Annotated in this window: 110 protein-coding genes and 1 pseudogene (2 of these 111 only partly in view); 51 read left to right on the top strand and 60 right to left on the bottom strand. The window is 64.3% G+C overall.

Annotated features, from left to right (window positions below; translation table 11 throughout):
• Both fabR and RYH74_RS12040 read right to left on the bottom strand, forming a co-directional pair.
• Nucleotides 1-626, bottom strand: the 5' portion of a protein-coding gene (gene fabR, locus RYH74_RS12045; protein ID WP_015271984.1) for an HTH-type transcriptional repressor FabR. The gene continues 7 nt to the left of window position 1, outside the view; 626 of the gene's 633 nt are visible here — the first part of the coding sequence; the start codon lies at nt 624-626; the stop codon falls past the left edge of the window.
• A gap of 134 nt (nt 627-760) precedes the next feature.
• Nucleotides 761-976 (bottom strand): annotated as a pseudogene (locus RYH74_RS12040) (hypothetical protein); the annotation flags it as partial.
• A gap of 341 nt (nt 977-1317) precedes the next feature.
• Here RYH74_RS12040 and RYH74_RS12035 point away from each other — a divergent pair.
• The gene (locus tag RYH74_RS12035; protein WP_317409448.1) at nt 1318-3384 is read left to right on the top strand and encodes an AsmA family protein; all 2067 of its coding nucleotides are present in this window, start codon (nt 1318-1320) and stop codon (nt 3382-3384) included.
• Nucleotides 3385-3513: 129 nt separating this feature from the next.
• On the opposite strand, the gene RYH74_RS12030 is transcribed toward RYH74_RS12035, so the two are convergent.
• A complete protein-coding gene (locus RYH74_RS12030; protein ID WP_025340810.1) occupies nt 3514-4044 on the bottom strand; it encodes a bacterioferritin in 531 nt (176 codons plus the stop codon).
• 48 nt (nt 4045-4092) lie between these two features.
• Complete coding sequence (osmE, locus tag RYH74_RS12025; protein ID WP_015271980.1) at nt 4093-4434, bottom strand: osmotically-inducible lipoprotein OsmE; 342 nt, start codon at nt 4432-4434, stop codon at nt 4093-4095.
• A gap of 123 nt (nt 4435-4557) precedes the next feature.
• On the opposite strand from osmE, the gene RYH74_RS12020 reads away from it, so the two are divergent.
• Entirely contained in the window at nt 4558-5448 is an 891-nt protein-coding gene (locus RYH74_RS12020) for an esterase/lipase family protein (RefSeq protein WP_085663552.1), read from the top strand.
• Here the strand turns inward: RYH74_RS12020 and RYH74_RS12015 are convergent.
• Nucleotides 5445-6317 (bottom strand): DMT family transporter, encoded by an 873-nt coding sequence (locus tag RYH74_RS12015; protein WP_075046511.1) that lies wholly within the window; start codon nt 6315-6317, stop codon nt 5445-5447. The genes RYH74_RS12020 and RYH74_RS12015 overlap by 4 nt on opposite strands.
• Nucleotides 6318-6541: 224 nt before the next feature.
• Here RYH74_RS12015 and RYH74_RS12010 point away from each other — a divergent pair, with 224 nt between their 5' ends.
• From RYH74_RS12010 to RYH74_RS12000, 3 genes are all read left to right on the top strand, one after another.
• Nucleotides 6542-7330, top strand: coding sequence for an AraC family transcriptional regulator (locus RYH74_RS12010; protein WP_025340807.1), 789 nt, complete (start codon nt 6542-6544; stop codon nt 7328-7330).
• Nucleotides 7331-7393: 63 nt separating this feature from the next.
• Nucleotides 7394-7681, top strand: coding sequence for a PsiF family protein (locus RYH74_RS12005; RefSeq protein WP_003258250.1), 288 nt, complete (start codon nt 7394-7396; stop codon nt 7679-7681).
• 71 nt (nt 7682-7752) lie between these two features.
• The gene (locus tag RYH74_RS12000; RefSeq protein WP_025340806.1) at nt 7753-8760 is read left to right on the top strand and encodes an AI-2E family transporter; all 1008 of its coding nucleotides are present in this window, start codon (nt 7753-7755) and stop codon (nt 8758-8760) included.
• 134 nt (nt 8761-8894) lie between these two features.
• Here RYH74_RS12000 and RYH74_RS11995 read toward each other — a convergent pair whose 3' ends face one another.
• A complete protein-coding gene (locus tag RYH74_RS11995) occupies nt 8895-10166 on the bottom strand; it encodes an Hsp70 family protein (RefSeq protein WP_085587946.1) in 1272 nt (423 codons plus the stop codon).
• Between the two features lie 164 nt (nt 10167-10330).
• On the opposite strand from RYH74_RS11995, the gene cbpA reads away from it, so the two are divergent.
• On the top strand, nt 10331-11284 hold the full coding sequence (gene cbpA, locus RYH74_RS11990) for a curved DNA-binding protein (RefSeq protein ID WP_317409447.1): 954 nt from the start codon (nt 10331-10333) through the stop codon (nt 11282-11284).
• 2 nt (nt 11285-11286) lie between these two features.
• Nucleotides 11287-11592, top strand: a complete 306-nt coding sequence (locus tag RYH74_RS11985; RefSeq protein ID WP_025340803.1) for a chaperone modulator CbpM — start codon at nt 11287-11289, stop codon at nt 11590-11592.
• Nucleotides 11593-11718: 126 nt separating this feature from the next.
• Here RYH74_RS11985 and RYH74_RS11980 read toward each other — a convergent pair whose 3' ends face one another.
• The 17 genes from RYH74_RS11980 to cbiE all read right to left on the bottom strand — a co-directional run bounded on the left by RYH74_RS11980 (nt 11719) and on the right by cbiE (nt 29606).
• Nucleotides 11719-12234, bottom strand: coding sequence for an N-acetyltransferase family protein (locus RYH74_RS11980; protein WP_317409446.1), 516 nt, complete (start codon nt 12232-12234; stop codon nt 11719-11721).
• 31 nt (nt 12235-12265) lie between these two features.
• A complete protein-coding gene (gene urtE, locus RYH74_RS11975) occupies nt 12266-12964 on the bottom strand; it encodes an urea ABC transporter ATP-binding subunit UrtE (protein WP_317409445.1) in 699 nt (232 codons plus the stop codon).
• A gap of 145 nt (nt 12965-13109) precedes the next feature.
• Nucleotides 13110-13967: an urea ABC transporter ATP-binding protein UrtD gene (urtD, locus tag RYH74_RS11970; RefSeq protein WP_176240851.1), complete on the bottom strand. Its 858-nt coding sequence runs from the start codon at nt 13965-13967 to the stop codon at nt 13110-13112.
• Nucleotides 13964-15043, bottom strand: coding sequence for an urea ABC transporter permease subunit UrtC (gene urtC, locus RYH74_RS11965; protein ID WP_025340800.1), 1080 nt, complete (start codon nt 15041-15043; stop codon nt 13964-13966). The genes urtD and urtC overlap by 4 nt, the downstream gene beginning before the upstream one ends.
• Nucleotides 15043-16530 (bottom strand): urea ABC transporter permease subunit UrtB, encoded by a 1488-nt coding sequence (gene urtB / locus RYH74_RS11960; protein WP_410902912.1) that lies wholly within the window; start codon nt 16528-16530, stop codon nt 15043-15045. The genes urtC and urtB overlap by 1 nt, the downstream gene beginning before the upstream one ends.
• A 138-nt stretch (nt 16531-16668) precedes the next feature.
• Nucleotides 16669-17934 (bottom strand): urea ABC transporter substrate-binding protein, encoded by a 1266-nt coding sequence (gene urtA, locus RYH74_RS11955; RefSeq protein ID WP_317409444.1) that lies wholly within the window; start codon nt 17932-17934, stop codon nt 16669-16671.
• Nucleotides 17935-18220: 286 nt separating this feature from the next.
• A complete protein-coding gene (gene cycA / locus RYH74_RS11950; protein ID WP_075046504.1) occupies nt 18221-19627 on the bottom strand; it encodes a D-serine/D-alanine/glycine transporter in 1407 nt (468 codons plus the stop codon).
• A gap of 237 nt (nt 19628-19864) precedes the next feature.
• Nucleotides 19865-21232: a PepSY domain-containing protein gene (locus RYH74_RS11945; RefSeq protein ID WP_317409443.1), complete on the bottom strand. Its 1368-nt coding sequence runs from the start codon at nt 21230-21232 to the stop codon at nt 19865-19867.
• 58 nt (nt 21233-21290) lie between these two features.
• Entirely contained in the window at nt 21291-23339 is a 2049-nt protein-coding gene (locus tag RYH74_RS11940; protein ID WP_317409442.1) for a TonB-dependent copper receptor, read from the bottom strand.
• A 68-nt stretch (nt 23340-23407) separates the two neighbouring features.
• Complete coding sequence (locus tag RYH74_RS11935; protein ID WP_286100637.1) at nt 23408-23839, bottom strand: DUF2946 domain-containing protein; 432 nt, start codon at nt 23837-23839, stop codon at nt 23408-23410.
• 23 nt (nt 23840-23862) lie between these two features.
• Entirely contained in the window at nt 23863-24348 is a 486-nt protein-coding gene (locus tag RYH74_RS11930) for a copper chaperone PCu(A)C (protein ID WP_025340794.1), read from the bottom strand.
• A gap of 47 nt (nt 24349-24395) precedes the next feature.
• Nucleotides 24396-24803: a DUF2946 family protein gene (locus tag RYH74_RS11925; RefSeq protein ID WP_317409441.1), complete on the bottom strand. Its 408-nt coding sequence runs from the start codon at nt 24801-24803 to the stop codon at nt 24396-24398.
• 213 nt (nt 24804-25016) lie between these two features.
• Complete coding sequence (locus tag RYH74_RS11920; RefSeq protein WP_075046500.1) at nt 25017-25871, bottom strand: SPFH domain-containing protein; 855 nt, start codon at nt 25869-25871, stop codon at nt 25017-25019.
• A 26-nt stretch (nt 25872-25897) separates the two neighbouring features.
• Nucleotides 25898-26335, bottom strand: a complete 438-nt coding sequence (locus tag RYH74_RS11915; RefSeq protein WP_025340792.1) for an NfeD family protein — start codon at nt 26333-26335, stop codon at nt 25898-25900.
• 253 nt (nt 26336-26588) lie between these two features.
• Nucleotides 26589-27311, bottom strand: a complete 723-nt coding sequence (locus RYH74_RS11910; RefSeq protein WP_075046499.1) for a cobalt-precorrin-6A reductase — start codon at nt 27309-27311, stop codon at nt 26589-26591.
• Nucleotides 27308-28402 carry a cobalt-precorrin-5B (C(1))-methyltransferase gene (locus RYH74_RS11905; protein WP_286100635.1) on the bottom strand — a complete coding sequence of 365 codons (1095 nt, stop codon included), beginning with the start codon at nt 28400-28402 and terminating at the stop codon, nt 27308-27310. The genes RYH74_RS11910 and RYH74_RS11905 overlap by 4 nt, the downstream gene beginning before the upstream one ends.
• Nucleotides 28395-29606, bottom strand: coding sequence for a precorrin-6y C5,15-methyltransferase (decarboxylating) subunit CbiE (gene cbiE, locus RYH74_RS11900; RefSeq protein ID WP_286100634.1), 1212 nt, complete (start codon nt 29604-29606; stop codon nt 28395-28397). Before cbiE ends, RYH74_RS11905 begins: the two co-directional genes overlap by 8 nt.
• A gap of 244 nt (nt 29607-29850) precedes the next feature.
• Between cbiE and cobG the strand changes: the two genes are divergently transcribed.
• The 6 genes from cobG (at nt 29851) to RYH74_RS11870 (ending at nt 35734) form a co-directional block, all read left to right on the top strand.
• Entirely contained in the window at nt 29851-31182 is a 1332-nt protein-coding gene (gene cobG, locus RYH74_RS11895) for a precorrin-3B synthase (protein WP_317409440.1), read from the top strand.
• A complete protein-coding gene (locus RYH74_RS11890; protein WP_039613543.1) occupies nt 31175-31801 on the top strand; it encodes a precorrin-8X methylmutase in 627 nt (208 codons plus the stop codon). Before cobG ends, RYH74_RS11890 begins: the two co-directional genes overlap by 8 nt.
• Nucleotides 31798-32532: a precorrin-2 C(20)-methyltransferase gene (locus RYH74_RS11885; RefSeq protein WP_016712210.1), complete on the top strand. Its 735-nt coding sequence runs from the start codon at nt 31798-31800 to the stop codon at nt 32530-32532. The genes RYH74_RS11890 and RYH74_RS11885 overlap by 4 nt, the downstream gene beginning before the upstream one ends.
• Entirely contained in the window at nt 32520-34217 is a 1698-nt protein-coding gene (gene cobJ, locus RYH74_RS11880; protein WP_317409439.1) for a precorrin-3B C(17)-methyltransferase, read from the top strand. Before RYH74_RS11885 ends, cobJ begins: the two co-directional genes overlap by 13 nt.
• A 93-nt stretch (nt 34218-34310) precedes the next feature.
• A complete protein-coding gene (locus RYH74_RS11875) occupies nt 34311-34991 on the top strand; it encodes a hypothetical protein (RefSeq protein WP_046613247.1) in 681 nt (226 codons plus the stop codon).
• A gap of 59 nt (nt 34992-35050) precedes the next feature.
• Nucleotides 35051-35734, top strand: coding sequence for a hypothetical protein (locus RYH74_RS11870; RefSeq protein WP_317409438.1), 684 nt, complete (start codon nt 35051-35053; stop codon nt 35732-35734).
• Here RYH74_RS11870 and RYH74_RS11865 read toward each other — a convergent pair.
• From RYH74_RS11865 to RYH74_RS11825, 9 genes are all read right to left on the bottom strand, one after another.
• Entirely contained in the window at nt 35712-36308 is a 597-nt protein-coding gene (locus RYH74_RS11865; protein WP_013974374.1) for a MarC family protein, read from the bottom strand. The two genes, RYH74_RS11870 and RYH74_RS11865, sit on opposite strands and share 23 nt — an antisense overlap.
• A gap of 177 nt (nt 36309-36485) precedes the next feature.
• Nucleotides 36486-39257 (bottom strand): hybrid sensor histidine kinase/response regulator, encoded by a 2772-nt coding sequence (locus tag RYH74_RS11860; RefSeq protein ID WP_025340782.1) that lies wholly within the window; start codon nt 39255-39257, stop codon nt 36486-36488.
• A gap of 144 nt (nt 39258-39401) precedes the next feature.
• The gene (gene purD / locus RYH74_RS11855) at nt 39402-40697 is read right to left on the bottom strand and encodes a phosphoribosylamine--glycine ligase (protein ID WP_075046492.1); all 1296 of its coding nucleotides are present in this window, start codon (nt 40695-40697) and stop codon (nt 39402-39404) included.
• Between the two features lie 188 nt (nt 40698-40885).
• Nucleotides 40886-42493, bottom strand: coding sequence for a bifunctional phosphoribosylaminoimidazolecarboxamide formyltransferase/IMP cyclohydrolase (purH, locus tag RYH74_RS11850; protein WP_075046491.1), 1608 nt, complete (start codon nt 42491-42493; stop codon nt 40886-40888).
• An 81-nt stretch (nt 42494-42574) separates the two neighbouring features.
• A complete protein-coding gene (gene fis, locus RYH74_RS11845) occupies nt 42575-42895 on the bottom strand; it encodes a DNA-binding transcriptional regulator Fis (RefSeq protein WP_012274390.1) in 321 nt (106 codons plus the stop codon).
• The gene (gene dusB / locus RYH74_RS11840; RefSeq protein WP_046613238.1) at nt 42892-43905 is read right to left on the bottom strand and encodes a tRNA dihydrouridine synthase DusB; all 1014 of its coding nucleotides are present in this window, start codon (nt 43903-43905) and stop codon (nt 42892-42894) included. The genes fis and dusB overlap by 4 nt, the downstream gene beginning before the upstream one ends.
• A 255-nt stretch (nt 43906-44160) precedes the next feature.
• A complete protein-coding gene (locus RYH74_RS11835; RefSeq protein ID WP_317409437.1) occupies nt 44161-45522 on the bottom strand; it encodes a DUF3426 domain-containing protein in 1362 nt (453 codons plus the stop codon).
• Nucleotides 45523-45564: 42 nt separating this feature from the next.
• Entirely contained in the window at nt 45565-46443 is an 879-nt protein-coding gene (prmA, locus tag RYH74_RS11830) for a 50S ribosomal protein L11 methyltransferase (protein WP_025340777.1), read from the bottom strand.
• A 249-nt stretch (nt 46444-46692) separates the two neighbouring features.
• Nucleotides 46693-47148, bottom strand: coding sequence for a MaoC family dehydratase (locus tag RYH74_RS11825; RefSeq protein WP_317409436.1), 456 nt, complete (start codon nt 47146-47148; stop codon nt 46693-46695).
• A 143-nt stretch (nt 47149-47291) separates the two neighbouring features.
• Here RYH74_RS11825 and RYH74_RS11820 point away from each other — a divergent pair, with 143 nt between their 5' ends.
• The 3 genes from RYH74_RS11820 to RYH74_RS11810 are packed head-to-tail and all read left to right on the top strand — an operon-like array spanning nt 47292 to nt 48967.
• Nucleotides 47292-47654, top strand: coding sequence for a CidA/LrgA family protein (locus RYH74_RS11820; RefSeq protein WP_046613232.1), 363 nt, complete (start codon nt 47292-47294; stop codon nt 47652-47654).
• Nucleotides 47651-48367, top strand: a complete 717-nt coding sequence (locus RYH74_RS11815) for an LrgB family protein (protein WP_013974365.1) — start codon at nt 47651-47653, stop codon at nt 48365-48367. The genes RYH74_RS11820 and RYH74_RS11815 overlap by 4 nt, the downstream gene beginning before the upstream one ends.
• Nucleotides 48368-48376: 9 nt before the next feature.
• Nucleotides 48377-48967 (top strand): LON peptidase substrate-binding domain-containing protein, encoded by a 591-nt coding sequence (locus RYH74_RS11810; RefSeq protein WP_075046485.1) that lies wholly within the window; start codon nt 48377-48379, stop codon nt 48965-48967.
• 121 nt (nt 48968-49088) lie between these two features.
• On the opposite strand, the gene RYH74_RS11805 is transcribed toward RYH74_RS11810, so the two are convergent.
• Nucleotides 49089-50405 (bottom strand): bifunctional DedA family/phosphatase PAP2 family protein, encoded by a 1317-nt coding sequence (locus RYH74_RS11805; protein WP_317409435.1) that lies wholly within the window; start codon nt 50403-50405, stop codon nt 49089-49091.
• 3 nt (nt 50406-50408) lie between these two features.
• Nucleotides 50409-51077: a DNA-3-methyladenine glycosylase gene (locus tag RYH74_RS11800; RefSeq protein ID WP_286100627.1), complete on the bottom strand. Its 669-nt coding sequence runs from the start codon at nt 51075-51077 to the stop codon at nt 50409-50411.
• Nucleotides 51078-51407: 330 nt separating this feature from the next.
• On the opposite strand from RYH74_RS11800, the gene RYH74_RS11795 reads away from it, so the two are divergent.
• The 13 genes from RYH74_RS11795 (at nt 51408) to RYH74_RS11735 (ending at nt 63830) form a co-directional block, all read left to right on the top strand.
• A complete protein-coding gene (locus tag RYH74_RS11795) occupies nt 51408-52679 on the top strand; it encodes a glutamate-5-semialdehyde dehydrogenase (protein WP_286100626.1) in 1272 nt (423 codons plus the stop codon).
• A 1-nt stretch (nt 52680) separates the two neighbouring features.
• Complete coding sequence (gene nadD, locus RYH74_RS11790) at nt 52681-53340, top strand: nicotinate-nucleotide adenylyltransferase (RefSeq protein WP_085614813.1); 660 nt, start codon at nt 52681-52683, stop codon at nt 53338-53340.
• A gap of 43 nt (nt 53341-53383) precedes the next feature.
• A complete protein-coding gene (rsfS, locus tag RYH74_RS11785) occupies nt 53384-53803 on the top strand; it encodes a ribosome silencing factor (RefSeq protein ID WP_013974359.1) in 420 nt (139 codons plus the stop codon).
• Between the two features lie 10 nt (nt 53804-53813).
• Entirely contained in the window at nt 53814-54281 is a 468-nt protein-coding gene (gene rlmH / locus RYH74_RS11780) for a 23S rRNA (pseudouridine(1915)-N(3))-methyltransferase RlmH (RefSeq protein ID WP_003249722.1), read from the top strand.
• 16 nt (nt 54282-54297) lie between these two features.
• Complete coding sequence (gene mrdA / locus RYH74_RS11775) at nt 54298-56187, top strand: penicillin-binding protein 2 (RefSeq protein ID WP_025340768.1); 1890 nt, start codon at nt 54298-54300, stop codon at nt 56185-56187.
• Between the two features lie 38 nt (nt 56188-56225).
• Nucleotides 56226-57329 carry a rod shape-determining protein RodA gene (rodA, locus tag RYH74_RS11770; RefSeq protein WP_015271941.1) on the top strand — a complete coding sequence of 368 codons (1104 nt, stop codon included), beginning with the start codon at nt 56226-56228 and terminating at the stop codon, nt 57327-57329.
• Nucleotides 57330-57346: 17 nt separating this feature from the next.
• On the top strand, nt 57347-58357 hold the full coding sequence (gene mltB, locus RYH74_RS11765; RefSeq protein ID WP_025340767.1) for a lytic murein transglycosylase B: 1011 nt from the start codon (nt 57347-57349) through the stop codon (nt 58355-58357).
• Nucleotides 58357-59358, top strand: a complete 1002-nt coding sequence (locus RYH74_RS11760; protein WP_046613225.1) for a septal ring lytic transglycosylase RlpA family protein — start codon at nt 58357-58359, stop codon at nt 59356-59358. The genes mltB and RYH74_RS11760 overlap by 1 nt, the downstream gene beginning before the upstream one ends.
• Before the next feature lie 270 nt (nt 59359-59628).
• Nucleotides 59629-60789, top strand: coding sequence for a D-alanyl-D-alanine carboxypeptidase family protein (locus RYH74_RS11755; RefSeq protein ID WP_085591614.1), 1161 nt, complete (start codon nt 59629-59631; stop codon nt 60787-60789).
• Nucleotides 60790-60862: 73 nt separating this feature from the next.
• The gene (locus RYH74_RS11750) at nt 60863-61138 is read left to right on the top strand and encodes a DUF493 domain-containing protein (RefSeq protein ID WP_003249736.1); all 276 of its coding nucleotides are present in this window, start codon (nt 60863-60865) and stop codon (nt 61136-61138) included.
• The gene (lipB, locus tag RYH74_RS11745) at nt 61138-61785 is read left to right on the top strand and encodes a lipoyl(octanoyl) transferase LipB (RefSeq protein WP_013974352.1); all 648 of its coding nucleotides are present in this window, start codon (nt 61138-61140) and stop codon (nt 61783-61785) included. Before RYH74_RS11750 ends, lipB begins: the two co-directional genes overlap by 1 nt.
• Nucleotides 61786-61787: 2 nt before the next feature.
• Nucleotides 61788-62804, top strand: a complete 1017-nt coding sequence (gene lipA, locus RYH74_RS11740; RefSeq protein WP_003257574.1) for a lipoyl synthase — start codon at nt 61788-61790, stop codon at nt 62802-62804.
• An 87-nt stretch (nt 62805-62891) separates the two neighbouring features.
• Nucleotides 62892-63830, top strand: a complete 939-nt coding sequence (locus tag RYH74_RS11735; RefSeq protein ID WP_317409434.1) for an LD-carboxypeptidase — start codon at nt 62892-62894, stop codon at nt 63828-63830.
• Between the two features lie 132 nt (nt 63831-63962).
• Here the strand turns inward: RYH74_RS11735 and RYH74_RS11730 are convergent, their stop codons facing one another.
• The 5 genes from RYH74_RS11730 to leuS all read right to left on the bottom strand — a co-directional run bounded on the left by RYH74_RS11730 (nt 63963) and on the right by leuS (nt 70043).
• Nucleotides 63963-65279: a lytic murein transglycosylase gene (locus RYH74_RS11730; protein WP_317409433.1), complete on the bottom strand. Its 1317-nt coding sequence runs from the start codon at nt 65277-65279 to the stop codon at nt 63963-63965.
• Between the two features lie 60 nt (nt 65280-65339).
• Nucleotides 65340-65504: an alternative ribosome rescue factor ArfA gene (arfA, locus tag RYH74_RS11725; protein ID WP_003257578.1), complete on the bottom strand. Its 165-nt coding sequence runs from the start codon at nt 65502-65504 to the stop codon at nt 65340-65342.
• A 189-nt stretch (nt 65505-65693) separates the two neighbouring features.
• A complete protein-coding gene (holA, locus tag RYH74_RS11720) occupies nt 65694-66731 on the bottom strand; it encodes a DNA polymerase III subunit delta (RefSeq protein ID WP_085663576.1) in 1038 nt (345 codons plus the stop codon).
• Nucleotides 66732-66770: 39 nt separating this feature from the next.
• Nucleotides 66771-67376: an LPS assembly lipoprotein LptE gene (lptE, locus tag RYH74_RS11715; protein ID WP_286100622.1), complete on the bottom strand. Its 606-nt coding sequence runs from the start codon at nt 67374-67376 to the stop codon at nt 66771-66773.
• Nucleotides 67377-67436: 60 nt separating this feature from the next.
• Nucleotides 67437-70043: a leucine--tRNA ligase gene (gene leuS / locus RYH74_RS11710; RefSeq protein ID WP_274078601.1), complete on the bottom strand. Its 2607-nt coding sequence runs from the start codon at nt 70041-70043 to the stop codon at nt 67437-67439.
• 227 nt (nt 70044-70270) lie between these two features.
• Here leuS and RYH74_RS11705 point away from each other — a divergent pair, with 227 nt between their 5' ends.
• Together RYH74_RS11705 and RYH74_RS11700 are read left to right on the top strand one after the other, a co-directional pair.
• Entirely contained in the window at nt 70271-70585 is a 315-nt protein-coding gene (locus RYH74_RS11705) for a hypothetical protein (RefSeq protein WP_003257582.1), read from the top strand.
• Nucleotides 70586-70721: 136 nt separating this feature from the next.
• The gene (locus RYH74_RS11700; protein WP_317409431.1) at nt 70722-71483 is read left to right on the top strand and encodes a YdcF family protein; all 762 of its coding nucleotides are present in this window, start codon (nt 70722-70724) and stop codon (nt 71481-71483) included.
• 125 nt (nt 71484-71608) lie between these two features.
• Here RYH74_RS11700 and lnt read toward each other — a convergent pair whose 3' ends face one another.
• From lnt to RYH74_RS11680, 4 genes are read right to left on the bottom strand one after another with little or no spacing between them, the layout of a single operon-like run.
• On the bottom strand, nt 71609-73126 hold the full coding sequence (gene lnt, locus RYH74_RS11695; RefSeq protein WP_025340757.1) for an apolipoprotein N-acyltransferase: 1518 nt from the start codon (nt 73124-73126) through the stop codon (nt 71609-71611).
• A gap of 8 nt (nt 73127-73134) precedes the next feature.
• A complete protein-coding gene (locus RYH74_RS11690) occupies nt 73135-73974 on the bottom strand; it encodes an HlyC/CorC family transporter (protein ID WP_003257584.1) in 840 nt (279 codons plus the stop codon).
• A 25-nt stretch (nt 73975-73999) separates the two neighbouring features.
• Complete coding sequence (ybeY, locus tag RYH74_RS11685) at nt 74000-74473, bottom strand: rRNA maturation RNase YbeY (RefSeq protein WP_015271932.1); 474 nt, start codon at nt 74471-74473, stop codon at nt 74000-74002.
• A complete protein-coding gene (locus tag RYH74_RS11680) occupies nt 74466-75464 on the bottom strand; it encodes a PhoH family protein (RefSeq protein WP_039613560.1) in 999 nt (332 codons plus the stop codon). The genes ybeY and RYH74_RS11680 overlap by 8 nt, the downstream gene beginning before the upstream one ends.
• Before the next feature lie 276 nt (nt 75465-75740).
• Between RYH74_RS11680 and RYH74_RS11675 the strand changes: the two genes are divergently transcribed.
• Nucleotides 75741-76067, top strand: a complete 327-nt coding sequence (locus RYH74_RS11675; protein WP_013974341.1) for a DUF1820 family protein — start codon at nt 75741-75743, stop codon at nt 76065-76067.
• Nucleotides 76068-76070: 3 nt separating this feature from the next.
• Here RYH74_RS11675 and RYH74_RS11670 read toward each other — a convergent pair whose 3' ends face one another.
• From RYH74_RS11670 to RYH74_RS11655, 4 genes are all read right to left on the bottom strand, one after another.
• Nucleotides 76071-76616 carry a tetratricopeptide repeat protein gene (locus tag RYH74_RS11670; RefSeq protein ID WP_317409430.1) on the bottom strand — a complete coding sequence of 182 codons (546 nt, stop codon included), beginning with the start codon at nt 76614-76616 and terminating at the stop codon, nt 76071-76073.
• A gap of 256 nt (nt 76617-76872) precedes the next feature.
• Nucleotides 76873-78156 carry a glutamate-1-semialdehyde 2,1-aminomutase gene (gene hemL, locus RYH74_RS11665; protein WP_013974339.1) on the bottom strand — a complete coding sequence of 428 codons (1284 nt, stop codon included), beginning with the start codon at nt 78154-78156 and terminating at the stop codon, nt 76873-76875.
• Between the two features lie 15 nt (nt 78157-78171).
• Nucleotides 78172-78795 carry a thiamine phosphate synthase gene (gene thiE, locus RYH74_RS11660; RefSeq protein ID WP_025340753.1) on the bottom strand — a complete coding sequence of 208 codons (624 nt, stop codon included), beginning with the start codon at nt 78793-78795 and terminating at the stop codon, nt 78172-78174.
• Between the two features lie 13 nt (nt 78796-78808).
• Entirely contained in the window at nt 78809-79606 is a 798-nt protein-coding gene (locus RYH74_RS11655) for a hydroxymethylpyrimidine/phosphomethylpyrimidine kinase (protein ID WP_061550648.1), read from the bottom strand.
• Between the two features lie 265 nt (nt 79607-79871).
• Here RYH74_RS11655 and RYH74_RS11650 point away from each other — a divergent pair, with 265 nt between their 5' ends.
• Nucleotides 79872-81860, top strand: a complete 1989-nt coding sequence (locus RYH74_RS11650) for a sensor histidine kinase (protein WP_317409429.1) — start codon at nt 79872-79874, stop codon at nt 81858-81860.
• Nucleotides 81861-82342: 482 nt separating this feature from the next.
• Nucleotides 82343-82603 (top strand): DUF3077 domain-containing protein, encoded by a 261-nt coding sequence (locus tag RYH74_RS11645; protein ID WP_003257593.1) that lies wholly within the window; start codon nt 82343-82345, stop codon nt 82601-82603.
• Between the two features lie 689 nt (nt 82604-83292).
• Here the strand turns inward: RYH74_RS11645 and RYH74_RS11640 are convergent.
• Together RYH74_RS11640 and RYH74_RS11635 are read right to left on the bottom strand one after the other, a co-directional pair.
• Nucleotides 83293-83697 carry a hypothetical protein gene (locus RYH74_RS11640; RefSeq protein WP_075046467.1) on the bottom strand — a complete coding sequence of 135 codons (405 nt, stop codon included), beginning with the start codon at nt 83695-83697 and terminating at the stop codon, nt 83293-83295.
• Nucleotides 83690-85099 carry a PAAR domain-containing protein gene (locus tag RYH74_RS11635; RefSeq protein ID WP_084785274.1) on the bottom strand — a complete coding sequence of 470 codons (1410 nt, stop codon included), beginning with the start codon at nt 85097-85099 and terminating at the stop codon, nt 83690-83692. The genes RYH74_RS11640 and RYH74_RS11635 overlap by 8 nt, the downstream gene beginning before the upstream one ends.
• A gap of 319 nt (nt 85100-85418) precedes the next feature.
• Between RYH74_RS11635 and ycaC the strand changes: the two genes are divergently transcribed.
• The 4 genes from ycaC to RYH74_RS11615 all read left to right on the top strand — a co-directional run bounded on the left by ycaC (nt 85419) and on the right by RYH74_RS11615 (nt 90136).
• On the top strand, nt 85419-86048 hold the full coding sequence (gene ycaC / locus RYH74_RS11630; RefSeq protein ID WP_075046466.1) for an isochorismate family cysteine hydrolase YcaC: 630 nt from the start codon (nt 85419-85421) through the stop codon (nt 86046-86048).
• A 155-nt stretch (nt 86049-86203) separates the two neighbouring features.
• Nucleotides 86204-87856, top strand: coding sequence for an acyl-CoA dehydrogenase family protein (locus RYH74_RS11625; protein ID WP_075046465.1), 1653 nt, complete (start codon nt 86204-86206; stop codon nt 87854-87856).
• Between the two features lie 177 nt (nt 87857-88033).
• Nucleotides 88034-89497 (top strand): AMP nucleosidase, encoded by a 1464-nt coding sequence (amn, locus tag RYH74_RS11620; RefSeq protein WP_075046464.1) that lies wholly within the window; start codon nt 88034-88036, stop codon nt 89495-89497.
• A gap of 6 nt (nt 89498-89503) precedes the next feature.
• Nucleotides 89504-90136, top strand: coding sequence for a pseudouridine synthase (locus tag RYH74_RS11615; protein ID WP_075046463.1), 633 nt, complete (start codon nt 89504-89506; stop codon nt 90134-90136).
• A gap of 113 nt (nt 90137-90249) precedes the next feature.
• On the opposite strand, the gene RYH74_RS11610 is transcribed toward RYH74_RS11615, so the two are convergent.
• Nucleotides 90250-90453, bottom strand: coding sequence for a DUF2788 domain-containing protein (locus RYH74_RS11610; RefSeq protein WP_013974331.1), 204 nt, complete (start codon nt 90451-90453; stop codon nt 90250-90252).
• A 54-nt stretch (nt 90454-90507) separates the two neighbouring features.
• Nucleotides 90508-90984: an Lrp/AsnC family transcriptional regulator gene (locus RYH74_RS11605; RefSeq protein ID WP_003249795.1), complete on the bottom strand. Its 477-nt coding sequence runs from the start codon at nt 90982-90984 to the stop codon at nt 90508-90510.
• 395 nt (nt 90985-91379) lie between these two features.
• Between RYH74_RS11605 and RYH74_RS11600 the strand changes: the two genes are divergently transcribed.
• On the top strand, nt 91380-92165 hold the full coding sequence (locus tag RYH74_RS11600; protein WP_317409427.1) for a DUF6515 family protein: 786 nt from the start codon (nt 91380-91382) through the stop codon (nt 92163-92165).
• 199 nt (nt 92166-92364) lie between these two features.
• Here the strand turns inward: RYH74_RS11600 and RYH74_RS11595 are convergent, their stop codons facing one another.
• Together RYH74_RS11595 and RYH74_RS11590 are read right to left on the bottom strand one after the other, a co-directional pair.
• The gene (locus RYH74_RS11595; RefSeq protein WP_075046461.1) at nt 92365-93237 is read right to left on the bottom strand and encodes a cation diffusion facilitator family transporter; all 873 of its coding nucleotides are present in this window, start codon (nt 93235-93237) and stop codon (nt 92365-92367) included.
• Nucleotides 93238-93259: 22 nt separating this feature from the next.
• A complete protein-coding gene (locus RYH74_RS11590) occupies nt 93260-93679 on the bottom strand; it encodes a polyribonucleotide nucleotidyltransferase (RefSeq protein WP_075046460.1) in 420 nt (139 codons plus the stop codon).
• Nucleotides 93680-93796: 117 nt separating this feature from the next.
• Here RYH74_RS11590 and hrpB point away from each other — a divergent pair, with 117 nt between their 5' ends.
• Nucleotides 93797-96325: an ATP-dependent helicase HrpB gene (hrpB, locus tag RYH74_RS11585; protein WP_317409426.1), complete on the top strand. Its 2529-nt coding sequence runs from the start codon at nt 93797-93799 to the stop codon at nt 96323-96325.
• 151 nt (nt 96326-96476) lie between these two features.
• Here hrpB and RYH74_RS11580 read toward each other — a convergent pair whose 3' ends face one another.
• Together RYH74_RS11580 and RYH74_RS11575 are read right to left on the bottom strand one after the other, a co-directional pair.
• Nucleotides 96477-96971: a hypothetical protein gene (locus RYH74_RS11580; protein WP_075046458.1), complete on the bottom strand. Its 495-nt coding sequence runs from the start codon at nt 96969-96971 to the stop codon at nt 96477-96479.
• 87 nt (nt 96972-97058) lie between these two features.
• On the bottom strand, nt 97059-97715 hold the full coding sequence (locus RYH74_RS11575) for a YciC family protein (RefSeq protein WP_317409425.1): 657 nt from the start codon (nt 97713-97715) through the stop codon (nt 97059-97061).
• 166 nt (nt 97716-97881) lie between these two features.
• Between RYH74_RS11575 and RYH74_RS11570 the strand changes: the two genes are divergently transcribed.
• The 3 genes from RYH74_RS11570 to RYH74_RS11560 all read left to right on the top strand — a co-directional run bounded on the left by RYH74_RS11570 (nt 97882) and on the right by RYH74_RS11560 (nt 99893).
• A complete protein-coding gene (locus RYH74_RS11570; RefSeq protein WP_317409424.1) occupies nt 97882-98637 on the top strand; it encodes a DUF2076 domain-containing protein in 756 nt (251 codons plus the stop codon).
• A gap of 162 nt (nt 98638-98799) precedes the next feature.
• Complete coding sequence (locus RYH74_RS11565) at nt 98800-99279, top strand: NYN domain-containing protein (protein WP_075046455.1); 480 nt, start codon at nt 98800-98802, stop codon at nt 99277-99279.
• A gap of 8 nt (nt 99280-99287) precedes the next feature.
• Nucleotides 99288-99893 carry a PolC-type DNA polymerase III gene (locus tag RYH74_RS11560; protein ID WP_013974323.1) on the top strand — a complete coding sequence of 202 codons (606 nt, stop codon included), beginning with the start codon at nt 99288-99290 and terminating at the stop codon, nt 99891-99893.
• Here the strand turns inward: RYH74_RS11560 and RYH74_RS11555 are convergent.
• A complete protein-coding gene (locus tag RYH74_RS11555) occupies nt 99890-100339 on the bottom strand; it encodes an Lrp/AsnC family transcriptional regulator (RefSeq protein ID WP_015271918.1) in 450 nt (149 codons plus the stop codon). The two genes, RYH74_RS11560 and RYH74_RS11555, sit on opposite strands and share 4 nt — an antisense overlap.
• Before the next feature lie 154 nt (nt 100340-100493).
• Here RYH74_RS11555 and yedA point away from each other — a divergent pair, with 154 nt between their 5' ends.
• Nucleotides 100494-101414, top strand: coding sequence for a drug/metabolite exporter YedA (yedA, locus tag RYH74_RS11550; RefSeq protein WP_286100611.1), 921 nt, complete (start codon nt 100494-100496; stop codon nt 101412-101414).
• Nucleotides 101415-101469: 55 nt separating this feature from the next.
• Nucleotides 101470-102801 (top strand): DEAD/DEAH box helicase, encoded by a 1332-nt coding sequence (locus tag RYH74_RS11545; RefSeq protein ID WP_013974320.1) that lies wholly within the window; start codon nt 101470-101472, stop codon nt 102799-102801.
• 116 nt (nt 102802-102917) lie between these two features.
• On the opposite strand, the gene RYH74_RS11540 is transcribed toward RYH74_RS11545, so the two are convergent.
• From RYH74_RS11540 to RYH74_RS11530, 3 genes are all read right to left on the bottom strand, one after another.
• The gene (locus RYH74_RS11540) at nt 102918-104159 is read right to left on the bottom strand and encodes a TIGR03862 family flavoprotein (protein ID WP_317409423.1); all 1242 of its coding nucleotides are present in this window, start codon (nt 104157-104159) and stop codon (nt 102918-102920) included.
• Between the two features lie 148 nt (nt 104160-104307).
• Nucleotides 104308-105222 (bottom strand): histone deacetylase, encoded by a 915-nt coding sequence (locus tag RYH74_RS11535; protein ID WP_015271914.1) that lies wholly within the window; start codon nt 105220-105222, stop codon nt 104308-104310.
• Nucleotides 105223-105417: 195 nt separating this feature from the next.
• Nucleotides 105418-106110 (bottom strand): histidine phosphatase family protein, encoded by a 693-nt coding sequence (locus RYH74_RS11530; RefSeq protein ID WP_317409422.1) that lies wholly within the window; start codon nt 106108-106110, stop codon nt 105418-105420.
• A 179-nt stretch (nt 106111-106289) separates the two neighbouring features.
• On the opposite strand from RYH74_RS11530, the gene RYH74_RS11525 reads away from it, so the two are divergent.
• From RYH74_RS11525 to RYH74_RS11510, 4 genes are all read left to right on the top strand, one after another.
• Entirely contained in the window at nt 106290-106859 is a 570-nt protein-coding gene (locus tag RYH74_RS11525) for a GNAT family N-acetyltransferase (RefSeq protein WP_317409421.1), read from the top strand.
• Between the two features lie 96 nt (nt 106860-106955).
• Nucleotides 106956-107825, top strand: a complete 870-nt coding sequence (gene tesB / locus RYH74_RS11520; RefSeq protein WP_075046449.1) for an acyl-CoA thioesterase II — start codon at nt 106956-106958, stop codon at nt 107823-107825.
• On the top strand, nt 107822-108412 hold the full coding sequence (locus tag RYH74_RS11515; RefSeq protein ID WP_025340732.1) for an HAD family hydrolase: 591 nt from the start codon (nt 107822-107824) through the stop codon (nt 108410-108412). The genes tesB and RYH74_RS11515 overlap by 4 nt, the downstream gene beginning before the upstream one ends.
• A gap of 164 nt (nt 108413-108576) precedes the next feature.
• Entirely contained in the window at nt 108577-109587 is a 1011-nt protein-coding gene (locus tag RYH74_RS11510) for an NAD(P)-dependent alcohol dehydrogenase (RefSeq protein WP_317409420.1), read from the top strand.
• A gap of 125 nt (nt 109588-109712) precedes the next feature.
• On the opposite strand, the gene RYH74_RS11505 is transcribed toward RYH74_RS11510, so the two are convergent.
• Nucleotides 109713-110414, bottom strand: a complete 702-nt coding sequence (locus RYH74_RS11505; protein ID WP_286100609.1) for a FadR/GntR family transcriptional regulator — start codon at nt 110412-110414, stop codon at nt 109713-109715.
• Nucleotides 110415-110675: 261 nt separating this feature from the next.
• On the opposite strand from RYH74_RS11505, the gene RYH74_RS11500 reads away from it, so the two are divergent.
• Together RYH74_RS11500 and gudD are read left to right on the top strand one after the other, a co-directional pair.
• Nucleotides 110676-112028, top strand: coding sequence for an MFS transporter (locus RYH74_RS11500; protein WP_084785272.1), 1353 nt, complete (start codon nt 110676-110678; stop codon nt 112026-112028).
• A 19-nt stretch (nt 112029-112047) separates the two neighbouring features.
• A protein-coding gene (gene gudD, locus RYH74_RS11495) for a glucarate dehydratase (RefSeq protein WP_075046445.1) crosses the window boundary here: on the top strand, nt 112048-112403 show its 5' portion. The gene runs 991 nt beyond the window's last position; the window shows 356 of its 1347 coding nt (coding positions 1-356); its start codon is at nt 112048-112050; the stop codon falls past the right edge of the window.

Genomic DNA, 112403 nt, shown 5'->3' with positions numbered 1-112403 from the left:
GGGTTGCCCAACCCCTGCCAATGCCGCGCCCCCACGAAGATGAAGCGCAACTGCTGGGTGATCTTTTCCTGCGGCGTCAACGCCTGTGGATAACCCGCTTCGGGGCTGTCGATAAGCTCTGGCAGGGTGGCGAACACGGTTTTCACCACCAGGTCGGCCATCACCGCCAGCGCGGCGCTGTCCAGGTGCTGCCAGCGCTTCATCCGCGCCAGGTCGGTGGCCAAGTCGTCGCTGATGTCCTGGCGCAGGCGGGCAATGGCCTGGCGTACGGCCTGCGAACCGCCGTACTGCTCACGGGCGAGGAACAGGAACTGCGCACGGTGGGCGGCGACCACATCGAGAAAGATGCGCACCGAGGCGTCGGTGATGCCGCCCAGTTCGAATTCGTTCTGGCGCACCAGGCGGATGGTCTGGCGGAAGGTAGTGTCGACCTCGGCAACCAGGGCCAGGCCCAGGGCGTCCATGTCGGAAAAATGCCGGTAGAAGCCGGTGGGTACGATGCCGGCCGTCTTCGCCACTTCGCGCAGGCTGATACTGCCGAAACCACGGCCACTCTCCATGAGCTGGCAGGCGGCATCGAGCAGGGCCTGGCGGGTCTGTAGCTTCTGTTCGGCGCGCGGCAGCATGGTGCGGGCTTCTGTGGCGGTAAGGCTGGGCACTCTAGTTAAAAAAACAAAGCCCGGTCAATGGACCGGGCCTGGAGGGGAGCAAGCGTTGTGACAGAGGTTGTTCTTTTCGGCCATGGTGATCAGCTCACACGGCTGAGTTCAACCAGGCGATCCGAGCCACCTTCGGCAACACGGCCACTACGTTCGATCAGGCGATCAGCACCACCTTCGGCAACGGTTTTCAGCGGCTGGGCGATTTCGGCAGCGCTGGAGCGCGATTCGGCGGTCAGGTGTTGCTCGTCGGCTGGCAGGGCAAAAGCGTTGGCGGCCAGGATGGACAGGGTCAGGGTCAGCAGATGGCGTTTCATGATTTCGGTGCTCCTCTCGGGGGCTGGAAAGTGGGTACGGAGCCAATGCTACGCCGGGTAACGCCAGAGAGAAGTTCATACGGGTAATGGTAACAATCGACCGTATTGATAGAGGTTGCAAGCTGCTCTAGACAGCACTTTCCAGGCCGAAAGGTGGCAATTTGATGGCGATGATTGTGGGTAACACGCATGGCCTGGCGCGACGAATTGCTGAGCAAAAGGCCAGGAAAAACTTCGCTATCATGGCGCCATCGATAAAACCCCACGGGTTTTCATCAGTCCGAGATATTGAGTGCCACCGCTGCACCTGTTCTGTGCCATACCGCAAGGAGAATCACGCAATGACGCGTCCCGCCAGAATCCTCCTCTGGACCTTCACCAGCCTGCTGACCCTGCTGGCGATCCTGGTGGTGGTGATCGCCACCTTCGACTGGAACCGCGTCAAGCCCCTGCTCAACGAGAAAGTCTCCGAGGCCCTGCAGCGGCCCTTCGCGATCAATGGCAACCTTGCCGTGGACTGGCGCACCGAACCAGAAGAGGGGGGCTGGCGTGCCTGGGTGCCCTGGCCGCACTTCATTGCCGAAGACCTGACCCTGGGCAACCCCGAGTGGCTCAAGGAACCGAAGATGGTCGGCCTGGAGCGCGTGGCGTTCCGCCTGGCGCCGCTGCCGCTGCTGTTCCAGCAGATCAGCATCCCGCGCATCGACCTGACCAAGCCCACAGCCAGCCTTACCCGCCTGGCCGATGGCCGCGCCAACTGGGCCTTCGACTTCGGCCCCAAGGATGAAAACGCAGAGCCTTCCAAATGGCAGCTGGACATTGGCGCCATCGGCTTCGACCAGGGCAATGTCAGCTTCGATGACCAAACCCTGAAAACCAGCATGAAGGTGCAGATCGACCCGCTGGGCAAGCCTGTCCCGTTCAGCGACATCGTCGGCAAGGCCAGCGCCGAGAAGGCCGGTGCCGCGCAGGACTACGCCTTCGGGCTCAAGGCCCAGGGCCGCTACAAAGGCCAGCCGGTCTCCGGTACTGGCAAGATCGGCGGCCTGCTGGCCCTGCAGGACGCCAGCCAGCCGTTCCCGCTGCAGGCTGACGTGCGCATCGCCGACACCCATGTGGTGCTCGCCGGCACCCTGACCGACCCGCGCAACCTCGGCGCCCTCGACCTGCGCCTGCGCCTGACCGGGGCCAGCCTGGGCAACCTCTACCCGCTGACCGGCGTAACCCTGCCCGACACCCCGGCCTATTCCACCGACGGCCACCTCAGCGCCAACCTGCACGCGGAGCAAGGGGCGACCTTCAACTACCAGGGCTTCAACGGCAAGATCGGTGACAGCGATATCCACGGCGACCTGGCCTTCGTTGCCAGCCAGCCACGGCCCAAGCTGTCCGGCAACCTGGTGTCCAACCAGTTGCTGTTCAAGGACCTGGCGCCGCTGATCGGCGCCGACTCCAACGCCGAGCAGAAGGCCCGCGGGGGTGCCAGCAAACAGCCGGCGGGCAAGGTGCTGCCAGTGGAAGAGTTCCGCACCGAGCGCTGGCGCGCGATGGACGCCGACGTCACCTTCGCCGGCAAGCGCATCGTGCACAGCGCGCAACTGCCGTTCAACGACCTGTCGGCCCACGTGATACTGGAGGACGGCCTGCTGCGCCTGGAGCCCCTGCGTTTTGGCGTGGCTGGCGGCAACCTGGCTTCCAGGATCCGCCTGGATGGCCGCAACGTACCGTTGCAGGGGCGTGCCCGGCTGACGGCGCGCGGCTTCAAGCTCAAGCAGTTGTTCCCCTCCTTTGCGCCTATGCAGACCAGCTTCGGTGAGTTGAATGGCGATGCCGATATCACCGGCCGGGGCAACTCGGTGGCCGCCTTGCTGGGCACGGCCAATGGCGACCTGCGCATGTTGATCAACGATGGCGCCATCAGCCGCAGCCTGATGGAGATTGCCGGGTTGAACGTGGGCAACTATGTGGTCGGCAAGCTGTTTGGCGATGAGGATGTGAAGATCAACTGCGCGGCGGCTGACGTGGGTATCAAGGATGGCCTGGCGACCACGCGCCTGTTCATCTTCGATACCGAGAACGCGATCATCTACATCAACGGCACGGCCAATTTCGCTACGGAGCAGCTTGACCTGAAAATTACCCCTGAATCGAAAGGACTGCGGCTGTTCTCGCTGCGCTCGCCGCTGTATGTGCGCGGGCCCTTCGCCAAGCCCAGTGCCGGTGTGCAGGCGGTGCCGCTGGCGTTGCGCGGGGCGGGGATGGTGGCGTTGGGTGTGGTTGCCGGGCCGGCGGCGGGGTTGCTGGCGCTGATTGCGCCTAGCAGCGGGGATGATCCCAACCAGTGCACGCCGCTGTTGCAGCAGATGAAGGCGGGCAAGGCGCCGGCGGTGGTGAAAGAGAGGAAATAGCAGGGGGCCGCTTCGCAGCCCAATCGCCGGCAAGCCAGCTCCCACAGGGGACTCCACAGACCTCAAGGCTCGTGCAATACCTGTGGGAGCTGGCTTGCCGGCGAATGGGGCGCAAAGCGCCCCCAGCAATTACAAGCCTTGCAACAGGTCGGACATATCGTCCGCGTGCTCTTCTTCCTGCGCGAGGATGTCTTCAAAAATCCGCCGCGTAGTCGGATCTTTATCCCCAATGTATCGAATGATCTCGCGATAGCTATCGATGGCGATCCGCTCCGCCACCAGGTCTTCCAGCACCATCTCCTTCAATGAAGTGCCCGCCACATATTGGGCATGAGACCGCTTGCTCAGGTTGTCCGGGTTGAAATCCGGCTCTCCACCTAACTGCACGATCCGTTCGGCAAGCTTGTCGGCGTGCTCGGCTTCCTGGTTGGCATGCTCGAGGAATTCATCGGCAGCCACGCTGGCCTTGATGCCGCTGGCCATGAAGTAGTGACGCTTGTAGCGCAGCACGCAGACCAGTTCGGTGGCCAGTGAATCATTGAGCAGGCGCAGGATCTGTTGGCGATCAGCATCGTAACCCTCGGTCACCGCACCTTGCTCGACATGCTGGCGGGCACGTTCGCGCAGGGTTTGCACATCGGTCAGTTCAGTCGCATTCATGTTCATCTCCTGGAACATCAGGGTGGTCATGGATATGGCCTGGAAGACTCAGGCGCCGTGGACGGCGTCGCTGTCTTCTTCGCGTTGTTTGCAAGTCTTGAAGCCCTTGGCGTCGACATGGCCGGTGGCGTCGAAGCGCACGTAGTAGGGCTGCTGGTGGCCATCGTGGTTGAGGATGTAGTCGTTGCAGGTGCCGCCATGGGGGAGGTCGATCACGTTGGACGGGCTGCCGCCGATGGCGATGACTTTCTGCATGGTCATGCCTTTTTCCACCTGCTTGACCAGCGGCTCGTCGCGGTAGGTGACGTAGTCCACCGGGTTTTCCGGGCGGCTGCCGCAGGCGGCGAGGGTGGCGCTTGCCAGAAGGATTGCCAGGGTCTGCTTGTACATGGTCCCGCTCCTTGCAAAGGGTATGTGTGGTTTGGAACCGCAGCGCGCGCCGGGAGTTCGATTGCGATGGTCATCAAGGCCGCTGTAGTGTTGGCCGGTCGTCCACGGAAAGGGGCTGGGGCAATGCAGCAGGAATTGGCCACGCGATACCCGTTGGTGCTGGTGCCGGGCATGCTCGGTTTTGTCCGGGTAGTGCTCTACCCCTACTGGTTCGGCATCGTGCCGGCCCTGCGCAAGGGCGGGGCGCAGGTGTTCCCGGTGCAGGTTTCGCCACTGCATTCCAGCGAGGTGCGCGGCGAGCAGTTGCTGGCCATCATCGAAGACATCTGCCTGCGCACCGGAGCGGAAAAGGTCAACCTCATCGGCCACAGCCAGGGTGCCCTGAGCGCGCGCTACGCGGCTGCCAGGCGGCCTGGGCGGGTGGCTTCGGTCACTTCGGTGGCTGGGCCCAACCATGGCTCGGAACTGGCCGACTACCTGGAGCGTACGGCACCGGGCGATTCCCCGCAGGGGCGCATCCTGAAGGCTGTGCTGCATGGCTTGGCCGTGCTGCTGGTGTGGCTGGAAACCGGCTGGCGCCGCGACCCGCTGCCGGTGGATGTACACGCCTCGCACCAGTCGTTGACCAGCGCCGGGGTGGCGCTCTTCAACCAGGCTTATCCACAGGGGTTGCCAGACACCTGGGGCGGGGAAGGGGCCTATGAGGTCGATGGGGTGCGCTATTACTCCTGGTCCGGCACCCTGCAGCCCGGCCTGACCGACCAGCGGCGCAACCGTTTCGACGGCAGCAGCCACTTCTGCCGCCTGTTCGCGCGCAGTTTCGTCAAGGAAAAGGGCCATTGCGACGGTATGGTCGGGCGCTTCAGTTCGCACCTGGGGCAGGTGATCGGCGACGATTACCCGCTCGACCACCTGGATATCGTCAACCAGTCGCTTGGTGCGGTGGGCAAGGGTGCCGAACCGGTGCGACTGTTCACCGAACATGCGGCCCGGCTCAAGGCGGCAGGGCTCTAACGACGGATCGGTGTGGTCCAGCGCTCGGCCAGCACCACGCCCGCCAGGGTCAGCAGGCCGCCGACCAGGTGATAGCGGGCCAGCTGCTCGTCGAGCACCACGGCGGCGATCAGTGCCGTGACCAGCGGCAGCAGGTTGAAGAACAGCGTGGTGCGGCTGGGCCCCAGGCGGTGCACGGCCTGCATCCACACCAGGGGCGCGATCATCGAGGCCAGCACGCAGGCGTACAGCACCAGGCCGATGTTGCGGCTGTTCAGGCCAGTCTTGTCCGACAGCACGAACAGCGGCAGCAGCACGACGATGGCTACCAGCACCTGCAGGTACAGCAGCTGCATCGGCGGCAGGCGCAGCTGCCATTTCTTCAGCAGGAAGCTGTACAGCGCGTAGGCCAGTGTGGCCACCAGCATCAGCAGGTCGCCGCTGTTCAGGCCTTGTTGCAACAGGCTGGCGGGGTGGCCGGCGCTGACCACTTCAAGCACGCCGAAAAATGACACCAGCGCGCCCAGCAGGGCGCCGTAGCTCAGGCGCTGGCCCAGCCAGGCGATGGACAGTGCCAGTGACATCAGTGGCATCAGCGAGAGGATGATGCCCATGTTGGTGGCGCTGGTGATGCCGGCGGCGAAGTAGGCCAGGCTCTGGTACAGCGCCATGCCCAGCACGCCCAGCACGAAAACCTTGCCCAGGTGCGGGCGAATGGCCGCGCGATTGCGCCACACGGCGGGCAGCAGGAACGGGGTGAACAACAGCGCGGCCAGCAGCCAGCGGTAGAAACCGATCTCGGCGGGGTGGATGGCGCCGGCGGACATCTTGGTGACCACGGTGTTGCCGGCCCATATCAGGATGGCGGTCAGGGGGAACAGGTAGTTCATGTAGCAGGTTACTCGTTGGGGCTTGGATTGGGGCTGCTTTGCAGCCCTTCGCGGGCTCGCCCGCTCCCACAGGATCTGCGCCAGCTTTCAGGCCTGTGATATCCCTGTGGGAGCGGGCAAGCCCGCGAAGGCCTGCGCAGCAGGCCCCGATGGCAGCCATTATCAACTGTCTGTAAACAAGCCTATACTCCTATCCAGACAACCCACCCCGCAAAGCAGACAGCATGCCGCGCAAATACCTCGACATTCCCCAGTTCACCCGGCTCCCGGCCCCGGTGTACTTCCGTCACGACGAGTTCGGTGCCGACACCCGCAGCGCCCTGCATCGCCACGCCTGGGGCCAGCTCAACTACACCGCCCACGGCGTGATGCACCTGGAGGTCGCCGGCCAGCACTTCCTGTCGCCGCCGCAATACGCCGTGTGGGTGCCGCCCGACACCGAGCATGGCTGCTACAACCCACAGGCCATCGTCTACCGTTCGGTCTACCTGGACCGCAGCCTGTGCGCCGCACTGCCGCAGCAACCGTGCAGCCTGATGATCAGCGACATCCTCAAGGCGATCCTCGCCGACTTCGCCCGGCGCGACCTGCGGGTGGCCGAGGGCGAGCGCGACCAGCGCCTGGTGCAAGTGCTGCTCGACCAGCTGCTGCTGGCGCCCACCCAGGCCTGCTACCTGCCGTTTGCCCACAGCGAAGGCTTGCGCCAGGTGCTCGATGCCCTCGGTGCCGAGCCGGGCGACAACCGCCCGCTGGCCGACTGGGCCGCCAAGGTGCATGTCAGCGAACGTACCCTGGCCCGCCAGTTCCTGCGTGAACTGGGCATCAGTTTTGGCGAATGGCGCCTGCGCCTGCGCTTTCTGCGCGCCATCGAAGCGCTGGAGGCCGGCCAGCCGATCCAGGCCATCGCCTTCGACCTGGGCTACAGCAGCGCCTCGGCGTTCATCGCCATGTTCCAGCGCCAGGCCCAGTGCACGCCCGAGCAATACCGCCGCCAGGCACGGGCAGGGCGTTGAGAATTCTTGGCTACACTCAGCTCGACCCCCGTGCATCGGGCGCGGAGCCAAGGAGACTACTCCATGAAAGTGCTGCAAATCCCCTTACTGGTATTGGCGGTGTTGTTCAGCGCCCAAGGCTTCGCCGCCAATACCGCGCAGCAGGAAAAGATGAAAACCTGCAACGCCGACGCCACCGCCAAGGCCCTCAAGGGCGATGAGCGCAAAGCCTTCATGAGCACCTGCCTGAAGAAGGATGTGCCGCAAACCCAGCAAGAAAAGATGAAAACCTGCAACGCCGACGCCACCACCAAGGCCCTGAAGGGTGACGAGCGCAAAGCGTTCATGAGCGACTGCCTGAAGAAGAAATGACCTGCGCCTATGCCTGCAGACGTAAGGCTGGCAGACTGCGGGTCTTTCCCGTTGTCTGCCGTTGAGGCTGTATGACCTTCACCCCCCGCCAGGTCACCCTGGCCAGCTGGATCATCGTGTTTGCCGGCCTGTTGCTGGCGTTACCCCTGAAATTGCTGCCGAGCCTGCTGGCCGGCCTGCTGGTGTTCGAGCTGGTCAACATGCTCACGCCGCGGCTGCAGCCGCTGATTGCCGGGCAGCGTGCCCGCTGGCTGGCTGTAGCGCTGCTCGGCACGCTGGTGGTCAGCACCCTGACCCTGCTGTTTGCCGGTGCCTTCAGCTTTTTGCTGCACGAGGCGGAAAACCCCGGGGCTTCGCTGGACAAGTTCATGGCCCTGGTGGAGCGCGCCCGCGGGCAGCTGCCGCCGTTCATCGAAGGCTACCTGCCGGCCAGTGCGGCGGAGTTCAAGGTGGCCATCGGTGACTGGATCAAGAGCCACCTGAGCGACCTGCAACTGGTGGGCAAGGGCATGGCGCACATGTTCGTCACCCTGTTGATCGGCATGATCCTGGGCGCCATCGTCGCCTTGCAGCGCATCCCCGACATCTCCCGGCGCAAGCCGCTGGCGGCGGCGCTGTTCGAGCGCCTGAGCCTGCTGGTGCAGGCGTTTCGCAACATCGTCTTCGCGCAGATCAAGATTTCGCTGCTCAACACCACCTTCACCGGCATCTTCCTGGCGGTGGTGCTGCCGATGTTCGACGTGCACCTGCCGCTGACCAAGACGCTGATCGTGCTGACCTTCCTGCTGGGCCTGCTGCCGGTGATCGGCAATCTGATGTCGAATACCCTGATCACCATCGTCGGCCTGTCGCTGTCGATCTGGGTGGCGGCGGCGGCGCTGGGTTACCTGATCGTCATCCACAAGGTCGAGTACTTCCTCAACGCGCGAATCGTGGGCGGGCAGATCAGTGCCAAGTCGTGGGAACTGCTGCTGGCGATGCTGGTGTTCGAAGCGGCGTTCGGGCTGCCGGGGGTGGTGGCGGGGCCGATCTACTATGCCTACCTGAAGAGTGAGCTGAAGCGGGCCGAACTGGTCTGATTCTTTATTGACCAGTACCGGCCTCTTCGCGGGTAAACCCGCTCCCACAGGTTCGCCACTTCTCTCAAGACTTGCGGGGACCCTGTGGGAGCGGGTTTACCCGCGAAGAGGCCGGCACAGGTGAAAGGGATGGCTCAGGCTACGCCGTAACGCTTGCGCGCCTCGATGGCCAGCCCGCTACCAATGCTGCCAAAGATGTTGCCTTCCACATGCCGCGCATTCGGCAGCATCGCCGACACGCTGTTGCGCAGCGCCGGAATCCCGCTGGAACCGCCGGTGAAGAACACCGTATCGACCTGTGTTTCGCTCACTCCAGCCTTGGCCAGCAGTTCGCTCACGCTACCACGCACCCGCTCCAGCAACCCTTCGATAGCCCCCTCGAACAGCGCTCGTGACAGGTCCACGCCCAGCTCGCGCTCGATGCGGCCGAGGTCGACGTGGCGGCTCTGCTGCTCGGTCAGCTCGATCTTGCTGGCCTCCACTTCCATCGCCAACCAGTGCCCGGCACGCTCTTCGATCAGCTTGAACAGGCGGTCGATGCCCAGCGTGTCCTCGATGTCATAGCGCATGCTGCCCAGCGCCAGCTGCGACTTCTGCGAATACAGGGCGTTGATGGTGTGCCAGGTGGCGAGGTTGAGGTGATAGCTGGTCGGCATCAGCGCGCCGCTCTTCATGCGGCTGCCGTAGCCGAACAGCGGCATCACGCCCTGCAGGCTCAGCTGCTTGTCGAAGTCGGTACCGCCAATGTGCACGCCGCCGGTGGCGAGGATGTCGCTCTGGCGCTCGGCCACCAGGTGGCGCTCGGGCGACAGGCGGATCAGGGTGAAGTCCGAGGTACCACCGCCAATGTCGACGATCAGCACCAGCTCTTCGCGGCTGATGCTCGACTCGTAGTCGAAGGCCGCGGCAATCGGCTCGTACTGGAACGACACATCCTTGAAGCCGATCTTGCGCGCCACTTCGGCCAGGGTGTCCTCGGCCTCCTGGTCGGCGGCCGGGTCTTCGTCGACGAAGAACACCGGGCGGCCCAGCACCACCTGCTCGAACTCACGCCCGGCAGCGGCCTCTGCGCGTTTTTTCAGCTCGCCGATGAACATGCCCAGCAGGTCCTTGAACGGCAGGGCGCTGCCCAGCACGCTGGTGTCGTGCTTGATCAGCTTGGAGCCCAGCAGGCTTTTCAGCGAACGCATCAGGCGGCCTTCGTAGCCTTCCAGGTACTCGTGCAGTGCCAGGCGGCCATATACCGGGCGACGCTCCTCGATGTTGAAGAACACCACCGAGGGCAAGGTGATCTTGCCGTCTTCCAGGGCAATCAGCGACTCGACGCCGGGGCGGTGCCAGCCGACCGTGGAGTTGGAGGTGCCAAAGTCGATGCCCAGGGCGCGGGCCGGGGATACGTCAGACATGGGGAATGAGCTTCCGGAGGCAAAACGGCCGCGCAGTGTATGCCAGTTGGCTACAGAATCAAGACCGGTCGTCTGCCATGGAGCAAACCCAAGGCGGTCTTGAAAGGCTATGCTTGACCCCTATCTTCTTTTGCAACACGCACATTCACATTGGTGATCCATAGATGGACTTCAAAGACTATTACAAGATACTCGGCGTAGAGCCCACGGCGGACGACAAGGCGATCAAGGCCGCGTACCGCAAGCTGGCGCGCAAGTATCACCCCGATGTCAGCAAGGAGCGCGACGCCGAGGAAAAATTCAAGGAGGCCAACGAGGCCTACGAAGTGCTGGGCGACGCGCAGAAACGTGCCGAATTCGACGAAATCCGCAAGTACGGCGGCCAGCATGGCCGGCCGTTCCAGGCACCACCGGGCTGGGAAAGCCGCGGCGGTGGCGGTGGTTTCGAAGGCGGTGATTTTTCCGACTTTTTCAGCTCGATCTTTGGTGGCCGGGGCGGCAACCCGTTCGGTGGTGCCCGGCAGCAGCAACGCAGCGCCGGCAGGCGGGGGCAGGACGTGGAGCTAGAACTGGCGGTATTCCTTGAAGAGACCCTGAGCAAGGAGTCCAAGCAGATCAGCTTCCAGGTGCCGCAGACCAATGCCATGGGCCAGCGCACCGGCTTCACTACCAAGACCCTGAACGTGAAGATCCCGGCAGGGGTGACCGACGGCGAGCGCATCCGCCTCAAGGGCCAGGGCGCGCCGGGCATTGGTGGCGGGGCCAATGGCGACCTGTTCCTGACCATTCGCATGGCACCGCACCCGCTGTTCGATGTCGAAGGTCATGACCTGATCATCACCGTGCCGCTGGCACCGTGGGAGGCCGCACTGGGCGCCAAGGTGGCCGTGCCGACCCTGGAAGGCAAGATCAACCTCACCATCCGCCCCGACAGCCAGAGCGGCCAGCGCCTGCGCGTACCGGGCAAGGGCCTGGCCAACAAGAGTGGCGAGCGCGGCAACCTTTACGCGCAACTGAAAGTGGTCATGCCGCCAGCATCCGACGAGTCTGCCCGCGAATTGTGGACCAAGCTTTCCGAGAAGGCTGCGTTCAACCCGAGGACACAATGGAGTAAGTGATCATGAGCAGCACCCTGATCGTTCAACTGGACATGCGTACCTTGTGTCAGGAGGCCGATATCACGGCTGACTGCGTGATCGAAATCGTCGAGCACGGCATTGTCGAACCTTCCGGCCGAACGCCGGAGGACTGGTTGTTCGACGATCAGGCGCCGTTGTTGGCCAAACGTGCGGCGAAGCTGCATCAGGAGCTGGAACTGGAGTGGGAAGGTGTGGCGCTGGCGCTGGAGCTGCTGCAGGAAGTGCAGCAGTTGCGCAGCGAGAACAACATGCTGAGGCAGCGGTTGGGCAGGTTTACCCAGATGTGAGGTTTGCAGGCCCGGCCTCTTCGCGGGTGAACCCGCTCCCACAGGGATCGCACGATTCCTGAGATGTGTGCAGTACCTGTGGGAGCGGGTTTACCCGCGAAGAGGCCAGTACAGGCAAAATCAAATTCAGCTTGGTTCTGCCCCCGGGTTCAGCACCAGTTGCATGAAGGTCAAGTCCAGCCACCGGCCAAACTTCACCCCCACCTGCGGCATCTGCCCGGTCACCACGAAGCCCAGCCGCTCGTGCAGGCGCACCGACGCTGCATTGCCGCTCTCGATGGCCGCCACCATCACATGCTTGCCACACGCGCGCGCACGCTCGACCAACGCCGCCATCAGCACCGGACCCAGCCCCTTGCCACGCTGGTCGCTGCGGATATACACCGAATGCTCAACGGTAAGGCGAAAGCCCTCGAACGGCCGCCAGTCGCCAAACGACGCATAGCCCAGCACCCCGCTCTCATCCACCGCCACCAGGATCGGGTAACCCTGCTGCGCACGTGCGGCAAACCAGGCCAGGCGGTTGGCCAGGTCCACCGGGGTTTCGTTCCAGATCGCCGTGGTGTTGCGCACCGCGTCGTTGTAGATGTCGAGGATGCCCGGCACGTCGGAAGGCAGGGCGTCGCGGATTTCATGACTCATGACAGCGTCTCGCAGGGTTGTTGCTTGCAGATTAAATGGTTACCAGCCCGCGCACACCTTCGGCCTGCATGTTTTCACCGCGCCCCCGCTGGATGATCTCGCCACGGGCCATCACCAGATACTGGTCGGCCAGCTCCTCGGCGAAGTCGTAGAACTGCTCCACCAGCAGGATTGCCATGTCGCCACGCTCGGCCAGGCGGCGGATGACTGCGCCGATCTCCTTGATCACCGAAGGCTGGATACCCTCGGTGGGCTCGTCGAGGATCAGCAGGCGCGGGCGGCTGGCCAGCGCGCGGCCGATGGCCAGCTGTTGCTGCTGGCCGCCGGACAGGTCACCGCCACGGCGTTGTTTCATCTGTTCCAGCACGGGGAACAGTTCGTAGATGAAGGGCGGTACCTCCCGAGCTTCACGGGCGGGGAAGCGCGAAAGGCCCATCAGCAGGTTTTCCTCGACAGTGAGGCGCGGGAAGATCTCGCGGCCCTGGGGCACGTAGGCGATGCCGGCGTGGATCCGTTGCTGGGGCTTGAGGCTGGTGATCGGCTTGCCTTCCCATTCGATGCTGCCGTCGCGGGCCGGAACCAGGCCCATCAGGCAGCGCAGCAGGGTGGTCTTGCCCACGCCGTTGCGGCCCAGCAGGCAGGTGACTTCGCCGACCTTGGCTTCGAAGGACAGACCCCGGAGGATATGGCTGCCGCCGTAGTACTGGTGCAGGGTGTCGATTTTCAGCATGTGTGGTTCCTGGGAAATCTGCTTTGCCTGTGCCGGCCTTTTCGCGGGTGAACCCGCTCCCACAAGGACTGCGCAGCTCTTCAGGCCTGTGCCGTACCTGTGGGAGCGGGTTTACCCGCGAAGAGGCCGGCACAGGTTTCAATGTCTAGCGGCCCAGATACACCTCGACCACCCGCTCATCCGCCTGCACCTGCTCCAGCGACCCTTCCGCCAGCACGCTGCCCTGGTGCAGCACGGTCACATGGTCGGCAATGCTGCCGACAAACCCCATGTCGTGCTCCACCACCATCAGCGAATGCTTGCCAGCCAACCCCTTGAACAGCTCGGCGGTGAACTCGGTCTCGGCATCGGTCATGCCCGCCACCGGCTCGTCCAGCAACAGTAGTTGCGGCTCCTGCACCAGTAGCATGCCGATCTCCAGGAACTGCTTCTGCCCATGCGACAGCAAGCCCGCCTGGCGCTGGGCCAGCGGCAGCAGGCGCAAGGTGCCCAGCACCTCTTCGATGCGCTGGCGCTGCTCACCACCCAAGCGCGCTGCCAGGCTGGCCCATACCGACTTGTCGGTCTTCAGCGCCAGCTCCAGGTTTTCGAACACCGTCAGCGCCTCGAACACCGTGGGCTTCTGGAACTTGCGGCCTATGCCGGCCTGGGCGATCTGGTATTCGCTCATGCGGGTCAGGTCGAGGGTGTCACCGAAATAGGCCGTACCGCTGTCGGGCCGGGTCTTGCCGGTGATCACATCCATCATCGTGGTCTTGCCGGCCCCGTTGGGGCCGATGATGCAGCGCAGCTCGCCCACGCCGATGTACAGGTTCAGCGCGTTCAGCGCCTTGAAGCCATCGAAGCTGACGCTGATGTCTTCCAGGCTCAGCACCGTGCCATGGCGGGTATCAAGGCCGGCCTTGCGGCTGTGGCCCAGGCCGATGGCGTCGCGGCCGGCGCCGAGGTTGTCGAACACCGGTTCGAGCATGAATTCCGGGTGGACCGGGGGCACGCCTCTCATGGCTGGCTCCTTTTCTTCAACAGGCCGACCACGCCCTTGGGCAGGTACAGGGTGACGAGGATGAACAACGCGCCGAGGAAGAACAGCCAGAACTCCGGGAAGGCCACGGTGAACCAGCTTTTCATGCCATTGACCAGGCCGGCGCCGAGCAGCGGGCCGATCAAGGTGCCGCGCCCGCCCAGGGCCACCCACACGGCGGCTTCGATGGAGTTGGTCGGCGACATCTCGCTGGGGTTGATGATGCCCACCTGCGGTACGTACAGCGCACCGGCCAGGCCGCACAGTACGGCGCTTAGCACCCACACCAGCAGCTTGAAACCGCGTGGGTCGTAGCCACAGAACATCAGGCGGTTTTCGGCGTCGCGCACGGCGGTGAGCAGGCGGCCGAACTTGCTGCGGGTGAGGCGCCAGCACAGGTACAGGCTGGCCAGCAGCAGGCCGACGGTGAGCAGGAACAGCACCGCGCGGGTGCCTTGGGCGGCAATGTCGAAGCCAAGGATGGTGCGGAAGCTGGTAAAGCCGTTGTTGCCGCCAAAGCCGGTTTCGTTGCGGAAGAACAGCAACATGCCGGCGAAGGTCAGCGCCTGGGTCATGATCGAGAAGTACACGCCCTTGATCCGCGAGCGGAAGGCGAACCAGCCGAACACCAGCGCCAGCAGCCCGGGCGCCAGCACCACCAGGCACAGGGCCCAGGCGAAATGCTGGGTGCCAGCCCAGTACCACGGCAGCTCGCTCCACGACAGGAAGGTCATGAACCCTGGCAGGCCGTCACCGGCGGCCTGGCGCATCAGGTACATGCCCATGGCGTAGCCACCGAGGGCGAAGAACAGCCCGTGGCCCAGCGACAGCAGCCCGGCGTAGCCCCAGACCAGGTCCAGGGCCAGCGCGACGATGGCGTAGCAGAGGATCTTGCCGACCAGGGTCAGGGTGTAGGCCGACACTTGCAGGGCATGGTCCGCCGGCAGCAGCGACAGCAGCGGCAGGGCCACCAGCAGCAGGACGACGACGGCGCCGATGGCCAGGGTCAGGCGTGGTCCGGCCTTTTGCGTAGCGGTGACAAGCAGTGGCTGGTTCATCAGTCGATTACCCGTCCCTTGAGGGCGAACAGGCCTTGCGGGCGCTTCTGGATGAACAGAATGATCAACGCAAGGATGAGGATCTTGCCGAGCACGGCGCCGATCTGCGGCTCTAGCAGCTTGTTGGCGATGCCAAGGCCGAAGGCTGCCCACAGGCTGCCGGCCAACTGGCCGACGCCGCCGAGCACCACCACCAGGAACGAGTCGATGATGTAGCTCTGGCCCAGGTCCGGGCCGACGTTGCCGACCTGGCTCAGGGCCACGCCGCCGAGCCCGGCGATGCCCGAGCCGAGGCCGAAGGCGAGCATGTCTACGCGCCCGGTGGACACGCCGCAGCAGGCGGCCATGTTGCGGTTCTGGGTGACCGCGCGCACGTTCAGGCCCAGCCGTGTGCGGTTGAGCAGCAGCCAGGTGAGCAGTACCACGGCCAGGGCGAAGCCGATGATCACCAGGCGGTTGTATGGCAGCACCAGGTTGGGCAGCAGCTGGATGCCCCCCGACAGCCAGGTCGGGTTGCTGACTTCGACGTTCTGCGCGCCGAACAGCAGGCGGATGGCCTGGATCAGGATCAGGCTGATGCCCCAGGTCGCCAGCAGGGTTTCCAGTGGGCGGCCATACAGGTGGCGGATTACCGTGCGCTCCAACGCCATGCCAACCCCGGCACTGATGGCGAACGCCACCGGCAAAGCGATCAGCGGGTAGAACTCGATGGCGCCGGGGGCGTAGCGCTGCAGCAGTACCTGGACCATGTAGGTGCTGTAGGCGCCGAGCATCAGCATTTCGCCGTGGGCCATGTTGATCACCCCGAGCAGGCCGAAGGTGATGGCCAGGCCAAGGGCTGCCAGCAGCAGGATCGAGCCCAGCGACAGGCCGCTGAAGGCCTGGCCGAGCAGTTCGCCCACCAGCAGCTTGCGCTGCACCTGGGCCAGGCTGGTTTCGGCGGCGGTGCGCACGCCCGGGTCGGTTTCCGCGTTGGGTTGCAGCAAGGCTTCGAGGCGGGTGCGGGCCAGCGGGTCACCGGTTTCGCCGAGCAGGCGCACGGCAGCCAGGCGTACCGCTGGTTCGCTGGCGCCCAGTTGCAGGTTGGCCAGGGCCAGGCCGAGGGCGGCGTGCACGGCGGGGTCCACTTCGATGGCGAAGCGCCGGTCGAGGAAGGCCATCTGCGCGGGCTGGGCGCTCTTTTGCAGTTGCTGGGCGGCGGCCAGGCGGGTTGCGCTGTTGTCGCTGAGCAGCTGGTGGCTGGCCAGGGCGTTGTCGATCAGGCCGCGCAGGCGGTTGTTCAGGCGCACCTTGCGCGTGTCGTCGGCGGCGATGCGGCCTTGGCGCAGGTTGTCCAGCAGCGGCAGGCGGGCGGCATCGGGTTGCGCGGCCCAGCCTTCGAGCAGGCGGGCTTGCTCGGCGGGCTTGGCAGCGAGGAAGAATTCGCCCTCGCTGGCCTGGGTTGCCAAGGGCATCAGCAGGAGCAGGGTGAGCAGCAGTCTGAGCATGCGAGTAATCCTGAAAATCGGCGTTGGATTCTTCGCGGGTGAACCCGCTCCCACAGGGATCGCAAAAGTCTCAGACCTTGCACCGTACCTGTGGGAGCGGGTTTACCCGCGAATGGGCCGCGCAGCGGCCCCATGCACTCAGTTACCTTTCACGGCGTAATCAGGGCGCTTGTCGTTACCGGGAATGAACGGGCTCCATGGCTGCGCCCGCAGCGGTTGCTCGGTTTCCCACACCACGCTGAACTGCCCGTCATCCTGGATCTCGCCGATCATCACCGGCTTGTGCAGGTGGTGGTTGGTCTTGTCCATGGTCAGGGTGAAACCGGACGGCGCCTCGAAGCTTTGCCCGGCCAGTGCCTCGCGCACCTTGTCGACATCGGTGGACTTGGCTTTCTCCACCGCCTGCGCCCACATGTGGATGCCCACGTAGGTGGCCTCCATCGGGTCGTTGGTCACCGCCTTGTCCGCGCCTGGCAGGCCCTTGGCCTTGGCGTAGGCCTTCCAGTCGGCGACAAATTTCTGGTTGACCGGGTTATCCACCGACTCGAAGTAGTTCCACGCCGCCAGATGGCCCACCAGCGGCTTGGTGTCGATGCCGCGCAGTTCTTCTTCGCCCACCGAGAACGCCACCACCGGCACGTCGGTGGCCTTCAGGCCCTGGTTGGCCAGCTCCTTGTAGAACGGCACGTTGGAGTCGCCGTTGACCGTGGAGATGACGGCGGTCTTGCCGCCGGCGGAGAACTTCTTGATGTTGGCGACGATGGTCTGGTAATCGCTGTGGCCGAACGGCGTGTACACCTCCTCAATGTCCTTGTCGGCCACGCCCTTGCTGTGCAGGAAGGCACGCAGGATCTTGTTGGTGGTGCGCGGGTAGACGTAGTCGGTGCCTAGCAGGAAGAAGCGCTTGGCGCTGCCGCCGTCCTCGCTCATCAGGTACTCCACGGCCGGGATGGCCTGCTGGTTGGGCGCGGCGCCGGTGTAGAACACGTTCGGCGACATCTCTTCACCCTCGTACTGCACCGGGTAGAACAGCAGGCCGTTGAGCTCTTCGAACACCGGCAGCACCGACTTGCGTGACACCGAGGTCCAGCAGCCGAACACCACTGCCACCTTGTCCTGGGTCAGCAGCTGTCGGCTCTTTTCGGCGAACAGCGGCCAGTTGGAGGCCGGGTCGACCATCACCGGCTCGAGCAGCTTGCCGTTCACGCCACCCTTGGCGTTGATCTGCTCGATGGTCATCAGCGCCATGTCCTTGAGCGAAGTCTCGGAAATGGCCATGGTCCCCGACAGCGAATGCAGGATGCCGACCTTGATGGTTTCGGCGGCCTGGATGCTCCAGCTCAGGCCCATTGCGGCAATCGATGCGCTAAGGGTGAAGGCCTTGATCAGACTGCGTCGCTTCATGTGCTCTCTCCGCTGAGTTTTTATGTGTTGGGCAAGCGGGGAGGGGTGTTGCAAGGGGTGTGCCTAACGGCGGAAGGTGCGCAATAGAGGGGTTGTGCGAGGTGTTGGGGCGTTGGTTGGATCCAGGTTGGTGCCTGATGGATTTGTGTGCACAGGATTGGGGCCGCTGTGCGGCCCATCGCCGGCAAGCCAGCTCCCACCCCGACCGCATCGGCCTCGAGCCATGCGCTGTCCCTGTGGGAGCTGGCTTGCCGGCGAAAGGGCTGCAGAGCAGCCCCCTCGGCCATCAGCTGTTACGCACTGCCGTTCGCGGATGGCGCTTGCTGCGCACACCCTGATAGGTCACCGCCAGCAGCACGAACCAGATCGGCGTCACCAGCAATGCCGCGCGGGTATCGTCTTCCAGGCTCAGCAACACCAGGATGAAAGCAAAGAACACCAGGCACACGTAGCACATGAAGCGCCCGCCCGGCATCTTGTACTTCGAGGCCTGGTGCAGTGCCGCGCGGTGCTTGCGGTACTTCAGGTACGACAGCAGGATCAGTGTCCAGACGAACATGAACAGCACCGCCGAAACGGTGGTGACCAGGGTGAATGCCTCGACCACGTTCGGCACCAGGTAGATCAGCACTGCGCCCAGCAGCAGGCAGGTGCAGGAGAAGTACAGGCCGTTGGCTGGTACCGAGCGGCTCGACAGTTTCTCGAACGCCTTGGGTGCGTCACCCTCCTGGCTCAGGCCGTAGAGCATGCGGCTGGTGGAGAACACGCCGCTGTTGGCCGACGAGGCCGCCGAGGTCAGCACCACGAAGTTGATGATGCTCGCCGCCGCCGGCAGGCCGGCCAGCACGAACAGCTCCACGAACGGGCTCTTGCCCGGCACCACGTCGCGCCATGGGGTCACGGCCATGATCGCGATCAGCGCCAGCACGTAGAACACGATGATCCGTACCGGGATCGAGTTGATCGCCCGTGGCAGGGTGCGTTCCGGGTTCTTCGCTTCGGCGGCGGTGGTGCCTACCAGCTCGATGCCGACGAAGGCGAACACGGCGATCTGGAAGCCGGCGAAGAAGCCCATCAGGCCATTGGGGAACATGCCGCCGTCATTCCACAGGTTGGCCAGCTGCGCGGTGCGCCCGCTGGGCGAGGTGAAGCCGGTGATGACCATGTACAGGCCGGTGACGACCAGGCCGATGATGGCGACGATCTTGATCAGGGCGAACCAGAACTCCATTTCACCGAACATCTTCACCGTCACCAGGTTCAGCGACAGCAGCAGCCCTACGCAGGTCAGCGCCGGTATCCACTGCGGCAGTTCGGGGAACCAGAACTGCGTATAGGCCGCGATCGCGACCACATCGGCGATGCCGGTGACTACCCAGCAGAACCAGTAGGTCCAGCCGGTGAAGTAGCCCGCCCAGGGGCCGAGCAGGTCGGCGGAGAAATCGATGAACGACTTGTAGTTGAGGTTCGACAGCAGCAGTTCGCCCATGGCGCGCATGACGAAGAACAGCATGAAGCCGATGATCATGTAGACGAAGATTATCGACGGCCCGGCCAGGCTGATGGTCTTGCCCGAGCCCATGAACAGGCCGGTACCGATCGCGCCACCGATGGCGATCAGCTGGATGTGGCGGTTGGTCAGGTTGCGCTGCAGATGCTGTTCATCTGGCGCTGTGGGTGAGGTTTGCGTCATAGGCTGCATTCCGTTGGACGGTCGGTCGTCTTGTCAGAGGTAGCCGGCTAGGCTAACACGCGCGTTCCAGTTCGGGGCGCGACAGATCGACTCGACTTTTGGGGAGCAGTGTTGTGCCTGTGCCGGCCTCTTCGCGGGTGAACCCGCTCCCACAGGGACCGCGCTGCCCTAAGGCTTGGCGCAGAAACTGTGGGAGCGGGTTTACCCGCGAAAGGGCCGGCACAGACGAAGCAAGGCTCAGGCGCTGGCCAGCACCCGACCGCGCCTCACCACCAGGCTATCCACCAGCCACATCACCACCATCGACACCCCCACCAGCGGGAACATCAACCCCAGTACCAGCATCACCCCCACCGCTACTTTCCAGCGCGGCAGGTCATGGCGCAGCGGCGGCACACCCAGCCCGCCGGCCGGCCTGCGCTTCCACCACATCACCAGCCCGCTCACCGAGCCCAGCAAGATCATCAGGCACACCAGCAGGATGATGATCTGGTTGAACGCCCCGAACATCTTGCCTTCATGCAGCATCACACCCAGCTCGGTGGCACGGGCGACCGGGCTGTAGTCGTGCCAGCGCACATCGGCCAGCACCTTGCCGGTGTACTGGTCGACATGCAGGGTGGCGTCGTTGCGCGGGTCGTCGGCGAATACGGCGATGGTGAACACGCCATCGGCCGTGGTCGGCGCGGTAATGCTGTAACCCGGTTCGACCTGGCGCGCGGTAGCGATGTCTTCGACCTGCTGCAGGCTTATCTGTGGCGCTGCCGGCGCGCTCGACATCATGTGATGCCCGGCATGTTCGGCGTGTGCACCGGACTGCGGCATCGGCGTGTTTTCCATCGCCCAGGGCACGGTCTGGCGGTGCGCGCTGTTGAGTTCACCCGCCTGCTGGTCCGACTTGGGCACGTCGTTCCACATGGCCGCCGGAAAGCGGTTCCACAAGTCGGCGTACTGCTTGCCCCACAGGCCGGTCCAGGTCATGCCGCTGACCAGCATCAGCAGCAACAAGGCCGAGCCCCAGAAACCGGTCACCGCATGCAGGTCGCGCCAGAACAGTCGGCCGCGTGCCGACAGCCGTGGCCACAGCACCCCAGCGCCATTGCGCCCGCGTGGCCACCACAAGTACAGGCCCGACACCACCAGCACGATGCCCCAGCCCGCGGCCAGTTCTACCAGGCGGTCACCGACCGTGCCGACCATCAGTTCGCCATGCAGGGCGCGGGCGATGGCCTGCAGGTTCTGCTTGCCATCCTGTTCGCCGAGGACTTTGCCGCTATAGGGGTCGACGAACACGTTCAGTTCGCGCCCGCCGTCATGCACCACGAATTGTGCGCTGCGTTCGGCGTCCAGCGGCGGCAGGTACTGGCCAACGTGGCCCTTGGGGTAGGCCTTGCGCACCTCGGCCAGCATCGTGTCCGCGCCCTGTCGGTGGTGGCCGGCTTCGACCACCATCAGCTCGCGGTACAGCAGCGGGTCGAGCTGCGGCTTGAACAGGTAGATGATCCCGGTAATTGCCAGCAGGATCATGAACGGGGCCACGAACAGCCCCGCATAGAAGTGCCAACGCCAGGCCAGGTTGTAGAAGTTGATGCGTGTTCCTCTCATGGGAACCTCCTGTTTGACCAGCAGATGGGCGCGACCTGCGCCGCGCCCGTTGTTGTTGTCAGAAGCTGAAGTCGACCTTGGTCCAGAAGGTCCTGCCTGGCTCGTTGACCGGCTGTGGATCGGTAGCCGGGTAGCCGAACCCGGCGTTCCCGGCCAGGTTCAAGTGCTCGGCGTAGGTCTTGTCGAACAGGTTGTCGACCCCTACGCTGAGCTTGAGGTGGTTGCTTACCTTGTAGGCGCCATTGAGCGAGAACACGCCGAATCCGGCGCTCTTGTCGTAGTCCTTGCCGACCACGTTGCCCTGGTTCTCGGCGATGCGGTTCTGCGCCGCCACCAACCGCCACAGTGCGCCGACGCTCCAGACATCGCGGCTGTAGGTCAGGCCCAGGCGGCTTTCCAGGGGCGGCATTTGCGGTAGTGCCGTGCCGTCACTGCTGTTCTTGCCCCAGGCGTAGGCCAGCGTGGCATCGGCCTTCCAGTTTTCCGTCAGCTGATAGGCCGCGCCCAATTCGCCGCCCATGATGCGGGCGTCGATATTGCGCGCCCGGGAGCTCATCCCCTGGTAGTCGAACAGGATGTAGTCGCGGATCTGCCCCACGTAGCCGGAAGCCCAGGCTTCCATGCGCTCGTCGCGGTACTGGACACCGAAGTCGAGCTGGGTGGTCTTCTCCGGCTTGATGCTGTCGAAGGCATTGACCGAGCCGGTGGGGCCGCCCGCCGAGAACAGCTCCCAGTAGTCGGGGAAGCGTTGCGCATGGCCGAGGCCGATGTAGGTGGTGGCTGGCAGCGCAGCCAGGTCGTGCTCGTAGCGCACGAAACCGCTGGGCAGGGTGTCGGCGCGGGTGTTGCCGTTGGTGGCGCTGGTCGCGCGGAAGTCGCGGGCCGAGGCGCGGTCCAGGCGGGCACCGCTGATCAACCGGTCCTCGCCGCTGACGTACCAGGTCAGCTCGCCGAAGGCACCGTAGTTGTGGAAGTCGGCGTCCTTGGTCCAGGCCTTGCCCTTGTGCGCGTCCACACCCATGCCACCGCGCTTGCGATGTTCGTTGGCCTGCGCGTCGATGCCGCCGATCAGTTGAACATCAGCCCAGCGCCAGGTGGCCTTGATGCGTGCGCCCATGGTGCGGCGGTCGACGTTGCTGACCATCGGCATGCCCATCATGCCGCTGCCCGAAGGCGTGCGCAGGCTGTAGTTGTCCATCACGTGGTCGGCGTAGTTGTAGTAGACCTGCGCCTCGACCTTGTCGAGCACCTCGCCGAGGTTGGACTTTTCGAAACGCAGGCCCAGGCTTTCGCGCTTGAACTGCGAGCCGTCCATGCCACGCCCGGCATAGCGGGCCTCGCCATCGCCCTTGCCGGCGGTGAGTTCCAGCAGGGTGTCCTGGTCGGGGGTCCAGCCGAGGGCGACATCGCCGTTCCACTTGTCCCAGCGTGACGGCACGGTGTTGTCATCGCCGTCGTGGTAGTCGTCCGAGCGCGACTGGTTGCCGACGAAGCGGGCGTAGGCCTGGTCGTTGCCGGCGGCAGTGTCCAGCACCTTGTCGAAACGGCCGTTGGAGCCGGCCAGCAGGCTGGCATTGACCCGGCTGCCGAGGGTGCCGAACTTCTCCGGCTCGCGCTCGAAGAGGATGGTGCCCGCCGAGCCGCCCGGGCCCCAGATCACGCTTTGCGGGCCTTTGATGACGGTCAGGCGGTCGTAGGTTTCCGGCGAGATGTACGACGTGGGGGCGTCCATGCGGTTGGGGCAGGCGCCCAGCATCAGGCCGCCATTGGTGAGGATGTTCAGGCGCGAGCCGAACATGCCGCGCAGTACCGGGTCGCCGTTGGTGCCGCCGGCGCGGATGGCCGAGAAGCCGGGGATGGTCTTCAGGTAGTCGGCGCCATCGCTGGCCGGCACCGGCTGGCGCGGGTCTTTCGGGTTGGTGACCACGGTCAGCGGCGAGCTCGGGGCCACGGCGGTGATCACCGTCGGGCTCAGCTCGGGGGCGTCGTGTGCATGGCCTTCATGGCCTGGGTCGGCGGCCAGGGCCACGGGCGCGAGCAGCGAGCCGCACACGGCGGCGATGGTCCCACGCAGGGACAAGGCAAAAACAGGGGTGCAGCCGGACATAATGATTCCAGTCGATCAGTCATGAGTCAGCGCGAAGCCTCCTGGCTCCGTGCGCAAAAAATGTGGGTTCAGACGTTGATCGAGGAAGGTGGGGCGCGGCTGCGCGCGCCGGGGAATACAGCCTGCCGGGCATGGCCCTGGCGCGTGGGTGCGTACAGGTGGGTGGTGGGTACGACGCTGCCGGCACTGAGCGGGCTGAGGGCCTGGGGCAGGGCCGGGCAGTTGAACAACAGGCTGCAGTAACCGCACTTTTCCCACATCACATGCAGCTGGCCATCGCCAGCCTGGCCGTGATGGGTGTCGCCGCCATGCTGATGGGCGGTGGCCATCGGCATGTCCATCGGCATGCTCATGCCGGCGTGGTGGTCCATCGGCATCGACTGGGAAATCAGCGGGCCGATGAAGATCATCCACATGGCGAACAGGCTCAGCCATCCGCCACCGGCGCGCCTGCGGTCAGGGCGGGTGGTACGGCTGATGCTGTTGCGCGGCAGGCTCATGGCGAGTGCCTTTCAGCGGGTGATCAGTGCGCGTGTTCGTGGGCTTGCGGCTGGTCCGTCGGCGCCTGCTTCTGCACGGCCACATCGACGGTGATATCGCCGGCCTTTTCGAAGTGCAGGGTCAACGGGAAGCGCTTGCCGTCGCTGAGCAGGCTGCGGTCCTTGGGCTGCATCAGCATCACATGGTAGGCGCTGGGGGCGAAGGTCAGGTCCTTGCCTGCGGGCACCACCACGCTGGGCACCTGCTGCATCTTCATGGCACCGCTGGCGCTCATGGCATGCTCGTGCAGTTGTGCGTCATCGCTGATGGGGCTATCGACGCTGAGCAGGCGGTCGTCGGCCTGGCCATTGTTGTGCACCACGAAATACGCCGCGACGTTGGGGGCGTTGGGGGGCAGCTGCAGTGACCAGGGGTGGGCGATGTGCAGGTCACCCACGCTGTATTCGTGGGCATTGGCAAAGGCGCCGGGCAGCAGCAGGGCGGCCATGACGAGGGCGTGCTTGAGCATGGTGAATCTCCGTTTCTGTTCAGGTTCAGGCAGACAGCGTGAAGAACTCAGGCCAGCGGAGAGGCACGGGGATTGAGCGCCGGCCAGAGTTGGCGCGGCGTGGCGTGGTAGTCGGCGGGTGGCGGCAGCAGGCCGGCGAGCAGTATCGGCGGGTTGTGCAGCTGCGGCGGGTTGTGCAGCTGCGGCGGGTAACCGGGCAGGGCCAGCAGCGGCGCGGCACCGGAGCAGCACCAGCAATTCATCATGCTGGCGCTGTCGTCGCTTTGCGGGCCGAGGTCGATCTTGGCCAGGGCCTGGACGTCGACCTTGGCCTTGTTGGCCATGCTGGAACAGAAGGCCCCCCACAGCAGCTGCTCGGCCGGGCCCTTGGGCGCGGCGGAAGACAGCGGCATGGCCAGCAGGTTGAACAGCACTGCAAGGCAGGCTATCCAGGCGATGTGCCGACGTGGGGGCATGGAGAGATCCGGTCAGGAATCGTGGTGGGTATTGTAAGGCGGAGTATAGGTAAAAATGGCGGGGTGCGGTGAAGTGACGCAGGCCGGGCCCTTCGAGGGGCTGCTTTGCAGCCCAATCGCCGGCAAGCCAGCTCCCACAGGGACCGCACAGATTTCAAGGCCTGTGGTAAACCTGTGGGAGCTGGCTTGCCGGCGATGAAGGCAAAGGTGCCCTCAAGCCTTGCCACGCCCCATCAGCCCACGCACGGTCTCCTGCAGGTCCGCCGGCAGCACCACCACCTTGGCATTGCTGCTGCCCGCCAGGTTCTCCATCGCCCCCACATAGCGCTCGCCGAGCAGGTACATCGCCGGCACGGTCTCGTTGCCGACCGCGTCCTTGACCAGCGTAATCGCCCGCGCCGAGGCCTCGGCCAGGCTGATCTGCGCTTCGGCATCCAGCCTGGCAGCCTGCAAGCGTGCTTCTGCTTCCAGGATCGCCGCCTGCTTGGCCCCTTCGGCACGGGTCACGTCGGCCTTGCGCTCACGCTCTGCTGCCGCCTGGCGCTCCATGGCCAGTTGCATGTTCTCCGAGGGCTTGATGTCCTGGATTTCCACCGAGCGTACGGTCACGCCCCAGTCTTCGGTCTGCTCGGACATCGCCTCGCGCAGGCGCGCCTTGATCTGCTCGCGGCTGGACAGCGCTTCGTCCAGGTCCATGGCGCCGACGATGGCGCGCAGCGAGGTCATGGTCAGGCTGGTGACGGCGAACGAGAAGTCCTGCACGCCATAGGAGGCCTTCTGCGGGTCGACCACCTTGGCGAAGCACAGGGCGTTGGCGACGATCACCGCGTTGTCCCGGGTGATGATTTCCTGCTGCTGCACATCGAGGATGATGTCCTTGGTCGGCAGGCGGTAGGCGACCACGTCCATGTACGGGATGACGATGTTCAGGCCGGGCTTGAGGGTGCTTTGGTAGCGGCCCAGGCGCTCGACGACCCATTCTTCGCCCTGGGGCACGATGCGCACCCCTTTGAACACGGTGATCAGGACGAACAGGGCGATGGCGACGACGACGATGAGGCTGGTCATGATGCGAAATTCCTTTTAGTGCGGATTCAGGCCCGGATGACCCGGGCGGTGTTCCCTTCGATGGCGGTCAGGCGTACCCGCTCGCCGGCCGCGATCTCGCTGTTGGCGACGCAGGTCCATTCCTCGTTGCCGAGGATAGGCTTCTGGAAGCGCACACGGCCTTTCTGGAACTCCGACACACCAGCAGTCAGCAGCCCTACTTCACCGATCACGCTTTCGGCGGTCCAGCGCACGTCTGGTTGCTTGCGCCGGAACAGCTTGAACCACAGAGCCGTGGTAACTGACGACATCAGCACCCACAGCAGCACCTGCATGTCCAGTTGCAGGCTGGGGGCGGCCAGCGAGATGAGTGAAACCAGCACGGCGCCGATGCCGAACCAGAGGATGAAGAACGTCGGCAGGACCAGTTCGAGCAGGATCAGCGCGATGCCGAAGACCAGCCAGATCCACCATTGCATTTCCATATGGGTAGCGCCTTCCGGGAGGGAGTGCCGAGTTTAAGGTAGCAGTGCGGCACATGGCCACTTCATGGTTTGCAAGAAAAGTCCGAAATGGCTGTAGGAGCAACTGTCTTGTGCAAATACATGAAAGTTGCCGCGTCCCCTGTGGGAGCGGGTTCACCCGCGAACACCGGCGAAGCCGGTGCCATGCACCGCGTTGATTTCTTCGCGGGTAAACCCGCTCCCACAGGGGGCTGCAGCGTGTTTGCGAAATTTGTTATTGCAGGTCGAGTGCCGCAGCCAGGTCGGCTGGCGAGTCGAATGCCCGGTCCACATCCGGCAAAGCCGGTCGCTTCAGGATCAGCACAGGTATCCCCAGCTCCCGCGCCACTTCCAGCTTCGGTTCGGTCGCCACGCTGCCGCTGTTCTTGCTGATCAGCACATCGATCTTGCGGCGCTGGAACAACGCCCGCTCATCCTCGATATGGAACGGCCCGCGTGCGCCAATCACTTCGCAGCGATCATTGCCAGGGCACGCCTCCAGCGCACGCAAGGTCCAGAACTGCTCCGGCGGTATCTCGTCCAGATGTTGCAGCGGCTCACGCCCCAGCGTGAACAATGGCCTGCGAAACGGCTTGAGTACCTCGATCAACCCCGCCCAGTCCTCGACCTCGCGCCAGTCGTCCCCCGTTTGCGCCTGCCAGGCCGGGCGGCGCAAGGCCCAGCACGGGATACCGGCCATGCGTGCGGCGTTGGCCGCATTGCGGCTGATCTGTGCGGCATAGGGATGGGTAGCATCGATCAACAACGTGATGCCTGCCTCGTGCAGGTAGCTGGCCAGCCCTTCGGCACCACCAAAGCCGCCGACCCGAACCTGGCATTGCAGGTCCTGCGGCACCCGGCCGATGCCTGCCAGGCTGTAGACGTGCTGCGGGCCCAGGCGGCGAGCGATGGCCAGGGCTTCAGTGACGCCGCCCAGCAGCAGGATGCGCCCGTTCATTGCACACCCGCCCGGCCGACGATGCCACCCTGGCGGTCGATGGCGAACACCTCCACCTGCACCTGCGCTGGCACCACGCTGCGGGCGAAGGCCAGGGCGTGGGCGCACACCGCGTCACCCAAGGGGATGCCGGCTGCATGGGCCAGTGCAAGGGCCTGCTGGCTGGTGTTGGCAGTAATGATCGATGCCTGCAGCGCCTCGTCAGCGCCGATGTCCGCTGCCCAGCCGGCCAGTTGCGGCAGGTCGATGCTGGAGTGGCGGCTGTGCAGGTCCATGTGCCCGGCAGCCAGTTTGCTGATCTTGCCGAAACCGCCGCACAGGGTCAGGCGTGGCACCGGCACCTTGCGCAGGTGCTTGAGCACCGCACCGACGAAGTCGCCCATTTCGATCAGGGCTATTTCCGGCAGGCCATAGACGCGGCGCATGGTGTCTTCGCTGGCGTTGCCGGTGCATGCGGCGATATGCGTGTAGCCGTTGGTGTGGGCGACGTCGATGCCCTGGTGGATCGAGGCGATGTAGGCCGCGCAGGAAAACGGCCGCACGATTCCGCTGGTGCCGAGGATCGACAGCCCGCCGAGAATGCCCAGGCGCGGGTTCATGGTCTTCAGGGCCAGTTGCTCGCCGCCCTGCACATTGACCGTGACCTCGAAGCCGCCGGGGTAGCTGCATTCGTCCGCCAGGCGTTGCAGGTGTTCGCTGATCATGCGCCGTGGCACCGGGTTGATGGCCGGCTCACCCACCGCCAGCACCAGCCCCGGGCGGGTCACGGTGCCGACGCCGGTGCCGGCGACAAAACGGATGCCCGGTTCGGCCAGCAGGCGCACCTGGCTATAGAGCAGGGCGCCGTGGGTCACGTCCGGGTCGTCGCCGGCGTCCTTGAGCGTGCCCGCTTCGGCACCTTGGCTGGTGAGGCGGCAGAACTCCAGGCGCATCTGCACCACCTTGCCCTTGGGCAGGGTGATGCTGACGGCGTCGTTGCTCTCGCCACCAAGCAGCAAGCGTGCTGCCGCCAGGCTGGTGGCGGTGGCGCAGCTGCCGGTGGTCAGGCCGCTGCGCAGGGGAGCGGGCTGTTCGCGGGTTTCTTCACGCATCGGCGGGTTTCACCACGTCCAGCAAGGTGATCGGCAGCGCCTGGCGCCAAGTGTCGAACGCGCCCAATGGCTGGGCATGGGCGACATGGATGCGGGTCAGCTCGCCGCCATGGCGTTCACGGAAATGCGCCAGGGCCAGTTCGCTTTGCAGGGTCACCGCATTGGCTACCAGCCGGCCGCCGGGGCGCAGGCTTGCCCAGCACAGGTCGAGCACGCCTTCGCGGGTGACGCCGCCACCGATGAAGATCGCATCCGGTTGCTCCAGGCCCTCCAGCGCTGCCGGTGCCTTGCCCCGGACCAGTTGCAGGCCGGGTACACCCAGCGCATCACGGTTGTGTTCGATGAAGCCCTGGCGGCCTTCGTCGGCCTCGATGGCCAAGGCGCGGCAGGCCGGGTGGGCGCGCATCCATTCGATGCCGATCGAGCCGCAGCCGGCACCCACGTCCCACAGCAGCTCGCCGGGCTGTGGTGCCAGGCGGGCCAGGGTGATGGCGCGGACATCGCGCTTGGTCAGCTGGCCGTCATGCCGGAAGGCGCTGTCCGGCAACCCGGCCAGCCGGTGCAGGCGCGGCGCCTCGGGCGTGGCCAGGCACTCGATGGCTACCAGGTTGAGCGCGGCGACGTCATTGTGCGGCCAGCCCTGGGCGGTGCCGGCCAACTCACGTTCGTCCACGCCACCCAAGTGTTCGAAGACCCGCAGGCGGCTTGGCCCGAAGCCCCGCTCGCGCAGCTGCGTGGCAATTGCTGCCGGGCTGTCGCCGTCGTTGCTCAGCACCAGCAGGCGCAGGCCGCTGTGCAGGTGGGCATTGAGCGCTGCCAGGGGCCGAGCGACCAGCGATACCACCTGCACGTCCTGCAGTGGCCAGCCCAGGCGGGCGGCGGCCAGGGCACAGGAGGAGGGCATCGACAGCACGCGTATTTCAGCGGCGGGCAGTTGGCGCGCCAGGCTGGCGCCGACGCCGTAGAACATCGGGTCGCCGCTGGCCAGCACGCACACCGGCTGGCCGCGCAGGGCCAGTACCGGGGCCAGCGAGAACGGGCTTGGCCAGCCCAGCCGTTCGCCGGCCACGCAGCGTGGCAGCAAGGCCAGCTGGCGCGGGCTGCCGAAGATCCGCGCAGCGCCCAGCAGCGCGCGCCGGGCCTGCTTGCCCAGGCCGCTGAAGCCGTCTTCGCCGATACCTACAACTGTCAGCCAGGGTGCCATGTATTTCATTCCGCCATTTTTTGGGGCCGCTGCGCGCCCCTTCGCGGGCTCGCCCGCTCCTACAGGTACAGCGCAGCCGTTGAGGGCAGCGGTGATCCTGTGGGAGCGGGCGAGCCCGCGAAGAAGGCGACGCGGTCCTGAATTTCTACTCGATCGTCGATGATGCTCGACCACCGGCTTTTCATGCCGCCGGACAAAGCAGGCATAATACCGCGCCTTCTACACTCAAGCGCATTTTCACAGATTGCCGGACGCCCCTTTGACCCAGGCCCATGCCTCCCATGTATCGCCCCGTCCCTCGGCCTGCCCGGGGTTGTGGCGCATCGTCAGTGCCCGTGATGGCGGCATCTGCCGCATCAAGCTGCCGGGCGGCCTGCTGCTGGCCGACCAGGCCGACGCAGTGGCGGCGGCTGCCGAGCGTTTCGCCGGTGGCGTGATCGAGGCCACCAACCGCGGCAACCTGCAGATTCGCGGCATTGGCAGCGAGCATCGCGGCCTGGTCGAGACACTGCTCGCAGCCGGCCTGGGCCCACGTGATGCCGCCGGTGACGATGTGCGCAACCTGATGCTCAGCCCGCTGGCCGGGCATGACCCGGCGATGCTGCTGGACGCTCGGCCGCTGGCCGGGCAGATCCTCGACCTGCTGGAAGGCACCCCGCGTTTTCACCAGTTGTCGGCCAAGTTCGCCGTGCAGCTGGATGCCGGCGAAAACCTGGCCATGCTCGAACACCCCCATGACCTGTGGCTGTCGGCTCTGCGCCTGGGGCAGCAGACCTGGCTGGCATTTGGCCTGGCAGGTTGCCCGGCAGACGGCCAGGTGCTCGGCGCGGTGCCGGCGGATCAAGCCCTGGCACTGGTGCGTGCGGTGCTGGAGCGCTTCCTCGACCTGGCCACCCCGGCACAGTCGCGCATGCGCCAGTTGCTCGAGGTGTGTTCGGCAACCGATTTCATCGACGGACTCGGCCTGGCCATCCGCCGCGATGCCGCCGTGCTCGCATGGCGGCGTGAACCGAGCAGGGTCTCGTGGCTGGGCGTTCTGCCCCAGGTGCAGGGCGTCGCCTTGGGCGTTGCCCCGCCGCAGGGGCGCCTGACCCCGGCCATGCTGCGTGGCGCTGCGCGCGTTGCCCGTGAACATGGCGATGGCAGCCTGCGCCTGAGCCCCTGGCAAAGCCTGGTGCTGACCAACCTGCAAGCGCAACACATCGATCACGCCCAGGCCGGATTGTCCGCACTGGGCCTGCTATGCCACGACCATGAGCCACTGGCCCGCATAAGCGCCTGTACCGGCGCCAGTGGCTGTGCCAAGGCCCTGGGCGAGACCAAGGCCGACGCCGTCACCCTGGCCGCACTGCTCGGCCCTGGCGTGCCCGGCAGCGTGCACTTGTCCGGTTGCCCCCGATCCTGCGCCGTGGCCCATGTTGCCCCGGCCACCCTGCTGGCCCGTGCGCCGGGCCGTTACGACCTGTACCTGCGTGATGCGCGCCTGCCGGGCTTCGGCGCCCTGCGCGCCACCGACCTTACCTTGAATGAAGCAGGCGCCATGCTCGACCTGCCGACGGAGCACCTTGATGATTGACTACATCCGCGATGGTCAGGAGATCTATCGCAATTCCTTCCGGATCATCCGCGAGGAAGCCCGACTCGAGCGGATCCCCGCAGACCTCGAAAAGCTCGCCGTGCGCGTGATCCACGCCTGTGGCATGGTCGACGCCATCGATGGCCTGCAGTTCTCCGAAGGCGCCGGCCGGGCCGGGCGCGAGGCGTTGCTGAACGGCGCGCCGATCCTGTGTGATGCGCACATGGTCGCCGAAGGCATTACCCGCGCCCGCCTGCCCGCCGACAACAAGGTCATCTGCACCCTGCGCGACCCGAGCGTACCGGGCCTGGCGAAAGACGCTGGCAACACCCGTTCCGCCGTGGCCCTGGAGTTGTGGCGACCTTACCTGGAAGGCAGTGTGGTGGTGATCGGCAACGCGCCTACCGCGCTGTTCTACCTGCTGGAAATGCTCGATGCCGGCGCCCCGAAACCAGCACTGATCCTCGGCTTCCCGGTCGGCTTCGTCGGTGCCGCCGAGTCCAAGGCGATGCTCGCCGCCGACAGCCGTGGCGTGCCGTTCGTGATCATGCAGGGCCGCCTGGGCGGCAGCGCGATGGCCGCCGCTGCGGTCAACGCCCTCGCCACGGAGGTGGAATGATGGCGCCGCGTGGACGTCTGCTGGGCCTGGGCGTGGGCCCTGGCGACCCTGAACTGATTACCCTCAAGGCTCTGCGCCTGCTGCGTGAAGCGCCCGTGGTCGGCTACTTCGTGGCCAAGGGCAAGCGCGGCAACGCCTTCGGCATCATCGAGGCGCACCTGCAGCCCGAGCAGACCTTGCTGCCGCTGGTCTACCCGGTAACCACCGAAGCGCTGCCAGCGCCGCTGTCCTATGAACAGGTGATCAGCGACTTCTACGACGAGGCCAGCGTGCAGGTGGCCGAGCACCTGGATGCCGGCCGCGACGTGGCGGTGATCTGTGAAGGCGACCCGTTCTTCTATGGTTCCTACATGTACCTGCACGACCGCCTGGCGCAGCGCTACGAGGCCGAAGTGATCCCCGGCGTCTGCTCGATGCTCGGTGGTGCCTCGGTACTGGGCGCGCCGCTGGTGTACCGCAACCAGAGCCTGTCGGTGCTGTCTGGCGTGTTGCCGGCCGAGGAGCTCAAGCGTCGCCTGGCCGACGCCGACGCGGCGGTGATCATGAAGCTTGGGCGCAACTTCCCCAAGGTGCGCGAAGTGCTGGCCGAACTGGGCCTGGACGGGCGCGCGCTGTATGTGGAGCGGGCGACCATGGCCAACCAGAAGATCGTGCCGCTGGACCAGGTCGACCCACAGTCGTCGCCGTACTTCTCGCTGATCATCGTGCCGGGTGAAAAATGGCAGGGCTGAGCATGCATCAGGCACCGGCGATCGTCATCCTTGGCCAGGGCAGCCTGGCCACGGCGCAGCGTATCCAGCAGTGTTATCCACAAGCATCGATCCATGGCCTGGAAGGCCGGGTCGAGGGTGCCGACCTTTGCTACACCGCGTTCGGCGATACCCTGCGTGGGCTGTACCAGCAGAACACGCCGATCATCGCCCTGTGCGCGGCGGGTATCGTCATCCGCAGCCTGGCCAGCCTGCTCAGCGAGAAAGGTGTCGAGCCACCGGTACTGGCCGTGGCCGAAGACGGCAGTGCCGTAGTGCCGTTGCTTGGTGGCCTTGGCGGTGTGAACGTGATGGCGCGCGAAATCGCTGAAGCACTGGGCGTTGCTGCGGCCATCACCACCAGTGGCGAGCTGCGTTTCGGCACCTGTCTGCTGAACCCGCCACAGGGCTATGCGCTGGCGGATATCGAGCAAGGCAAGCGCTTTGTCTCCGACCTGCTGGCTGGCGAGGCGGTGCGCATCGAAGGTGATGCGCCGTGGCTGCAGCAGGCGCAGTTGCCTGCCAGCGAGGCGGCCCGGCGTACCATCCATGTGGGGCACCAGGCCCGCCCGGCCAGCCGCGACGAGCTGCTGATCCACCCGCGTTCGGTGGTAGTGGGTGTTGCTGGCGGCAGCCTGGCCAGTATCCGTGCGGCATTGCAGCAGGCCGGCATCGCCGAGCCTGCAGTGGCCTGCCTGCTGGCCGACGAGCAAGCCATGGCCGACAGCGCCCTGCACGAGGCCGCACAGGCCCTGGGGATTGCCTTGCGCTTTGCTGCCAGGACGCAGGATCTCGCCAGCATGGTTGCTGCGGCATTGCCTGCTGCGCAGCTGATCGAGGTGGCAGACGTGGTCATCGCGGTGGCGCCTGCCCCGGTCGAGGTGGCGCAGATCGGTCGTCGTCGGGGTCGCCTGGCGGTCATCGGCCTGGGGCCGGGTGCAGCCGAGCTGATGGTGCCGGCGGTCAAGGCCGAACTGGCGCGAGCCGAGGATGTGCTCGGTTACGAAACCTACGTGCGTATGGCCGGCCCGTTCCGTGACGACCAGGTGCTGCACTGCACCGACAACCGTGAAGAGATGCAGCGTGCCCGGCATGCCTTCGAACTGGCGGCCCAGGGCCGTTCGGTGGTGGTGGTGTCGTCGGGCGACCCGGGTGTGTTCGCCATGGCAGCTGCGGTACTTGAAGCGCTGCACGCGTCCACGGACCCGGCCTGGCACCGGGTGGATCTCGAGATCCTGCCGGGGGTGTCGGCCTCGCTCGCGACCGCCGCCCAGGCGGGCGCGCCGCTGGGGCATGACTTCTGCGTGATGTCGCTGTCGGACAACCTCAAGCCGTGGTCGATCATTGAAAAGCGCCTGGACCTGGCGGCCCAGGCCGACCTGGTGCTGGCGTTCTACAACCCGATTTCCAAGGCAAGGCCGCACCAGCTCGGGGTAGCGCTGGAGGTCGTGCGTCGGCACCGCGAGGGGAACACGCCTGTAGTCCTTGGCCGTGACATCGGTAGGCCGGGGCAGACGCTGAAGGTCGTCACATTGGCCGAGCTGCTGCCGGAAATGGTCGACATGCGCACCATGGTGCTGGTGGGTTCATCTACAACCTGCGTGTTTCCTCGCCTCTCGGGTGGGGTGTGGGCCTACACGCCGCGTTGGTACCCGTCGGCCGACTAGTTGCACCGGAAACCCTTCAGCGCGCTGCATCCTGGGCGCGCTGGCTAAGGTGGTCGCCCCTGACTCGGGGGGCAACCATCTAGGAGTTTCCACATGTCCACAGAAACACAAGTCACTGCAACCGACACAGCCATCCTGGTCGAAGGCAACCTGCTGGCCTGCGGCGCAGGCATGTCTTCGCAAAGCCGTCATGACGTAAAGAACGCCTTCCACTTTGCCACCTTGGTGGCTGACAAGTCCTTCGATGCCGAAAAACAGAGCAGGGAGTGGTACGACCGGTTCATCGATGTCATGCGTGATCTTGGCTTTACCATCCCTCGTCGCACCTTCGAGCTGGAAACCTCTGCCGAGCTGTCTGTCACCATAGGCGCTGTCGCTGTACGGGCGATTGGTGCGGTCGGTAATGCGGTGCTGGGTGGTACCAAGTTGGGTGTGCTGGCCAAGGCGGCCTTCGACAAACTCACCACTGTCGAAAATGACCTCAAGGTGGTCGATCACAAGCGCAAGAACAAGGTCAGGGGCATGGTCGGGATGGCCGCCTGCGTCGAAACCGACAACAACGATGTGGTCATGGTGGTGAACTGCATCCAGGCGTCTGCCCCACAACTGGATGATGACATCCTGGGTATCCAGTGGAAGCTGGAAAAGACCGAGTACTACGCCGGCATGGCTGTCCTCACCCTCAACACTTTCGTCTACGACAAGGTCCGCGAAACCGTGGAAAACAAACTCGGCGTGCGCAGCGTCGAGAACGTTCTCCAGTACGACATCTGATTGCAAGGCGGCGTTGTTGCAACGCCGCCTTGTTCGGCTCTTTGTGACGAGGCAACGCAATGGACAGAACAGCTGAACAACTGATGTTGATTGGCGGGACGGCATTACTGTATCGCGCGGACGCTGGCCAGATTCAACGCCAGGCTGCCTTCGACTCCATCCTTTACGCCCAGTTGGTGGCCAACAGGAATGCGGGGTCACGCTTTGACAACTATGGAGCCTGGTATGACGCCTATCGCGAGGCATATCGGCAACTGGGCTGGATCAAGCTGGCCAGTACGCATGACCTGAAACAGTTGGGGCAACCCGCGCGCAGCGCGCAGATACAGCCACTCGAGGCGTGGCTGAAGATGCGCTCGATCCGTCATGAGGCCGTGCTGGCTGCAGTCAGAAGCGGCCTGGGCCGATCGATCGAAGGTTTTCGCCACCAGCTGAAGTTCAGCACGCTGGGTTCGCAGCTGGTGATCGAGCTTGGCCTGCTCAAGCCGGGGCCGGCGCTCGACCTTTGCAGTATCACCCTGCAATTCGACAAGCCGATCGCCGGCATCTCTCAGGACATGCTGCTGGTCGAAAAGGCGCTGGAGGGCGAAGCCGGGTTCAATGGCGTTTCCTTGCAGCTGGACAACGGGCGCTTCCAACACCAGCGAGATGAACTGCAGGCATTGATGAAAACCAAGGATGCACAGGGGGAGTATCGGTTCGACCTCAATGCGGCGATGGTCAGGGCGCCAGGTAGCCTTTGATACCGGTAAAGATGATTTGTGCAGCCAGGGCGCAGACGAACAGCCCCATCAGCCGGCTGACGATCTGCAGGCCCTGGTCACCGAGGATGCGCTCGATACGGTGTGACAGGTACAGCACCAGGCCGACGGTAAAGCTGGCCAGGGCGATGCTGATGATGGCCAACAGCTTGTCGTCCCAGTGCGGGTGGCCGACGCCCATCACCAGCAGTGCACCGATGGTGCCGGGGCCGACGGTGAGCGGGATGGTCAGCGGCACGATGGTGACATCCTGCTGCACGTTGTCGGCCTGTACCGCGGACTTGCCTTGGGCCATGCCCAGTGCCGAGATGAACAGCACGCTGCCGGCGCCGATGCGGAAGGCGTCGGCGGTGATGCCGAAGATGCCGAAGATCGCCCGCCCGAACAGGTACAGCAGGACACTGGCGATCAGCGCGGCGATGGCCACCTTCCAGGCCAGCTGCTTGCGCTCCTTGCTGGAGTGGCCGCGGGTCAGGCTGATGAAGCACGACAGCACGAAGAACGGGCTGTAGAGCACGAGCATTTTCAGGTAGACGCTGAACAACTCATGGAGCATGGGGGGTAGTCCAGGCAGTTATGGCTGGGCAGAGTTTATCAGCAGATTCTATTGATAGCCTGTGCCGGCCTCTTCGCGGGTGAACCCGCTCCCACAGGGATAGCATTGCCTTCAGGCCTAATGCAGTACCTGTGGGAGCGGGTTTACCCGCGAAAAGGCCGGCACAGGCGCCTCAGATCAGGAACTATGCACCGGATCCACCTTGGCTTCCCGGTGATTGGCCCAGTACTGGATCAGCTCTCGCAACTGCGACAGTTCCACCGGTTTGGCCATGTGCCCGTCCATGCCCGCCAGGCGGGCGCGTTCCTTGTGTTCGGCAAGTATGTGCGCGGTCAGCGCCACCACCGGGGTGCGCTGGCGCTGGTTGGCCGCTTCCCAGGCGCGCAGCTGCTGGGTGGCCGAGAAGCCGTCCAGTATCGGCATTTCGCAGTCCATCAGCACCAGGTCGTAGCGCTGCGCCTTCATCGCCTGCAAGGCCTCTTCGCCATTGCTGGCGGTGTCGGGCTCGAGGTTGAGCTTGCCGAGCATGCCGCGGATCACCTTGGTCGAGATGCTGTTGTCCTCGGCGACCAGCACGCGGAAATCGCCGGGCAGGTCCAGTGCCTGGGGGATGCCGGGCAAACTGGCTGGTATGGCTTGCTCGCGGCCGCGCTGGGCCAGTTCTTCGGCCAGGGTGGTTTTCAGCGTGTAGCCTGCCACCGGCTTGGCGAGGATCCGCTTGACCCCGGCGTTGCGCGCAATGACCTTGCTCGGCGCGTTGCTGATGCCGGTGAGCATCACCACCAGGATGTCATGGTTCAGGCTCGGGTCTTCCTTGATCTTGGCGGCCAGCTGCATGCCGGTCATGCCTGGCATGTTCTGGTCCAGCAGCACGGCATCAAAGTAGTCGCGCAGGTGGGCCTTGGTGCGCAGCAGGGCCAGGGCTTCCTTGCCCGACGGGACCGCGCTGACGTTCATGCCCCAGGCACTGCACTGCTGTACCAGCACCTTGCGGCAGGTGTCGTTGTCGTCCACCACCAGTACGCGAGCATCGCGCAGCGGGCTGTCCAGGTCGGCCGGTGGCTGTTCCAGGCGCGAAGGGTCCAGCGGCAGCGTCAGCCACAGGGTGTTGCCCATGCCGGTGCTGCTCTTGATGCCGAACTCACCCTGCATCAGGCCGATCAGCTGCTTGGCGATGACCAGCCCCAGGTGGCCGCCCAGCTTGTTGCTGGACAGGAAGTGGTGGCTGTGCAACTCGGCCTGCAGCAGGGCTTCGCGGTCAGCGGCGGGCAACGGTTCGCCGCTGTCCTGCACGGCGATGCGCAGGCGCGGTACCTCGCCGCGCTGGTCCAGCGCCACTACCAGCAGGATCTCGCCCTGGTCGGTGTTTTTCAGGGCATTCTCCAGCAGGCTCGACAAGGCCTGGCGCAGGCGCGTCGGGTCGCCGCTGATCACCCGTGGTACCTGCGGCTGGGTGAAGCTGATCAGTTCGATGTTCTGTTGTTCGGCCTTGGCGCGGAAGATGTTCAGGCAATCTTCGATCAGCGCGTTGAGGTCGAACTGCACGTCATCGAGTTCGATCTGCCGGGATTCCAGCTTGGAAATGTCGAGAATCTCGTTGATCAGCGTGAGCAGTTCGTTGCCGGCGCTGTGAATGGTCTGCACGTAGTCGCGCTGCTTGACCGACAGCGGCGTGCCCAGCAGCAACTCGGTCATGCCCAGCACGCCGTTCATGGGGGTGCGGATTTCGTGGCTGATCTTGGCCAGGAACTCGGCCTTGGCGTTGATTTCGGCATCGCTGGCAGCCAGGGCGCGGCTGGCGCTGAAGCGCTCTTCACTCATGCGCCGCAGGCGTTCGCTGACTGCCAGGTTGAGCAGCAGGCCGCTGGCCACGGTCAGCCCCAGCAGTATGCACAGCAGCCAGGGCGTCGAAGTACGGGTCAGGCCCAGCAGCGCTGGCAGCAGCACCAGCCCACCGAGGTTGAACACCACCATGGCCAGGCTGAACAGGCGTGCGGGGGCATAGCCCTTGTACCAGTGGTAGCTGCTGACCAGCAGCATGCTCACGCTGCCCAGGGCCATCAGGGCGTAGGTCATCAGGTTCAGGGGCAGGGTGTCGACGAACAGCAGCACCAACCCGCTCAACCCGACCACCAGCATCTCGCCCTGTAGCAGGCGGTTGAGCCGTGGCGAGTTGCATGGCGAGAAGAAATGCTGGGTGAAACACAGCCCGGCCAGGCCGGCCAGGACCAGCGTCAGGTATGCGGCGGGCGTCTGCGCGCTGTGCCACACGTGCCACCAGGGGCCGCTGAGGTTCAGCAGGATCAGGCCGCTGAGCAGCATCAGGCCGTGGTACAGCGCCAGGATCAGGGTGGTGCTGGAGCGGCTGTAGAGGAAGCGGATCAGGTTGTGCATGATCAGCATCACCAGGCCGCCGAACAGCATGCCGAACAGCAGTGGCTGGCGCTGGTCGGAGGCTGCCACGGCCGCAGGCTCCAGGCTGATGGCCGGGCGCAGCTGGTGCTCGGAAACCAGGCGCAGGTAGATATCCAGGGGTTGCTTGCTGTTGGGCAGGGGCAGTACATGGTCGCTGCCACGCAGGGTCGGGCTGGCATTGCCGGCCTGGCGCCCGTGGTGCAGCTGACGCAGAAGCTGGTCGCCCTCGAGGGCGTAGAGGTCCAGGCCAGAAAGGTCTGGGGCGAATACCCGCAGCAGTTGTTCCTGCTCGCCGGGCTCCAGGCGGTAGTGCAGCCACAGGGCCTGTTCCGCAGGGGCGGCATCCAGGTCGGCGAGTACCAGCGGGCTGAACTGGTTGCGGTAACGCTCGGAGCGCACGTCGCTCAGTTGCAGGTTGGCCTGTTCGTCGAGCAGAACGGCCCAGCCTCCGTCATGTTCGGCCGCAGCCGGGAACATGCAGAGCAAGGTCAGCAAGCTGACGATCAGAGCTGAGGCAATCCGAAGCCGACGCACTACGAAATCCCTTCTTAGCCAAGGTGCCGGGTATTAACTATGCGCGGCGCGCCAAGTCGAAGGCAAGGCCCCTCGGGGCCCTGTCGACGAGCCGGATGCCGCAGGCGCAAGGTGCTGGAGCGCGCTGCGGCAGCCCGGTACAACTTACTGCTGGTGCTCACCGCGCTCGCGGGCGATGGCCCGGTAGCCGATGTCGGTGCGGTAGAAGCTGCCGTTCCAGCTTACTTCCTTGGCCAGGCGGTAAGCCTGCTGCTGCGCGTCGGCAACGGTGCTGCCCATGGCGGTGGCACACAGCACGCGCCCGCCGTTGGTGGTCACCTTGCCATCCTTCAGTGCGGTACCGGCGTGGAACACCTTGCCTTCGATCTTCGCGGCAGCGTCCAGGCCGTTGATCACGTCACCCTTGGCGTAGTCGCCCGGGTAGCCGCCGGCAGCCAGTACCACGCCCAGGCTCGGGCGCGGGTCCCACTGTGCTTCGACCTTGTCCAGCGCCTTGGCGAATGCGGCCTCGACCAACAGCACCAGGCTCGACTCCAGGCGCAGCATGACTGGCTGGGTCTCAGGGTCGCCGAAGCGGCAGTTGAACTCGATGACCTTGGGGTTGCCCGCCTTGTCGATCATCAGGCCGGCGTAGAGGAAGCCGGTGTAGACGTTGCCTTCCTCGGCCATGCCGCGCACGGTCGGCCAGATCACCTGGTCCATCACGCGCTGGTGCACTTCGGCGGTGACCACTGGGGCAGGGGAGTAGGCACCCATGCCGCCGGTGTTCGGGCCGGTGTCCTGGTCGCCGACGCGCTTGTGGTCCTGGCTGGTGGCCATGGGCAGCACGTTCTGGCCGTCGACCATGACGATGAAGCTGGCTTCCTCGCCGTCGAGGAACTCCTCGATCACCACGCGGGAGCCCGCATCGCCGAAGGCGTTGCCGGCCAGCATGTCACGCACGGCGGCTTCGGCTTCTTCCAGGGTCATGGCGACGATCACGCCCTTGCCCGCGGCCAGGCCGTCGGCCTTGATCACGATCGGCGCGCCTTTTTCCTGCAGGTAGGCCAGCGCCGGTTCGATTTCGGTGAAATTCTGGTAGTCGGCGGTCGGGATCTTGTGACGCGCCAGGAAGTCCTTGGTGAAGGCCTTGGAGCCTTCCAGCTGGGCCGCGCCCTTGGTCGGACCGAAGCAGTCCAGGCCGCGGCTGCGGAACAGATCGACCACGCCGATGACCAGCGGTGCTTCCGGGCCGACGATGGTCAGGTCGACGTTCTTCTCGGCGAAGTCAGCCAGTTGCTCCAGGGCGCACACGTCGATGGCGACGTTCTCGCACTTGGCTTCAATGGCGGTGCCGGCGTTGCCCGGGGCAACGAAGACTTTTTCCACGCGTGGGTCCTGGGCGACTTTCCAGGCCAGGGCGTGCTCACGGCCGCCGCTGCCGATGATCAAAACTTTCATGTCAAAACCTCGAATTCTGTCTGGCCGATCCCGCTTCTTCTGTGGGAGCGGCCTTGTGTCGCGAAAGGGCCGCAAAGCGGCCCCGGCAATCTCTGCTGCGAAGCTGAAAATCTGGGGCCGCTACGCGCCCCTTTCGCGACGCAAGGCCGCTCCCACAGGCAGGGCCGAGGATCGGCCGGCCATCTTGTTTAGTGGCGGAAGTGGCGCATACCGGTGAAGACCATGGCGATGCCGGCTTCGTCAGCAGCAGCAATCACCTCGGCATCACGCATCGAACCACCCGGCTGGATCACGGCGCTGATACCCACTTTAGCCGCATTGTCGATGCCGTCACGGAACGGGAAGAACGCGTCCGACGCCATGACTGCGCCCTGCACCTGCAGGCCGGCATGCTCGGCCTTGATTGCAGCAATGCGCGCGGAGTTGACGCGGCTCATCTGGCCGGCGCCGACGCCGATGGTCTGGCGCTGCTTGGCGTAGACAATGGCGTTGGACTTGACGAACTTGGCCACTTTCCAGGCGAACACCAGGTCGTGGATCTCTTGCTCGGTCGGCGCACGCTTGGTGACGATCTTCAGGTCATCGGCAGTGATCATGCCGATATCGCGGCTCTGCACCAGCAGGCCACCGTTGACACGCTTGAAGTCCCAACCGGCAGCGCGCTCGGCTGGCCACTCGCCGCATTCCAGCAAGCGTACGTTCTGCTTGGCGGCAACCACGTCGCGGGCAGCCTGAGAGATTTTCGGGGCGATGATCACTTCGACGAACTGGCGGTCGACAATGGCCTTGGCGGTTTCGCCGTCCAGCTCGCGGTTGAAGGCGATGATGCCGCCGAACGCCGACTCGGTGTCGGTGGCATAGGCCAGGTCGTAGGCCTTGCGGATGCCGCCTTCGTCTTCAGGTACCACGGCCACGCCGCATGGGTTGGCGTGCTTGACGATGACGCAGGCCGGCTTGACGAAGCTCTTCACGCACTCCAGTGCGGCGTCGGTGTCGGCCACGTTGTTGAACGACAGTTCCTTGCCCTGCAGCTGGATGGCGGTGGAAACGCTGGCTTCGCCTTTTTTCGCTTCCACGTAGAACGCCGCGCTCTGGTGCGGGTTCTCGCCGTAGCGCATTTCCTGGGCCTTGACGAACTGGCTGTTGAAGGTGCGCGGGAATTCGCTGCGGTCTTCAGTGCTCAGGGTCTCTTTGGCCTGATCGATGGTGCCCATGTAGTTGGCGATCATGCCGTCGTAGGCGGCGGTGTGCTCGAACGCCTTGAGCATCAGGTCGAAGCGCTGGGCGTAGGTCAGGCCACCGGCCTTGAGGCCTTCGACGATGCCGGCGTAGTCGCTGGCGTTGACCACGATGGCCACGTCCTTGTGGTTCTTGGCAGCCGAACGGACCATGGTCGGGCCGCCGATGTCGATGTTCTCGATGGCGGTCGGCAGATCACAGCCAGGCTTGGAAATGGTGGCTTCGAACGGGTACAGGTTGACTGCTACCAGGTCGATCGGCTTGATGCCGTGCTCGTTCATGATGGCGTCGTCGGTGCCGCGACGGCCGAGGATGCCACCGTGGATTTTCGGGTGCAGGGTCTTGACCCGGCCATCCATCATTTCGGCGAAGCCGGTGTAGTCGGCCACTTCCACCGCGTTGACGCCGTTGTCCTTGAGCAGCTTGTAGGTGCCGCCGGTGGACAGGATCTCGACACCGAGCTGCTGCAGCTCACGGGCGAATTCGAGGATACCGGTCTTGTCGGAGACGCTGATCAGGGCGCGGCGGACTGGCAGGCGGGTAGTCTGGTCGGTCATTTCGGGTTCCAATAACGCGGTGGAGTCAGCAAAAAAGGCGCCTCTGTTCAGGGAGCCGCCTTTTCTGGTTGGGATTCTGGCTTACAACAAGTCGTACTGCTTGAGCTTCTTGCGCAGGGTGCCTCGGTTCAGCCCGAGCATCTCGCTGGCCTTGGTCTGGTTGCCCTTCACGTAGTTCATCACGCTTTCGAGCAGGGGCGCCTCGACTTCGGAGAGCACCAGGTTGTACACGTCCGTCACGGTCGCGCCTTCCAGGTGGGCGAAGTAGTTGTGCAGCGCCTTCTCGACGCTGTCGCGAAGGGTCTGGCCCTCTTCGCTCGGCGTGTTGAGGTGCTGTTTCAGGTTGGCGTTGTCGCTCACGGGCGTTGTTCCACTCACAAATGTCTCGGTCATCATCGTCATGCGGCCACCCCTTGTCCGTCCTCTGTCTCAAGGCTCTGTCGACGTTCGCTGAAAAACGCGCGAACGTTGGCGCACTGCGCTTGTGTGTCTTCCAAAGCGTTGAACCGGGAGCGAAACTCCTTGCCGCCGGGTCGTGTTGCCAGGTACCAGCCAACGTGCTTGCGGGCGATACGTACGCCCATCACATCGCCATAGAAGGCATGCAGCGCGGCCAGGTGCTCCAGCAGGATGCGTTCCACTTCGTCCAGCTGCGGCGCTGGCAGGTGTTCGCCAGTGCGCAGGTAATGCTCGATCTCGCGAAAGATCCATGGCCGCCCCTGGGCGGCCCGGCCGATCAACAGGCCGTCTACCCCGGTGGCGTCCAGCACCGCCCGGGCCTTTTCTGGCGAGGTGATATCGCCGTTGGCAAAAACCGGGATCGACACCGCCTGCTTGATGGCAGCGATGGTGTCGTATTCGGCTTCGCCGGTGTACAGGTCGGCGCGTGTGCGGCCATGCACCGCCAGCGCCTGGATGCCGGCCTGCTCGGCGATCCTCGCCACGTTCAGGCCGTTCTTGTTCGCCCGGTCCCAGCCGGTGCGGATCTTCAGGGTCACCGGGACGTCCACGGCGCCGACCACGGCGTGGAGAATCTCGCTGACCAAGGCTTCATCTCTCAATAAAGCAGAGCCTGCGGCTTTGTTGCAGACTTTTTTTGCCGGGCAGCCCATGTTGATATCAATGATCTGGGCGCCTGCTTCGACGTTGGCCTTTGCCGCCGCTGCCATCATCTGCGCATCACCACCGGCGATCTGTACCGAGCGTGGCTCGGGATCACCTTCATGGATGCGGCGCAGGCTCGACTTGCGGCTGTTCCACAGGCTCATGTCGCTGGAGACCATTTCCGACACCACCATGCCGGCGCCCAGGCGCTGGCAAAGTGTACGGAAAGGCTGGTCCGTGACCCCGGCCATGGGCGCGAGGATCAGGTTGTTACGTAGTGTGTATGGGCCGATGCGTACCGCCGACATAGGTGATCCCTGTTGTGGGGCCGAATCTTGGAGTTCGAAAAAGGGTTGGCATGATACCCGCTCTCGGTGACCGGATAAAGATGGATTTGGATAAAATCTGAACAGTTGTCGGCTTATGACATTTGGTATGGGGGGAGGATCCAGGACCTTGCGCGGCCCCTGTGGGAGCGGGCGTGCCCGCGAAGCAGGCGGCGCAATGGATGGCACGGGCTTCGCCCGTGTTCGCGGGCACGCCCGCTCCCACAGGGTTGGTGGTTATTCCGGCGAGCGGAAGCTCAGGCTGTAATTGACGGCCTTCGGCCCCGGGTCGAGGATGTCCAGGGCGATATGGATCGGGGTCTGGCTGGGCATTTCGCCGCGCCCGGCCAGTTCGCCGGACAGGTATTCGCTTGGCTTGAAGCGCCGGCTGGCGATCAGCTGGCCATTGAGGTCGGCGAAGCGCAGTTCCAGCAGCGGGAACGGCTGGGCGAACGGCGCGCGGTTGTAGATGATCGCATCGACGATCAGTGCGCCCTTGAAGTCCGGGTGGCTGCGTACTACCAGGTTGCTGCTCTTGATTCGGGCGATATCGACGCGGGTCGGCACTTCGCAGCCGACCAACGGGCAGACTTGCTGGAAGAGCGGCCGGTACTGGTCCTGGCGGGCCATTTCATCGAAGTGGAACCACACGTACTGGAACGCCAGCAAGCCAGCGGCCAGCAGGGTCAGGAAGCCCCACAGCAGGCGCTTGCCCCAGTTGGGTGCGGGCTTTTCCCAGCCCAGTTGCAGCGGGTCGTCGACCACGTCGACCAGCGGCTCCTTGCGCGCCGGGCGCTCGGCTTTGCCGGCAAGGCCTGGCTCCAGGCGTTCGCCGGGCAGCGGCTCGACAGGCTCGTCATCGCGCGCAGACAGGTGCAGCTCCAGCGGCTCGTCGTCGCGGGCGCTCAGACCCTGTACCGAGGCTTCATCATCGCTGGCACCCAGCGGTTCGTTGAATTCGGGGTGGTCATCGATTTCGGCGGCACGGTGTACCGGCGGCTCGTCGTCGATATCCAGGTCCAGATTGCCACCTAACGTCGGCTCGGTACGCTCGCCAGGGGCTGGCTCCAGGTCCAGCTCCAAGGGCTCCGGCTCCCGCAGCACGGGCGCGGTTTCTATCGCCGGTTGCGGTTCGAACGGTTCATCGGTAGCCGTACCGAACAGGTCGTCGGCATGTTCGTCCGGGTGCAGTTCGTCACGCCGCGCCTGCAGGCCGTCATCCTGGCTGGCCGGGCGAGCCGTGGCCGGTTGGCCGCGGCGCTCCAGGCGCTCCAGTTCCATGTCGAGGTCGAGCGCGTCCAACGCCTGGTTGGTGAGCGCCCAGTCCTCGTCCGGGGTGGTGCCGGGTTCGCTGGCGACAGGCTCGGGTGCGATCACCGGTTCGGCCAGCGGCTCGGCAGGGGCGGCAGGCATCGGTGCCGGCACCGCAGGTGCGCTGGCTCCGCCGGTGCGGTTCTGCTCCAGCAGCTGCTTGGCGGCGTTGAACACCTGCAGGCAGTGGCCGCAGCGCACTACACCGCGGGCCACGCTCAACTGGTGGTGGGTGACGCGAAAGCTGGTCTGGCAATGCGGGCACTGGGTGACGAAACTGTCGGTCATGCGGCAATCCGGGAGCTGTGCAGAAAAGTATTCTAGGCCCGCTTAACGGCGGCGACCACTGATGCGCACCCAGCCGTCGCGCACGACGATCGGGTCCAGCTCGAAGTCGGCGGCATAGGCCGCGGCCACTTCCTCACCCTGCTCGGCGAGGATGCCCGACAGCGCCAGCAGGCCACCTGGGCGGACCAGGCCGGACAGTTGCGGTGCCAGCGACACCAGCGGGCCGGCGAGGATGTTGGCGACCAGCACGTCGGCCTGCATGGCCGGCATGTGCTCGGGCAGGTACAGCGCCAGCTTCTCATCGGCGATGCCGTTGCGCTGGGCGTTGTCGCGCGAAGCCTCGATGGCCTGCACGTCGATGTCGGTACCGACCGCTTCACGGGCGCCCAGCAGCAGCGCGGCGATGGCCAGAATGCCCGAGCCGCAGCCGAAGTCCAGCACCTGGGTGCCTTCGAGTTGCTGGCCGTCGAGCCATTCCAGGCACAGGGCAGTGGTCGGGTGGGTGCCGGTGCCGAACGCCAGGCCCGGGTCGAGCAGCAGGTTCACCGCGTCCTGTTCCGGGGCCTCGTGCCAGCTGGGCACGATCCACAGGCGGCGGCCGAAGCGCATCGGCTGGAAGTTGTCCATCCAGCTGCGTTCCCAGTCCTGGTCCTCGATCACCTCGGCCTGGTGCTCGGGCAGCTCGGCGCCGGTCAGCAGTCGCAGGTGGGCGAATACCTGCTCAGGGTCGGCATCGGCCTCGAACAGGGCCAGCAGGTGGGTGTGCGACCACAGCGGAGTGGTGTTGAGGTCTGGCTCGAAGATCGGTTGATCCTCGGCGTCCATGAACGTGACCGAGACGGCACCCACTTCGAGCAGGGCATCTTCGTAGGTTTCGGCTTGTTCCGGGCTGATGGCCAGGCGTACTTGCAGCCAGGGCATGGCGGGCACCTTTGGTAAATCGACAGGGGCAGCCCTAGGCTGCGCGAAGGCTGGCAGTTTACGCGAGTGCGGTGGGTTTGTAGAGGAGGCCAGGCACGGACATCGTTGGGGCTACTGCCTTGCACAACATTGAAATCCTGGCATGCACCCCGTGGGAGCGGGCGCGCCCGCGAACACGGGCGAAGCCCGTGCCATCCACCGCGGTGCTTGCTTCGCGGGCTTGCCCGCTCCCACAGAAACTGTGGTGCATCAGACAAAACAGAGGGAAAGCGACTCAGCTATATAAGCAGGTTTCTCTTCTCCCTCGATCTCCAGTGTGGCAATCGCCTTGAGCAACCATTGCCCAGGCTTCTTCTCGGTCACCTCGGCCAGGTCCACCTTCAGCCGCACCTGGCTGTCGACCTTGACCGGCTGGATGAACCGCACGCTGTCCAGTCCGTAGTTCACCACCATCTTCAGCCCTTCCGGCAGGACCAGGATGTCCTCGATCAGCTTGGGAATCAGCGACAACGTCAGGAAACCGTGGGCGATCGTGCCGCCAAACGGGGTTTTCGCCGCCTTTTCCGGGTCGACATGGATGAACTGGAAATCGCCCGTGGCTTCGGCGAACAGGTTGATGCGCTGCTGGTCAATCTTCAGCCAGGCCGAGCGGCCCAGTTCCTTACCAACGTACTGCGAAAGCTCTGTAACCGGTACATGGGGCATCGCGGACTCTCCAGGTTGTCAGTTGGTACGAAAGTGCAAGATCAGCACGGCGAACCGTTTCAGTCAAGTTGCGCGCTTTTCGACGAATATCGGTATATGGCGGCACATGCTTATAATGGCGGCCATGCCCGAGGGAGATGCTTATGCTGTTGCGTGGTTTGACCTGGCTGGTGCTGTTCCAGCTGCTGGGGACGGCAATCAACCACCTGTTGGTGCCGTTTTTGCCGGGGCCGATCATCGGCCTGTTGCTGCTGTTGTTCTTCCTCATGGCCCGTGGTGAGGTGGGCAAGCCGCTGAACGAGGCCGCCAGCAGCCTGCTGCGCTACCTGCCGCTGTTGCTGGTACCGCCAGCGGTGGGGGTGATGGTGTATGCCAAGGATATCGCCGCGGACTTCTGGGCTATTGCCGGTGCCTTGCTGATCTCCTGCCTGGTGACCCTGGTGTTCGTCGGCGTGTTGATGCAAAAGCTCATCCACCGCCAGGGCCGGCGCGAGGAGCAGCCATGATGCTCGACTGGCAAGGCGCACTGGATGCGGTCGTTCATCATCCCTTGTTCGGTATCGGCATCACGCTTGGGGCCTATCAGGTGGTGCTGGCGGCCTACGAGAAGACCCGCTGGATCTTTCTGCAGCCGGTACTGGTGTCGATGCTGCTGGTGATCGGCGTGTTGCTGGTATGCGGCATCGACTACAGCGAATACCGCAAGAGCACCGAAATCATGAACATCCTGCTGGGGCCTGCCACCGTGGCCCTGGCGGTGCCGCTCTACCTCAACCTGCGGCGTATCCGGCAGCTGTTCTGGCCCACATTTACTACGCTGGTAGTCGGAGGCCTGTTCGCCACGCTGTGCTGCCTGTTGCTGGGCTGGTGGTTCGGTGCCGAGCACATGATCCTGATGACCATGGCGCCGAAATCGGTGACCTCGCCGATCGCCATGCTGGTGGCCGAGCAGATCGGCGGTGTGGCGGCCCTGGCGGCGGTGTTCGTGCTGATTACCGGGGTGATCGGGGCAATCTTCGGCCCGGCGCTGCTGAGCCGTTTTGGCGTGCATAGCCCCGAGGCACGCGGCATGTCTCTGGGCGTGACCGCGCACGCGGTGGGCACTTCGGTGGCCCTGCAGGAAAGTGACGAATGCGGCGCCTTTGCCGCGCTGGCGATGAGCCTGATGGGGGTGGCCACGGCGGTGTTCCTGCCGCTGGCGGTCAGCCTGGTGGCTTGAGGACTTGTGATGACGCTACCGCTGTTTCCCCTCAATACCGTGCTGTTTCCTGGTTGTTTCCTCGATTTGCAGATTTTCGAGGCACGCTACCTGGACATGATCGGGCGCTGCATGAAGCGGGGCGAAGGTTTTGGTGTGGTGTGCATCCTGGAAGGCGAGCAGGTCGGCAAGGCGCCGCCGGTGGTTGCCTCGATCGGCTGCGAGGCGGTGATCCGTGACTTCGTGCAGCAGGATAACGGCTTGCTGGGTATCCGCGTCGAAGGTGTGCGGCGCTTCAACCTGGACAGTACCGAGGTGCAGAAGGACCAGTTACTGGTGGGGCAGGTGCAATGGCTGCCGGAGCAGGCGGACAGCCCGTTGCTCGAGGCGGACGAAGACCTGCTGGCGTTGCTGGTGGCGCTGGGCGAACACCCGATGGTCGAAGCCCTGGACATGCCGCGCCCGGTGGACGGGCGCCAGGCGTTGGCCAACCAGTTGGCGTACCTGCTGCCGTTCATGGAAGAGGACAAGCTGGATTTGCTGACCCTCGACTCACCACAGGAGCGGTTGGGGGAAATCCAGAAGCTGCTGGAGCGGATTCAGGGTGAATTGTTTGCCTGATAGTGATGGGTTGCCAGTGCCGGCCTCTTCGCGGGCTTGCCCGCTCCCACAGAGATAGCGCCCTCTCGGGCCGGTACCTGTAGGAGCGGGCAAGCCCGCGAAGACGCCGGTACAGGCGACATCAATATTGATACCGCAGCAAAGCCTGCGGCAGCGCATGCATGGCAAAGAACGCCAGCAACGCGACACACGCCGGCAACACCAGCCACCACACCCGCAGCGGCAAGGCCGGCAGGGTCTGGTGACGCTGCACCAGTGCCAGGCTGAGCGCGCACACACAGCACGCCAGCAAGGCCCCGGCGAGGATGTCGGTCGGCCAGTGCGCCCCCAGGTACACCCGTGACAGGGCAATCGCCAGCGCTGGAATACAGCCCAGCATCACCCAGGTCAGGCGCATCCGCGGCGGTTGCCCGCGCCCGGCCAGCACCGCCATCACCAGAAAGAACGCAAACGACGCCGAACTGTGCCCGCTGGGCATGCTGTAGCTGGTCAGCGGGTCACTCAGCACTTCCGGGCGGGCCCGGGCGAACAGCCACTTCAGCGTGCCGTTGGCAAGCGCCGTACCCATCAGCGCGCCCGCAGCGAACATGGCATGCCGCCACTGCCGGGCAAGCAGCAGCAGGCCCGTCAGCAGGCCGCCGAGGAACAACTGGGTGCGGAAATCGCCCAGCCGGGTCACCAGCACCACGGCGCCATCGATGGCCTGGCTGCGGTGTTCCTGCACCAGTGTCATCACGCCCTGGTCGAATTCGTGCAGGTAGGGCCAGCCGAGGAAGACCCCGGCCAAGGCCAGGAAACTCATGCCGGCGATCAGCCGGGTGCCGTGGCGTTGATCGCGAATGCTGGTGTTCAGGCTCAGCCCGATGATGACTGCCAGGGTGCCGGCGATGATCCCGGCATCCAGCCAGAAGCCTTCCGGCAGGGGCAGGCGCATGGCCGCGCCGGTGGCCCAGCCGGGCAGCAGATAGGCCACCGCCCAGCCGGCACCGGCCACCAGGCTGACGGCGATGAAGCGCGGCAGTGGCATGTCGAACATGCCGGCGACCATCGGCAGCATTGGCCGCAGCGGCCCGATGAAGCGCCCTACCAGCAGGCTGGCGATGCCGTAGCGCTGGAAGTAGGCCTCGGCACTGCCGATCCATTCCGGATGGTGGCGCAGCAGGGGCAGGCGGCGGATGTTCTGGTGGAAGTACTTGCCCGCCGTGTACGACAAGGCATCGCCCACCAGGCCGCCGAGAAAGCCCAGCAGCAGCGTTTCGCCCAGGCTGAAGGCGCCGCTGCCGGCCAGTACCGCGACCGCGAACAGCAGCACGGTGCCTGGCACGATGATGCCGGCAATGGCCAGGCACTCGATGCAGGCCACCAGGAAAATCGCCAGGCCAAGCCACTGCGGGTTGGCGCTGAGCCAGCCGGTCAGGCTGTCGAGCCATTGGCCCATGGTTCAGCTTCCTTGTTCGAGAATGAAGAAGTCGCGGCCTTCGACTTGGCCACGACGTAACGGGTTCCGCGTGCAGAAACGGGCGTATTCGGCATCGACGAAACGGTAGGGCAGATGCTCGTCGCGGCCATGCGGGATGCCCAGGCGGGCGGCCTGGATCACCCGTGGCACGGCGTCGCCGCAATCCTCCACGTACAGGCGCTCGGCGTCGAAACGCTGGGCGTCCCAGTGCGGCACCTTCAGGCCCAGGGCCCGGCACAGCAAGGTCTGGCCGGCGCACAGGCGCTCGGCCGGGCGGAGGTTGCCGCTGGCATCGGGGTTGTTCAGTTGCATCTGCGCCAGGCTGTTCGGCCCCGAGCGGGCGTCCTGCCAAGGATAGGCCGACTTGATCAGCACCGCGTTGCCCGGCCCGTGGGCGCTGAAGTTCAGCGAGTCGCCGCCGCGCGCGTAGTACATATAGATGTGCCCGCCATCGAGGAACAACGCCTTGCGTTTTTCGGTGTAGCCGAGCGAGGCGTGGCTGCCCTTGTCGGTGAGGTAGTAGGCCTCGGTCTCGATGATGCGCGCGGCCAGCCACAGGTCGCCGTGGCGATGGCGGATGACCTTGCCCAGCAGGGCCTTGGCCAGGGTCTGTGCGTCGCGGTCGAAAAAGCTGTCGGGCAAGGCTGGCATGCGGGCGGTTCGCGGTTGGGAAGGCGGGGATGATAGCAATGAATGGCTTAATCGAGGCTGAATCGAATGGGATGTTGGCAGTGCCGGCCCTTTCGCGGGCTCGCCCGCTCCCACAGGTACCTCGGAGGTCCCAGGCCTTGTGCAATCCCTGTGGGAGCGGGTTTACCCGCGAAAGGGCCCTGACAGGAGATAGAAATTTCGATAACCCCGGTTACATCTTTCCTACACAATGCCCCCAGCCATTTTCTACCATCCGCCACCCGCCGCTGGGCGTACACCTGCGCGGCAGTTATAATCAGCCGATTTCCCCTTCGCCAAGACACCGAACCCATGACTGAGTCCGTTCTTGACTATATGACCCGCCTGGGTCGCGCTGCCCGTGAGGCTTCCCGGGTGATCGGCCGTGCCAGCACCGCGCAGAAGAACCGCGCCCTGCAAGCTGCCGCCGATGCACTGGACGCCGCTCGTGCCGAGCTGACCGCTGCCAACGAGCAGGACCTGGCCGCCGGCCGTGCCAACGGCCTGGAGCCGGCGCTGCTCGACCGCCTGGCGCTGACCCCGGCGCGTATCGACGGCATGATCACCGGCCTGCGCCAGGTGGCCAGCCTGCCGGACCCGGTCGGTGCCATCCGCGACATGAGCTACCGCCCATCCGGTATCCAGGTTGGCAAGATGCGCACGCCGCTGGGGGTGATCGGGATCATCTACGAGTCGCGCCCGAACGTGACCATCGATGCCGCCAGCCTGTGCCTGAAGTCGGGTAACGCGACTATCCTGCGTGGCGGCTCCGAAGCCATCCACTCCAACCGCGCCATCGCCACCTGCATCCAGCGTGGCCTGGCCGCCGCCGGCCTGCCGGCAGCCGTGGTGCAGGTGGTCGAGACTACCGACCGCGAAGCCGTGGGCGCGCTGATCAGCATGCCGGAATTCGTCGACGTCATCGTGCCGCGCGGTGGCCGTGGCCTGATCGAACGCATCAGCCGCGATGCTCGCGTGCCGGTGATCAAGCACCTGGACGGTATCTGCCACGTCTACGTCAGCCAGCACGCCGACCTGGACAAGGCCTGGCGCGTGGCGTTCAACGCCAAGACCTACCGCTACGGCATCTGTGGCGCCATGGAAACGCTGCTGGTCGACCAGCAGGTGGCCGAGCGCTTCCTGCCGGAAATGGCCCGCCGCTTCCAGGAGAAGGGCGTCGAACTGCGTGGTTGCGAGCGCACCCGGGCGATCATCGAGGCCAAACCGGCCACCGAGGCCGACTGGCACACCGAGTACCTGGACGCGATCCTGTCGATCCGAGTGGTCGACGGCCTGGACCAGGCCATCGAGCACATCAACCACTATGGCTCGCACCACACCGATTCGATCATCAGCGAACACCAGGGTGAAGCCCGCCAGTTCATGGCCGAGGTCGACTCGGCGTCGGTCATGCTCAATACCCCGACCTGCTTCGCCGACGGCTTCGAGTACGGCCTGGGTGCGGAAATCGGCATTTCCACCGACAAGCTGCATGCCCGTGGCCCGGTCGGCCTGGAAGGCCTGACCTGCGAGAAGTACGTAGTGATCGGCGACGGCCAGCTGCGCGGCCAGGAGTCCTGCTGAGTTGAGCAAGGCCCAGGCAGTCCGGCGCATCGGCATTCTTGGCGGCACCTTCGACCCCGTGCACATCGGCCACCTGCGCAGCGCGCTGGAAGTGGCCGAGTTCATGGGGCTGGACGAGCTGCGCCTGCTGCCCAACGCCCGGCCGCCACACCGCGACACCCCGCAGGTGGCCGCTCAGGACCGCCTGGCCATGGTGCAAGGCGCCGTGCAGGGTGTGCCCTGCCTGAGCGTGGATGCCCGTGAGCTGGCGCGCGACAAACCGTCGTACACCATCGACACGCTGGAATCGATCCGCACCGAACTGGGCGCCAACGACCAGCTGTTCCTGGTGCTGGGCTGGGATGCCTTCTGTGGCTTGCCCGGCTGGCACCGCTGGGAAGAATTGCTGCAACACTGTCACATCCTGGTGCTGCAACGCCCGGATGCCGACGTAGAACCCCCTGACGAGCTGCGCAACCTGCTGGCTGCGCGCTCGGAGAGCGATCCCACCGCCATGTCCGGCCCGGCGGGAAATATTTCGTTCGTCTGGCAGACGCCGCTTGCGGTGTCGGCTACACAGATCCGACAGCTGCTGGCCAGCGGCAAATCGGTGAGGTTCCTGGTGCCGGACGCCGTACTGGCCTACATCGAGGCGCACGAACTGTATCGTGCACCTAACTGACGGTGCCTCTGGCGCCTCATCCAACGAGTTGAACGAGTTTTATATGACCAAGCAGAAAATCCACGGCGAAGAACTGGTCGCCCTGACCAAGGCAGCGCTGGAAGACGTCAAGGCCCAGGACATCCAGGTCATCGACGTGCGCGAAAAGCACAGCCTGACCGACTACATGATCATTGCCACCGGTACCTCCAACCGCCAGATCAACGCGATGCTGGAAAAGGTCCGCGAAGCGGTCAAGGCCAAGGGTGCCCAGCCACTGGGTGAAGAAGGCAAGGGCGACAGCGACTGGGTGCTGCTGGACCTGAACGACGTCATCGTGCACATGATGACCGCCGCTGCCCGCCAGTTCTACGACCTGGAGCGCCTGTGGCAGGGTGCCGAGCAAAGCCGTGCCGCCGATGGCAAGCACCACAGCCCGGACCATGCCCACGAGTACTCCGACAAGCTCAAGGACCGGGAATAAGGAAAGCGCTGTGCGTCTGCGCCTGATCGCGGTCGGCTCGCGCATGCCGAAGTGGGTCGAGGAAGGCTGGCATGAATATGCCAAGCGCCTGCCCGCCGAGCTGTCGCTGGAGCTGGTGGAGATCCCGCTGAACACCCGTGGCAAGAATGCCGACGTCGCCCGCCTGATCCGTCAGGAGGGCGAGGCCATGCTGAGCAAGGTTCAGCCAGGGGAACGCATCGTCACCCTCGAGGTCCATGGCAAGCCCTGGAGTACCGAGCAACTGGCGACCGAGCTGGACCGCTGGCGCCTGGATGCGCGCACGGTGAATTTGATGGTGGGCGGCCCGGAAGGCCTGGCGCCCGAGGTCTGTGCGCGCGCCGAGCAACGCTGGTCGCTGTCGCCGCTGACCTTGCCGCACCCATTGGTAAGGATACTCATCGGCGAGCAGATCTACCGCGCCTGGACCGTGTTGTCCGGGCATCCTTACCATAAATGAGCCTGTAAGCAGTCCGATGTCGCAGCCGATCCGTCTCAAGGACCACGAGAAAGACGCCCGCCTGGTGCGCAACCGCGTCGTGGTCGGCGCAGTGGCGATCATGCTGCTCATTTGCGTGCTGATCGCGCGGCTGTACTACCTGCAGGTCATCCAGCACGACTATCACTCGACGCTGTCGGAGAACAACCGGGTGCATGTGCAGCCGATACCGCCGACCCGCGGGCTGATCTTCGACCGCAACGGGGTGATCGTCGCCGACAACCGGCCCAGCTTCAGCCTGTCGATGACCCGCGAACGTGCGGGTAACTGGCAGGAAGTACTGGATACCATCGTCGAAGTGCTGGAACTGACGCCCGACGACCGCGCCCTGTTCGAGAAGCGCATGCGCCAGGGCCGCCGGCCGTTCGAGCCGGTGCCGATCCTGTTCGAACTCAACGAAGAGCAGATCGCCCGCGTGGCGGTGAACCAGTTCCGCCTGCCGGGCGTGGAAGTGGTAGCCCAATTGGTGCGCCATTACCCGCAGGGCGCGCACTTCGCCCATTCGGTGGGGTATGTGGGGCGGATCAACGAGAAAGAGCTGAAAACCCTCGACCCGGTGAACTACAGCGGCACCCACCACATCGGCAAGACCGGCATCGAACGTTTCTACGAAGCCGACCTGCATGGCCAGGTGGGCTACGAGGAAGTCGAGACCAACGCCCGTGGCCGTGTGCTGCGGGTGCTCAAGCGTACCGACCCGAAACCGGGCAAGGACATCGTGCTGAGCCTGGACATCAAGCTGCAGGAGGCCGCCGAGGCCGCCCTGGGTGGCCGGCGTGGCGCGGTGGTGGCGCTCGACCCGCGTACCGGCGAGGTGCTGGCGATGGTCAGCCAGCCCAGCTTCGACCCCAACCTGTTCGTCACCGGCATCGGCTTCAAGGCCTATGCCGAACTGCGTGACTCGATCGACCGACCGCTGTTCAACCGCGTGCTGCGCGGCCTGTACCCGCCAGGTTCGACCATCAAGCCGGCGGTGGCCATCGCCGGCCTGGACAGCGGCGTGGTCAATGCCGGCAGCCGGGTGTTCGACCCGGGCTACTACCAGCTGCCCAACTACGACCACAAATACCGTAACTGGAACCGCTCGGGCGATGGCTGGGTCGACCTGGACACCGCGATCATGCGCTCCAACGACACCTACTTCTACGACCTTGCCCACAAGATGGGCATCGATCGGCTGTCCAGCTACATGAACAAGTTCGGCATCGGCCAGCGGGTTTCCCTCGACATGTTCGAGGAATCCGCCGGGCTGATGCCGTCGCGCGAATGGAAGCGCGCCACTCGCCGTCAGGCCTGGTTCCCAGGCGAAACCCTGATCCTCGGCATCGGCCAGGGCTACATGCAGACCACGCCGCTGCAACTGGCCCAGGCCACTGCGCTGATTGCCAACAAGGGCGTGTGGAACCGCCCGCACCTGGCCAAGACCATCGAAGGCCAGCCGCCGGTGGACGACAACCCCATGGAAAACATCGTGCTGCGTGACAAATCCGACTGGGCCAAGGTCACCCATGGCATGGAGCAGGTGATGCACAACGCCCGCGGTACCGCACGCAAGGCGGCCATCGGCTCGCAGTACCGCATTGCCGGCAAGAGCGGTACCGCCCAGGTGGTGGCGATCAAGCAGGGCGAGAAGTACGACCGCAACAAGCTCCAGGAGCGCCACCGCGACCACGCCCTGTTCGTCGCCTTCGCCCCGGCCGAGGACCCGAAGATCGTGGTTTCGGTGATGGTCGAGAACGGTGAGTCCGGCTCGGGCGTCGCCGCCCCGGTGGTGCGTCAGGTGATGGACGCCTGGCTGCTTGACGAAAACGGCCGGCTCAAGCCCGAGTTCGCGCCTGCCACCGTTACCCAGGAATCAGCCCTGTGATGAACAATTTCGATCGCATGCTCTCCAGCGAGGATGTGATGCGTCGGCGCGCCAGCTTTCTGCAGCGCATCCACGTCGACGGCCCTTTGCTGATCATTCTGCTGACCCTCGCGGCCGGCAGCCTGTTTGTCCTGTACTCGGCCAGTGGCAAGAACTGGGACCTGCTGCTCAAGCAGGCCACCTCGTTCGGCATCGGCCTGGTGTCGATGTTCATCATCGCCCAGCTGGAGCCGCGCTTCATGGCCCGTTGGGTGCCGCTGGCCTACCTGGCCGGGGTGCTGTTGCTGGTGGTGGTGGACGTGATGGGCCACAACGCCATGGGCGCCACGCGCTGGATCAACATCCCCGGGGTGATCCGCTTCCAGCCCTCGGAGTTCATGAAGATCATCATGCCGGCGACCATCGCCTGGTACCTGTCCAAGCGCACGTTGCCGCCGCATCTGAAGCATGTGGCGATCAGCCTGGTGCTGATCGGCGTGCCGTTCATCCTGATCGTGCGCCAGCCCGACCTGGGCACGGCGCTGCTGATCCTCGCCTCCGGGGCTTTCGTGCTGTTCATGGGCGGCCTGCGCTGGCGCTGGATCCTCAGCGTGCTGGCGGCTGCGGTGCCAGTGGCGGTGGCGATGTGGTTCTTCGTCATGCACGACTACCAGAAGCAGCGGGTACTGACCTTCCTCGACCCGGAAAGCGACCCGTTGGGCACTGGCTGGAACATCATCCAGTCGAAGGCGGCGATCGGCTCGGGCGGTGTGTTCGGCAAGGGCTGGCTGCTCGGCACCCAGTCGCACCTGGACTTCCTGCCGGAAAGCCATACCGACTTCATCATCGCCGTGCTCGGCGAGGAATTCGGCCTGGTCGGCATCTGCCTGCTGCTGATCGTCTACCTGCTGCTGATCGGCCGTGGCCTGATGATCACCGCCCAGGCGCAGACCCTGTTCGGCAAGCTGCTGGCGGGCAGCCTGACCATGACCTTCTTTGTATACGTGTTCGTCAATATTGGTATGGTCAGCGGCCTTCTGCCCGTGGTGGGCGTGCCGCTGCCCTTCATCAGCTATGGCGGAACTTCGTTGGTGACGCTGCTGTCAGCGTTTGGCGTTCTGATGTCGATCCACACGCACCGCAAATGGATCGCTCAGGTTTGAATAAGGTGAAGAATTTCATGCAAGCAGTGCGTAACTGGGCTGCCCGTTGTGCGCCGTGGATCGGCGCGGTGGGCCTGTTCGGCGCTGTACAGCTGGCCCATGCCGGCGATTACCAAGGCTCGCCCCAGGTGGCCCAGTTCGTTGGCGAAATGAGCCGCGACCATGGCTTTGCCCCTGAGCAGCTGATGGGTGTGTTCAGTGAGGTGCAGCGCAAACAGTCGATCCTCGACGCCATTTCGCGCCCGGCCGAACGGGTAAAGCCGTGGAAGGACTACCGGCCGATGTTCATCACCGACGCGCGCATCGCCCGCGGTGTGGACTTCTGGCGCCAGCACGAAGCGGTGCTGGCCCGTGCCGAGCAGGAATACGGCGTGCCGGCGCAGTACATCGTCGCCATCATCGGCGTGGAAACCTTCTTTGGCCGCAACACCGGCAACTACCGGGTGATCGATGCCTTGTCGACCCTGGGCTTCGACTACCCGCCACGGGCCGAATTCTTCCGCAAGGAGCTGCGCGAGTTCCTGCTGCTGGCCCGTGAGGAACAGCTCGACCCGCTGACGCTCAAGGGCTCCTACGCCGGCGCCATGGGCCTGCCGCAGTTCATGCCGAGCAGCTTCCGCAACTTCGCGGTGGACTTCGACGGCGACGGCCACATCAATATCTGGAACAACCCGGACGATGCCATCGGCAGCGTGGCCAGCTACTTCAAGCGCCACGGCTGGGTGGCCGGCGAAGGTGTGGTCAGCCGCGCCTGGGTGGACGGTGGGCGCGCCGACGAAGGCCTGACTACCGGCATCGAGCCGGTAAAAACCGTTGGGGAGTTGCGCACGCTTGGCTGGTCGGTCCATGATTCGCTGCGCGATGATCTGCCGGTTACCGCCTTCCGTCTCGAGGGTGACAATGGCCCCGAGTACTGGATGGGCCTGAAGAACTTCTACGCGATCACTCGCTACAACCGCAGCGTGATGTATGCCATGGCGGTGCATCAGCTATCGGAACAGCTGGTTCAAGCACGGGGCGTCAAGTAATGCGCGCAATCTTCTCTGGCAACTCTTTCAAGCTGCTCACCTGCCTCGCCGTCGGCGTGGTGCTGGCCAGCTGTTCGTCCAACCGCCCGTCCCAGCAAAGCAGTGGCAACGTGGTGCGCACCCAGCCGGGCCTGGACATCAACCGGGCGCACAAGGACGGCGCGCCGTGGTGGGACGTGGATGTGAACAAGATCCCCGACGCCACGCCAACCGTGCATACCGGCAACTACAAGGCCAACCCGTACACGGTGCTGGGCAAGACCTACTACCCGATGCAGGACTCGCGCAACTATCGCGCTGAGGGCACCGCGTCGTGGTACGGCACCAAGTTCCATGGCCAGAACACCGCCAACGGCGAGCTGTACGACCTGTACGGCATGAGCGCGGCGCACAAGACCCTGCCGCTGCCGGCCTACGTGCGGGTGACCAACCTGGCCAACGGCCGCAGCGTGATCCTGCGGGTGAACGACCGTGGGCCGTTCTATTCGGACCGCATCATCGACCTGTCCTATGCCGCGGCGAAAAAGCTCGGTTATGCCGAGATCGGTACTGCGCACGTGCGCGTCGAAGGCATCGACCCGCAGCAATGGTGGGCCCAGCGTGGCCAGACGCCGCCGATGGTGCTGAAAGAGCCGCAGGTGGCCCAGACCCAGGCAATCCCGGCCAGTACCGGGCGCGTCGAGCAATGGACTCCACCGCCCCAGCAGCATGCGGCGCCGGTGGTGCCGGTGCAGGTGGCTGGCAACAACGTGCCGGCCGGCAGTGGCGGCAGCTTCCTGCAGGTTGGCGCCTTCGCCAACCCGGACGCCGCCGAACTGCTGCGCTCCAAGCTCAGCAGCATGGTCAGCGCGCCCGTGTTCATCAGCTCGATCGTGCGCAACCAGCAGACCCTGCACCGCGTGCGCCTGGGGCCGATCAACAGCCAGGGCGAGATCCAGCAAGCGCAGGACAGCATCCGCCTGGCGAACCTTGGGCAGGCCAAGCTGGTCACAGCTGACTGACCGCGTTGCCTTCTTCGCGGGCGCGCCCGCTGCCACAGGGGCATGCGAAACCCTGTGGGAGCGGGCGCGCCCGCGAAGAAGGCAACACCAAACTGTCGGTTTTGTCATGAATTGCCGGGCGTGGGCATGTACAATGTCGGCTTTTGCCCGCAGCGACATAAAGCCGCACTTTGCGAGCCTGGCCTACGGCCACAAAAACTAGACTGACTGGCGCTGGGCACATGATCTTGCCCAGGGAACATCAGACCATTAGCGATTTTCGAGAGACGGATGAACATCACCAACCTTGCCAAACGACTTTGCCTGCCCGTACTGCTGATGATCACGCCTGCCGCCTTCGCGGCTGAGCAGATGACGCCGGCGCCACCGCAACTGGCAGCCAAGTCCTACGTACTCATGGATGCGTCCAGCGGCAACGTGCTGGTCGAGAACAACGGTGACGAGCGCCTGCCGCCAGCCAGCCTGACCAAGCTGATGACGGCCTACATCGCCACCCTGGACATCCGTCGCGGCCAGATCGGTGAAAACGACCCGGTCACCGTCAGCGAAAACGCCTGGCGTACCGGCGGTTCGCGCATGTTCATCAAGGTGGGCAGCCAGGTGACCGTCAGCGACCTGCTGCACGGCATCATCATCCAGTCCGGCAACGACGCCTCGGTCGCCCTGGCCGAGCACATCGCCGGCAGCGAAGACGCCTTCGCCGACATGATGAACAAGACCGCTGCCGACCTGGGCATGGCCAACAGCCACTTCATGAACCCGACCGGCCTGCCGCACCCGGAGCACTACTCGTCGGCCCACGACATGGCTACCCTGGCCCGTGCGATCATCAACGTCGACCCGGCCCACTACGCCATCTACTCGCAGAAAGAGTTCTTCTGGAACAACATCAAGCAGCCAAACCGCAACCTGCTGCTGTGGCGTGACAAGACCGTCGACGGCCTGAAGACCGGCCACACCGACGAAGCCGGCTACTGCATGGTGGCTTCGGCCGTTCGCGATGGCCAGCGCCTGATCGCCGTGGTGTTCGGCACCAACAGCGAGCAGTCGCGTGCTGCCGAGACCCAGAAGCTGCTGACCTACGGCTTCCGCTTCTTCGAAACCCAGACCTTCTACCAGAAGGGTACCGAGCTGACCAAGTCGCCGGTCTGGAAGGGCGCGACTGGCGAAGTGAAAGCCGGCCTGGCCAACGACCTGACCCTGACTATGCCTAAAGGCCAATTGAAGCGCCTTCAGGCTTCGATGACCATGAACCCGCAGCTCACCGCGCCAATCGCCAAAGGTGACGTGATCGGCAAAGTGGAAGTCAAACTGGACGAGAAAGTGGTTCACAGCGCCGACCTGATCGCCCTCGATGGCGTCGAGGAAGGTGGTTTCTTCCGCCGTATGTGGGATAGCATCCGTCTATTCTTCTACGGGTTGTTCAACTGATACGTGACCTGCATGCCCCCGCGTATCCTGCGGGGGCGTTGTTGTTGCCACGGCTTACGAGGCCGTTTCCGCCATGAGCGAACCAGACGTCAAGTCGCACAAGATCGAATTCCCCTGCGACGATTATCCGATCAAGGTCATCGGTGACACCGTTGTCGGCTTCAAGGACACGGTGATCGAGATCCTGAGCAAGCACGCCAAGGTCGACCTTTCCACCCTGGCCGAGCGCCAGAGCAAGGAAGGCAAGTACACCACCGTGCAATTGCACATCGTTGCCGAAAGCGAGAACCAGCTTCACGATATCAACAGCGCCCTGCGCGCTACCGGCATCGTGAAAATGGTGCTCTGATGTCCGCCTGCCTCGGTTTTCGCGAGCTTGGCCTGCAGCCCTACGAACCGGTGCTGGAGGCCATGCGTCGCTTCACCGAGCAGCGCAGCCCGGACAGCCAGGATGAAGTCTGGCTGGTCGAGCACCCCGCGGTCTTCACCCAGGGCCAGGCCGGCAAGGCCGAGCACCTGCTGGTGCCGGGCGACATCCCGGTGGTGCAGACCGATCGCGGTGGCCAGGTGACCTACCATGGCCCCGGGCAGCTGGTGGCCTACCTGCTGCTGGATGTGCGCCGGCTGGGCTTTGGCGTGCGTGAGCTGGTCAGCCGTATCGAGCAGACCCTCATCGACCTGCTCGCCAGTTACGATGTCCAGGCCGCGGCCAAGCCCGATGCCCCGGGCGTCTATGTCGACGGAGCGAAAATCGCCTCCCTCGGCCTGCGAATCCGCAACGGCCGTTCGTTCCACGGCCTTGCCCTGAACGTGGACATGGACCTCGCGCCATTCCGCCGAATCAACCCCTGCGGCTATGCGGGGCTGGCGATGACCCAGCTGCGCGACCTGGCAGGTCCGATCGAACTCGACGAGGTCAGGACAAGGCTGCGCGGACAGCTGGTCAAGCACCTCGACTACGCTGAGCAGACGACCCTCACGGGCGGAATCGACTGAATATGACAACTGTGCAAGAAGCCGTGCCGAACCTGATACCTACCCAGGATGCCACCCCGCGCCCAGCGCCGAAGAAGGTGGAAGCCGGGGTCAAGCTGCGTGGTGCCGAAAAGGTGGCGCGCATCCCGGTGAAGATCATCCCCACCGAAGAGCTGCCGAAGAAGCCCGACTGGATCCGCGTGCGTATCCCGGTGTCGCCCGAGGTAGACCGCATCAAGCAGCTGCTGCGCAAGCACAAGCTGCACAGCGTATGCGAAGAGGCATCCTGCCCGAACCTGGGCGAGTGCTTCTCCGGTGGTACCGCCACCTTCATGATCATGGGTGACATCTGCACCCGTCGTTGCCCGTTCTGCGACGTTGGCCACGGCCGGCCGAAACCGCTGGACCTGGACGAGCCGAAGAACCTGGCCATCGCCATCGCCGACCTGCGCCTGAAGTACGTGGTGATCACCTCGGTGGACCGCGACGACCTGCGTGACGGTGGTGCCCAGCACTTTGCCGACTGCATCCGCGAAATCCGTGCGCTGTCGCCGGGCGTACAGCTGGAAACCCTGGTGCCGGACTACCGTGGGCGCATGGATATTGCCCTGGAAATCACCGCGCAAGAGCCGCCGGATGTGTTCAACCACAACCTCGAGACCGTACCGCGCCTGTACAAGGCCGCACGCCCGGGTTCGGACTACGACTGGTCGCTGGACCTGCTGCAGAAGTTCAAGCAGCTGGTGCCGCACGTACCGACCAAGTCGGGCCTGATGCTCGGCCTGGGCGAGACCGACGAGGAAGTGATCGAAGTGATGCACCGCATGCGCGAGCATGACATCGACATGCTCACCCTCGGCCAGTACCTTCAGCCGTCGCGCAGCCACCTGCCGGTGCAGCGTTTCGTCCACCCGGACACCTTCGCCTGGTTCGCCGAGGAAGGTTACAAGATGGGCTTCAAGAACGTCGCTTCCGGCCCGCTGGTGCGTTCTTCGTACCACGCTGACCAGCAGGCTCACGAAGCCAAGATCAAGCTCTGAGCCAAGCACAGAGCCACGCATGCCGATGCGCGCCGAAGGGCGGCATCGGCATTTTTGTTTGTGCCACACGCGCTGCAAGGAGCCGCGATGAATTGCGCCGAAACCTTCCAACCCAGCCTGCCCGCCGCGCTGCCGCGTGATGCCTGTTTTGCCATTGTCGCCCCGGCGGGCGCGGCGCGGCTGGATACGCACAAGGTCAACCAGTGGTTCGTTGATCGAGGCTACAGTTGCCGCATCTACCCGGGTGCCCTTCAGGCTCAGGGCTACCTGGCGGGGCCGGACCGGCAGCGGTTGCAGGACCTGCATGATGCCTTTGCCGACCCGGCCATCGACGCCATTCTGTGCATGCGTGGGGGGTACGGCAGCATGCGCCTGCTCGACCAGCTCGATTTCGAACTGATTCGGCGCAACCCCAAGCCGCTGATCGGCTACAGCGACATCACCGCGCTGCACACGGCGATCTACCGGCATGCCGGGCTGCTCACCTTCCATGGCGGGATGCTCAATGCCGACCTGCTGGGGGCCAAGTTGCCGCCAACCGAGACTTCGTTGCTGGCTCAGCTGGGTGGGCATGTGCGGGCAGGGGAGCAGATCGTACACCCTGCTGACTTCGCCTTGAGCAGCGTGCTGCATGGGGTGGCCAGCGGGCCGCTGCTGGGCGGCAACCTGTCGATGCTGGGCGCGACCCTGGGGACGATTGCCGAGCTGGATACGCAGGGTTGCATCCTGTTCATCGAGGACGTCAACGAGCCGCTGTACCGGGTGGATCGCTTGCTGACCCAACTGCGCCTGGCGGGCAAGCTGGAGGGGGTGAAGGGTGTGCTGGTGGGGGACTTTGCCGGGATTACCACTGCGGCGTTGACGCCCCTGCTGGAGGATATCTTCGCACCGCTGGGTGTGCCGGTGCTGGCCGGGTGGCGCAGTGGGCATTGTGACCCGAATGTGTGCTTGCCGTTGGGGGCTCGCGTAAGGCTGGACAGTATTCAGCAGACACTGATGCTGGAGCAGGATCTTTTCCAGGCTTGAGATTGTCGGGGCTGCTTTGCAGCCCATCGCCGGCAAGCCAGCTCCTACAGGTACTGCGCAGGTCTTGAGAGCAGCGCGGTCGGGGTGGGAGCTGGCTTGCCTGCGATGGGCCGCGCAGCGGCCCCAAAATGCTCACTGCTGACGCAGGCTCTCGAGCAGCTTGTGGGTCGGATACCCATCCGCCGGCCACCCCAACCCCTGCTGGGCATTGCGGATCGCCTTGCGGGTATTGGCGCCAATAATGCCATCGGCATTGCCGGCTTCGTGCCCATTGCTGTTCAGCAGGTTCTGCAGCTCCATGCGCTCGCTGCGGCTGAGCGGCAGGTCTTCTTTCGGCCAGCTGCCGGCAATGAAGCCCCAGCCCGTGAAGCGATCACCCAGCAGGCTTACCGCCAGCGCGTAGGATGACGAGTTGTTGTACTTGAGGATGGCGCGGAAGTTGTCCAGCACCAGGAACGCCGGGCCACGCGCGCCCGCTGGCAGCAGCAGGGCGGCAGACAGCTGGTTGCTGCCCACTGGCAGCTGGGTACCGGCAGGCAGTTTCACGCCCATCGCCAGCCACTCGCTCACCGGCTTGCGCAGGGCGCCATCGGCCTGCCAGTAATCGAAGCCAGGCGGCACCTGGACCTCGAAGCCCCACGGCTGGCCACGTTTCCAGCCCGAGCTCTGCAGATAGTGCGCGGTCGATGCCAGGGCGTCTGCCGTGCTGTTCCAGATGTCACGGCGGCCATCGCCGTCGAAGTCCACGGCATGGGTGTTGTAGGTGGTCGGGATGAACTGGGTCTGGCCCATGGCGCCGGCCCACGAGCCACGCATTGCCTCAGGCTGGATGTCGCCATGCTGGATGATCTGCAGCGCAGCGATCAGCTGGTCTTGGGCGAACTGCGGGCGGCGGCCCTCATAGGCCAGGGTAGCCAGCGAGCGGATCACCGACTTGTTGCCCTGGAACTGGCCGAAGTTGCTTTCCATGCCCCATACCGCGACCAGCACCTGGCGATCGACGCCATAGCGTTGCTCGATGCGGGTCAGCAGTTCGGCGTTCTGCTCCAGCAGCTTCTTGCCGTTGCGTACACGCAGGGGCGACAGGGCGCCTTCGAGGTATTCCCATACCGGGCGGGTGAACTCCGGCTGGCTGCGATCGGCCTTGATCACGTCCATGTCGGGGGTGATGCCGAGGAAGGCGCGGTCGAAGGTGTCCTGCGAAATGCCGGCTTGCAGGGCTTGCTGGCGAAAGCCTGCTTGCCATTGTGCGAAGGTTTGCAGAGGCTGGATTTCAGTGCTGGTGTCGGACGTCGTGCCGGGCAGGGTCACCACCGGGGCGGGCTGGGCGGGGGCCAGCGGCAGGGCATCGGCGGCGGTGGGCTTTTCTGCGCAGGCCACGAGCAGGATGAAACTGGAGGCCGCGATCAGCTGACGGGTTTTCCAGCGGGGGAGAAGACTGAGGAGCATTCACAGATCCAGAATTGCAGGTCAGGTGACGACCATACCATGCCTGCGCTTTCGATGCTTTCATGCAGCCAAAAAGTAGGAAGCCTCCCAATCTCTCGATTGGAAGGCTTCGCGGCGGTAGCTGCCTTTGCCCTTGTTCGGCTGTTCCTGGCGGCAGCGGAACAGCGGTTGGGCGATGATCGACTTGGCCTTGTTGGGGCCGTGCTTTTTCGGCTTTTTGCTCATGGCGGGATTCCCGGGTTGGGTGGGTTTCGCGGCGCACTGTAGGGCTTGGGGCAGGGTGGGGCCAATTGATTGTGTATATGGTTCGAGGGCCCAATCGCCGGCAAGCCAGCTCCCACAGGTACAGCACAGCGTCTAAGACCTGTTATATCCCTGTGGGAGCTGGCTTGCCGGCGATTGGGCCTTTGAATGTTACTCGGGAGGCAGTGCCAGGCGCTGGCCGGCCATCAGCAGCGACAAGCGCGCCAGGCCGGTCCACGGCGAGCCCTCGGCCTGGCCCTTGATCTGTGCATCGATACGCTGGGCATCTTGCAGCAACTGCGCCCAGCGCTGCGCCGACAGGCGCTGCAGGGCCTTGCTGACCAGTGGCCGGCGTTTGTCCCAGATCGGCGGGCGGGCCTGGCTGAAGGCCTTGTCCAGCGGTACACCCTGGCTGAACTGCTGGGCCAGCCCGGCCAGCTGGCGCAGCTCGCGGGCCAGGGCCCAGAGAATCACTGGTGGCTCCACGCCTTCACCGCGCAAGCCTTCGAGCATGCGCAAGGCATGCGCGGCTTCGCCGTTGAGAATGGCATCGACCAGGCCGAAGACATCGAAGCGGGCGCTGTCGGCGACGGCGGCCTGCACGGTCTCCACGGTGATCTGGTTACCTTCGGCAAGCAGCTTGAGCTTTTCGATTTCCTGCGCTGCAGCCAGCAGGTTGCCTTCCACGCGTGCGGCAATCAGGTCGACGGCGTCACGCTGTGCCGACAGGCCGGCCTGCTGCAGGCGCTGGTTGATCCACTGCGGCAGCTGGTGCACATCCACCGGCCAGATCTGGATGAACTGGCAGTGGGCGCCTTCGATCAGCGCCTTGCCCCACTTGGTCTTCTGTGCGCTGCCGTCGAGCTTGGGCAGGCTGACCAGCAGCAGGGTGTCTTCGGCGGGGTTGGCGCAGTATTCCATCAGCGCAGCAGCGCCCTTGTCACCGGGCTTGCCCGAGGGCAGGCGCAATTCCAGCAGGCGGCGCTGGGCGAACAGGGACAGGCTGGCGCCAGCCTGGAGCAGGGTGCCCCAGTCGAAGTTGGCGTCGGCACTGAATACCTGGCGTTCGTCGAAGCCCTGCTGGCGCGCGGCGTTGCGGATGGCGTCGGCGGCTTCCTGGCACAGCAGCGGGTCGTCGCCGCTGACCACGTAGACCGGTGCCAGAGCGCCTTGCAGGTGCTTGTTGAGTTGGGCGGGAGCGAGCTTCATGGGAAACAGGCGGGGCACCCGAAGGTACCCCGCTCGGGCTTAGTTGCCCGGTACTTCCAGTGGCGACTGCTGAGGCGTTTCGGCCTGCTGGCGGCGAGCGGCCTCCAGCGCAGCGGCTTCGGCCTTGGCACGTTCGTCGGCTTGGCGCTGCAGCTCGTCCAGCTGGGACGGGGTCAGCATCTGCAGGCGAACGACCATGGCGTTGACCAGGTCGCGACGCATTTCTTCGCGGGCGCGGTCGGCTTCCTGTTCGGAGCCGGTGATGTTCGAGCCGTCACGCAAGTAGATCTTGCGTACTTCCAGCTTGTCGCTCATCAGCTCCAGGTTGTTCAGGCCCTGAATGCTGTAGTTCAGCACGGTGGTCAGCTCGTATTCGGCGGTACGGTTGCCGCTGTTGTAGGTCGCCGAGCGCTCGCGCTCCTGCTCGTTGGTCAGCACCAGACGGTACGGTGCGCCAGCGTGCACGTTGACACCGCTACGCTGCAGTACTTCACGCAGCTGGAGCACGGTCGGGCCGTAGGCGTTGCGCGCGCTGACGTCCATTTCCTTCACGCTCAGCTCGGTGGAGCCGGTGCCGCGCAGCTGGAAACCGCAGGCGCTGAGCATGACCGCCAGGCCAATTACCAGCAAATTGCGTTTGATCATGTTGTTGCTCCCTTGTGGGCCTGTTCGCCCGCCCGCAGTGGCTGCGGGCGGGCGTTGCCATCAGTTGGCGACGATGTTGACCAGCTTGCCCGGTACCACGATGACCTTGCGGATGGTCAGGCCATCGATGAAGCGCAGGACGTTTTCGTTACTGCGCGCGGCGGCTTCGATTTCTTCGCGGCTGGCGGCGGCCGGCATTTCGACCTGGCCACGCAGCTTGCCGTTGACCTGCACCACCAGGGTGACGGTGTCCTGTACCAGGGCTGCCTCGTCGACGGCTGGCCAGCTGGCGTCGATGACGGCCTGCTGGTGGCCCAGCTGTTGCCACAGCTCGTGGGAGATGTGCGGGGTGATCGGTGCCAGCAGCAGGGTGACGGCCTCGAGGCCTTCCTGCAGCAGGGCACGGTCCTGTTCAGTGGCCTGCGGGGCCTTTTCCAGCACGTTCATCACGGTCATCACCTGGGCGATGGCGGTGTTGAACTTGTGGAACTGGCCTACGTCGGTGCTGGCCTGCTTGATGGCGGCGTGGATGGCGCGGCGGATGACCTTCTGCGCGTCGTCCAGGGCGGCGACATCCAGCTTGCCCGGCAGGCCTTGGGCCACGTGGGCCTGGGCCAGGCGCCAGACGCGGCGCAGGAAGCGGCTGGCGCCTTCGACGCCGGAGTCGGACCATTCCAGGCTCATGTCGGGCGGCGAGGCGAACATCATGAACAGGCGGCAGGTGTCGGCGCCGTACTGGTCGATCATCGATTGCGGGTCGACGCCGTTGTTCTTCGACTTCGACATCTTCTCGGTGCCACCGATTTCCACCGGCAGGCCGTCGGTCTTCAGGCGGGCGCCAATGATCTTGGCCTTGGCATCGCGCTCGACTTCGACATCGGCCGGGTTGAACCAGTCCTTGCCGCCGTTGCTGGCCACACGGTAGTAGGTTTCGGCGACCACCATACCCTGGGTCAGCAGGTTCTTGAACGGCTCGTTCGAGGTGACCAGGCCTTCGTCACGCATCAGCTTGTGGAAGAAGCGCGCGTACAGCAGATGCAGGATGGCGTGCTCGATACCGCCGATGTACTGGTCGACCGGCAGCCAGTGGTTGGCCGCTTTCGGGTCGACCATGCCACCTTCGTAGTTCGGCGAGGCGTAGCGGGCGAAGTACCAGGACGACTCGACGAAGGTGTCCATGGTGTCGGTTTCGCGCTTGGCCGCGGTGCCGCATTTCGGGCAGCTGCACTCGTAGAATTCAGGCATGCGCGCCAGTGGCGAACCGGCACCGTCCGGCACCACGTTCTCCGGCAGGGTGACCGGCAGCTGGTCTTCCGGCACCGGTACGTCGCCGCAGGACGGGCAGTGGATGATCGGGATCGGGCAGCCCCAGTAGCGCTGGCGGCTGATACCCCAGTCGCGCAGGCGGAACTGGGTACGCGATTTGCCCAGCTCCTTGCGGATCAGGGCGGCTTCGATGGCGTCGAAGGCACCGGCGAAGTCCAGGCCGTCGAACTCGCCGGAGTTGATCAGCTGGCCGTGCTCGCCATAGGCGGCCAGCCACTCGTTGCCGACTTCGTCGCCAGCGCTGGTGCGCACCACGGCCTTGACCGGCAGGTTGTACTTGTGGGCGAACTCGAAGTCGCGCTCATCGTGGGCCGGCACGGCCATGACGGCCCCATCGCCGTAGTGCATCAGCACGTAGTTGGCGACCCATACCGGCAGCTTCTCGCCGGTCAGCGGGTGCTCGACCAGCAGGGAAGTGGCCATGCCCTTCTTCTCCTGGGTGGCCATGTCGGCTTCGGCAACGCTGCCGCTCTTGCACTCGTCGATGAACGCCTGCAGCGCCGGGTTGCCCTGGGCGGCCTGGGTGGCCAGCGGGTGTTCGGCGGCGACGGCGACGTAGGTGGCGCCCATCAGCGTGTCGGGACGGGTGGTGAAGACCTTGAGCGTGCCTTCGTGGCCGATGCTGGCCAGGTCGAACGGGAACTGCACTTCCATGCCGCGCGACTTGCCAATCCAGTTGCGCTGCATGGTCTTGACCTGCTCAGGCCAGCCCGGCAGCTCGTCGAGGCTTTCCAGCAGCTCGTCTGCATAGTCGGTGATGCGGAAGTAGTACATCGGGATTTCGCGCTTCTCGATCAGCGCGCCCGAACGCCAGCCACGGCCGTCGATGACCTGCTCGTTGGCCAGTACGGTCTGGTCCGCCGGGTCCCAGTTCACGGTACCGTTCTTGCGGTAGATGATGCCTTTCTCGAACAGGCGGGTGAACAGCCACTGCTCCCAACGGTAGTAGTCGGGCTTGCAGGTGGTGACTTCACGTGCCCAGTCGATGGCCAGGCCCAGGCTCTTGAGCTGGGTCTTCATGTAGTCGATGTTTTCGTACGTCCACTTGGCCGGGGCGACGTTGTTCTTCATCGCCGCGTTTTCCGCGGGCATGCCGAAAGCGTCCCAGCCCATCGGCTGCAGGACGTTCTTGCCTAGCATGCGCTGGTAGCGGGCAATCACGTCACCGATGGTGTAGTTGCGCACGTGGCCCATGTGTAGCTTGCCGCTCGGGTACGGGAACATCGACAGGCAGTAGTAGGTGTCCTTGCCTGGCTGTTCGGTAACAGCGAACGATTGTTGCTCGTCCCAGAACTTCTGGGCGGCGGCTTCGATATCACGGGGCGTGTATTGTTCGTGCATGGCTACTTTTTGCTGAGAGAGAAGAGACCTTGTTCCAGGCAGCGGAACCTCGCTGCGTCCGGCACTCCGGTGTCGTTTAGAGTGAACGCCGTAGCATACAGCAGCGCCGCGCATCGTGGGAAACCTTCGTTGCGAATGCCCGCTGGTCGCGGCACACGGCTGCTTTTTGCAACGACGCTAAGCTCAGGTGTGGGGGGAGATATTCTTATCTTCAATGAGGTGAACGGATGGGAGAGACGCAGCTACCCGCAATCAGACCGGAGCTATACGAACGCCTGATCGACCGGCTTGGCCTGGCGCTGGAAGTGGCCAGGACCTCGGTGCGATTGCGCGACGAAATGCCAGCCGAGCTGGAGTTGCGTGGCCTGAGCCACGCAGAGTTCGAACTGATCAAGGCCTACCTGGATTCCCTCCCGGAGCGCCACAATGCCTGTGTCGGCAGTTACCCACAAGCGGAGCCGACATCGGCCAAGATCATCTGGCTCAAGGACAAGAAACGCCCCGCCAGCACGGCGAGATCCAGGACGCTGCCACATCGCTAGCCGTTCAGGACGCCAGGCGCAGGCTATCGCGCGCCGGTTCTTCAAAATTTGCACAGCTCACGATCGGCGCCGGCCGCACCCTTGTTGACCGGCGTCGATCCTTCTAGGCTGCACGCCTGCCAAGGAGGTGTGGCCAATGCCGATCCGATTCTTCGTCAAACAATGGCTGATGCCGCCAGGCGTCCTGTTCCTGCTGCTGCTTGTGGCGTGGTGGCTGCGTCGCCGCCGGCCCAGGCTGGCAGCGCTGTGTTTTGCCGTGGGCCTTGGTGGCCTGTGGCTGATGAGCCTGCCGCTGGTGGTGCAGGAAACCGCTCGTGCGCTGGAGACGGAAGCGCCGCTGGCGGTAAGCGATTGGGCCGGCCTGGCAAGCCGGGCAGATGCCATCGTGGTGCTGGGCGCGGGGCGTGAGCGAGGTGACCCGGCCTGGGGTGGTAGCGACCAGCCCACGGCCACGGCACTGGAGCGCATGCGCTTCGCCGCGCGGCTGGCCAAGGCTTCGGGCTTGCCGGTGCTGACCAGTGGCGGGTTGCACTATGGCACGCCGCCGAGCGAGGCGCGGTTGATGGCTGATCGCCTGCGTGAAGATTTCGGCATCGAGGTGAAATGGCGGGAGGAGGGCAGCCTCACGACCTGGGAGAATGCCCGGCTGACGGCCAAGGTGTTGCAGCCATTGGGGATTCGCCGGGTGGTCGTGGTGACCCAGGCGTGGCACATGCAGCGCTCGCGCTGGAGCTTCGAGCAGGCGGGGTTCGAGGTGGTGCCGGCGCCGGTCGGGTTCCTCGGGCGCGATCATTCGCGGCCGTTCGGTGGGTTGCTGCCGGAGAGCCGGGCGATGTGGCAGAGCGGGCAGTTGCTCAATGAAGTGGCGGGGCTGGTGGGGTATCGGCTGTTCTACTGAGCCTTGTGTTGCCTGTGCCGGCCTCTTCGCGGGTGAACCCGCTCCCACAGGTACACCGCAGGCCATGGGCTTGTGCGGTCCCTGTGGGAGCGGGTTCACCCGCGAAGAGGCCGGTACAGGAAAACTCAAACGGTCTTGGCAATGCGCCCAGCCAGCAGCGCCCAACCCAGCAGCAATGCACAGACAATCGCCAGCGGCCACGACCGCCATTGCAGGTACGGGGTCAGTTTCTGCATCGGCACCACCTCGCCGTACAGCACCGCCTGCTGGAACTGCGGTACCTGCGTGGTAATGCGGCCAAACGGGTCGATCAGCGCGGTCACGCCGTTGTTGGTGGCGCGGATCATCCAGCGGCCGGCTTCCAGCGCGCGCATCTGCGCCATCTGCAGGTGCTGCAACGGGCCGATCGAGGTGCCGAACCAGGTGTCGTTGCTGATGGTCAGCAGCAGGTCGCTGCGGGCCGCCAGGCCAGCGGCGAATTCGGGGTAGACCACTTCGTAGCAGATGTAAGGCGCAATCTGGTAGCCCTTGGCCTGCAGCAGCGGCTGGTCTTCCGGCCCGCGGGCGAAGTCCGACATGGGCAGGTTGAAGAACTCGATCAGGCCGCGCAGCATGTCCTGCAGCGGCACATACTCGCCAAACGGCACCAGCTTCTGCTTGAGGTAGGTGCCATCGCCTTCACCGGTGACGGTAATGCCGTTGTAGTAGCGGCGCTGGTGGTGCACCACTTCACGCACCGGCACGCCGGTGATCAGCGCCGAATGCCGTTCGGCGGCGAACCGGCCCATTACATCGATGTAGCCCTGGGCTTGGTCCTTGAGCACCGGGACCGCGGTTTCCGGCCACACCAGCAGGTCCACCGGCCTGGAGCTGAAGCTCAGGTCACGGTACAGCGCCAGTTGCGCGTCGATGTGTGCCGGGTCCCATTTCAGGTCCTGCTCGACATTGCCCTGGATGGCCGCCACTTTCAGCGGGTCGCCCGCCGGCTTGGTCCAGGCATGGCCCTTGAGCGCCAGGCCCAGCACCCACGGGGCCAGCAACAGCAGGCAGCCCACCGCCAGGAACGAGGGGCGGGCGCGCAGGCGGTGCAGGTTGCACAGCAGGGCAGCGGTCAGGGCCAGGGTGAAGGAAATCAGCCACACGCCGCCCAGCGGTGCCAGGCCGGCCAGCGGGCCGTCCAGCTGGCTGTAGCCGGCGTAGAGCCAGGGGAAACCGGTCAGGAACCAGCCGCGGAAGGCCTCTTGCAGCAGCCACAGGGCGGCGAAGCACAAGGCATCGGCCAGTGGCGCCTCGGTGCGCCGCAACCAGCGTGCCCAAAGCCAGGTGGGCAGGGCGAAGAACCAGGCCAGGGCGGCGAAGAACGCCAGCAGCAGCAGGATCGCCAGCAGCGGCGAGGCGCCGCCGTAGGTGTTCATGCTGACGTAGATCCACCAGGTGCCGGCACCGTACAGGCCGAAGCCGAACCACCAGCCGCGCCACATGGCCTGGCGCGGGCTGAGCTCGCGCAGGCCAAGGTAGAGCAGGGCGATGGACAACACGGCCAGGGGCCAGATGTCGAACGGCGCCAGGGCCAGGAGGGTGGAGGCACCGGCCGCCAGGGCCAGCAGGTTACCGGGCCAGCCGGGGCGGGTGATCCAACGCATGTTTGTCCTTAACGGGTGATCGGTGTCAGGCGCAGCAAGTGTATCCGCCGGCTGTCGGCATTGAGAATACGGAACTTGTAAGGGCCGATCTCGGTGGTTTCGTTGCGCTTGGGCAGGTGACCGAAGGCGCTCATCACCAGGCCGCCGACCGTGTCGAACTCGTCATCGGAGAATTCGCTGTCGAAGAACTCGTTGAAGTTCTCGATCGGGGTAAGCGCCTTGACCAGGAAGTCACCGCTGGGCAGCGGCTTGATGTAGCTGTCTTCCTCGACATCGTGCTCGTCCTCGATGTCGCCGACGATCTGCTCCAGCACGTCCTCGATGGTGACCAGGCCGGCCACGCCGCCGTACTCGTCGATGACGATGGCCATGTGGTTATGGTTGGCGCGGAACTCGCGCAGCAGCACGTTCAGGCGCTTGGACTCGGGCACGAAAGTGGCCGGGCGCAGCAGGTCCTTGATGTTGAAGCTGTCGCCATTCTCCTTGAGGATCAGCGGCAGCAGGTCCTTGGCGAGCAGGATCCCGAGCACATCGTCGTGGCTTTCGCCGATCACCGGGTAGCGCGAGTGCGCGGCGTCGATCACTGCCGGCAGGAACTCGCGGGGCGACTGGCTGGCCTTGATGCTGATCATCTGCGAACGCGGCACCATGATGTCGCGAACCTGCAGGTCGGCCACCTGGATGGCGCCTTCGACGATGGTCAGCGCTTCGCTGTCCAGCAGTTTGTTCTGATGGGCTTCGCGCAGCAGTTCAAGAAGTTGCTGGCGGTTTTTCGGCTCATGGGCAAAAGCCTGGGTCAGTTTACCCAGCCAGGACTTCTGCCCGTTGCTCGATCGATCTTCGCTCATGGCGGTTCTCGTGATCCTTCGTGTATCAGTGTGTGATGGTGTCGGTTTCATCGTCGGCGTACGGGTCGGGATGACCCAGTTCTGCCAGCAATTCCCGTTCCAGGCCTTCCATTTCCTCGGCTTCCTCATCTTCGATGTGGTCGTAGCCGAGCAGGTGCAGGCAACCGTGGATGACCAGGTGTGCCCAGTGCGCTTCCAGCGACTTGCCCTGTTCGGCGGCTTCGCGCTCGACCACCGGCACGCAGATCACCAGGTCGCCCAGCAGCGGGATATCGAGCAGGTCGTCGGGGACGTCGGCCGGGAACGACAGCACATTGGTCGCGTAGTCCTTGTGCCGGTAGGTGTGGTTCAGCTCGCGGCCTTCGGCTTCGTCGACCAGGCGAATGGTCATTTCCGAATCGGCGCTGCGCTGGCGCAGTGCCAGTTCGCACCAGCGGCGAAAGGCGGTGTCATCCGGGGCGGCAGCATCCGTGGCCCGTTGAATATCGAGTTCAAGCATCTTTGCCGGGCGCCTCGGGCTTGGCCTGGCGGGCATCGAAGCGGTCGTAGGCCTCGACAATGCGCTGCACCAGTGGGTGACGAACCACATCTTTGGGTTGGAAGTGGGTGAAGCTGATCCCCGGAACGTCCCTCAGCACCTCGATGACGTGCGCCAGGCCCGACTTGGTGCCACGGGGCAGGTCGACCTGGGTGATGTCACCGGTGATGACCGCGGTGGAGCCGAAGCCGATACGGGTGAGGAACATCTTCATCTGTTCCAGCGTGGTGTTCTGGCTCTCGTCGAGGATGATGAAGCTGTTGTTCAGGGTGCGGCCACGCATGTAGGCCAGTGGGGCGATCTCGATCACCTGGCGCTCGATCAGCTTGGCCACGTGTTCGAAGCCGAGCATTTCGTACAGGGCGTCGTACAGCGGGCGCAGGTACGGGTCGATCTTCTGGGCCAGGTCGCCGGGCAGGAAGCCGAGCTTTTCGCCCGCCTCGACCGCCGGGCGCACCAGCAGGATACGGCGCACCTGTTCGCGTTCCAGCGCGTCCACGGCGCAGGCCACGGCCAGGTAGGTCTTGCCGGTACCGGCCGGGCCGATGCCGAAGTTGATGTCGTTGGCCAGGATTTCCTTGACGTAGCGTTGCTGGTTGACCCCGCGCGGGCGGATGTTGCCCTTGCGCGTGCGCAGCGACACGCTGACCTCGTTGACGGCCGGGTTGTCGATGTTCTCGACGGTCGATTCCTGCAGGTACAGGTGCACGGTTTCCGGCGACAGGTCGCTGGCCTTGGTCTCGCGGTAGAGACGGCGCAGCAGTTGTTCGGCAGCGGAGGTGGTCTTGGGTTCGCCGATCAGCTCGAACTGATTGCCGCGGTTGCGGATCTCGATGGCCAGGCGCTGTTCGATCAGGCGCAGGTGCTCGTCGAACTGGCCGCACAAGTTGGCGAAACGGTGGGCCTCGAAAGGTTCGAGGATGAAACGATGGGGTTGTATGGGTGCGTTCAAGGTCGTTTTTAGCCGCTCGACGGCAATGGATGTGAACTCAAGAATAACCCTTGAATGGCAGTGGCGAAAGCACTGAAACGTTCAACGGTATGTATGGCCTGTTCCGGCCCTATCGCCGGCAAGCCGGGCTCCCACAGATACTGCACAGGCCTGAAGCTTGCGCAGTACCTGTGGGAGCTGGCTTGCCGGCGATGAGGCCGGGACAGGCAACACAGATCAGCAAACCTGTCTGCTATGATGCCCGCCTTTTCTTACGCATGTGTTATCCCGACGAACATGAGCAAACGCGAACCTGCCATCTATAAAGTGATCTTCCTCAACCAGGGGCAGGTCTTCGAGATGTATGCCAAGCAGATCTACCAGAGCGACCTGTGGGGGTTCCTGGAAATCGAGGAGTTCGTGTTCGGCGAGCGTTCGCAGCTGGTGGTGGATCCGAGCGAGGAGAAGCTCAAGAGCCAGTTCGATGGGGTGATCCGCAGCTTCGTGCCGATGCACTCGATCGTGCGCATCGACGAGGTGGAGCGCCTGGGCACGGCGAAGATCAGCGAAGCCAAGGGCGGCGGCAATGTGATGCCGTTCCCCATGCCGATGCCGGAAAAGTAACCCTCAGGGGAGTGGCGAGAACGGCGTGCGCCCTTCGGCGTTCTGCAGTTCCAGCAGGTACTTGCGGAAAATCTGGCCGAGCACCTGGGTGGCATGCTCCAGTTCGTCGCGGGGCATTTGCTCGGTCACTTCGTCGGCCATGTCCAGCGCATCCTCGGCGCCGTTGACCGCGGCCATCTTCAGCAGGATGTAGGCCTGCACATTGTTGGCCTTGACCCCTTCGCCATGGAAGAACATGGCGCCCAGGCGGTACTGGGCCTCGGCATGGCCTTGCAGCGAGGCCTTTTCGAACCAGTTCAGGGCTTTGCCCAGGTTTTTCGGCGTTTGCGTGTAGTAGTACTCGCCCAGTTCGAATTGCGCCTGGGCATCCCCCGCCGTTGCCGTCTGCTCACAAGCCTTGAGGGCGTTTGCCAGGTCTTCAGGCTGGACATTCAAGGTGCAGCGGCCCGTCGCCGGAATGAGCAACGAGTTACCGCCCTCCGCCAGGGCCAGCAGGGGCTGAAGAAGCAACAGGCAGCCCAGGGTCAGGGCGCGGCCGGTGCGGTTCATGGGGATCGACTTACCTCTGCAAAGCTGCGGCCAATGTCTCTGGTGGCACATTATGGGATAAGCAGCGCCAACCTTACAAAGTTTTACTCGAATTTCTGCTTGGTTGGGGAAGTCAGCTGATTGTGCATGGGTATTTGTTGCCTGTACCGGCCTCTTCGCGGGTGAACCCGCTCCCACAGGGACCGCACCGCTTTCACGGGTGCGCAGTCCCTGTGGGAGCGGGTTTACCCGCGAAAGGGCCGGTACAGACACTGCATTACTTCAGGGCTGCAAAAGCCTTTTCAGCAGCATCCAGGGTGATCTGCAGCTCCTTGTCGCCGTGGGCGATGGAGGTGAAGCCGGCCTCGAATGCGCTCGGCGCCAGGTACACGCCACCATCGAGCATCAGGTGGAAGAAGCGCTTGAAGCGCTCGGCATCGCTGGCCATCACGTCTTCGAAGGTGACGATGTCGTCGGCACCGCTGAAGTACAGGCCGAACATGGCACCGGCCTGGGTGGTGACGAACGGTACGCCAGCAGCATCGGCGCGCTGTTGCAGGCCGTCGAGCATGCGGCTGGTGTAGTCGGTCAGCTCGGCGTGGAAGCCCGGGCGGCTGATCAGCTTCAGGGTGGTCAGGCCGGCGGCCATGGCCAGCGGGTTACCCGACAGGGTACCGGCCTGGTAGACCGGGCCGAGCGGGGCGATGCAGCCCATGATTTCACGCTTGCCGCCGAAGCAGCCGACCGGCATGCCGCCACCGACGATCTTGCCGAAGGTCGACAGGTCCGGCTTGATGCCGTAGTGGCCCTGGGCGCCGCCGAGCGAAACGCGGAAACCGGTCATCACTTCGTCGAAGATCAACACCACGCCGTGCTTGTCGCACTGCTCGCGCAGGCCTTCGAGGAAGCCTGGCGCCGGCGGTACGCAGTTCATGTTGCCGGCTACCGGCTCGACGATGATGCAGGCTACGGTCTGGCCGACTTCGGCCAGGGTTTTCTCGACGGCGGCGATGTCGTTGAACGGCAGGGTCAGGGTGTGCTTGGCGAAGTCCGCCGGCACGCCCGCCGAGCTCGGCACGCCCTGGGTCAGCAGGCCGGAGCCGGCTTTTACCAGCAGGCTGTCGGAGTGGCCGTGGTAGCAGCCTTCGAACTTGATGATGGCGTCACGGCCGGTGTAGCCACGGGCCAGGCGGATGGCGCTCATGGTGGCTTCGGTGCCCGAGCTGACCATGCGCACCATCTCCATGGACGGCACCAGCGAGCAGACCAGGTCGGCCATCTCGGTTTCCATGGCGGTCGGGGCACCATAGGACAGGCCGTGCTCCAGCTGCCTGCGTACCGAGTCCAGTACCTCCGGGTGGCCGTGGCCGAGGATCATCGGGCCCCAGGAGCCGACGTAGTCGACGTAGCGCTTGTCATCCTCGTCAACGACGTAGGCGCCTTCGGCATGCTTGAAGAACAGCGGCGTGCCGCCAACGCTCTTGAAAGCGCGGACCGGCGAGTTGACGCCACCGGGGATGTGCTTCTGGGCTTGGGCGAACAGGGCTTCGGAACGGGACATGGGGGTTCTCTCGAATCAGGATGCGAACAAGGCGTTGAAGGCGCGGGCGCGGCGGGTGACTTCCTGCGCGCTGTCGGCACCGAACAGGCCGTGGATCACCGCCAGCAGGTCGGCGCCATGGGCGACCAGCGGGGCGGCGTTGTCGAGGGTAATGCCGCCGATCACCGCGATCGGCAGTTTCACCTGGGCACGGGCCTGCTCCAGCAGTTCGATGTTGGCAGCAGGTGCACCCGGCTTGGTGACGGAATTGAAGAAGCGGCCAAAGGCCACGTAGCTGGCGCCTTCGCTGGCAGCCTGGGCGGCCAGTTCGAGGCTGGCGTGGCAGGTGGAACCGATGATCGCCTGGCGGCCGAGCAATGCGCGGGCCGGGGTCAGCGGGCCGTCGGTCTGGCCCAGGTGCACGCCGACGCCCAGGCGCGCGGCCAGTTCGGCGTCGTCGTTGATGAGCAGTTGGGTGCCGTAGCGCTCGCAGAGCTTCAGCAGCCCTTCGGCTTCACGCAGGCGGCGCGCCGCGTCGTCACTTTTGTCGCGGTACTGCAGCAGGCACACGCCGCCTTCCAGTGCCGCCTCGACATGGGACAGGAAACGGCCAGCGAGCAGCTGGCTGTCGGTGATGGCGTACAGACCGCGTAGCTTCATTGGAGGCCTCGTGTCAGGAGCAGAAATCCAGCGGCAGGCGACGCGGCACGAACTGGCCCTTGCCCAGCTGTTCGGCGTCACGCAGGGTGCGCCAGGTGTAGTCCAGGGCGCTGCGGACGGCGCTTTCCAGCTGCTCGCCGAGGGCCAGGCGGCCGGCGAGGGCGCTGGCCAGGGTGCAGCCCGAGCCGTGGTAGCTGCCCGGCAGGCGCTGGCAGGTCCAGGTGTGGTGCTGGCCGTCGCGGCTGTACAGGCGGTTGTGAATTTCGTCTTCGTCGCCGTGACCGCCGGTAATCAGCAGGTGTCTACAGAACGGCAACAGTTTCTCGGCACACTCGTCGGCGGTGCCTTCGGGCAGTTCGGCAAGGATGCGGGCTTCGGGCAGGTTCGGCGTGGCGATGGTCGCCAGCGGCAGCAGGCGTTCGCGCAGGGCGTAGCCCACTTCGTCCTTGCCCAGGCGGCCACCACCACCGGCACGCAGCACCGGGTCGCAGACCAGTGGCAGGTGCGGGTGGGCGGCCAGCAGTTCGGCGACGGTGTCGACCATTTCGATCGAACCGAGCATGCCGAGCTTGACGGCGGCCACCGTGGAGTCGGCCAGCACGGCGTTGGCCTGGGCCAGCACCCACTCGCGGTCGAGCACGCGGAAGTCGGAAACGTTGACGGTATCCTGCACGGTCAGGGCGGTCACTGCGGGTGCGGCGTGACAGCCTTGGGCGATCAGGGCTTCGATATCTGCCTGCAGGCCGGCGCCGCCACTGGGGTCGTGGCCGGAGAGACAGAGGACAACGGGGCGGGAGCTGTAGGTATTCATGGTCGGCGAGCTTACCACCAATCCTGTTTGGGCGGATCGTCCTACAAACGAGTTTTGTTGATCATAAGGTCAGTTTTTTACCGGTTTAATTTCTGAAAGCATTGATTTAGAGCCTTTTCTTTGTGATTGGATATGGTCGATTGCCAGGTTGCGAAGCTATGCTAGAGTGCTCGGATAACTCTACAAACGGGTTCTGCCGGATCGTGTCGTCTCAAACGGATGGGAGGCAACCGCGACTCGACCGGACAGGCCATGCTGGGGCTGTATGCGCTATTTGCTGATTGTGCTTCTGGGCTTGCTGCCCGTGCTGGCCGGGGCAGTCGATTTCGACGACGCTACGCGGCATCTTCCGCTGGGCAAGGCCATGCAGGTTTATGAAGACCTCGATGGCAGTGCCAGCATCGCCCAGGTCAGTGCCCCTGGGTTCGCCAAGCATTTTCGCCCCCACCATGAAGACGTGCTGAACGCCGGTTATTCCACATCGGTGTTCTGGCTCAAGGTCGAACTGCGCCCTGTCGCCGCGCCCGGCGCCGCCCCACGGCAATGGCTACTGGAACTGGCCTATCCGCCGCTGGACCACCTCGAGCTGTACCTGCCCGACAGCAGTGGCAGTTACCGCCTGGCCCGGCGCACCGGCGACGCCTTGCCCTACCAAAGCCGGCAGATCCTGCAGAACAACTACCTGTTCGAACTGCAGCTGCCGCCTGGCCAGGTGACCACTGCCTACCTGCGCCTGCACAGCCAGGGTTCGGTGCAGGCGCCGCTGGCGCTGTGGTCCGCCCAGGCCTACATGGAGGAGCAGCCCACGCGCCTGTATGTGCTGGGGATGATCTACGGCGTGCTGCTGGTGATGCTGGTGTACAACCTGTTCATCTACCTCAGCGTGCGCGACGTCAGCTACCTCTACTACATCCTCTATATCGCCTCGTTCGGCTTTTACCAGGTGTCGGTGAATGGCGCCGGTGTGGCCTACTTCTGGCCGGACAGCCCGTGGTGGGCGAATGCTTCGACGCCGTTGTTCATCGGGGCCGCTGGCCTGTTCGGCTGCCAGTTCGCCCGGCATTTCCTGCAACTGGGCAGCATCAGCCGTGGTTTCGACCGGCTGCTGCAGCTGCTGATGCTGGGTGGCGCGATGGCCATGGTGCTGGCGGTGAGCATGCCCTACGGCGTCGCCCTGCGCATGGCCACGGTGCTGGCGTTGCTGTTTACCGTGAGCATCTTCGCTGCCGGGCTGTACGCCTGGTGGCGTGGCTTGCGCGTGGCACGCTGGTTCATCATCGCCTGGACGGCATTCCTGCTTGGTGGCCTGGTCAACACCCTGATGGTGCTGGGCTACCTGCCGAACGTGTTCATCACCATGTATGCCAGCCAGCTGGGGTCGGCGCTGGAGGTGGCCTTGCTGTCGCTGGCGCTGGCCGACCGCATCAACAGCCTGCGCGAGCAGCAGGCGCAGACCTTGCGAGACACCGGGCGCACGCTGGAACAACTGAACCTGCAACTGGCCAGGAGCAACCGGCTGAAAGACGAGTTCCTGGCCAGCGTGACCCATGAACTGCGCACGCCGATGAATGGTGTGATCGGCTCGCTGGAGCTGATGCATACCCTGCCGATGGAGGCCGAGATGGCCCAGTACCACCGCACGGCGGTGGGCTCGGCCCAGGGCATGATGGATATGGTCGATGCCATTCTTACCCTGTCCGAACTGCAGGCCGGCCGGCTGCGCGCGCAGCCGGCGCCATTCAGCCTGCGTGACCTGCTGCAGGGCGTGCGTGCCGGTTATGCCGGGCAGGCTTTGGGCAAAGGCTTGTACCTGAGCCTGGACATCCCGGCCGATGTGCCGGACGGGTTGCTGGGCGATGCTCAGAAGCTGGCCCGCTGCCTGGGGTGCCTGGTGGACAACGGTTTGAAGTTCACCCACCAGGGCGGGGTGATGATCCAGGTGCGCGGGCGCCGGGTGGGGCCTGACGACCTGGCGCTGACCTTCATGGTCAGCGACAGCGGTATCGGCTTCGATGACCTCGATCAGGCGACCCTGTACCAGCGCTTCTTCCAGGTCGATGGCTCGATGACCCGGCGTTATGGCGGGCTGGGGATTGGTTTGTCGATCTGCCGGCAGATGGGGGAATTGCTGGGTGCACGGTTGTCGCATGAGTCGACGCGGGGGTTGGGGAGCCGGTTCGAGTTGAGTTTGAACATGGCTATTGCGCAGATGCAGATGGCATCGAATGTTCTGCAGACGCGACGGTCGCTTTAGAGATTTTCGCAGGCTTTGTTGGGGCTGCTTTGCAGCCCTTCGCGGGCACGCCCGCTCCTACAGGTTTGGTGCTGAGTTCGGGCAATGCGCGATCCCTGTGGGAGCGGGCATGCCCGCGAAGGGCCGCAAGCGGCCCCCAGGACATGCTCTGACCGCACCTGAACTCCTACAACAACGCCAGACTCTTCCTACGCTTCAGCACTGGCAACTCCATCCCCTGCGAAATACCCTACAACCTCTGTCGACACGCGTCTGATTGTTCCTGCAAATCCCGCGCTCTAGGCTTTTCCAGTCGCTGACGGTTCAGCGATCGGGTGTGGAAACCTGGCAAGACCTATGGTGCGTGTCGTTACGACAGCTGTACGCGGGAGGCCTTTGGGCCTACCGGGTTCGCACCATGCCTGGTTTTCCACCCCGTGTGCAGCTGTCACCCCTATGTGTGGAAACGGACGGGTGGCACATATCTCCATGGTGCCGAACTCATGAACGACGAAACCAAAACCACCCCTGGCGTTACCTACTTCTACCAAGGCGAAGGCCAAACCCATCCACTGTTCCGCATTGCCGAGGGCATCCCCTGTCGCAGCGCCCGTGAGCAGGCCTCGGAGCTGATGGGCTATGCGCGGGACTTGTCGCTGACCGGTTTGATGGATGGCGACCAGCAAATGATGTGGGCTTCGCACTACTTCGCAGCCATGGCCAAGGCGCTGCTGGATGATGCCGAGCTGGGTTTGATGCGCTGAGTTTTGTTTGGCTGCACCGGCCCTTTCGCGGGCATGCCCGCTCCCACAGGGATCGCACATCGTCCAAGTTATGCACAACTCCTGTGGGAGCGGGCGTGCCCGCGATCAGCGGCGTATCCGGTGCCGTCCAATATTTCGAAATCTATGTTCGATTGATTTATGTGGGTGGTTTCTCATTTCATAAGCTTCATTAGGTAATATATCGCTACCCATGCAACTCCAATAGTGTTTAGCGAAGATGCAATGAGTATTTTCTTTCTTAAATTCTTAGGGAATTGTAAGTGGTCTTGCTCATCCAATAGCCCACTGCGAATGCTTGAGGCGGGGGACCCAAGGGCGCCAGCGATTACAGAAATAACTAGAATTCTGGAGCCTATTTTTTTCTCTCCCCACATGGCAGTCGCATATGGAAGGCATGCGCTCCGTTGGAGCGCTGAGGTCATTACTTTATATTGGCGAGAGCACGCGATGTGAATGTCAGATACAAACCCAATTAAGGCTAGGCAGATTGGCGTGCCTAGCAGGAGTAGTCTTAGCTTTACGTCAAGATGATCAATCATTTTGAAAGCCTCAAAATCGTGGCGTGACAGTTCTTGCAGTAAGGTCGTTGCTTTTTGGAATGGCGCTGTTTTGATCTAATCGGGTGCTTGCAATGCTCGGTCTATTCATGAGTTGCACTTAGATTTAATTTAGCTCCAGAATTGTATGCGCTTCAATTTGATCAGGATGGCGGCTAGCAGCGACCAAATAAATGCTACCAGTAGTAATAGAAATACAATGCGCATCTTCTTTCTCAAGCTTGCTGGAAAGTTTGAGGCATCATCTGGATCGAGAAGCCCTCGTTTCAGAAAATATTCAGGGTTTAACGCGATGCCACTCAATGTGGCAACGACTGATACCCGGGAGTAAAAGCTACGTTCCCCCCACCAAAGCGCGACTCTTTTCAAGTGCTCACTTCTTCTTAAAGCGTGCTGGAGTTTCCGGTAATTAGGCAGATAAGCGAGTTGCGCCGTCATTGAAAGCCCTGCGAAAAAGAGCGCAAAAGGCATGGCCAGAAATCCCAAACCCCAGAGAGACTCAAGAAATTCATTCATGTTCGGTTAATTCATAGAGTTCTTCCCCTATATACTCACCGATGCTCATGCCAGCTACGCTCCCAGCGTATGAACTAGCGCCGACGATTGCAATGGCACATGCTGCTCCACTTATGGCCCCAAGGCTAACGCAGGCAAAGCCTGCTATCGCTTTTCCAGCTGCTCCCGAAGCGGTACCTAATGCAAGGCCACCTGAAAAATTGCCTACCTCAGTAAATCTTATTTTTCTGCAGGATTGAGTATTGCCTGATCTACATGCTTCTTGAGCTTTCAGCCAAGACGACCCAGCACCGATTGCCAGCCCTACATATCCACCTTTTCTTAGGTGGTTAGACAAGCGTTTCAACTTGTCTAGGTGCGTTGAATATCCAGGGATGCCGCCTGGTGCTCCGGCCTTGCTCCAGTGATGTACTAGGCTTTTTGAGGAAATGCCTAGGTCGCCTCGTAATCTGTCATGGCTTCCGAGGTTCATGTGCTTGTTAAGAAAGCCCACCTTCAGCTGCGCATCCAATTTTCTGAGTAGCTTTCTACGTTCAGCAAAAAACTCCGGACTACGTAGATGACCATGCTTGGAAAACTGATGCTGGTGCAGCACTTCGATCTTGCGCAACGTCGCACTAAGATCATCCAGAACCTGAGCCATCATGGCGCCACTCACCCCCATTGCCAAACTGGTACTGCTCAGCAACCCCGCTATTTCAGGCAAGTGACGCATCATGAAGTTAGCTTCTTCCGGGGTGAGGTCTGCCAGGTCCTCCCGCGCCTGCTTCGCCGCACTCATCGCATAGAGCTCTTCCCGAGTGCACACCGGGCGTCTTAAACCATCACCAATGACAAATATCTCACCCGCCTTGAACCCCTGCTGATAGGTCGGGTTCAGCCGCTCCAGAATTGACCGAGGCAGGTTGGCCTGCGGCGCGCCCAGTTCTGCCAGTACTTCCTGATACGTCATGCAACGCGGAACGATGTAGAAGCCGGGTTCCATGCCTTGTGGAGAAGGCGAGGGCTGAGCCACTTCAGGCTGATAGGTACTTCTTATCGGGCTTGCCGTCTGGGCCTGCGCGGGTGCCTCGCGAACAGGTTCAGGTGCCGGTGCCCTGCGCGACGCTGATGGTGCGAACCCATTTGCAACTACGCGATTGCTGCCCTGTGGGCACCCGCATTGCACCAGTGCCCCGTCCATCGCCGTGGGAATGCCATCCTGCCGCCAGCGGGCTTCGCCCTCGACGATAGTGCCCGCTTGTCCACATAGCGGGCAGGGTGTGGTCGGGTCGCCTTGCAGCAGCCAGTTGCGGCCATGCACGCGGCCCCTGGCCTGGCTGGCAATGCAGATGGCGCCGGTGGTGGTTTCGTCGCCGTCCAGGCCTTGATATCGGCCGAAGATGTTCATGCGCATGCTCATGGCTCGCCTCTTTTTTTAAGGTGGGAGCCAGGAACCTAGCAGGCTGTGGGCGGGTATTTTCGGGGTGGGGAGGCTTTGGGAGGAGCCCTACAAGAGATACAGATTTGGACTACATGTTTTTTTGACGGCAGTGCCGGCCCTTTCGCGGGTGAACCCGCGAAGAGGCCAGCAAATCCAGCACCAATCCATCGTTCACAAAACAGAACGTAAAAGCCAAAAACCACTATCTACCGCTCCAAAGGTGATGGTTTTAATCTTCTCCCATCAACGCGAAACACCCAACTTAATGAAAAGATCAAAACCCTTAGGAGCACGGACCATGAGCAAATTCACCTACAACCGCCTGAATAAAGACGACGCCGCCGTACTGCTGGTCGACCACCAGGCTGGCCTGCTGTCGCTGGTGCGTGACATCGAGCCGGACAAGTTCAAGAACAACGTGCTGGCCCTGGCTGATCTGGCCAAGTTCTTCAACCTGCCGACCATCCTCACCACCAGCTTCGAACAAGGCCCCAACGGCCCGCTGGTGCCAGAGCTGAAGGAACTGTTCCCGGACGCCCCGTACATCGCCCGCCCAGGCCAGATCAACGCCTGGGACAACGAAGACTTCGTCAAGGCGGTGAAGGCGACTGGCAAGAAGCAGCTGATCATTGCGGGCGTGGTGACCGAGGTTTGCGTGGCGTTTCCGGCGCTGTCGGCTTTGGAGGAAGAGTTCGAGGTGTTTTTGGTTATTGATGCTTCCGGGACTTTCAATGAAATGACCCGTGATGCGGCGCATGACCGCATGAGCCGCGCTGGCGCGCAAATGATGACCTGGTTCGGCGTGGCCTGTGAGCTGCACCGCGACTGGCGCAATGATGTGGAAGGGTTGGCGGCGCTGTGCTCCAACCACATTCCGGATTATCGCAATCTGATGACCAGCTACAACGCGTTGACTGCCGGGAAGTAAGGCGGGGGATTGGGTGAGGGCGAACACCTGTCAGCCCTGACGCATGCTCAAGACATGCGCCCCGCACCACATGTTTAGTCATTAATGTCACTTTGACTGACTCACAGGGAGTGCTTCACTGGGGCTCTCAAGCTACCCGGATCCAGGAGCCCCCGATGAACCTGCACCAGTACGCTGAAACCCACGAAGTCACCAACCAGCCACCGCCCCTCGACGGTGCCAACCTGTACCGCCTCGACATTCCGCTACAGGAATGGTCGCGGCGTTTCGGTGCGGGTTGGGCCGAATCGCGGATTGATGCCTACGGTGCCCTGGCCGGTGGCCCGCTGATGCAGGCGGGCTTCCTGGCCAATGCGCACAAGCCGGAGTTCAGCAGCCACGACCGCTACGGCCATCGCATCGACCTGGTCGAGTTCCATCCCGCCTATCACGAACTGATGCGCACTGCCGTCGAGCACGGCCTGCCGTCGCTGCCATGGGCCGAACCCCGCCCCGGCGCCCATGTGGCGCGGGCTTCGATGACCTACCTGCACAGCCAGGCCGAGGCCGGTACCGGCTGCCCGCTGACCATGACTTTCGCTGCCGTGCCAGCGCTGCGGCTGCAACCCGAGCTGGCCGAATACTGGCTGCCGAAAATCCTCGCCTGCGAGTACGACCCGCGTAACGTCGGCGACCGCCACAAGGCCGGGGTCACCCTGGGCATGGCCATGACCGAGAAGCAGGGCGGCACCGATGTACGGGCCAACACCACCCGGGCTTATCCAGTCGGCGCCGCGGGCCCGGGGCAGCCCTACGAACTGGTCGGGCACAAGTGGTTCTGCTCGGCGCCGATGTGCGATGCCTTTCTGACCCTGGCCCAGACCGGAAAAGGCCTGAGCTGCTTCCTGCTGCCGCGTCACCGCCCCGACGACAGCCGCAACCAGTTCTATATCCAGCGCCTGAAGAACAAGCTGGGCAACAGTTCCAACGCCTCCAGCGAGGTGGAATTCCGCGGTGCCCTGGCGTGGATGGTCGGGGAAGAAGGGCGGGGCGTGCCGACCATCATCGAAATGGTGGCCATGACCCGCTTCGACTGCATGGTCGGCTCCAGCGCCCTGATGCGCCAGGCGCTGACCCAGGCGACCCACCATTGCGCACACCGCAAGGTCGGCGGGCGGCTGCTGAGCGAGCAGCCGTTGATGCAGAACGTGCTGGCCGACCTGGCGTTGGAAAGCGAGGCCGCGCTGGCCCTGAGCCTGCGCATGGGGCAGGCGCTGGAGCAGCTGGAAGACCCGCAGCAGGCGCATTTCGCCCGGCTGGTCACGGCGGTGGGCAAGTACTGGATCTGCAAACGCGCGCCGGCCATGATCAACGAGGCAGCCGAGTGCCTGGGCGGGGCAGGTTATGTGGAAGACAGCATCCTGCCACGGCTGTACCGCGAAGCGCCGGTCAACTCGACTTGGGAAGGCTCGGGCAATGTGCAGTGCCTGGACGTGCTGCGGGCCTTGTCCAAGGAGCCGGGCGTGCTCGATGCGCTGTTCGCCGAGCTGGGCGATGGGCACGGGGACCCGCGCCTGGCGGCGCATATCGGTAACCTCAAGGGGGCGTTTGCCGACACTGGCGACATGCAGTACCGCGCGCGGCAGCTGACCGAGGATATTGCCCTGGCGCTGCAGGCCAAGCTGTTGCTTGAGGCGGGCAATGCGGTGGTGAGTGATGCATTTATCGACAGCCGCTTGACGGGGGGCGGGCGCGTGTATGGGGCGTTGCCGCGGGGTGTGGATGTGGAGGCATTGGTGGCCAGGGCGACGCCAGCCTGGGCGAACTGAGCTCGCTTCTTCGCGGGCACGCCCGCTCCCACAGGTACTGCGTTGTACTTGAGGGCAGTGAAGATCCTGTGGGAGCGGGCGTGCCCGCGAATGGATGCAACACCGATCAATGGGGGTGTATTTAGCCAAGAAGGCAGGCAAGATGGTTCACATGCATGTCCAGACAGGAAGCACAGTGTGAGCCAAGCTTTTGTAGTCGTTGATACCCCCGAACAGGCCGTCGACCGTCTGGCGGCCCTGCATGACCAGGCCACCGGGGCCCTTAGCCAGGCCCTCAAGCGTTACCTGAAGGACCGTACCGAGCCAGGCGTCGAAGAGCGCGACCTGTTCCGCTACCCGGCGCTGCGCCTGACCTACTACAGCCACGGTGAAGTCGCCGCCACCACGCGGGCTTACGCCAAGGTCCAGGTGGCCGGTACCTACAGTGTCACCATCACCCAGCCGGCTGCTTTCCGTGGCTATCTGCTGGAGCAACTGCGCCCGCTGATGCACGACTACACCGTCACGGTAGAGGTCGGCGTCAGCGAACAGAACATCCCTTACCCCTACGTGGTCGACCAGGGCGACGAACTGGCCGGCAGCGGCATCACCGCCGCGCAGCTGGCGCGGGTGTTCCCCAGCACCGACCTGTCGGCTGCCACCGACAACATCGCCGACGGCCTGTATGACTGGGGCAGTGCCGAAACCCTGCCGCTGGCGCTGTTCGATGCCGCGCGGGTCGACTTCTCGCTGCGCCGCCTGGTGCACTACACCGGCAGCGACTGGCGCCATGTGCAGCCGTGGATCCTGCTGACCAACTATCACCGCTATGTCGACCAGTTCATCAGCCACGGCCTCGACCAGTTGCGTGACGACCCGCGCTTCGTGCGCATGGTGCTGCCGGGCAACGTGGTCATCGAAAAGGGCATGGACCACGGTGAAATCCAGGCCCTGGTGGCCAGCGTGGTCTGGCACCGCTACCAGATGCCGGCGTATCACCTGATCGCCGCCGACGGCGACGGCGTCACGCTGGTCAACATCGGCGTCGGCCCGTCCAATGCCAAGAACATCACCGACCACCTGGCCGTGCTGCGCCCGCACTGCTGGCTGATGATCGGCCACTGCGGCGGCCTGCGGCAGTCGCAGACCATCGGCGATTATGTGCTGGCACACGCCTACATGCGCCGTGACGGCATTCTCGACCGGGTGGTGCCGCCGAACATCCCGATTCCGGCCCTTGCCGAAGTGCAGCTGGCCTTGCAGGAAGCCGCCGCGCAGGTCACCGGCGAGCGTGGCGAACAGCTGAAGAAGCGCCTGCGCACCGGCACCGTGCTGACCTACGACGACCGCAACTGGGAGCTGCGCTGGGCCCAGGAGCGGCCGCTGATCAACCTGTCGCGTGCCGTGGCCGTGGACATGGAAAGCGGTACCATTGCCGCCCAGGGTTACCGCTTGCGCGTGCCGTACGGCACCTTGCTGTGCGTGTCCGACAAACCGCTGCACAGCGAGATCAAGCTGCCGGGTTCGGCCAACGCCTTCTATAACCGGGCGGTCAGCCAGCATCTGAAGATCGGCATTGCCGCCCTCGACTTGCTGCGCACTGAGCTCAACTCGCTGCACTCGCGTAAACTGCGCAGTTTCGATGAGCCGCCGTTCCGCTGAGGATCCATGTCACTGCCACCCCGTTCCAAGCCGCGCCGCCCCCAGGCGCGGCCTGCCACCGGCCCGCGTCGCCAGCCCAAGGCGCCACCGGCCGAGCCGCGCCTGATCCTGTTCAACAAACCGTTCGACGTGCTGACCCAGTTCAGCGACGGCGACGGGCGCGCGACGCTCAAGGACTACATCGACATCCCCGGCGTGTACCCGGCCGGGCGGCTGGATCGCGACAGTGAAGGCCTGTTGCTGCTGACCAACGATGGCGGCCTGCAGGCGCGCATTGCCGACCCGAAGCACAAGCTTGCCAAGACTTATTGGGTTCAGGTGGAGGGGGAGCCGAGCGAGGAGCAGTTGCAGCGCTTGCGCGATGGTGTGGAACTGAACGATGGGCCGACCTTGCCGGCCGAGGCGCGGCGCCTGGACGAGCCGGCGCTGTGGCCGCGCAACCCGCCGGTGCGTTTTCGCAAGAGCGTGCCGACCAGCTGGCTGGAGCTGGTTATTCGCGAAGGGCGTAACCGCCAGGTGCGGCGGATGACGGCGGCGGTGGGGTTGCCGACCTTGCGCCTGGTGCGGGTGCGGATTGGCGACTGGGCGCTGGATGGGTTGGAACAGGGCTGCTGGCGCGAAGTGGCCGCCAAGCTTTAGTCCAGTTCAAGGGCCTATTCGCGGGAACGCCCGCTCCCACAGGTATGGTGCAGCCCTCAAGTGCAGCGCCAGACCTGTGGGAGCGGGCGTGCCCGCGAATGGCCCTGAATGTTCTACACCCCTTCGAGAAACCCCACCACCACGCTCTTGATGATAAAGGCCAGCACCCCCAGGCCCAGCACGAAGAACAGGATCAGCGTCCCGAACCGCCCGGCCTTGGACTTTTTCGCCAGGTCCCAGACGATGAAACCCATGAAACCGATCAACACGGTGACCAGGATGATCATCATCCACTCTTCGAATACGGCGGGATCCATCGGTGTTCTCCAGGCGGGTTGAGCGTCCGATTATACGCTTGCTGGCGCAGGCAATTAACGCAGGTGGGTCAAGGGCAGCTCGGTGCTGGCCAGCACCTGGTTCAGCACGAAGCTCGAACGCACGCTGGTGACGCCCTCAATGCGGGTCAGGCTGCCTAGCAGCAGTTTCTGGTAGTGGTCCATGTCGGGCACCACCACCTTCAGCTGGTAGTCGGCATCCATGCCGGTGACCAGGCTGCATTCAAGCACCTGTGGCAGGTTGCGGATGGCCGCCTCGAAGGTTTCGAAACGCTCCGGGGTGTGGCGGTCCATGCCGATCAGCACGTAGGCAGTCAGGCTCAGGCCCAGCTTCTTGCGGTCGAGCAGGGCCACCTGGCGCGAGATGTAGCCATCGTCCTCCAGTTGCTTGACCCGACGCGAGCATGGCGAAGGCGACAGGCCGATGCGTTCGGCCAGTTCCTGGTTGGAAATGCGCGCATCGCGCTGCAATTCGGCGAGGATGCTCAGGTCATAGCGGTCAAGTTTGCTCATGGTTTATGCCTTTTCTGTTCGGATTGCGGTGAATTATCAATCCAGGGTGAAAAATTGCGCAAGTGCTATTTATCCGAGCAATCTTCGCAATCATCTGCCGCAACCTGTCCGGTATCTTTATCCACAGAATCACTGACCGGACATCAGTCCACGGCGACGCGCCCTAGGCGGGCGGTCGCGGCCAGCCATCCAACAGGATCTGCAGGCCCCCGGGCTACACACCTTCCAGAAGACGGTGTGAGGTGAGCCGGCGCCACAAGTGCCGAGCACGGACGACAATTCCTGAAGGGAGGCCCAGCGGCCTCCCTTTTTTCATGTCCGGAAATTTAATTGGCGTGCGTGACAGGCGCGGTAGACTGGCTGTGGTTGCCGTATTTTCTACCGAGAGGAACAGCATGAAGTCGCGCATCTGGCAGTTGGCAGGTGTTGGTGTGTTGGGGTTGAGCATCAGCCTCGGGGCCATGGCCGAAGGGCCGGGCGAGGGGGCGCCGGGCCGCTCGCTCAATTCGCGTGACGAAGTGCAGCAGACCCAGCCGCCACGCCAGGGTTATTACCAGGACATTCCCCGCCGCCATGGCGATAACCGCCATTGGGAAGCCGGTGGCCCGGGGCAACGGCCCGGTGGTGACTGGCAAGGGCGCCCGGATGGTCATGGCAATGGCTGGGGGCCGGGGCCGCAGTATCGCCCGGGGCACACCATCGATCATTTCCCGGACCGCTACTGGAAAGTACCCTACCGTGGCGATGACTACTTCTACTCCGGTGGTTACTGGTATCGCCCCCATGGTGGCCGTTATGTCGTGGTGACTCCGCCCCGTGGCTTGCGGGTCGATTACCTGCCGCCCTATGCGCGGGAAGTCTGGCTGGGCGGGGCGCTGTTCTTCCTGGTGGCCGATACCTATTACCAGTACCTGGCCGACAGCCGCGAGTACGTGGTGGTCAACCCGCCGGTTGCGGTGCCGGCACCTGTAGGCGGTGGGTATGACGTGGTGGCCTACCCGATGTATGGGCAAGGGCAGGAACAGCAGGACCAGGACCGTTACCAGTGCCACCGCTGGGCGGTGAGCCAGTCAGGGTTCGACCCGGCGACGGCGACTTATGCACCGCCGGCCAATGTGGCGGACAACTATCGGCGGGCGCTGGGCGCTTGTTTCAGCGGCCGAGGCTACAGCATCAACTGAGCCAGATGTGCTGCCTGTCCCGGCCCTATCGCCGGCAAGCCAGCTCCCACAGGAACCGCACCGGCCTGAAGTAGTGCCTGTGGGAACTGCCTGTCCCGGCCCTTCGCTGGCAAGCCAGCTCCCACTGGTATTGCGCATGCCTTCAGGCCGGTGCGGTTCCTGTGGGAGCTGGCTTGCCGGCGATAGGGCCCTTGCAGGTTCACACCGGATCCGCGTGCACCATCACATCCGCCTGTGGATAACGCTGGCGGATCAACCTCGAGGCCTCCACGCACAAGGCATGCGCTTCATGCAGCGGCAATTGCCCCGGCATCTCCAGATGCAACTGCACGAACCACTGGTTGCCCGACACCCGCGTACGCAGGTCGTGCACGCCTTTGACCCCGGGAATGGCCAGCACCAGCGCAGCCATGTCCTCGCCAACATCGCCGGGCAGTTCCTGGTCCATCAGGATGGCCGTACTCTCCCGGGCGATCTGCAGCGCGCTCCAGAGGATATAGACGGCGATGCCCAGGCCGAACAGCGCATCCAGCTGCGGCCAGCCAAAGCGTGCCAGCAGCAGGGCCAGCAGGATGCTGCCGTTGAGCAGCAGATCCGAGCGGTAGTGCAGGGAGTCGGCCCGTACCGCCGTGGAGCCGGTCAGGCGGATGACCTTGTGTTGCAGTGCCAGCAGGGCAAGGGTCAGCACCAGCGACAGCAGCATTACCCCGATACCGACGGCGGTATCGCCCAAGGGTTGCGGGGTGTGCAGGCGTTCAACCGCCTGCACCCCGATCAGCACCGCGCTGACCCCGATGAACAGCGCCTGCGCCATACCGGCCAGGGCCTCGGCCTTGCCATGGCCGAAACGGTGGTCGTTGTCGGCCGGGCGCAGGGCGTAGTGCACGGCGAGCAGGTTGAGGAACGAGGCAACGGCATCCAGTGCCGAGTCGGTCAGCCCGGCCAGCAGGCTGACCGAGCCGCTCAGCCACCAGGCTAATGCCTTGCTCAGGACCAGGATGCTGGCCACCGCCAGCGAGGCGCGAGTGGCCAGGCGTAGCAGGCGCTGGTGTTCAGCCGGGGTGGTCATCATCCGTGGGTAGTGTCCTTGTACTTCAGGCTGCAGGTACCAGGCCCAGGCTGGCCAACTGCTCGATGCTGCCGCGATGCTGGATCAGCCGTGGGTCGTTCAGCGGCAGGCGCTGGCCCAGTTCGCTTTCCAGAATGGCCTGCAACTTCAGGTTGTCGATCTTGCCATCGGGGCTCACGGCCTCGCGCAGTTTGACCGGGTCGACCTGGGCGGATCGCCCGCCTGAGTAATAAATGGCGCCCGTGGCGAAGTCGATACCGAAGGCGATCAGCCCCGGGATCACGTAGAACAGGATGCCGATGGCATCCATTGCGGCAACCACTGGGTCGATCTTGCCGCCGATCTGGCCACGACGTTCCGGGTACAGAATGGTGCCGCAGGCCGTCAGTTGGGTCAGCAAGGTGACGATGAGGGCGCCACCGATGACGCGGGATGGGATGCGCATGTAAAAACTCCGAAAAGGTATTCAGCAGGGCAAGCGAAACGCCTGCACCTGAAGCTAAGACCATGATAGGGCAGCTTGGGTTCGCCGTTATACTCGCCAGACTGTTCGAGGACCACCATGATTTCATTACCGATCGATGCTGTCTTGCCCGCCCTGCGCCAGGCCCTGGAAAACCGTGACGAAGCGGTGCTCGAAGCGCCACCTGGCGCGGGCAAGACCACCCGCGTGCCGCTGGCGCTGCTCAACGAGCCGTGGCTGGCTGGGCAGAGCATTCTCATGCTCGAGCCCCGCCGCTTGGCAGCGCGGGCTGCGGCCGAGCGCCTGGCCAGCGAGCTGGGCGAAAAGGTCGGCGAAACCGTGGGCTATCGCATCCGCCTGGACAGCAAGGTCGGGCCGAAAACCCGCATCGAGGTGGTGACCGAAGGCATCCTGACCCGCCGCCTGCAGGCCGACCCGGCGCTGGAGGGTGTGGGGCTGGTGATCTTCGACGAATTTCACGAGCGCAGCCTTGATGCCGACCTGGCCCTGGCATTGAGCCTGAACGGCCGGGAGTTGCTGCGGGACGATCCGCCGCTGAAGGTTTTGCTGATGTCCGCGACCCTGGAGGGCGAGCGCCTTTCGCGGCTGCTGGATGATGCCCCGGTGGTCAGCAGCGAAGGCCGCATGCACCCCGTCGACATCCGTTGGGGGCGGCCTTTCCAGCCGGGTGAGTTCATCGAGCCTCGGGTAGTGGACAGCGTGTTGCAGGCACTGGCTGACCAGACCGGCAGTTTGCTGGTATTCCTGCCAGGTCAAGCCGAGATCCGCCGGGTACACCAGAGCCTGCAGGAAGCGCTGGGCGAGCGCCCCGAGGTCCTGCTTTGCCCGCTGCATGGCGAGCTCGATCTCGACGCCCAGCGTGCGGCCATCGACCCCGCGCCCAAGGGCCTGCGCAAAGTGGTGCTGGCCACCAACATCGCCGAGACCAGCCTGACCATCGACGGCGTGCGCGTGGTGATCGACGCAGGCTTGGCCCGGGTACCGCGTTTCGACCCCGGCAGCGGCATGACTCGTCTGGACACCCAACGCATCTCTCGCGCCAGTGCCACTCAGCGCGCTGGCCGTGCCGGCCGCCTGGAGCCCGGCGTGTGCTATCGCCTGTGGTCCGAGGCCCAGCATGACCAGCTGGCCGCCCACGGCAGCGCCGAGATCATGCAGGCCGACCTGGCCGGCCTGGCCCTGCAACTGGCGCGCTGGGGTGTGACGCCCGAGCAGTTGCGCTGGCTCGACCAGCCTCCCACGGCCGCCTTCGCCCAGGCCCAGGACCTGCTGGCGCGGCTCAACGCCTTCAAGCCCGGCAGCCGCGACAACCTCAGCGAACACGGCCAGGCCATGGCCGAGTTGCCGGCGCATCCGCGTATCGCGCATCTGCTGTTGCGCGGCCAGGACCTGGGCCTGGCACAGATGGCCTGTGATGTGGCTGCGCTGCTGGGCGAGCGGGATATCCAGCGCGGCGGTGGTGCCGATTTGCACAGCCGGCTGGCGCTGGTCAGTGGCGAAAGCAAAGCTGCTCGTGGCAGCCACGGCGGTGTGCAGCGTGCGCGCCAACTGGCTCGCCAGTACCGTGGCCTGCTGCGTGGCAAACCAGGCGCGCCGGTTGCGGACCCCGATCACCCGCGCTGGCTGGGCGCGCTGCTGGCGCTGGCCTACCCCGACCGCGTCGCCCAGCAGCGCCGCGAGGGCGGTGCGGAATACCGGCTGGCCAACGGCCGTGCGGCCCTGTTTGCCGAAGTCGATGCACTGATGAAGTGCCCGTGGCTGGTGATCGCCGACCTGGGCAGCCGCCAGGGCCAGCGCGAAGAGCGCATCTATCTGGCTGCCGAATTCGATCCGGCGCTGCTCGAGGGCGTGCTGGCCGAGCAGGTCGAGCGCGTCGATATCCTCGACTGGGACGAACGCGAGCAGGTGCTGCGTGCCGAACGCCAGACCAAGGTCGGCGAGCTGGTGCTGGGGCGTGAACCGTTACCCAACCTGGATGACGATGCCCGCGCCAAAGCGTTGCTTGGCCTGGTGCGGCGCAAGGGCCTGAACGTGTTTACCTGGACCCCGGAACTTCGCCAATGGCAAGCACGGGTGGCGCTGTTACGTCAGCTTGATCTGGACAAAGAGGGGCAAAGCGAATGGCCTGACCTGGGGGACGAAGCGCTGCTGGCGACCCTGGAAGACTGGCTGCAGCCATACTTGGGCAAGGTCTCGCGGCTGAGCCATTTCGCCGCCCTGGATGTGTCCTCGATCTTGCGCAATCTGCTGCCTTGGCCATTGCCTCAGCGCCTGGACGAATGGGCACCGGCGCATCTAGCGGTGCCCTCCGGCTCGAACATTCGCCTGGACTACAGTGAAAACCCACCGATTCTCGCCGTGCGTCTGCAGGAACTCTTCGGCCTCGCCGATACTCCGCGTATTGCCCAAGGCCGTCAGCAAGTGAAGTTGCATTTGTTGTCACCGGCACGGCGGCCGGTACAAGTGACCCAGGATCTGGCCAACTTCTGGCGCACGACGTATGCCGAGGTTAAGAAGGATTTGAAAGGGCGTTATCCCAAGCACTATTGGCCGGATGACCCTTTGGTGGCCGATGCGACCGCGCGGGCGAAGCCGCGTGGCACCTGAATGTGACGCAGGGCGGTAGCCAGATCGGTTGCCTTGTTCAGAGGGTTAGAGATCTGGCTATCCTCATGAATCATGTAATTCGGCCAAAGAAAATTTGTGAAGGCTAAGAAGCGCCAATAGATGTGCGCTTCATCGAAGTGCTCCCTATGAATTAATATTTCGTCAGGTCGAAGGTGACGATCTGACCTTTCTTGACATTCAGCGGGGCTAACGTTTCTTGGTACTCGTCTCGTTTGTAGTCAATGGCGCCCACGCTCTGCCCGCTTTGGTCTCGCAGATGACAGATGAGAGATCCATTGAGCAGGTGCAGTGGCTCGATCATCCAGTAATCGGTGACTTCGGCATACTTGTAGAAGCCGAGGTAGCCATTGCGGCTGACACCCAACTTCTTGTCTGGTTGTCCCCAAAGGTGGATGTGATAATGCAGGCGATCTTCGGTTTTGGAGATATAACGGAACTCCAACAGTGGCGGCAGCGTGCGTCCGCCCAATATTAACCAGTCATCCCCAGGGGAGAAATCAAAGAAACTATCATCGGTTTTGTCGCCACTACGACTAAGCCGAGTATTGGCGTAACCACCGTCGAGGCGCATTAAAAGCCGGCCTCGAAACGATTCGGCATATTGAGTACTGATTGTTTGCTCCATGACGTTTTCCTCTAATGGCATTGAAGGTGTGTTTACACTAATGCCACCGTCGGGCGTGCGAGCAGAATGAAGATTTTCCCAGATGCCTCAAGCCCCGGCTTCACTTTCCAGCAGCATGAACAGGCGATACAGCACCACGGTACTGAACAGCTGCAGGAAGCCGCTCAGGCTGTCCATGGCCAGTTCGGCACCCGCTGAGGGTTCGGGAAAAGCCATCAGCAATAGCCCGTCGATCAGCCAGATCGGTGCCAGCACACCCAGCACGCAGATCATGATGCGCATGAAGTGCCCAGTGGTCATGCTTGCGCTGTCGCGCATCGACTGCACCACCGGCCGGCCGCGCAGTACCAGCAGGTACTCGGCGAACACCAGGTTGATCATGATCCACACGCCCGGGAAGATGAACAGCGCCAGGCCGGCCATGATCAGCAGCGAGCTGATCAGGATCAGCAGGGCCAGCTGCGGCCACAGTTGCAGGGCGCGGGCGAACAGGTCGCGCTTGGCGATTTCCTGGCCGTTGCTGCGGGTGTCGAGGTACAGGATCAGCGCGGCGCTGTACAGCGGGTAGAACAGCAGGCTGATCAGCATGCCGTAGGCCGGCGATGCCTGGTCGCCCATCTGCCGGTACACCAGCTGGGTGAGCAAGGCTTCCAGCACCACCAGCGGCAGGCACAGCTGGAGGATGTTCGGCAGGTGGCGGCGGAAGAAGTACAGGGAGTCGCGCAGGACGCTCAGCGGATTCATCGGTCTACATCGCATGGCAGTAAAAACAGGGGCATAACTTTAGCCCAAAGCAGGCCTGGGGCTGTCACTTGCTGAAAAAAGTTTCACGCCGCCGGTGATTGAATCCCACGCCTGTACGCCCCATCTTTGACGGTGTCCGTTGTCCGCTACCCCACGAGGCCGCCCCATGAATTCTGAAGAACAAACCCTGATCGACGGCCTGTTCGGCCGCCTCAAGCAAGCCGAGGACCCGAGCCAGCCACGCGATGCGCAGGCCCAGGCATGCATTGAGGAACATGTGCGTCAGCAGCCGGCGGCGCCTTATTACATGGCCCAGGCGATCCTGGTGCAGGAGGCAGCGATCAAGCGCCTCGACGAGCAGAACAAGCAACTGGAGGCCGAACTGAAGCAGGCCCGTGCCCAGGCCGAGGCCGCCCGTGCCGGCAGCGCGCCGAGCAATGGCGGTGGTGGTTTCCTGTCCAGCATCTTTGGTTCGTCTGGGCGCAATGCGGCCCCGGCCGTGCAACCGCAGCGTCCAGCTGCAGCCCCCGTGGCATCTGGCGGTGGCTGGCGTGAGCCGTCGGCGCCGGGCTTTTCCCAGCCACAAACGCAGCAGCCTGGTTTTGGCGCTGCGCCGGCACGCAGTGGTGCCAGCAGCTTCCTCGGCGGTGCGATGCAGACTGCGGCCGGTGTGGCGGGTGGTGTGTTGCTGGCGCAGGGCATCAGCAGCCTGTTCAACCACAACTCGCAGCCGGAGGAGGTGGTAGAGGTGATCAAGGAAGAGCCGGCGCCGGCCAGCGACAGCGGTGGCTGGAATGACTCGGGGGCGCAGCAGCAGGTGGCTGACAACAGTGGTTGGGGCAGCGACCAGGGTGGTTATGCCGACAGCGATTATGGCAGCGATGATGGTGGGTTCTTCTCGGACGACGATTCGTACGTCTGACAGGTCTGGCATACTGCTGGCAATTTTGGGGGCGCTTTGCGCCCCTTTCGCGACGCAAGGCCGCTCCTGCAAGGGTACGCGAACCCCTGTAGGAGCGGCCTTGTGTCGCGAAAGGGCTGCAAGGCAGCCCCCAGCATTCCAGGCCGACCAAGGGGTTCCAAGGTGAAAAAGATCGCGCTGTTCGCCGATGTGCAGAACCTCTACTACACCGTGCGCCAGGCCCACGGCTGCCACTTCAACTACACCGCCCTGTGGACCGATGTCAGCCGCGAAGGCCAGATCGTCGAGGCCGTGGCCTATGCCATCGACCGTGGCGACAGCAAGCAGCAGCAGTTCCAGCAGATCCTGCGCAATCTCGGTTTCGATGTGCGCCTCAAGCCCTTCATCCAGCGCAGCGATGGCTCGGCCAAAGGTGACTGGGATGTGGGTATCACCCTGGATGTGATCGACGCCGCCAGCCGCGTCGACCAAGTGGTACTGGCCTCCGGCGATGGTGATTTCGACCTGCTGCTGGAGCGGGTGATACAGCGCCATGGCACCGAGGCGGTGGTGTATGGTGTGCCCGGGCTTACCGCACTGTCGCTGATCCGTGCCGCCACCCGTTATGTGCCCATCGAGGGTGCGCTGTTGCTAAAACACTGAGATTTTTCATGGAACGTATCGCTGTCATCGACTTTGAAACCACCGGCATCAGCCCCGGCGCCGGCTGCCGCGCCACTGAGGTGGCGGTGGTGATGCTGGAGGGCGGGCGCATCGTCGAGCGCTACCAGAGCCTGATGAACGCGGGTGTGCCGGTACCGGCCTTCGTCGCCGGGCTCACTGGCATCACCACCGCCATGCTGCGCAGTGCGCCGCCGGTGGACAAGGTGATGAACGAAGTGGCCGAGTTCGTTGGTGGTACCCCGCTGCTGGCACACAATGCCGCCTTCGACCAGAAGTTCTGGGACTACGAACTAAGCCGCATCGGCCGTAGCCGCAGCCAGGCCTTCGCCTGTTCCCTGCTGCTGTCACGGCGCCTGTTGCCAGCGGCACCGAACCACAAGCTGGGCACCTTGACCCGCTGGGCCGGGCTGCCGGATACCGGTACCGCGCACCGTGCCATGGCCGATGCCGAAATGGCCGCCAACCTGCTGCAACATCTGGCTGGCGTGCTGCGCCAGAGCCACGGTGTACAGCAGCTTTCGCACGACCTGCTCTGCCGCCTGCAGAAAACCCCGGCCGCCAAGGTTCGTGAAGCTCTGGCCAGGTACTGTTAGGGCTTCTTCTCCAGTTGCGCCAGCGGCACCCGCCGCTCCACAGCGCTTGAGAGAATGATCGAGGTCTTGCTGAAGCCGAACTGCGCGACTCGGTTGATCAGTTCTTCCAGCTCCGGCATCGAACCCACCGCTGCCTGCATGATGACGCAGGGGTCGCCGGTTACCCGGTGGCATTCGGTCAACTGGGGGATCTGGGTCAACGCTTCGTAGGCCTGCTGGTTGCCGTGGCTGGCCAGGCGCAGTTCGATCACGCACTGGATCGGCAGGCCGATCTTGCTCATGTCGACCTTGGCCTGGTAGCCGGTGATAACCCCGCTGGCCTCGAGCTTGGCCACCCGCTCGGCCACCGCCGGTGCCGACAGGTTCACCTGGCGCGCCAGTTGCGCGAAGGTGGCGCGGCCATTGTCGAGCAGGGCGGCGAGCAGCATGCGGTCGTACTTGTCCATGGGTTATTCCTGCTTGGTTTCGATTCGATTGAAAAGCATCCGAATAACCATGCAATGCAAAGTGTTCGGGTGATTTAAAGCTGTTTTGTAACTTAAGTTTACACGGTGGCCTTTCTAAACTAAGCCACCCGTAAACGGATTTCGAGTGTTTCCCATGCCTGCCTCCCGTCGCTTCCCGTTGTTGCTCATTGGCGCTTTCCTGGCCTTGTACCTGGTCTGGGGCTCCACCTACCTGTTCATTCGCATAGGCGTCGAGAGCTGGCCACCGATGCTCATGGCCGGGGTGCGCTTCCTGATTGCCGGGGGCCTGCTGTATGGCTTCTTGCGCTGGCGCGGTGTGCCGGCACCGACCTGGCCGCAGTGGCGGGCTGCGGGGGCGATCGGTTTCCTGCTGCTCAGCTGTGGCAACGGTGGCGTGACCGTGGCCGAGCATGCCGGTGTGGCCTCGGGCGTGGCGGCGCTGGCGGTGGCGACGGTGCCGCTGTTCACCTTGCTGTTCGGCCTGCTGTTCGGGCACCGCAATTCGAAGCTGGAGTGGGCGGGGATCGCCCTCGGGCTGGTGGGTATCGGCCTGCTAAACCTGGGCTCCAACCTGCAGGCAAGCCCGATTGGCGCGGCGCTGATCATCTTTGCGGCAGCGTCGTGGGCATTCGGCTCGGTGTGGAGCAAGACCTTGCCGCTGCCCCAGGGGCCCATGGCCAGCGCCGCGGAAATGCTCGTTGGTGGCGCTGTGCTGCTGCTCGGCAGCGTGCTGTCTGGCGAGCGCATAACGCAGATGCCGACCGCTGCCGGCTGGGGGGCACTGGCCTACCTGGTGTTCTTCGGTTCGATCCTGGCGTTCAGTGCCTACATGTACCTGCTCAAGCACGTGCGCCCGGCAGCTGCCACCAGCTATGCCTACGTCAACCCGGCGGTGGCCGTGCTGCTGGGCATCGTCTTTGCCGGTGAGCAGATCGGTGCCGAAGAATGTGTGGCCATGGCGGTGATCATCGGCGCGGTGGTGCTGATTGGCCTGCCGCAGTGGCGCAAGGCACCTGAGCAGGTGCAGCCGTTGAAAGGCGAAATCTGCAAGTAGGCAGGGGTGATGCGGTAAACTTGCCGCCTTCGCTGAACCCCCTGACGGTATTGCCATGAATTTCGCCAAACTCGGCCTGATCGAACCGCTGCTGCGCACCCTGCAGCAACTGGACTACACCACCCCGACCCCGGTGCAGGCCAAGGCCATCCCCGCCGTGCTGGCCGGCCGCGACCTGATGGCCGCGGCCCAGACCGGCACCGGCAAGACCGCGGGCTTTGCCCTGCCTGTGCTGCAGCGCCTGGCGCTGGAAGGCGAGAAGGTGGCGAGCAACTCGATCCGCGCACTGGTGCTGGTACCCACCCGTGAGCTGGCCGAGCAGGTGCACAACAACGTGCGCGAGTATGCCGAGAACCTGCCGCTGAGTACCTACGCGGTGTATGGCGGGGTCAGCATCAACCCGCAGATGATGCGCCTGCGCCGTGGTGTCGACCTGCTGGTGGCCACCCCGGGGCGCTTGCTCGACCTGTTCCGGCAGAACGCCGTGAAGTTCAACCAGGTGCAGACCCTGGTGCTGGACGAAGCCGACCGCATGCTCGACCTGGGCTTTGCCGAAGAGCTGCAGTCGGTGTACGCCGCGCTGCCACGCAAGCGCCAGACGTTGCTGTTCTCCGCCACTTTCTCCGACCAGATCCGCATGCTGGCGGGGCTGGCCCTGAACGACCCGCTGAGCATCGAAGTCAGCCCGCGCAATGCCACGGCCACCAGCGTCAAGCAGTGGCTGGTGCCTGTGGATAAAAAGCGCAAGGTCGACCTGTTCTGCCACCTGCTGCGCAAGCAGCGCTGGAAGCAGGTGCTGGTGTTCGCCAAGACCCGCAATGGCGTCGATCAACTGGTGGAGCGCTTGCTGGCCGAGGGTGTGAATGCCGACGGTATCCACGGTGACCGCCCGCAAGCCACCCGCCAGCGCGCGCTGGACAGCTTCAAGGCCCGCGAAATCCAGGTGCTGGTGGCGACCGATGTGGCGGCCCGCGGCCTGGATATCGATGACTTGCCGCTGGTGGTCAACCTTGACCTGCCGATCGTTGCCGAGGATTACGTGCACCGCATCGGGCGTACCGGGCGGGCGGGCAACAAGGGCGAGGCGATCTCGCTGGTGTGTGCGGATGAAGTGCAGCTGCTGGCGGCGATCGAAGTGCTGACCCGGCAGACCCTGCCGCGTCATGAAGAGCCGGACTTCATCCCTGACCACCGGGTGCCGATGACCGACGCCAGTGGCCAGGTGATCAAGAAGCCGAAGAAGCCCAAGAAGCCGAAGGAAAACAGCGCCAAGCGCGGGTTGGGGCGTTGGATGGACAGCGCTGAATCAGGCAGTGCGGAGCCGGCGGTGAAGGCGGTGCGCAAGGTGCCGAGCTTCAATGGTGGGGCGCGCAAGCGTAAGCCGTAGATTTGCAGTGTACGCGGACTCTGTGGGAGCGGGTTTACCCGCGAAGAATGCAACTCGGTGCATGGCACGGGCTTCGCCCGTGTTCGCGGGTAAACCCGCTCCCACAGGGGACAGTGTCAGCCTTTGGATTTGAGCCAATCCGCCGCCGCCCGCCCGGCGCGCAAGCCGCTGGCAAAGCACGCCGTCAGCAGATATCCCCCAGTTGGCGCCTCCCAGTCCAGCATCTCGCCGGCACAGAACACCCCCGGCATGCCCTTGACCATCAAGCCCTCATCCAGCCCCTCGAAACGCACCCCGCCCGCGCTGCTGATCGCCTCATCCAGCGGCCGCGTGCGCACCAGCGTGATCGGCAATGCCTTGATCGCCCTCGCCAAGGCACCAGGGTCGGCAAAGGTCGCCTGATCGGTCAGCTCGCGCAACAGCGCAGCCTTGACCCCATCGATACCCAGTTGGCTGTGCAGGTGCTTGGCCATCGAGCGGGAACCCCGTGGCTTGGCCAGCGCCTGGGCAATCTTGTCCACAGGCTTGTCCGGCAACAGGTCGAGCAGCAACACCCCGTGGCCCTCACGGTTGATGGCCTCGCGCACCGGCGCTGACCATGCATACACCAGGCTGCCTTCCACACCCTGCGCGGTGAGGATGAACTCGCCCTTGCGCGGCGCGCTGCCGGGAACGCTGAGGGCAATGTTCTTCAACGGCGCACCGGCGAACTTGTCCTTGAGCAGCGCGCTCCAGCCTGCCACTTCAAAACCGCAGTTGCTGGGCTGCAAGGGCGAGATATCCACAGCCCGTGCGGCCAGCAGCGGCTGCCAGCTACCGTCCGAGCCCAGTCGCGCCCAGCTGCCGCCACCCAGCGCCAGCACCACCACGGCGGCCTTCACCAGGCGCTCGCCTTGTGGATAAGCAATCCGCAATGCACCTTCGGCATTCCAGCCCAACCAGCGGTGACGGGTGTGGATAACTACTCCGCTGTCGCGCAGGCGCTTGAGCCAGGCGCGCAGCAGTGGCGCCGCTTTCATGTCGGTGGGGAATACCCGGCCCGAGGTGCCTACGAAGGTTTCGATGCCCAGGCCGTGAATCCACTGGCGCAAGGCGTCGGCATCGAAGTCGTGCAGCAGCGCGGCGATTTTGCCCTGGCGCTCGGCATACCGGCTGACGAACGCCGGGTAGGGCTCGGAATGGGTGATGTTCATGCCACCGACACCCGCCAGCAGGAACTTGCGGCCCACCGAAGGCATGGCATCGAACACCTCGACCGCCAGGCCCGCCTGGGCCAGTGCTTCGGCGGCCATCAGGCCGGCTGGGCCGCCGCCGATGACGACAGCGAGGGGAGGGGAGGCGGGGCTCAGATCAGGCATGGTGGGCAGCAGGCTGTGGAAAAGAGGCGCATTCTAGCGCAGCGCGGCCTGCAGAAGCACTGCTCAAAAAATGATCAGTGCTCTGCAAGCCTTGCCTGTAAAGGGCTGCAGCGCCTTTCCCGCAGGTTATCCACAAGCGGTTCCACAGTCATTGTGAACAACCGATGACGCGTGCCGCGCTGTGATGAAGGATGCCATGGCGCCTGGCCAGGGCTGCGCGGTCCTTGCTGTAGCCACCGCCGATCACGCCCACCACCGGGATGTCGCGGCCCAGGCAGTGGCGCAGTACCGCTTCGTCGCGGGCGGCAACGCCTGCATCGGTCAGTTGCAGATAGCCCAGGGCGTCGTCCTTGTGCACATCGACCCCGGCGTCGTACAGCACCAGGTCGGGTCGATAGAGTGGCAGCAGGTAGTTGAGGGCGTCGTCCACCACCTTCAGGTAGGCCATGTCGCCCATGCCGCGCGGCAGGGGGATGTCCCAATCGCTTTGTGCCTTGCGCGCCGGGAAGTTCTGTTCGCAGTGCAGCGACACGGTGATGGCGTCTGGTGTGTCGTGCAGGATGCGCGCGGTGCCGTCACCCTGATGCACATCGCAGTCGAAGATCAGTACCCGGTGTACCCGGCCAGCCTCCAGCAGGTAGCGGCTGATCACGGCCAGGTCGTTGAAGATGCAGAAGCCGGCAGGGTGGTCGTAATGGGCGTGGTGGGTGCCGCCGGCAAGGTGGCAGGCGATGCCGTGCTGCAGCGCCATCTCGGCGCTCAGCAGCGAGCCGCCTACGGCGCGTACGGTACGCCGGGCCAGGGCCTCGCTCCAGGGCAGGCCGAGGCGGCGCTGGTCCTCGCGGGACAGGTCACCGTTCATGTAGCGCTCGATGTAGCTGCGGTCGTGGGCCAGGGCGAGGATGTCGTTGGGGCAGATGTCCGGGCGCAGCAGGGCCTGGTCGGTGGTCAGCCCGCTGTCGATCAAGTGGTCGTGCAGCAGGCGAAACTTGTCCATGGGGAAGCGGTGTTCGGCAGGGAACTCCGGGCTGTAGTCTTCGTGGTAGATCAGCGGCAACGGCATGGGTGGGGTCGCAATCGGGGCCAGTGCTGATCTTGCCATGGCTGGGGCAGCTTTGCTGCCCAATCGCCGGCAAGCCAGCTCCCACAGGTACTGCACAAGGCGAAAAGGCTATGGGATACCTGTGGGAGCTGGCTTGCCGGCGATGAGGCCAGAAAAGGCAGTGCAAGGCAGTTGCCCTGGCAGGCCGGAGCGGCGTCAGTGCTGTTTCGTGGTACTGGCCAGCACCCGTTTCCAGTCCGGCTCGTTCAGGCGGCCGAGGATGCGCGTCTTGCCATTGCCGTCCACCGAAACGAACAGCGCACTGGCATAGCCGCTCTCACGCTCGCCCCCCGCAACTTTCTGCTGGCGGGCAAAATGGTCGATGCAGCCGTTGTGGGTCACCAGCACCAGGTTATGCCCCGGTCGTTTGTGTGCCAGCGCTTCGCTGGCGAACTGGCTGTCACAGCTTTCCAGCCAGTCCTCACTGGCCACCGCCTGGCCAAGGATGAAATGCGCGGTTTGCCGTGTGCGCAGTTTCGGGCTGCTGAGCATATCGGCGTTGTTCAGGCCCAGCTGGTGCAGCCCTTGGCCAACACGTCCGGCAGCCTGGCTGCCGGCCACGGTGATACCGGTGGGGTCGTCCAGGCACGGGCCGGGGGCGCTGTCGCAGCGCTCGGCGTGGCGGATCATCACGATCACTGCACCGTCGGCCCAGTCCTGCAGCAGGCCGCTGTCACTCAATTGTCGTTCGTTGCCAAGGTCCACGATGTGCGTCCTCGTCGCCAGCCAGGTGCTCAACGCCGCCACGACCATGCACAGGCCAAGGGCGGCACCGAGGGCTTTGTGGGTCAGGCGTCGCTTGCGCCGGGCGTGGATGGCTGGGTGCCCCAAGGTGTTGCTCGATAGCATGCGTTGCTCCGTTGGCATGGTCGCGGCTGGCGCGGCGGTATTGGCTGGCATCCTGCCAACAGGCCTGTCGGGGGGCGGTGAAGGGCGTGTGAAAATTGCATTCGGCTGCGCCGGCTGGGTGAAACCTGCACCCGCGCCTACGCTGTAAACTGCAAGACGGTAAAACCGGAGCACGCCCGATGACCCCTATCCTGCAACTGGAAAGCGCGCGGCTGGTGCTGCGCCAATGGCATGACGACGACTTGCGCGAGTTCGCCGCCCTGTGTGCCGACCCGCAGGTGATGCGCTACTTCCCGGCGCCGCTGACGCGCGTGGAGGCAGCCGCGCTGATCGGCCGCGTGCGCGGGCATTTCAATGAGTACGGCTTTGGCCTGTGGGCCCTGGAGCGCAAGGACAGCGGTGCCTTCATCGGCATGACCGGGTTGCTGCACGTGGGCTTCGATGCCGATTTTGCGCCGGCGGTGGAGATCGGCTGGCGCCTGGCACGCCGCCACTGGGGCCTGGGTTTCGCCAGCGAGGCGGCGTGGACCTGCTTGCGCTGTGCTTTCGCCCAATTGCGCCTGGAGGAGGTGGTGTCGTTCACTAGCGAGAGCAACCTGCCCTCGCAGAAGGTCATGCAGGCCATCGGTATGCAGCAGGACCTGAATGGTATTTTCGAACACCCCCGCCTGCCCGTGGGCCATCCGCTGCGCCCGCATGTGCTGTACCGCATCAACCGCGCAAACTGGGAACGTACCCTGCGCGCCTGAATGCATGGCCATGCCCGGCGCGAATGACAAACCCTGTATCATTTGCCTTCATAAGAGTGCTGTAGAGACCTGTTTGCCTTGCTAGGAGAACCCCCGATGAGTCATGTGTTGGACGACCTGGTCGACCTGTTGAGCCTCGAGTCCATCGAGGAGAACCTGTTCCGTGGCCGCAGCCAGGACCTGGGCTTCCGCCAGCTGTACGGTGGGCAGGTACTGGGCCAATCGTTGTCGGCGGCCAGCCAGACGGTCGAGGATGCACGCCATGTGCATTCGTTGCACGGCTACTTCCTGCGCCCTGGCGATGCCAGCCTGCCGGTGGTGTATTCGGTGGACCGCGTGCGCGATGGCGGCAGCTTCAGCACCCGGCGGGTGACGGCGATTCAGAAGGGCCAGCCGATCTTCACCTGCAGCGCCTCGTTCCAGTACGACGAGGACGGTTTCGAGCATCAGGCACAGATGCCCGAGGTGGTCGGCCCGGAGAACCTGCCCACTGAAGTCGAGCTGGCCCGGGCCATGGCCGACCAGTTGCCCGAACGCATTCGCGACAAGGTGCTGTGCGCCAAGCCGATCGAGATCCGCCCGGTCACCGAGCGCGACCCGTTCAACCCCCAGCCTGGCGACCCGGTGAAGTACGCCTGGTTCCGCGCCGATGGCAACCTGCCCGATATCCCCGCCCTGCACAAATACATGCTGGCCTACGCCTCGGACTTCGGCCTGCTGACCACTGCGTTGCTGCCCCATGGCAAATCGGTGTGGCAGCGTGACATGCAGATCGCCAGCCTCGACCATTCGCTGTGGTTCCATGGCAACCTGCGTGCCGACGAGTGGCTGCTGTACGCCACCGACAGCCCCTGGGCGGGCAATGCCCGTGGCTTCTGCCGCGGCAGCATCTTCAACCAGGCCGGGCAACTGGTGGCGTCGTCGTGCCAGGAAGGCCTGATTCGCCATCGCAAGGACTGGGCATGAGCCTGGGCGAGGTGCGCAACTGGGTGTTCGACATGGACGGCACCCTGACCGTGGCCGTGCACGATTTTGCCGCCATCCGCGTAGCGCTGGATATCCCGGCCGAGCACGACATCCTCACCCACCTGGCAGCCTTGCCGGCGGACGAGGCGGCGGCCAAGCATGCCTGGCTGCTGGAGCACGAGCGTGACCTGGCGATTGCCTCCACGGCGGCCACCGGGGCGGTGGAACTGGTGCGCGAACTGGCCCAGCGTGGTTGCCGGCTGGGCATTCTGACCCGCAATGCCCGCGAGTTGGCGCATGTGACGCTGGAGGCCATCGGCCTGGCGGACTGCTTCCCGGTGGAGCACATTCTGGGGCGTGACGAAGCGGCGCCCAAGCCAAGCCCGGATGGGCTGCTGAAGATTGCCAATGCCTGGGGTGTGGCACCGGGTGAGCTGGTGATGGTGGGGGATTACCGGTTTGACCTGGACTGTGGGCGGGCCGCAGGGGCGCGCACGGTGCTGGTGAACCTGCCGGACAATCCGTGGCCGGAGCTGGTGGATTGGCATGCGGCCGATTGCCGGGCATTGAAGGTGATGCTGGGCTGAGTTTTTGTGTCGCCTGTGCGGGCCTCTTTCGCGGGCTTGCCCGCTCCCACAGGTACTGCACTGCTGTTGAGGGTGGTGAAGATCCTGTGGGAGCGGGCAAGCCCGCGAACAGGCCGGACCTGTCTATGCTGAACCCCAATCTTTTCCCTGAAGGAGACCTATCCATGACCAGCAAGGCCATCTACGTACAACCCGGCGGCGGCTACGACAAGGTCGAGGTCGGTACCAGCGAGGCTCTCGCACCCCAGGCCGGCGAAATCACCGTGCGCCTGCACGCCAGCTCTCTCAACTACCACGATTTCGCCGTGGTCAGCGGCATGTGGGGCCCGAGCGAGCGGCGCATCCCCATGGCCGATGGCGCTGGCGAAGTGGTCGCGGTGGGTAGCGGCGTCACCGAGTTCCAGGTCGGCGACAATGTGGTCAGTACCTTCTTCCCCGACTGGCTCGACGGCCAGGCCAATGTGGAAGGCTTCGCCAGGGTGCCCGGCGACGGTATCGATGGTTACGCCCGTGAACAGGTCACCGCTCGCGCCACCGCCTTCACCCTGGCGCCCAAGGGCTTCAGCCATGCAGAAGCTGCCACGCTGACCACGGCCGGTCTCACGGCCTGGCGTGCGTTGATGAGCGACGACCACCTCAAGCCCGGCGATACGGTGCTGGTGCAGGGCACTGGCGGTGTGTCGATCTTCGCCCTGCAGTTTGCCAAGCTGGCCGGCGCGACGGTGATCGCCACCTCGTCCAGCGACGCCAAGCTTGAGCGCCTGAAAGCCCTGGGTGCCGACCACCTGATCAACTACAAGAGCACCCCGGCGTGGGGTGAGAAAGTGCGCGAGCTGACCGGCAACCGCGGCGTCGACCATGTGATCGAAGTGGGTGGCCCGGCGACGCTGGAGCAATCGATGATTGCCGCGCGCATTGGTGGGCATGTGTCGTTGATCGGCATCCTCACCGGCGTGGCCGGGCAGTTGCCACTGGTGCAGGCGCTGGTACGGCAGATTCGCCTGCAAGGCGTGCTGGTGGGCAGCCGCGCCCAGCAGCAGGCGATGGTGCGGGCGATCGATGCCAACGGCCTGCGGCCGGTGGTGGACAAGCATTTCGAGCTGGAACAGATCGTCGAGGCGTTCCGTTATCAGGAGAGCAACCGGCATTTCGGCAAGATCTGCCTGACCTGGTAATGGCCGGGGGCTGCTTTGCAGCCCATTCGCCGGCAAGCCAGCTCCCACTTCGACCGCATCGGCCTCAAGCCATTCGCTACCCCTGTGGGAGCTGGCTTGCCGGCGATCGGGCCGCGCAGCGGCCCCTAGTCCGGCAACAACCGGTCGCGGCTATTGGACAGGTGCAGGCACACCGCCGCCCGCGCCGCATCCGGGTCCTGCCGGCGGATGGCATTGAGGATCGCCTCATGCTCGAGGTTGGCCAGGTACGCCTGCCGCGCCAGCTTCGCCCCGCTGCGTTCGGCCAGGGCCATGCGGTTGCGCGGGATCAGGCCGTTGCCCAGCTGCAACAGCATTTCAGTGAAGTACAGGTTGCCAGAGGCCTCGGCGATCAACAGGTGAAAGCGCCGGTCGGCCTCGATGCAGCTGTCGCCGGCGGCGGCCAGGTCCTGGTAGTCATCCAGCGCCTGGCGCATGCGCCTCAGGTGCCCCTCGTCACGGCGTAGCGCGGCCAAGGCGGCGGCCTGGCCTTCCAGGCCGATGCGCAGCTCCAGCAGGTCGCGCACATTCGCCGCGCTTTCCGCAGCGATGCGCAGGCCGGCCTGGGCCTGGCGCTCCATCACGAACGTACCGATACCGTGGCGTGGCTCCACCAGCCCCGAAGCCTGCAATTTCGACAGGGCCTCGCGGACCACGGTGCGGCTGACCCCATGCTCGCGCACCAGGGTGTTTTCCGAGGGCAACTTGTCGCCTGGCTTGAAGGTACCCAGCAAGATCTGTTGGGTCAGGCTGGAGACCAGGTCATGGGCACGGCTGTGGCCGCGTTTGTGGGCTTGTTCGGTGGCCATGGTGTGATCCGATTGTTGCTGTACTTGTACGACAAGTTAATCGATAAAAATATTTCTTGCCGATTTTTCCTGCGTTCAAGCCAGCGAGTAGTTTGTCTGTTTTTGCAAGATCGACGCATATAGGCTTTGTGGTTGCTTGTATTTTGTGATTTTGCCGATGTTGGTGATCTTGTCGTACAACTGCGCTGCGCATATGCTCCTCCCCACTGCCATGTCAGACAACCTCGACCCGCACAAAAACAATTAGTGGGAGATCCGCAAGTGAACGATACCCTCGCTCCGTCTGCCCGAAATGAAGGCGACGCCCTGCCCAGCGCCGTGGCCAAGGTCAAGCGCCACGTCCTGCCGCTGTTCGTCATCATGTTCATCGTCAACTACCTGGACCGCGTCAACATCGGCTTCGTCCGCCCCCATCTGGAAAGCGATCTGGGCATCAGCGCCGCGGCCTATGGCTTTGGCGCCGGCCTGTTCTTCATCGGCTACGCGCTGTTCGAGGTGCCTTCGAACATGCTGCTGCAGAAGGTCGGCGCACGGCTGTGGCTGACCCGCATCATGTTCACCTGGGGGCTGGTGGCCACGGCCATGGCCTTCGTGCAGAACGAAACCCAGTTCTACGTGCTGCGCTTTCTGCTGGGGGTTGCCGAAGCGGGCTTCTTCCCCGGGGTGATCTACTACTTCACCCGCTGGCTGCCGGCCGCCGAGCGTGGCAAGGCGATTGCCATCTTCCTCAGCGGCTCGGCATTGGCGTCGCTGATTTCCGGGCCGCTGGCCGGCGCGCTGATGCAGATCCAGGGCCTGGGCATGCATGGCTGGCAGTGGATGCTGTTCATCGAAGGCATGGCCTCGGTGACGCTGTGCTTCTTCGTGTTCTTCTGGCTCGACTCCAGGCCGCAGGACGCCAAGTGGCTGAGCCAGGCCGAGCAGGAAGCACTGGTGGGCGCCATCGATCGCGAGCAGCTTGAGCGCGAAGCGGTCGGCGCGGTCAGGCCATCGGCCTGGAGCCTGCTCAAGGACCGCCAGATCCTGCTGTTCTGCCTGATCTACTTCTGCATCCAGCTGACCATCTACGCCGCCACCTTCTGGCTGCCGAGCATCATCAAGCGCATGGGTGACCTCAGCGACCTGCAGGTCGGCTTCTTCAACTCGATCCCGTGGCTGATCTCGATCCTGGCCATGTATGCCTTCGCCGCCGGCTCGGCGCGCTGGAAGTTCCAGCAGGCGTGGGTCGCAGGTGCGCTGGTGATCGCTGCCATCGGCATGTTCATGTCCACCACGGGTGGGCCGGTGTTCGCCTTTGTCGCGGTGTGCTTCGCGGCCATCGGTTTCAAGTCGGCGTCGTCACTGTTCTGGCCGATCCCGCAGGGCTACCTGGATGCCCGCATCGCCGCTGCGGTGATCGCCTTGATCAACTCGGTCGGCAACCTCGGCGGCTTCGTCGCCCCCACCACCTTCGGCCTGCTGGAGCAGCAGACCGGTTCGATCCAGGGCGGCCTGTACGGCCTGGCGGTGACCTCGGTGCTGGCGGCCATTGCCATCTTCTTCGTACGCACTCGCCCAAAGGGCGTCCCTTCCGATGACCTCAAGGCCCCTTCGGCCCTGGGTCAGAGCCATTGATGACTGCGAGACAACAACCATGAACATGCAGACCCTTCACACCAGCACCCCCGTGGTCACTGATCTGCGCGTGATCCCCGTCGCCGGGCACGACAGCATGCTGCTCAACCTCAGTGGTGCCCATGGCCCGTTCTTCACCCGCAACGTGGTGGTGCTGCGTGACAGCGCCGGCAATACCGGGTTGGGCGAGGTGCCGGGCGGCGAGAAGATCCGCCAGACACTGGAGGACGCCCGCAGCCTGGTGGTCGGCCAGCCGATCGGCCATTACCAGCGCGTGCTCAATGCCATGCGCCAGACCTTCGCCAACCGTGACTCGGCTGGTCGCGGCCTGCAGACCTTCGACCTGCGCATCACCGTGCATGCGGTGACGGCCAT

Origin of the sequence: Pseudomonas sp. LSJ-87, assembly GCF_032971465.1 — a bacterium.
In the GTDB taxonomy this organism is placed as follows: Bacteria; Pseudomonadota; Gammaproteobacteria; order Pseudomonadales; family Pseudomonadaceae; genus Aquipseudomonas; species Aquipseudomonas putida_Z.
The sequence above is the reverse complement of the archived record's forward strand: the minus strand, read 5'-3'. Positions and strand labels throughout refer to the sequence as shown.

Coding starts and splice junctions, on each gene's coding strand:
- RYH74_RS11560 (WP_013974323.1), top strand. CDS start 99,288: ATGGAACGTATCGCTGTCATCGACTTTGAAACCACCGGCATCAGCCCC.
- lipB (WP_013974352.1), top strand. CDS start 61,138: ATGTCCGCCTGCCTCGGTTTTCGCGAGCTTGGCCTGCAGCCCTACGAA.
- RYH74_RS11590 (WP_075046460.1), bottom strand. CDS start 93,679: ATGCGCATCCCATCCCGCGTCATCGGTGGCGCCCTCATCGTCACCTTG.
- RYH74_RS11825 (WP_317409436.1), bottom strand. CDS start 47,148: ATGCCCCATGTACCGGTTACAGAGCTTTCGCAGTACGTTGGTAAGGAA.
- RYH74_RS11910 (WP_075046499.1), bottom strand. CDS start 27,311: ATGAACGGGCGCATCCTGCTGCTGGGCGGCGTCACTGAAGCCCTGGCC.
- RYH74_RS11530 (WP_317409422.1), bottom strand. CDS start 106,110: ATGCTATCGAGCAACACCTTGGGGCACCCAGCCATCCACGCCCGGCGC.
- RYH74_RS12020 (WP_085663552.1), top strand. CDS start 4,558: ATGCAGCAGGAATTGGCCACGCGATACCCGTTGGTGCTGGTGCCGGGC.
- RYH74_RS11945 (WP_317409443.1), bottom strand. CDS start 21,232: ATGAGAGGAACACGCATCAACTTCTACAACCTGGCCTGGCGTTGGCAC.
- RYH74_RS11920 (WP_075046500.1), bottom strand. CDS start 25,871: ATGACCAGCCTCATCGTCGTCGTCGCCATCGCCCTGTTCGTCCTGATC.
- prmA (WP_025340777.1), bottom strand. CDS start 46,443: ATGCCCTGGCTGCAAGTACGCCTGGCCATCAGCCCGGAACAAGCCGAA.
- cycA (WP_075046504.1), bottom strand. CDS start 19,627: ATGACGCAAACCTCACCCACAGCGCCAGATGAACAGCATCTGCAGCGC.
- RYH74_RS11815 (WP_013974365.1), top strand. CDS start 47,651: ATGATGCTCGACTGGCAAGGCGCACTGGATGCGGTCGTTCATCATCCC.
- purH (WP_075046491.1), bottom strand. CDS start 42,493: ATGACCGACCAGACTACCCGCCTGCCAGTCCGCCGCGCCCTGATCAGC.
- RYH74_RS11700 (WP_317409431.1), top strand. CDS start 70,722: ATGCCGATCCGATTCTTCGTCAAACAATGGCTGATGCCGCCAGGCGTC.
- RYH74_RS12035 (WP_317409448.1), top strand. CDS start 1,318: ATGACGCGTCCCGCCAGAATCCTCCTCTGGACCTTCACCAGCCTGCTG.
- RYH74_RS11935 (WP_286100637.1), bottom strand. CDS start 23,839: ATGAGCCTGCCGCGCAACAGCATCAGCCGTACCACCCGCCCTGACCGC.
- urtC (WP_025340800.1), bottom strand. CDS start 15,043: ATGAACCAGCCACTGCTTGTCACCGCTACGCAAAAGGCCGGACCACGC.
- RYH74_RS11885 (WP_016712210.1), top strand. CDS start 31,798: ATGATGGCGCCGCGTGGACGTCTGCTGGGCCTGGGCGTGGGCCCTGGC.
- RYH74_RS11635 (WP_084785274.1), bottom strand. CDS start 85,099: ATGAGCATGCGCATGAACATCTTCGGCCGATATCAAGGCCTGGACGGC.
- RYH74_RS11580 (WP_075046458.1), bottom strand. CDS start 96,971: ATGGAGCAAACAATCAGTACTCAATATGCCGAATCGTTTCGAGGCCGG.
- RYH74_RS11625 (WP_075046465.1), top strand. CDS start 86,204: ATGAACCTGCACCAGTACGCTGAAACCCACGAAGTCACCAACCAGCCA.
- hrpB (WP_317409426.1), top strand. CDS start 93,797: ATGATTTCATTACCGATCGATGCTGTCTTGCCCGCCCTGCGCCAGGCC.
- RYH74_RS11760 (WP_046613225.1), top strand. CDS start 58,357: ATGCGCGCAATCTTCTCTGGCAACTCTTTCAAGCTGCTCACCTGCCTC.
- hemL (WP_013974339.1), bottom strand. CDS start 78,156: ATGTCCCGTTCCGAAGCCCTGTTCGCCCAAGCCCAGAAGCACATCCCC.
- RYH74_RS11810 (WP_075046485.1), top strand. CDS start 48,377: ATGACGCTACCGCTGTTTCCCCTCAATACCGTGCTGTTTCCTGGTTGT.
- RYH74_RS11670 (WP_317409430.1), bottom strand. CDS start 76,616: ATGAACCGCACCGGCCGCGCCCTGACCCTGGGCTGCCTGTTGCTTCTT.
- RYH74_RS11535 (WP_015271914.1), bottom strand. CDS start 105,222: ATGCCGTTGCCGCTGATCTACCACGAAGACTACAGCCCGGAGTTCCCT.
- tesB (WP_075046449.1), top strand. CDS start 106,956: ATGAGTCATGTGTTGGACGACCTGGTCGACCTGTTGAGCCTCGAGTCC.
- lnt (WP_025340757.1), bottom strand. CDS start 73,126: ATGCGTTGGATCACCCGCCCCGGCTGGCCCGGTAACCTGCTGGCCCTG.
- lptE (WP_286100622.1), bottom strand. CDS start 67,376: ATGATCAAACGCAATTTGCTGGTAATTGGCCTGGCGGTCATGCTCAGC.
- holA (WP_085663576.1), bottom strand. CDS start 66,731: ATGAAGCTCGCTCCCGCCCAACTCAACAAGCACCTGCAAGGCGCTCTG.
- cbiE (WP_286100634.1), bottom strand. CDS start 29,606: ATGGCACCCTGGCTGACAGTTGTAGGTATCGGCGAAGACGGCTTCAGC.
- urtB (WP_410902912.1), bottom strand. CDS start 16,530: ATGCTCAGACTGCTGCTCACCCTGCTCCTGCTGATGCCCTTGGCAACC.
- RYH74_RS11675 (WP_013974341.1), top strand. CDS start 75,741: ATGAGCAAACGCGAACCTGCCATCTATAAAGTGATCTTCCTCAACCAG.
- RYH74_RS11870 (WP_317409438.1), top strand. CDS start 35,051: ATGGACAGAACAGCTGAACAACTGATGTTGATTGGCGGGACGGCATTA.
- RYH74_RS11930 (WP_025340794.1), bottom strand. CDS start 24,348: ATGCTCAAGCACGCCCTCGTCATGGCCGCCCTGCTGCTGCCCGGCGCC.
- RYH74_RS12015 (WP_075046511.1), bottom strand. CDS start 6,317: ATGAACTACCTGTTCCCCCTGACCGCCATCCTGATATGGGCCGGCAAC.
- RYH74_RS11820 (WP_046613232.1), top strand. CDS start 47,292: ATGCTGTTGCGTGGTTTGACCTGGCTGGTGCTGTTCCAGCTGCTGGGG.
- cbpA (WP_317409447.1), top strand. CDS start 10,331: ATGGACTTCAAAGACTATTACAAGATACTCGGCGTAGAGCCCACGGCG.
- urtE (WP_317409445.1), bottom strand. CDS start 12,964: ATGCTGAAAATCGACACCCTGCACCAGTACTACGGCGGCAGCCATATC.
- rsfS (WP_013974359.1), top strand. CDS start 53,384: ATGACCAAGCAGAAAATCCACGGCGAAGAACTGGTCGCCCTGACCAAG.
- RYH74_RS11650 (WP_317409429.1), top strand. CDS start 79,872: ATGCGCTATTTGCTGATTGTGCTTCTGGGCTTGCTGCCCGTGCTGGCC.
- RYH74_RS11995 (WP_085587946.1), bottom strand. CDS start 10,166: ATGTCTGACGTATCCCCGGCCCGCGCCCTGGGCATCGACTTTGGCACC.
- RYH74_RS11735 (WP_317409434.1), top strand. CDS start 62,892: ATGAATTGCGCCGAAACCTTCCAACCCAGCCTGCCCGCCGCGCTGCCG.
- RYH74_RS11555 (WP_015271918.1), bottom strand. CDS start 100,339: ATGGACAAGTACGACCGCATGCTGCTCGCCGCCCTGCTCGACAATGGC.
- urtD (WP_176240851.1), bottom strand. CDS start 13,967: ATGAGAGGCGTGCCCCCGGTCCACCCGGAATTCATGCTCGAACCGGTG.
- RYH74_RS11615 (WP_075046463.1), top strand. CDS start 89,504: ATGTCACTGCCACCCCGTTCCAAGCCGCGCCGCCCCCAGGCGCGGCCT.
- RYH74_RS11545 (WP_013974320.1), top strand. CDS start 101,470: ATGAATTTCGCCAAACTCGGCCTGATCGAACCGCTGCTGCGCACCCTG.
- RYH74_RS11640 (WP_075046467.1), bottom strand. CDS start 83,697: ATGAATGAATTTCTTGAGTCTCTCTGGGGTTTGGGATTTCTGGCCATG.
- RYH74_RS11515 (WP_025340732.1), top strand. CDS start 107,822: ATGAGCCTGGGCGAGGTGCGCAACTGGGTGTTCGACATGGACGGCACC.
- RYH74_RS11800 (WP_286100627.1), bottom strand. CDS start 51,077: ATGCCAGCCTTGCCCGACAGCTTTTTCGACCGCGACGCACAGACCCTG.
- RYH74_RS11570 (WP_317409424.1), top strand. CDS start 97,882: ATGAATTCTGAAGAACAAACCCTGATCGACGGCCTGTTCGGCCGCCTC.
- RYH74_RS11795 (WP_286100626.1), top strand. CDS start 51,408: ATGACTGAGTCCGTTCTTGACTATATGACCCGCCTGGGTCGCGCTGCC.
- RYH74_RS11755 (WP_085591614.1), top strand. CDS start 59,629: ATGAACATCACCAACCTTGCCAAACGACTTTGCCTGCCCGTACTGCTG.
- RYH74_RS11610 (WP_013974331.1), bottom strand. CDS start 90,453: ATGGATCCCGCCGTATTCGAAGAGTGGATGATGATCATCCTGGTCACC.
- RYH74_RS11510 (WP_317409420.1), top strand. CDS start 108,577: ATGACCAGCAAGGCCATCTACGTACAACCCGGCGGCGGCTACGACAAG.
- RYH74_RS11925 (WP_317409441.1), bottom strand. CDS start 24,803: ATGCCCCCACGTCGGCACATCGCCTGGATAGCCTGCCTTGCAGTGCTG.
- RYH74_RS11605 (WP_003249795.1), bottom strand. CDS start 90,984: ATGAGCAAACTTGACCGCTATGACCTGAGCATCCTCGCCGAATTGCAG.
- purD (WP_075046492.1), bottom strand. CDS start 40,697: ATGAAAGTTTTGATCATCGGCAGCGGCGGCCGTGAGCACGCCCTGGCC.
- mltB (WP_025340767.1), top strand. CDS start 57,347: ATGCAAGCAGTGCGTAACTGGGCTGCCCGTTGTGCGCCGTGGATCGGC.
- RYH74_RS12000 (WP_025340806.1), top strand. CDS start 7,753: ATGACCTTCACCCCCCGCCAGGTCACCCTGGCCAGCTGGATCATCGTG.
- mrdA (WP_025340768.1), top strand. CDS start 54,298: ATGTCGCAGCCGATCCGTCTCAAGGACCACGAGAAAGACGCCCGCCTG.
- RYH74_RS11705 (WP_003257582.1), top strand. CDS start 70,271: ATGGGAGAGACGCAGCTACCCGCAATCAGACCGGAGCTATACGAACGC.
- RYH74_RS12005 (WP_003258250.1), top strand. CDS start 7,394: ATGAAAGTGCTGCAAATCCCCTTACTGGTATTGGCGGTGTTGTTCAGC.
- rodA (WP_015271941.1), top strand. CDS start 56,226: ATGCGTCGGCGCGCCAGCTTTCTGCAGCGCATCCACGTCGACGGCCCT.
- RYH74_RS11655 (WP_061550648.1), bottom strand. CDS start 79,606: ATGAATACCTACAGCTCCCGCCCCGTTGTCCTCTGTCTCTCCGGCCAC.
- thiE (WP_025340753.1), bottom strand. CDS start 78,795: ATGAAGCTACGCGGTCTGTACGCCATCACCGACAGCCAGCTGCTCGCT.
- urtA (WP_317409444.1), bottom strand. CDS start 17,934: ATGAAGCGACGCAGTCTGATCAAGGCCTTCACCCTTAGCGCATCGATT.
- osmE (WP_015271980.1), bottom strand. CDS start 4,434: ATGTACAAGCAGACCCTGGCAATCCTTCTGGCAAGCGCCACCCTCGCC.
- RYH74_RS11875 (WP_046613247.1), top strand. CDS start 34,311: ATGTCCACAGAAACACAAGTCACTGCAACCGACACAGCCATCCTGGTC.
- ybeY (WP_015271932.1), bottom strand. CDS start 74,473: ATGCTTGAACTCGATATTCAACGGGCCACGGATGCTGCCGCCCCGGAT.
- RYH74_RS12010 (WP_025340807.1), top strand. CDS start 6,542: ATGCCGCGCAAATACCTCGACATTCCCCAGTTCACCCGGCTCCCGGCC.
- lipA (WP_003257574.1), top strand. CDS start 61,788: ATGACAACTGTGCAAGAAGCCGTGCCGAACCTGATACCTACCCAGGAT.
- RYH74_RS11600 (WP_317409427.1), top strand. CDS start 91,380: ATGAAGTCGCGCATCTGGCAGTTGGCAGGTGTTGGTGTGTTGGGGTTG.
- RYH74_RS11915 (WP_025340792.1), bottom strand. CDS start 26,335: ATGGAAATGCAATGGTGGATCTGGCTGGTCTTCGGCATCGCGCTGATC.
- RYH74_RS11865 (WP_013974374.1), bottom strand. CDS start 36,308: ATGCTCCATGAGTTGTTCAGCGTCTACCTGAAAATGCTCGTGCTCTAC.
- RYH74_RS11690 (WP_003257584.1), bottom strand. CDS start 73,974: ATGAGCGAAGATCGATCGAGCAACGGGCAGAAGTCCTGGCTGGGTAAA.
- RYH74_RS11905 (WP_286100635.1), bottom strand. CDS start 28,402: ATGCGTGAAGAAACCCGCGAACAGCCCGCTCCCCTGCGCAGCGGCCTG.
- RYH74_RS11980 (WP_317409446.1), bottom strand. CDS start 12,234: ATGAGTCATGAAATCCGCGACGCCCTGCCTTCCGACGTGCCGGGCATC.
- RYH74_RS11730 (WP_317409433.1), bottom strand. CDS start 65,279: ATGCTCCTCAGTCTTCTCCCCCGCTGGAAAACCCGTCAGCTGATCGCG.
- dusB (WP_046613238.1), bottom strand. CDS start 43,905: ATGTCGGCGGTACGCATCGGCCCATACACACTACGTAACAACCTGATC.
- RYH74_RS11890 (WP_039613543.1), top strand. CDS start 31,175: ATGATTGACTACATCCGCGATGGTCAGGAGATCTATCGCAATTCCTTC.
- yedA (WP_286100611.1), top strand. CDS start 100,494: ATGCCTGCCTCCCGTCGCTTCCCGTTGTTGCTCATTGGCGCTTTCCTG.
- leuS (WP_274078601.1), bottom strand. CDS start 70,043: ATGCACGAACAATACACGCCCCGTGATATCGAAGCCGCCGCCCAGAAG.
- RYH74_RS11540 (WP_317409423.1), bottom strand. CDS start 104,159: ATGCCTGATCTGAGCCCCGCCTCCCCTCCCCTCGCTGTCGTCATCGGC.
- fis (WP_012274390.1), bottom strand. CDS start 42,895: ATGACGATGATGACCGAGACATTTGTGAGTGGAACAACGCCCGTGAGC.
- cobJ (WP_317409439.1), top strand. CDS start 32,520: ATGGCAGGGCTGAGCATGCATCAGGCACCGGCGATCGTCATCCTTGGC.
- arfA (WP_003257578.1), bottom strand. CDS start 65,504: ATGAGCAAAAAGCCGAAAAAGCACGGCCCCAACAAGGCCAAGTCGATC.
- RYH74_RS11750 (WP_003249736.1), top strand. CDS start 60,863: ATGAGCGAACCAGACGTCAAGTCGCACAAGATCGAATTCCCCTGCGAC.
- RYH74_RS11525 (WP_317409421.1), top strand. CDS start 106,290: ATGACCCCTATCCTGCAACTGGAAAGCGCGCGGCTGGTGCTGCGCCAA.
- RYH74_RS12030 (WP_025340810.1), bottom strand. CDS start 4,044: ATGAATGCGACTGAACTGACCGATGTGCAAACCCTGCGCGAACGTGCC.
- RYH74_RS11575 (WP_317409425.1), bottom strand. CDS start 97,715: ATGAATCCGCTGAGCGTCCTGCGCGACTCCCTGTACTTCTTCCGCCGC.
- RYH74_RS11985 (WP_025340803.1), top strand. CDS start 11,287: ATGAGCAGCACCCTGATCGTTCAACTGGACATGCGTACCTTGTGTCAG.
- RYH74_RS11835 (WP_317409437.1), bottom strand. CDS start 45,522: ATGACCGACAGTTTCGTCACCCAGTGCCCGCATTGCCAGACCAGCTTT.
- ycaC (WP_075046466.1), top strand. CDS start 85,419: ATGAGCAAATTCACCTACAACCGCCTGAATAAAGACGACGCCGCCGTA.
- RYH74_RS11595 (WP_075046461.1), bottom strand. CDS start 93,237: ATGATGACCACCCCGGCTGAACACCAGCGCCTGCTACGCCTGGCCACT.
- RYH74_RS11940 (WP_317409442.1), bottom strand. CDS start 23,339: ATGTCCGGCTGCACCCCTGTTTTTGCCTTGTCCCTGCGTGGGACCATC.
- RYH74_RS11645 (WP_003257593.1), top strand. CDS start 82,343: ATGAACGACGAAACCAAAACCACCCCTGGCGTTACCTACTTCTACCAA.
- RYH74_RS11805 (WP_317409435.1), bottom strand. CDS start 50,405: ATGGGCCAATGGCTCGACAGCCTGACCGGCTGGCTCAGCGCCAACCCG.
- RYH74_RS11505 (WP_286100609.1), bottom strand. CDS start 110,414: ATGGCCACCGAACAAGCCCACAAACGCGGCCACAGCCGTGCCCATGAC.